This is a genomic window from Actinospica robiniae DSM 44927, assembly GCF_000504285.1.
GTDB classification, from domain to species: Bacteria; Actinomycetota; Actinomycetes; order Streptomycetales; family Catenulisporaceae; genus Actinospica; species Actinospica robiniae.
Genome location: NZ_KI632511.1, coordinates 9,588,911 through 9,704,253, shown reverse-complemented (window position 1 = coordinate 9,704,253; position 115,343 = coordinate 9,588,911). Strand labels below are relative to the sequence as shown.

The following is a 115,343-nucleotide window of genomic DNA, read 5'->3' as shown; positions in this document are numbered from 1 at the left end:
CCTCGACGTAGAGGGTGGAGTCGCGGATCAGCTCCGGGTCCACCGGGATCCCGGCCATCTCCAGCGCGGCGCGGTAGCCGCCGAGCCGGGCCCGGCAGCAGGGCCAGACCACCGGGCCGTTGATCATGGCTATCCGGCGGTGGCCGAGGTCGATCAGGTGGCGGGTGGCGCTCAGGCCCCCGCTCCAGTTCGCCGCGCCCACGGACGGGGTCTCGTGCAGCGGTTCTCCGGTCGGGTCGAGCACCACCAGCGGAATGCCGCGGGAGGCCAGCTTGGACTGCTGGGCCACGGTCAGCTCGGAGAAGACCGCGATCACCCCGGCCGGGCGGCGCGCGAGCACCTGCTCGGTCCAGGCCCGGCCCGGGGTGAGCCGGCCCTCCATCTCGGTGAGCACCACGGCCAGCTCGTTCGCCCGCGCCACCCGCTCCACACCGCGGATGATCTCCAGCGCCCACAGGCTCTCCAGGGCGTGGAAGACGAGCTCGACGATCGCGGCCGGCGCCTCGGTCTCCGGCCTGCGGTAGCCGTGCTCGCGGATCACCGCCTCGACCCGCTCGCGGGTGGCCAGGGCCACGCCGGCCTTTCCGTTGAGCACGCGCGAGACCGTGGGCACGGAGACCCCGGCCAGCCGCGCGATCGCGGCGGCGGTGGTCACCCCGGCATCGCCGCGCGCGCGGCCGGGCTTCGGGCCAGGCATATCAGTCATCGCGCTCAGTATAAGCATACGGCCGACTGACGATCACGGCGTGGATGACTGAAAATTTCATCGCCTGTCATGGAAGCTTTCAACCTCGCTAGCTGTGTGTTTGACTCCGATGGTCGGTGGTTCTACCGTCTCGAGGGCTGATGAATCAGTGTTCTGTTCGAAATCTTTCGGACCAGGAGCTCAGGATGAAACACAGATTGCGGGCGCTGGGAGCAGCGCTCACCGCCGCCGTCACGGCGGCGGCCACGATCACCGCGGTCGTGGCGAGCGCGCCCACCGCCGCCGCGGCCTCGTTGGTGCAGGTCACCAACTTCGGCACCAACCCGACCAACCTGCTGATGTACGAGTACGTACCCAACAACGTCTCGGCGCACCCGGCCATCCTGCTCGCGCTGCACCAGTGCACCGGGACCGGGCCGGGCTTCTACTCCGGCACCGCGTTCGCCTCGCTGGCGGACCAGTACGGGTTCATCGTCATCTACCCGACCGCGAACCGCAGCGGCAACTGCTGGGACGTCTCGTCCTCGGCGGCGCTGTCGCACACCGGCAACAGCGACCCGGCCGGCCTTATGTCGATGATCACCTATGTCGAGCAGCACAACAACGGCGACTCCAGCCGGGTCTACGTCACCGGCGCGTCCTCGGGCGCGATGATGACCAACGTCATGCTGGGCGACTACCCGAACGTCTTCCAGGCCGGCTCGGCGTTCATGGGCGTGCCCTTCGGCTGCTTCTACACCGGCACCGTGGACGGCTGGAACTCCGCCTGCGCCAACGGCCAGAGCACCATGACCGGGGCGCAGTGGGCCCAGCAGGTCTACAACGCGTACCCGGGCTACTCCGGCGCGCGGCCGCGGATGCAGCTGTGGCACGGCACCGCCGACACCACGCTGAACTACAACAACTTCGGTCAGGAGATCCTGCAGTGGACGACGGTGCTCGGGGTGAGCTCGACGCCGACCACCACTGACAGCCCGGCCGCGAACTGGACCCGGACCCGGTACGACAACGGCTCCGGCACGATCGAGGTCGAGGCCTACAGCATCGCCGGCCAGGGCCACGTGCTGCCGATCGAGGGCCAGGGGATGGAGCAGGACGCCATCCACTTCTTCGGCCTCGACGGCTCCTCCACCGGCGGCAACCCGAGCCCGAGCCCGTCGCACAGCGCGAGCCCGTCGCCGTCCGCGACCTCGGCCTCGCCGAGCTCCGGCCCGACCACCGGCGGCGGCGGGTCCGGCGCGTGCAAGGTGACCGACACGATCAGCGCCTGGAACACCGGCGAGACCGAGAACCTCACCGTGACCAACAACGGCGCCGCGATCAACGGCTGGACGCTGAAGTTCACCCTGGCCTCCGGCCAGGTGATCACCCAGGGCTGGAACGCGACCTTCACCGGCACGTCCGGCGCCGTGTCGGCGACCAACCTGAGCTACAACGGCTCGATCCCGGCGGGCGGCACGGTCACGTTGGGCTTCAACGCCAACCAGACCGGCAACTCGGCGGCTCCGACCGGCTTCACGCTCAACGGCGCGGCCTGCTCGGTGGGCTGAGCACCGAGCCGTGCGCGGCCCGGCGGGTCAAGCCTCCGACCCGCCGGGCTCCGCGCGCTCCAGGAGGTCGCGGAGCGCGGCGCTGATCTCCGCCGGTTTCCAGGCGAGCGCCGCCGTGGCGGCGGTGACCTCGGTGTACGCGGTTCCGGGCGCCTGCCCCGGGGCCCAGCGTTCGAACAGCCCGGTGCCGGTCTGCGCGATCTGCTCGATACCGGCGCGGCGCATCGCACGGGCGTCGAACGGGACCCACAGCCGGAACTGGTGGGTGTGCGGCGGCTCGGGGTGGACGCGTACGCCGCGGACGTCGGCGCCGACCTCGGCGAGCGCGGCCGCCACGGTCTTGGCGTGGGCGACGTACTCGGGCAGCCGCGGCAGCTCCCGGTCCAGTCCGATCAGCGCGCTCAGCACGGTCGGCCACTGCTGGAAGACCTGGCCGCCGTAGCGGTGGCGCCACTCCTTGAGCCCGGCGACGAATTCCTCCGGCCCGGCCACGGCCGCGCCGCTGACGCCGCCCAGCGACTTGTAGAAGGACACGTACACGGAGTCGGCCAGATCGGCGACCTCCGACAGCGGGCGGGCGTAGTGGACCGCGGACTCCCACAGCCGGGCGCCGTCGAAGTGGACTCGGGCTCCGCGCTTGTGGGCGGCGTCGGCGACAGCCGCCAGCTCGTCCCACTCCGGCAGCAGGAACCCGGCGTCGCGCAGCGGCAGTTCGACGCTGAGCGTGCCGAACGGTTCGGCGATGGAGCGCAGGTCGGCGGCCGTCGGGTTGCGCGGCTCGGCCGTCGGCCAGACCCCTCGCAGCCCGGTGAGGTCGCGGTAGGCGTGCCGCTCGTGCACCTCGAGGTGCGAGAGCGGGTGCGTGGCGAGGACGTCGCTGCCGGTCTCCAGCGCCCAGCAGCGCAGGGCGACCTGCTGGACCATGGTCCCGGTGGGGAAGTATGCGGCGGCCGGCTTGCCGAGCAGGTCGGCGACGCGGCGTTCGAGCATGGCGACGACGCCGTCGCCGTACACGTCGGGCCGCTCGTCCAGCAACGCTCCCCCGTCGCCGCCGACAAGCTCGCCCGCGCGCGCCACCAGGGCGGACAGGCTCTCGCCCATGGTCGTGGCGGGCGCGCCTGACAGGCGTCGGGCACAGCCGCGCAGCGCGGTGCGCAGGTCTGTGACGAGGTCATTACCGGAAAGCTGATCTTCCATCCGACCAGTCTGTCATGGCGCGCTCGCGCCTTTCACCCTGCGTAGACCTGGAACTCGGAGATCTGCCCGGCCGGCCACTCGGTGTTCGCGGTGAAGCTCAGCCGCACATAGCGCGTCGTGGTCGACGGCAGCGTGATGCTCACCGAGTTACCGGTGGACGGATTGAAGGTGTAGCCCGTCGCCCCGACGATCGAGGTGAACGTCGAGTTGTCCGTGCTACCGAGAACCTGGATCGTCTGCGTACGCGTCGCCCAAGACGAAGACGGCGGCAGCGCAACGTGATCGAGCCGATCGAGACGGCTGAGCCGAGGTCCACCTGCAACCACTGCGGGAACGCGTTGTCCGCGGACTCCCAATACGTGTTCGGATTCCCGTCCACGGTGTTCGCCGGGACGTAGCCCTGTGTGGAACCGCTGGCGCTGGTCGGCTTGCCCAGCGCGAGATTCGCGTTCGCGGGCGGCGGAGTGGTCGTGCCGACGACAGGCTGTGTCGGGCGGACGTTGGTGAGCGCGATCTGGCCCTTGAGCATGCGTCCGCCGTCACCTGTGAGACGCATGTAGTAGTCCGCGGAGCAGGCGGTGCCGTCTTCGTTGAGGGCGTAGAGGCCTGAGTTGGTGGGCACGGTCGACTGGTCGGGCGCGGTGTTGACGATTTGGTTACCCTCGCCGAACTCGTCGAACATCGAGATGTAAATGCCCTGAGCTCCCACGCGCACCATGTTGTAGAACTGCTCCCACATGAAGTCGCCGTGGGCGCGCTGGTTGGCCGAGAGGTCGCCGGGCAGGACGCAGGGCTGGTAGTCGATGCCGTTGGAGTTGCACTACGACTGGTCGCCTACGTTGACGTTGTTGTAGAAGCTGCCCGAGTCCGCTGCGGTGCTGATGCGTCCGACCATCCACGGCGAGATCATGTTGAAGGCGGCGTACGTGCTCAGATATCCCGAACGCGAGTCGTTGGAACTTTCGAAATATCTGCAAGCAATGCAGCAAGAAATTGCGGATCATGGCTTGGGTATCAGTGCCCGCGACCGCTCGGACCGGACCGGCCGCACCCGTGTCCGGTGTCGGCGCCCGGTGGTACGCTCCGCCTGCTCCTCGACACACGCGGTGATCGAGGATCTTGAAGTCAAGGGGGTACCATGAAAGTCAGTCGAAGGCTGAGATACGTCGGCGCGGCGCTCGTGCTGGTGGCCGCGACCGCCCAGACGGCGAGCGCGAACACGGCTCTGGCCAACGGCGGGGTGAGCACCGGCACGGCCGCCCAGAACTACCAGTACACCGCGACCTGGGACTACTGGTCGGTGACGGCGATAATCCCGACCACGACCTCGAACTACGAGCTCTACCTCTACAATTCCGCCGGCACCTATCTCGGCGCCAGCACCTACGGGGCCGGATACACGGATTTCATGGCCGTGGATTCGAACACGGGCACGGAAAGCGTGCCGCAGACCTACGATCCCGAAGTCACCGACGCGAAGACCGGCAAGTACTCGATCCAGGCCGACTACGGCACGTCCGAGGTCCAGATCAAGACTCCGACGCATCAGGGGACGACGGGTTTCTCCGATCCCGATATCAGCTTCATCGCGCTCGACAGCGACGACGTGGTGTCGATCTCGGACGTCTACCTGACCGCCGGCGAGTCCTTCTGGGCGGTGAGCCCGAGCGACGCGAACGAGCTGTACCTGCTCGAGGCGGACCCGAGCTACTCCTCCACCTGGGTCCAGAGCCGGGCGATCGCGACGATCCGCCAGCACACCAAGGTGATCGACAACTGCACGCTCTACACCGCGTCGATCACCGGCTGGCACGCCCTCGTCCTCGTCGACGACGCGCAGCCGGTGAACACGAGTCCGCAGCAGGGCATTGCCATCGGCCTGCACGCGTACGATCCGACGCAGCCGAACTACTGCCCCATAGCCGACTTCCCGGCCGCCACGCCCGCGCCCTGACCTTCCCCCGCTGAACGCCGAAAACGTCCCGGCGCGAGTCCGTACTCGCGCCTGAACGCCTTGGCGAAGGCGAACTCCGAGGTGTAGCCGACCTGCCGGGCGACCGCGCTCAGCGGGACGTCGGACTCCTGCAGCAGCCGCCCGGCAGCGGTCATCCGCCACCAGGTCAGGTACGCCAGCGGAGGGATGCCGACCAAGGCGGTGAAACGGTGCGCGAAGGCCGACCGGGACATTCCGGCCCGGTCGGCGAGTTCCGCGACGGTCCAGGGCCGCTCACACCGCTCGTGCAGGTCGGCCAGCGCACCGAAGACGGCCGGGTCGTCGATCGCGGCGGCCCAGCCGGTCGGGCGCTCGTCTCCGGCGCGCACCTCGAACCAGGTGCGCAGGATCAGCAGCAGCATCGCGTCGACGAGGGCCGGGACGATGCCGTCCCGGCCCGGGCGCTGCTGTTCGAGTTCTGATCCGAGGAGTTCGACGGCTCCCGGGAGTCCGCGGCTGCGCACCTGCGCCGCCGGCAGGTGCAGGAGCTCGGGCAGATCCCGCAGCAGCGGATGCGGACGGGCTCGGCCGAGCTGGTAGGCGCCGCAGAGCAACAGCGCGCGAGGACCGGAGCCGGCGATCTCGACGCTGCCGATCATCGTGCCGGGCTGCCAGCCGGCGGGTGCGAAATCCCGCAACGGCGTGGCCGGATCGTCGGCCAGGCCGTGGGCGCTGCCGTGCCGCAGGAACACCACGTCGCCGGTTTCGAGGCGCAGCGGGGCGCCGGCCGCGTCGGGCAGCAGCCAGCAGCCGCCGGCCAGCACGACGTGGAAGGTCGAGCCGCCGACCTCGCGGAAGCGAAGACCCCACGGGGCGTGCACCTCGGTGCGGGCGGAGCGGGCCGGCCCGACGCTCATCGCCGCGAGGGCGCCGGCGAGCACATCCATGCGCTCATGCTAGCGCCGGATGCCGGACGATCAGACATGTTTCACGGATCTCAGGACATTCATCGTCCGGCCATAGGGACGTAGCGTAGGAGACGTCGGAAACGAAGAGTCCTGCGAGACTACGAATCAGGGAGCGATGACATGGAAGTCCTGGTGATCGGTGCCAGCGGAAAGACCGGCACTCAGGTGACCGGCGCGCTGCGTTCTCTCGGCGCGACGGTCCGCGCCGGCGGGCGCACCCCCGGAGCCCCGGCCGACGGCGTCGTGCCGGTGCGCTTCGACTGGACCGACCGCGGCACCTGGGCCGACGCGCTCGGCGACGCGGAAGGGCTCTACATCGTCGGCCCGACCGCTCAGCCCGACGCCGACGTCCTGGTGCGCGAGCTGCTGGCCGAGCCGGCCGGGGTCCGCCGGGTCGTGCTGCTCTCGGTGCTCGGCGCCGACCGGCTGCCCGAGGTCGTCCCCATGGCCGGCTGGGAGCAGGACGTGCGGAACTCCGGGAAGGAGTGGACCATCCTGCGGCCCAACTGGTTCCAGCAGAACTTCGGCGACGGTGCCTTCACCTCGCCACTGCGGGACAAGGGCGTGCTGGAGTTGCCCGACGGAGACGCCGCGCTCAGCTTCATCGACACCCGCGACATCGCCGAGGTCGCCGCGATAGCCCTCGTCCGCGGCGGGCACGGAGGCCGCACCTACGACCTGACCGGCCCGCAGTCGCTCACCTACACCGAAGCGCTCGCCGTGCTCGGTTCCGCCGCCGACCGCGAGCTGGCCTACGTCGCCCTCGACCCGCAGCAGCACTCTGATCAACTGCGCGCGGCCGGTCTGAACGAACGGTTCGTCATCTGGCAGCAGGGACTGCACACGCTCATCCGCGATGGACTCAACACGCCGGTGACCGACGCCGTCCGGCAGATCACCGGTCATGACCCGCGCTCGCTCGCGGACTACGCCGCCGAGCGCGCCGGAGCCTTGCGCTAAGCAGGCAGCTCAGCGGATCTCGTAGGTGCCGTCGAGCCGCGCGCGGCCCAGCACATGCCCGGCGATGGCGGCGACCACCTGGTCCAGGGTGAACGAGGCGGGCAACTCAAGGGCCTGATCGACGGCGAAGAGCTGGAAGACGTAGGCGTGCGGCCCGTGCGACTTGATCGGCATGGGGCCGGCCCAGCCGCGGCGCCCCAGCGGACCCTTGCCGTGCCGCAGGCCGGGAACGTCGCTGGGGTGGGCGAACGCGTTGTCCGGCAGGCCGCCGAGCGCCGGGTCGATGCCGAGGGTGAGCGCGTGGGTCGCCGGCTTGCCGAAGGGGACGTCCGGGTCCTGCGCGATCAGCACGAGTTCGGCCGTGCCGGACGGCGGCGGCGTCCAGGCCAGGGCGGGCGAGACGTTCGCGCCGAACAGCCGGCCGCGGTAAGCCGCCGGGATCGGGCCTCCGTGCTCGAACACGGGGCTGGTCAGGGCGAAGTTCTCCGAGGCCGCCAGCTCGGGGCGGGCCCAGACGAGGGTGTGCTGGCCGGCACGCCGGTTGCGCAGCGCGACACCGAGGGGGTTTGCGGGCATGGCTTCGCATCCTTCTGGCCGAACGGACTCTTCAGGTATGCGAAAGATCCTAACCGGGTCTCCCCCGCCTCGATGAGCCAGGTCGTCAACAGGCTGACCTCGGCCGGACAGGCCCTATTCGCCGCTGAGCGTGTCGTGCATCGAGCCGAGCACCTTGATCGCGGCCTTCATCTCGTCCGGATCGACCGCGGACACGATCGCCGAACGCTGACGGGTGAAGGCCGTGTCGCCGCGCCGGACCAGGTCGGTGCCGGCCGGGGTGAGGGTGACGGTGTTCTCCCGCCGGTTGCGCGGGGAGGTCTCGACGTTCATCAGGCCGGCCGCGACCGCCTGGTCGATCTGCCGGCTGACCGTGCCCTTGGTCAGCCCGAGCCGGTCGGCGATGCCCTGCTGGTTGAGCGGCCCGGGGTGGGCGTCGACCACGGACAGGACCAGGAACTGGGCCAGCGAGATGCCGAGTTCCTGCTGGAACAGCGCCTCCCCGCCCCGGTCCATCAGTCCCGCGACACGGCGGATGAGGAACCACAGCGTGGCCAGGTCGTCGGGCAGCGGCGTGCTCTCCATGCCGCCAGGATACCCACCTGTTTGACAAGCAACGGTTTCGAGTGCAACTGTTGCAGAGGAAACAGTTGCACGAGAAACCGTCCACCCCGATCCTGACCACGGGAGCGTCGCCATGCGCATCTTGCTGATCCTCGACCACCCCTACACGCTGACCTCGGCCGAGAACATCCCGCACCGCCGCAGCTTCACCGCTGCCGTGGCCGCGGCCGCGATGGGCGGGGCCGCTCGGGCCGGGCACCAGGTCGACCTGATCGACCTGGCCGCCGACGACTTCTCCCCGGCGATGAACGCGCAGGACCTCGCCGCCTGGCGCCAGGGCCGGGTGGTGGACCCGCAGGTCCTCGACTACCAGCAGCGGCTGCTCGCGGCCGACCACCTCGTGTTCGCGTTCCCGGTGTGGTGGGAGGCGATGCCGGCGGCCACCAAGGGCTTCCTCGACCGGGTGCTGACCAAGGGCGTCGTCTTCGACGAACTGCCCGCGGCCAAGGGCAATCCGTTCCGCAACCTGATGCCGCGGCTCGGCGGCGTCACGGTGCTCTCCATCATGACCACACCGCACGCCGCCTACCGCTGGTGGTACCGCGACCCGCTGACGAAGATCCTGTTCAAGGGCACCTTCGCCAAGATCGGCGTCAAGGATCTGACCTGGGTCAACTACGACCGGGTGACCGAACGCGACTCGGCGGACCGGCAGCGGCTGCTGCGCGAGACCGAGCAGCGCTTCGCCGCCCTCAAGCCGCGCCGGACCGCCCCGACGGGCGCTTCAGCGGCGCCGGACCCACAGGAAGCAGAAGCCTGACATCAGCAGCGCGAGCCCGGTGAAGACCCCCGTCTCAGCCCACTGCATCGGCCAGTAGTTGTCCGCGGGCTGGAAGGTGACGCTCTCGTGCAGGTGGTAGCCGGCCAGGCAGGTGCCGATCTGCCCCAGGTCCAAGCCGCCGCCCTTCTCCTGCGCGGTGCCCTCCGCCGGATCGACGAAGCACTTCGCGTAGGCGGCCATCTCGACCGGACGGCCGTCGGCGGTCTCGACCGGAGACTCGCTCAGCTTCCACGAACCCTGCGGTGTCGGCAGCCCGCCGAAGTGCATGTAGTGCTGCGGACCCATGGTCGCGTAGTCCCAACTGGTGAAGTCCCCCATCGACTGGTCGATCGGATAGGTGAGCGTCGCCGGCGGCACCAGGTGCGCTCGCACGACCGTCGGCATCAGGATCTGCATACCGGCGAAGAGTGCGAGCGCGACCGCGATCGCGGGAACCGTGCGCCGCAGCACGAGGCCCGCGGTGACGCCGGTGGCGAAGGCGAACAGGCCGTAACCGATCGCCACGAAACCGTGGGTGGGGAAGACCTGGGCCCAGTACCGGGTCTTCGCGATCGGGTCGAGCGGCCGGGACCACCACGCCATCAGCACGTCGAGAAGCCCGACGACCGCGATCGAGACGGCACCGAGGACCAGGAGCTTGGCGACGAGCCAGCGGCCGCGCGTGACGCTCTGGTTCCAGGCGAGCTGATGCGTGCCGGCCTCGAACTCGTGGGCGATCAGCGGGGATCCCCAGAAGATCCCGGCGAGGCCCACCACGGCGAGGAACAGCACCTGGGTGAAGTTGAATATCGCGGTGTGGGCGAAGAAGAACGACCAGCCCGAATCGCCGCAGTCGTCCTGCGAGACGCAGGCGATGTGACCGATCAAGACCGCGTGGCGTATCGCCAGGCCGCTGATCACCAGGTAGAGCACCATCGCGGCGAGGACGGCGAGACCGGTCGCCGCCTGGCCGCGGAACTGACGCCAGGTCAGCCAGATCATCGTGCGACTCCTGTCAGATCGGTCGGCTCGCTTCTCAGGGCCGGCTGGGCGGCGCGCTCCATGTAGGCCAGCACCAAGTCCTCGAGGTCGAGGCGCTCGGCGGCCCAGTCGCCGACCGGCGGCTCGGTCTCTCCGCGCACGATGAACGTGCTCTGCCGCTCCGTGTGCGTGGCCGAGACGACGCGCAGGCCCGGGGGCAGATCCGCCTGTTCGCGCCGCGTGCACACGATCCGGTGGTGACGCGCGATCAGATCGTCGGTCTCCCCGGCGAGCAGGACCCTCGAGGCGACCAGCAGGACCAGGTAGTCGCAGACGCGTTCGAGGTCGGAGACCAGGTGCGAGGAGAGGATGACGCTGGTCTCGTGCTCCGCCACCGACTCCATCAGCTGGGCGAGGAAGCCGCGGCGGGCGAGCGGGTCGAGGCTGGCGACCGGCTCGTCCAGCAGCAGAAGCTCCGGCCGCTTGGCCACGGCGAGGGTCAGCGCGAGCTGGGCGCGCTGACCGCCGGAGAGCTTGCCCGCCTTCTGCTTCGGGTCGAGGCCGAGCTGCTGGATCCGGTCGTGGGCGGCCTTCGCGTCCCAGCGCGGGTTGAGCTTGGCGCCGAGCTTGAGATGGTCGCCGACGCTCAGCGCGCGGTAGGTGGGCGTGTCCTGCGCGACGTAGCCCACCCGGGCCAGCTGCGCGGGACCGGCCGCGGGCGAGGCGCCGAGCACCTCGATCCGGCCGCTGCTCGGCGCGAGCATCCCGCAGGCGAGCTTGAGCAGGGTGGTCTTGCCCGCGCCGTTGGGCCCGACCAGGCCGACGACGTGCCCGGGGGGTATCTCCAGGGTGCACTCGGCCAGCGCCTGGCGCCGGCCGTATCTCTTGCCCACCGCGTGGGCCGAAAGTACCGCGGTCATGACTCCTCTTCGGGGTTCTCGCGGAAGGTGCTCTGGAACATCGCCTCGATGCCCGGTTCGGTCAGGCCGGCCGCGCGGGCCCTGCCCAGCCACGCGCGCAGCTCCTGCTGCAGCGGGCCGTGCTCGGCGAGCGAGGCCTGGCCCAGGGATCGGGTGATGAAGGTGCCGACGCCGGGCTTGGCCGCGGCCAGGCCCAGATGCTCGAGTTCGCGGTACGCCTTGCTCACCGTGTTCGGGTTGATCGCCACCTTGGCGACCACCTCTTTGACCGTGGGCAGCTTGTCGCCCTCCGCCAGCAGCCCCAGCAGCAGCGCCTGGCGTACCTGCCCGACGATCTGCAGGTACGGGGCGAGGCCGGAGCGTGTGTCGAGATGGAACTCGATCACCTCAACTCCTATTCCACTAGGTTCCTAGTAGAATCAGACTATGCCGACCCGGCGCACCGCCGTCAAGCACGGAGCGGCGGTTGCGGAGAAATGTCCGAACCGGGCGGTAGCGTGGCCGTGCCAGGGAGCTGATCATCGACGGGAGCGGGCGGATGGCACGGTTCGTACTCATTCCGGGAGCCGGCGGCGAGGCGTGGTACTTCCACCTGCTCGTCGAACAACTCGAGGGCCGCGGCCACGAAGCGATCGCGGTGGACATCGCCGAGGACGACCCCCGGCTCGGGCTCGAGGACTACGCCCGGCAGGTGCTCGCGGACGCGGCCGGCCACCCGGAGACGGTGCTGCTCGCGCAGTCCATGGGCGCCTTCACCGCGCCGGTCGTGGCGAGCCGCACGCCCTTGCGCGCGCTCGTGCTGCTCAACCCGATGACCCCGATCCCGGGCGAGACCCCGGGCGAGTGGTGGGCGCAGACCGGCCAGCCGCAGGCCCGGGTGGCGGCGGACCGCGCCGCCGGGCGCGACCCGGAGTTCACGGTGGAGACGCACTTCTTCCACGATCTGCCCGACGCGCTGCGCGAGGAGGCGGCCAAGGGCGGGCGCACCCCCGCCACCACCCCGTTCGACCAGTCGGCCGAGTTCATCGCGTGGCCCTCGATCCCGATCAAGGCGATCGTCGGACGCGACGACCGGCTCTTCCCGCTGGAGTTCCAGCAGCGGGTGATCCGGGAGCGCCTGGGCATCGAGCCCGAGGCGATCGACGGCGGGCATCTGCTGGCGCTGAGCCGGCCGGCCGAGTTGGCCGACCGGCTCGAGGCGTTCCTCGCGAAGCTGCCGGAAGCCTGAGCTCAGCCCCGCGCGGCGAGCCGGGCGGCGAACTCGCGCACACCGTCGACCACGGCGTTGAAGCGGGCCGAGTTGAAGCGGTCGAAGGAGTGCTGGCCGCCGGGGAGCTTTGCGAAGACGACCGGCCGGTCGGACACCGCGTGCAGCGCGTCGGCGAAACGGCGGGCGTCCGCCAGCGGCACCAGCGTGTCGTGGCTGCCGTGAGCGATGAAGAAGGGCGGCGCGTCCGGCGTCAGGTGCCGGTACGGGGAGTACTCGTCTCCGTCCGGCCTACCGAAGTAGCCGGCGAGGCAGATGACCGCGGTCACCGAGGTATCGACGTGCTCGAACCCGGGCTGGTAGACCGGCTCGTTCGGGGTGAGCCCGGCCAGCGCGGCCAGCAGGCCGCCGGCCGAGGTGCCGGCCAGGTACACGGTGTCCGGGTCCGCGCCGTACTCCGTTCCGTGCGTACGCACCCAGCCCAGCACCTTCTTCACGTCGATCAGGTGCTCGGGGAAGCCGACCTTCGGCCGCAGCCGGTAGTTCGCACTGATGCAGACCCAGCCCTCGGCCGCGAGGCGGTAGAGCAGGGCGCGCGCCTCGATGTTCTTGCTGCCGCGGAAGAAGGCGCCGCCGTGCAGGTGGATGAGCACCGGCGCGTTCTCGACCGGCTCGCGGCGCCGGTAGACGTCGAGGCGGTTGCGCCGGCCGGCTTCGCCGTAGGAGAGGTCGGCGATGCGCCGCACTCCCCGTCGGCCGAAGACCCACGGGAAGCGGAAAGCGCCGAGCCAGGCGGGCACGCGCGACCGGCCGGCTGCCACGACCGGGCGATCGGCGCCGAACCCCTCGTCGAGCGCGGCCTCGATCACCCGGTCGGTGCGCGCCCCGCGCAGCGCCAGGGCGAGCAGGCCCACGGCCGTCACCAGGAACAGCGCCGAGCCGACCCAGCCGATCGCCGAGCCGAGCCCCGGTTCGCCGAGGCTGGCGAGCACCGAACCGGCCAGCACCGCGAAGACCGCGAGCGGCGCCTCGTTGTAGACCACGCCGAGCACGAGGCTGAGCAGGCCGAGGACGAACGGGCGGCGCCGGCCGAAATAGCCGACCAGGGTGCACAGGGTGGCGAGGACCGCGGTGATCAGATAGCCGTAGGGCATGTGCCGAGATTATCAGGGGCCTGTTGTTGCAGGGCGGTGCCCGGCCGATGCGCCCGGCCCGGGACAGGGACGAACCGGGCCGGGGGCGCGGTGCCGGTGACGGGGGAAGAGGTGAAATTTTCACCTGCGACGATCCGCTCCCGAGGCTTTCGGCGCAGCTCAGCCGGGTGCCGGCGGCCGCCGGAGATCGCCGGGGCGCGCACCGCGTAAGCGGGCGGCGCGCGCCGGGTAGCTTCCGTCTCGGCCGAGACCGGCCGCCCGGCCGGACGGCGAACCCTACCCCGGGAGTGATGCGATGACCTTCTCCGACGGGACCCCTCGCGGCCGTGCCCGCCCGGCCGCGCTGTGCTCGCTCGCCGTCGGCGCCGTGCTGGCGCTGCTCGGCACGCTGCTGTTCGTCACCCTGCCCTCGGCCTCGGCCGCCACCTCCGCGGCCACCGGCGCCGGGGCTGGCTACTGGCACACCTCGGGCAACCAGATCCTGGACGCGAACGGCACCCCGGTGCGCATCGCCGGGATCAACTGGTACGGCTTCGAGACCCCGGACGAGATCGCGCACGGCCTGTGGGTGCAGGACTACCACACCGTCATCGACGATATCAAGAAGCTGGGATACAACACCATCCGGATCCCGTTCTCCAACCAGATGGTGCAGACCCCGATCGTGCCGCAGAACATCGGGTTCTACAACACCGGGCCGATCAACCTGGATCTCAAGGGCCTGACCGCGTTGCAGGACCTGCAGAAGATCGTCACCTACGCCGGGCAGGACGGCCTCAAGGTCATCCTGGACGACCACCGGTCCGAGGCCGGCGAGTCGGCGGAGGACAACGGCCTCTGGTATACGAGCACGTATACCAACCAGGACTGGCTCAACGACTGGACCACCATCGCCACCATGTTCGCGGGCAACCCGACCGTGATCGGCTTCGACCTGCGCAACGAGCCGCACACGCCGACCGGAGTGGCGTACGCGAACGGCGCCACCTGGGGCAGCGGCAACACCAGCACGGACATCCGGCTGGCCTATGAGGCCGCGGGCAACGCCATCCTCAAGGTCGATCCCAATGCCCTGATCTTCTGCGAGGGCATCAGCGAGTACCCGGACAGCGCCGCCTCCGGCGGCTACGACTCCACCTGGTGGGGCGGCGAGCTCGAGGGCGTGGCTCAGTACCCTGTCACGCTGAGCTCGGCCGGCCACGTGGTCTACTCCGCGCACGACTACGGCCCGAGCCTGTTCCAGCAGACCTGGTTCAACTCCTCCACCACCTCGGCCAGCCTGGACGCGGTGTGGAACCAGAACTGGGGCTACATCTACACCCAGGGCATCGCGCCGGTGTGGGTGGGCGAGTTCGGCACCGACAACACCGCGAGCGACGTCTCGAGCAGCGCCGCGGGCTCACAGGGCCAGTGGTTCTCGTCGCTGGTCTCCTACATCGCGAGCAACAAGTGGATGGGCTGGACCTACTGGGCCCTGAACGGCGAGGACTCCTTCAGCCTGCTGGACGGCAGCTACGATCCGACGCCGGTGAGCGCGGCGAAACAGTCGCTGCTGGCCTCGATCGAGTTCCCGCTGCCCGGCGCGCAGAACGGCACCGCCCCGCCCAGCGGCTCGGCCTCGGCCTCGGCCTCGGCCTCGGCTTCGGGCTCCACCGGCGCCTCGGCCTCCGCGGCGCCGACCGGCAAGTCCTCGGCCACCTGCACCTACTCGGTCACGAACTCGTGGTCGGGCGGGTTCCAGGCGCAAGTCGTGGTCGCCGACACCGGCACCGCGCCGATCAACGGCTACACGCTGGCCTGGACCTTCCCGGGCGACCAGAAGATCAACAACATGTGGGGCGGCACTTACACCCAGAGCGGTGAGGCGGTCAGCGTCACGCCCGCCTCCTACACCGCCGACATCCCGGCCGGCTCCTCGGCGACGATCGGCTTCACCGGCACGTACACCTCCAGCGACACCTCGCCGACCTCGTTCACCCTGAACGGGGCCGCCTGCTCCGCCTGACGATCGTGGCGGACGGTCCGCCCTCCCTCTCCAACTGGGGGCGTCGGCCGGATCGTCCGCCCCCACCTGCCTTCCCTCTAACGGGTCGGCCGGATCGTCCGCCCCCACCTGCCTTCCCTCTAACGGGTCGGCCGGATCGTCCGCCCCACCTGCCTTCCCTCTCCAACTGGGGGCGTCGGCCGGATCGTCCGCCCCCACCTGCCTTCCCTCTAACGGGTCGGCCGGATCGTCCGCCCCCTCGCCCGGCGCCGAAGATGGGGCTATGCCCCTGTGCCCGAGCCTGCGCAGCCGAGCCCGCGAGAGGCGGGCGGTCCGCGGTGGCTGAGCAGCTGCCCGCGCATACGAACGGTCGAGGCCCGTCCGCCCGCTGGACGGGCCCCGATCTCGTCCGGGCGGGCTACCTCGCCCTGGTCGCGGTGCTCGTCGCGACCGGCGCGGCGGTCGGCGGCGGGACGGCCCGGTCCTGGCTGTGGGGCCTGGCGGGGCTGAGCATCGTGGCGGCGATCTGGCTGGGGCCGAACCTCAACCGCTTGGCCGAGCGCCGGGCCTGGCGGCTGCTCAGCCTGGCCGGGCTGCTGCTGCTGGCCAGTAGCTACGACCTGCTGGCCGAGGCGGTCTCGGCGAACCTGGCCGGCCGGGTGCCCAACGTCTTCGACTTCGTGATCTGCGTGGCCTACCCGCTGGCCGCGTTCGCCGTGCTGATCATGGCCATGCGCGGCAGCCCGCTGGCGATGTGGGCGCGGCTGCTCGACGCCATGATCGTGCTGGCCGCGATCAGCCTGTTCACCTGGCAGCTGCTGGTGGTGCCGCTGGCCGCGAGCTCGCTGCCGTCCACCACGGTCCGGGCCATCGCGATCGTCTACGCGCTCGGCGACGCCTTCATCCTGGTGGTGCTCAGCCGCCTGCTCTACCCCGCGCCGCGCTCCCGGCCCAGCGTCGTGTGGCTGCTCGTGATCGGCACGGCGATGATGCTGGGCGCGGACATCGTCTACAGCCTGGTGCAGCTCGGCGCGGTGCAGGCGGCCCGCGGGTCGGTGCGCGACACGCTGCAGGGCGTGGTCTGGCTCTTCGGCCTCGGCGCCTGGGGTGCGGCGGCGCTGAGCGCGTCGGCCGGCGAGATCTCCCGCCCGATCAGCACGACCGACACCGCCCCGGCTCTGCGCAGCGCGATCGTGCTCAGCGGCGCCGTACTGGCCGCGCCGGTGGTCGGCGTGGTGGACCAGCTCACCCACCGCCACTACGACGGCCTGACCCTGGTGGTGTTCGGCGCGGTGATCGCACTGCTGCTGGTGGCCCGGCTGACCGTAACGCTGGCCCAGGCGAACGCGCGGATGCGCAACTCGCGCAACCTGAGCCGGGCCGGGGACCGGCTGGTGGCCGCGAACGGGCCGGACCAGATCGTGAGCACCGTGCTGGACACCGCCGGGCAGCTGTCCGGCGCCGGTCCCGGCGCGGTCGCGGTCGCCGCGTCGGACGGCTCGGACGTGCTGGTGGCCACGAACCGGGCGCCCGGCGAGCCGCCGCACGCGGTGACCGCGCGCTCGCCCTCGGCCTGGGTCGCGGCCTACTTCGGGGCGCGGCGGCACGCGGTGATCAAGGCCCCGGACGCCGACGGCGACGACACGGGCCGGCTCACCCTCGGCGTGGCCGACGAGCGGGTCAGGCTCGGCGAGTACGCCAACGCCCTGCGGGTGCTGGTGTCGCAGGGCTCGCTCGCGCTCAGCCGGCTCGGGCTGACCCGGGAGATCAGCCGCCGGGACAACGAGGCCTACTTCCGCGCGCTGGTGGACAACGCCTCGGACGCGATCCTGATCATCGAGCAGTCCGGCCGGGTGCGTTACGCCAGTCCCTCGGCCGCGGAGCTGTTCGGCACCGACGACCCCGCGTCGGCCACCCCGGCCGAGCTGTTCGGCCCGGACAACGCGGCCTGGGTGGCCAGGGAGCTGGCCGAGCCGGTCAGCCCCGGCAACGAGTCCACCGTGCGCACGGACTGGGCGCTGGACCGGCCCGGGCTGGGCCGGCTCGAGCTCGAGGCGGTCTGCTCGGACCTGCGCGACAACCCGACCGTGCGCGGGCTGGTGCTGACCGTGCGGGACGTGACCACCCAGCGCCGGCTCGAGCGCGACCTGAAGTACCACGCCTACTACGACACGCTCACCGGACTCGGCAACCGGCTGAAGTTCCACCGCCGGGTCGAGCTCGAGGTCGCCCGGGTCACCGCGAACGGGCCGGTGCCGACCGTGCTGCAGCTGGACGTGGACGACTTCCGCGAGCTCAACGAGGTGCACGGGCGCGACATCGGCGACGTCATCCTGATCACGCTCGCGCGCCGGCTGGCCGAGCAGCCGGGCCACCTCGAGGTGGCCCGGTTCGACGCGGACACCTTCGCCGTGCTGCGCACCACGGCGACCGGCTCGCCCGAGGAGTGCGTGCAGGCGGCCGAGGAGCTGACCCGGCTGGTCTCGGAGCCCTTCGACCTGCCGGTCGGCCAGCTCGCGGTGACCTCCAGCGTCGGGATCGCCACCGCCCGGGACGACCGGCGTTCGGAGGACCTGATCCGGGACGCGCGCCTGGCGCTGGAGGCGGCGCGGATGCCGGGGCGCAACTCCTGGCACCGGTTCGAGCCGGAGATGCTCGAGCTGCGGCTGGAGCACGCGCGGCTGCACCGCGACCTGGAGACGGCGATCGAGCAGAACGCGTTCGTCCTCTACTACCAGCCGGTGGTGGACCTGAGCACCGGCGGGATCGTCTACTTCGAGGCGCTGGTGCGCTGGCCGAAGGACGACGGCGGGGTGGTGCCGCCGGACAAGTTCATCCCGCTGGCCGAGGAGACCGGGCTGATCGTGCCGCTGGGCCGGTGGATCCTGCGCCAGGCCACCCACGACGCGGCCCTGCTGCGCGGCGAGCCGGGAGCCGAGCACGTGCGCATGTCGGTGAACATCTCGGCCCGCCAGTTCGCCGTGCCGGGTCTGGCCGCGGACGTGACCGGCGCGCTCGAGGACGCGGGGCTGCCGGCGGACGCTCTGGTGGTGGAACTGACCGAGAGCGCGGTGCTCGGCCGGGAGGACGGCGGCGCGGTGCTGGAGGAGATCAACTCGCTCGGCGTGCGCCTGGCCATCGACGACTTCGGCACCGGATACTCGTCGCTGAGCTACCTGCACCAGCTCCCGTTCCACACCCTGAAGATCGACCGGTCCTTCGTGGAGGCGATCGAGACCTCGCAGCTGCGCGCCGACCTCATCCACGGCATCATCGGCATCGCCCACACCGTCGGCCTGCACGTCGTGGCCGAGGGCGTGGAGACCGAGCGGCAGCGAAGCATGCTGACCGACGCGGGCTGCCACTACGGACAGGGCTACCTCTTCTCCCCCGCGCTGCCGCTGGCCCAGGCGCGCGAGTACCTGCGCCAGAGCGGGAGCGCGGAGTACGAACGGACCTGACGCCGCGTCGGGCGGGGCCTGCCTGCGAACCTGGCCGAGGTCAGTCGTACACGCGCAGGATGAGCAGCGCGGCGTCGTCGGAGGTGATGTCCTCCGGCGCGCACTCGGCCACGATCCGTTCGCACAGCGCCGACAGATCGGCGCCGGAGGGATCGCCGAGGATCCGGTGGGCGCCTTCGGCGAGCCGGGCGAGGCCGGTGTCGATGTCCTCGCCCCGCCGCTCGATCAGGCCGTCGGTGTAGAAGAGCAGCATCGAGCCGGGCGCCAGATCCAGGCTCAGCGCGCGGGCCTGGCCGGTCAGCGCGAGCAGGCCGAGCGGCGCGCCGAGGGCTTCTTCGTACACGTACTTCGGCCCGTCCGGTCCGAGCAGCAGCGGCGGCGGGTGCCCGGCCCCGGCCAGCACGCAACGGCGGCTGGACGGCTGGATCTCGGCCACGCACATGGTCGAGGACTCGCCGAGGCCGGTGGCCACGCACCAGTGGTCGAGCAGGTCCACGAGCTCGAGCGGGCCGGGCGGGACGGTGCCCTCGGCCGGCAGGGTGTAGGCGCGCACAGCCGAGCGCATCTGGCCCATCGTGCCGACCGCCTCGATGCCGTGGCCGACCACGTCGCCGATGACGAGGCTGAGCCGGCCGTCGCCGAGCACGGACACCTGGTACCAGTCGCCGCCGGCGTACATGCCGGTGGATCCGGCCCGGTAGCAGGCGGCGATCTCGAACCCGGGCGGCTGCGGCAGCCGGGTCTGCATCATGCCGCGCTGCAGTGCGGAGGCCACGTCCCGGTCCCGGGCCCGGATCCGGGCGTTGACGATCAGCTGGGCGATGATGCGCCCGCAGGTCTCGATCAGCTGGAGGGTGTGCGGGCTGGGCATGCGCACCCGGCGGAAGAGCGAGACCACCGAGCCGAGCACGGCGCCGTCGGTGGAGCGCAGCGGCAGGCTGTGCAGGGAGACCGCGCCGAGGGCGAGCGCGACTTCGCGGTAGCTCTCCGGCAGCCCCGGTTCGCCGCTGACGTCGACGATGTTGGTCGGCAGGCCCAGCATGGCCCGCTGCGAGGTGTAGAGGAACTGCGGGTCGAGCGCGTTGACCCGGGCGACGTGCTCGTCGAGCAGCCCGTGCGAGGCGACCATCTGCAGGTCGCCGGTGTCCGGCTCGGCCAGCACGATCAGCACCGCGTCGGCGCCGTCGAGCTCGGCCACCACGTCCACGGTCTCGGCCAGCAGCGAGTTGAGATCGGAGCGGCTGGAGAGCCGCTCGATCAGGCCGTGCACCCGGTTGAGCTCGCTGACGTGGGTGTCGAGCTCCTGCTGGATCTCGCCGAGCTGGTCGAGGAAGGCCCTGGTCTGGGTGAGGTCGATGACGGTGGAGACGTAGGCGAGCGCCTGCCCGTCCTCGCCGCGCACGGCGAAGGCGTCCACCGAGATGGTCTTGTCGCCGCGGCGGCCGTGGTAGACGTACTCCTCCGGCTCGACCACCTCGCCCGCGGCCATGCAGCGTTCCAGCGGGAGCGTGCCGGGGCGCACCGAGCGGCCGTCCGGATGCGCGATGCGGCTCCAGTCCATCCGCATGCCGCCGGACTCCGCGTCCTGTTCGAAGGGCTCGAAGAAGTCGGTGGCCCACTGGTTGACCAGGGTGGTCACCCCGTCCGGCTTGACCGCGACCACGCCGACCGGCATCTGGTCGAAGACGGCGCCGAGCAGGTCCTCGGCTCCGGTGACGGAGGCGAGGTCGGGCTCCCGCGCCGGCTCGGGCCGGATCGTGGGGAAGTCGGTGGGCTCCATCAGATCTGTTCCGGTCGCAGGGGGGTTCCGGTCGGCGGCGGGCGCCGGACGCGGGCGCGGCGCCACCCAGCCTAGGCCCGCTGACCGGCCCGGCGCCGTCCCGCTGCGCCGTCCGGCGGAACGGTCCGGTCTTTGCAGTGCGCGCGCACATCCTGTCTCGGTCATGTCTATCGATCTTGCGGTTGACAGCAATGATTCCACAAAGTTTCGTGGAGATATTGCACATCGATGTCAGTCGCGTTACCTTCTCCCGTGCTCGAACCGGTCGGACCCACCGCGCCGGTCACGCACAGTCCACGGAAGGAACACACACCGAAGTGTCGATTCAAGGACTCAGGCGCCGCGCCGCCTGGGCGGGAGCCGGAGCGCTCCTGGCCTCGGGACTCGCGGTCGCGGCGGGCGCTGCCCCCGCCGCGGCTGCGTCCACCGCCACCGGCGGCAGTGGCGCCACGCTGCCGTATGTGGAGGTACAGGCGGAGAGTTCCGCCACCAACGCGACGGTGATCGGCCCCAGCTACACCCAGGGCCAGCTCGCCGACGAAGCGTCCGGCCGCAAGGCCGTGACCCTGCAGGGCTCGGGGCAGTACGTCACCTTCACCACCCCGGTCGCCACCAACTCCATCGACTTCCGCTACAGCATCCCGGACACCTCCAACGGCTCGGTCTACACCGCGCCGCTCTCGCTGTACGTCAACGGGACCAAGCAGACCGACTTCACCCTGACCAACGCGTACAGCTGGTACTACGGCAGCTATCCGTTCACCAACACTCCGGGTTCGGGCAACCCGCACCACTTCTACGACGAGGTGCACCGGCTCTTCACCACCACGTATCCGGCCGGCACCACCTTCAAGCTGCAGGTCGACTCGGAGGACACCGCGTCCTCCTACACCATCGACCTGGCCGACTTCGAGAACGTCGGCGCGGCGCTGACCCAGCCGTCCGGCTCGGTCTCGGTCACCGGCGAGGGCGCCGACCCGAGCGGCGCGGCCGACTCGACCAACGCCTTCAACGCCGCGATCGCCGCGGCCGGCTCCGGCGGCACGGTGTGGATCCCGGCCGGCACCTACAACGTCCCCGGCCACATCGCCGTCAACAACGTCACCATCGCCGGCGCCGGCATGTGGTACTCGACCGTCACCGGCACCGCGCCCGGGTTCTACGGCAACTCCGCGCCGAACCCGAGCACGAACGTGCACCTGCAGAACTTCGCCATCTTCGGCAACGTGCAGGAGCGCGACGACAGCGCCCAGGTCAACGGCATCGGCGGCGCGATGAGCAACTCCACCGTCTCGAACATCTGGATCGACCACGAGAAGGTCGGCGCCTGGATGGACGGGCCGATGACGAACCTGACCTTCAGCGGCATGCGGATCCGCGACACCACCGCGGACGGCGTCAACTTCCACGGCGGCGTGACCGACTCCACCGTGACCAACAGCGACATCCGCAACACCGGTGACGACGGCCTGGCCACCTGGGCCGACTCCGGCATCGGCGCGGACGCCTTCGACACCTTCTCCAACAACACCGTCTCCGACCAGCAGCTCGCGAACGGCATCGCGATCTACGGCGGCAACAACAACACCGTGTCGGGCAACCTGGTCCGGGACACCGGCATCACCCAGGGCGGCGGCATCCAGGTCGGCCAGCGCTTCAGCTCCACCCCGGTAGGCCTGACCACCATCTCCAACAACACCCTGATCCGCGACGGCTCGCTCGACCCGAACTGGCAGTTCGGCGTCGGCGCGCTCTGGTTCGACGGCAGCCAGGGTGCCGTCACCGGCCCGATCAACGTCACCAACGCCCTGATCGAGCAGAGCCCCTATGAAGCGATCCAGTGGGTCGAGGGCACGGTCAGCGGGGTCAACCTGAACAACGTCAGCATCGTCGGCACCGGCACCTTCGCCATGCAGGAGCAGACCGGGGGCACCGCGACGTTCCAGAACGTCACCGCCACCGGCGTGGCCCAGGCCAACGCGGGCAACGCGCCCAGCTACAGCTGCGAGGGCAACTCGTTCGCCATCACCGACAACGGCGGCAACTCCGGGATCTCGCCGACGCAGTGCCTCAGCGACAACCCGACCCCGGTCTATCCGCCGTACCCGCCGTCCTCGGTCACGGCCAGCCCGTCCGCGCTCAGCTTCGGCTCCCAGGCCACCGGGACCACCAGCTCCGCGCAGACCGTGACCGTGGCCAACCCGACCGGCTCGGCCGCCTCGGTCTCCTCGATCTCGATCTCCGGGCCGTTCGCGCAGACCAACGGCTGCGGCTCGTCGATCGCGGCCGGCGGCTCGTGCACCGTCAACGTGACCTTCTCGCCGACCGCCGCCGGCAACGCGACGGGTTCGCTGACCGTGAACGCGGGCGGGGTGACCAACACCGTCGCACTCAGCGGCACCGGCACCGCCCCCGGCCCGGTGCTGAACGCCAACCCGGCGAGCCTGACCTTCCCCGCGACCGTGCAGGGATCGACCAGTTCGTCCCAGGCGGTGACCGTCACCAACTCGGGCACCTCCGCGGCGACGGTCTCCGGCGTCTCGGTCTCCGGGCCGTTCACGCAGAGCAACAACTGCTCGTCCATCGCGGTGGGCGGCTCGTGCACTGTGACCGTCACCTTCAAGCCGACCGCGGGCGGTAGCGCCACCGGCAGCCTGACCGTGACGAGCAACGCGAACAACAGCCCCCTGAGCGTCGGCCTGTCCGGCAGCGGGATCGGCGCCAACACCAACATCGCGCTGCAGGCCACCATGACCGGCAGCTCGACCGCGTCCGGCTTCCCGGCCACCAACGCGAACGACAACGACACCAGCACCTACTGGGAGTCGCAGGACGGCTCGGCCTACCCACAGACCCTGACCGCCAAGTGGTCCCAGGCGATGCCGCTGGCCAGCGTGACCCTCACACTGCCGCCGTCCTCCGCGTGGGCGACGCGCACCGAGACGCTCAGCGTGCTCGGGTCGAACAACGGCAGCAGCTGGACCACGCTGCTGGGCTCGGCCGGCTACACCTTCAACCCGTCCACCGGCAACACCGTCTCGTTCAACCTGCCGGCCAACTCGAACTACCAGTACCTCCAGCTCAGCTTCACCGGCAACACCGGCTGGAGCGCGGCCCAGGTCTCCGAGTTCGAGGTCTTCCCGGCCGTCGGCGGCGGCGGCACCAGCCCCGGCAGCGCCACCCTCACCGCCTCGCCGACCTCGCTGAGCTTCGGCAACGTCAACACCGGCACGACCAGCCCGTCCCAGACGGTGACGCTCACCAACACCGGCTCTGCGGCGGCCTCGATCTCCTCGGTCTCGGCGACCTCGCCGTTCGGCCAGACCAACACCTGCGGCGCATCCCTGGCCGCCGGTGCGAGCTGCAGCGCGACCGTGACCTTCGCGCCCACCAGCGCGGGCGCGGCGTCCGGCAACCTGACGGTGACGAGCAACGCGACCGACAGCACCTTGACGGTCGCGCTGTCCGGCACCGGGGCGAGCTCGAACACGAACCTGGCGCAGGGCCGCCCGGTCACGGTCTCGAGCTACACCCAGACCTACGTCGGGGCGAACACCGTGGACGGCAACACCAGCACCTACTGGGAGTCCGTCAACGGCAGCTGGCCGGCCACGCTCTCGGTGGACCTGGGCTCGAGCACCACGGTCGGCCGCGTCGTGGTGGACCTGCCGCCGTCCTCGGCCTGGCAGACCCGGACCCAGACGCTCTCGGTGCTGGGCTCGGCCAACGGCTCCACCTGGACCACGCTGGTCGGCTCGGCGACCTACACCTGGAACCCGAGCACCGGCAACACCGTGACGATCAACCTGCCCGCGGGGTCCTCGGCCCGGTACGTCGAGCTGAGCTTCACCGCGAACAGCGTGCAGAACGGGGCTCAGGCCTCGGAGGTGCAGATTTTCAGCTGATCGGCTGAGCATCTTCACAGCAGGACAGGGCGCTCCCCGCACGCGGCGGGGAGCGCCCTGTCCTTCGTTGCCGCATCGGCTACATCCGGAACACCGCCCCGAGGAAGTGGCTCGTGGAGTGGACGAACGAGCTGATCTCGCCGGCCAGCACGGTCGTGGACAGTTCGAAGCCCAGGATCATCGCGATGAACGCGTGGAAGAACTTCAGCCCGTCCTTGTGGATGAACAGATAGAGCGACCAGGCGAGGAGAAGGATGATCGGGAGGGTGAGCAACATGGCTGTTTCGCTTCCTCGGCCCGAGGTCCGCGAGGCGGGTGCGCCGGAGCCGCGGTGGTACGAGTACTGATTCGCAGGAACGATGGGCGGTCGGAGTGCTACCGGGGGTTGTAGGCGGCGAAGCGCGGCAGTGCGCAGCGATCGCTCTCCTGGCCGGTGGACAGGTCGGTCAGCCACATCGCGGCGAGCGCGCCGTCGGCCGGTTCGAGGTGGAGCAGCTCGATCAGGTCGTGTCCGAACTCGACGGTCCCGCCGTTGCCGGCGACCAGCACGCGTTCCCGGCCGTAGCCGGTGTGCACGACGATGGCGTAATGCTCGCGGTCGACCTCGCCCACCTGGAGCGCTCCGTCCACGCGGAGCTCGGCGGTCGGCCGCACCGGACTGAGCCGGAAGCCCTCCCAGGTGCCCGAGGCGGTGGCCGTGCCGAGCGCGAGGGCCCAATCCCCTGAGAAATGGTTCGTTGCCATGCCCACATCGTCCGGCGGCGCGCCGGGCTCTGCCAGTGGAGAGCGACCCGAATGGCCGCCTCATGCGCCGGATCGCGCTCGATCAGGCGGCGGCGCGCGGCGCTGCGGCCGTGGCCGCCGACCGTATTCGGGGATGAATACGGTTCTCATTCCAGCATGGCTCGCGCTCGGACGGCGCGCAAGCGGCCGCCGACGCGGGGTCAGGGCTGGGGATCGAGGCCGTGTTCCGGGAAGACCGCCTTTCGGGTGGCCATGATCGCGCGGTCGACCTCGTTCGCCGGGTCGTAGCCCTCCAACCAGCGGCGGAAGCCGATCTCGGCGTCGTCCCCGATGAACTCCGGCGCGTGCGCGTCGCCGGTCCGCCGGGCGACGTAGCCGCGCCAGCCGACCGGGGTGGGCGTCTCGGCGGGCACCGGCCGGTGCGCGGCCTCGGCCAGCGCCGAGGCCCAGATCCGCGGCACGACCTGGACCAGCGCGTAGCCGCCCCCGCCGAGCAGCAGCCATCTGCCGCCCGCGTGCCGGTGGGCGAGGCCGTGCAGCTCGGCCATCGCCGCGCGCTGGGCGTCGAGGGAGAGTTCGAGGTGCGCGAGCGGGTCGAGCCGGTGGCTGTCGCAGCCGAGCTGGGTCACCAGCACCTGCGGCGCGAACGCCTCGATCAGCGGCGGCACCACCGCGTCGAACGCCCGCAGCCACCCGGCGTCCTCGGTGTAGGCGGGCAGCGCCACGTTGACGCTCATGCCGAGCGCGTCGGGGCCGCCGGACTCGGCGGGATGGCCGGTGCCGGGGAACAGGCTGCGCGGGCTCTCGTGCACACTGATCGTCAGCACCCGAGGATCGTCGTAGAAAGCCGCTTGCACACCGTCGCCGTGGTGGACGTCCACGTCGACGTAGGCCACGCGCTCGGCGCCGAGCCGGAGCAGGTGGGCGATGGCGTAGGCGGCGTCGTTGTAGACGCAGAAGCCTGATGCCTTCGCGCGCATCGCGTGGTGCAGGCCGCCGGCCATGTTCGCGGCGTGTTCCGCCTCGCCGGTCCACACTGCCTCGGCCGCCCGCGCGCTGGCCCCGGCGATGAGCGCGGAGGCCTCGTGCATGTGGGTGAAGACGGGATTGTCGGGCGTCCCCAGGCCGAACCGGGCCAATCGCGCCGGATCGGTCTGCAGCGCGTCGCGGACCACGGCGATGTAACCGGGATCGTGGACGAGTTCGAGGTCTTCGTCGCTCGCCGGAGGCACCGGGACCAGGCGCACGCCCTCGGCGTCGAGCACGCCGAGCTCGCGGGCGAGCGCCATGGTGAGCTCGACCCGGATCGGGGCGAGCGGATGCTCGGGCCCGAAGTCGTAGCGCAGCATCGACTCGTCCCAGGGCACGAGCAACCGGGTCGGTGCCGTCGTCATCTCATCTCCCTCGTTCCACGGGTTCATTCCACCGGCGCGGGCCGCAGCCGCCGCAGGTGCGGGTTTCCGGCCTCCAGCGGCGCGAGCGCCAGCTGCACCGCGCACACGCGCAGGCCGTCGGTGTCGATCCGGACCGAGGCGGCCTCCGGGCAGCGGTCCACCAGCGTCGCGATCCGCCCGACCAGGTCGGCCAGCTGCGGGCCGGGCCGCCCGGCGACCCGTTCGGCCAGCTCCGCCACCTCCCGGGCGCCGGCCGGGACCAGCAGGATCCGGCCGGTGCGGTCGCGGTCCCCGGCGAGGGTGAGTACGGGCCCGAAGATCGGGTCCTGCCACGCCGTGAGCCGAGCCATACTTCCTTGCGCCGCAACGCCTTCTTCGACGCTCAGGCCACTGACACCGAGCGCGGCGAGCAACGCGGAGCTCTCGTCCTGCGCCAACTCCGCACCGTCGGGGTCGAGCGCCAGCCGCTGCTCGATCAGCGTCCTGACGCTGACGAGATCCACCCCGGCGGGCACCTGTGCGTACTCCTCGGCGCGGCCGGCCGATTCCGCCGCGCGCACCAGCGCGGCCAGCGCGTTCGCGGCGGTGGCGGCGTCGTTGTAGCTCGGCACGGGTCGGAAGGTCTCCGGGCCGGAGCCGGCCCGCCGCACCGCGACCGACTCGGGCTGGTCCACGTACACCGCGAGCAGGACGGCCTCCGGCGGCAGCAGATCGGCCACCTCGCTCAGCCCGACCGGCTCCGGCAGGGTGGGCGCGAGCGCGACCAGCACCGCCTCCGGCGCGGGCCGGAGCGCGGCGACGGCCTCGGCCAGCATCGCGCCGTCGGCCTTCGGCGTCAGGTCGCGCGCCTCGATCACGTCCAGCCCCGCCTTCAGGCAGGCCTGCGCGGCCAGGCTGACCATGCCCTGGGTGTTACCCAGCACCGCCACCCGGCGCCCGGCCGGCCGCGGCTGTTGCGCGGCCAGCGCGGCCGCGCACACCAGCGCGCCGAGCGAGGGCACCGCGATGATCCCGGCCTGGGCGTAGAGCGCGGTGCGCGCCGCGCTGGCCGACTGCTCCGGATCGACCGCGAGCAGCGGGATCCGGCGGGAGAGCCGCCGGGCGGTGCGGGCGAACTTGCGCGGATTGCCGAAGGACTGCACGTGCAGCAGCCCGAACCGGGTCTGCGGGTCCTGCTCCCACAGCAGCAGCAGGTCGTTCGCGCTGACGTCGTACTTCTCCCCCACCGCGGCGAAGCAGCTCACGCCGATGCCGAGCCGGTCGAGGTGGCTGAGCAGCGCGAGCCCGACCCCGCCGGACTGCACGGCCACCCCGGCCGGCCCCGGCAGCGGCGCCTTCGCCGAGAGCAGGGCGCTGAGGCGCCGGGCCCCGCGCGGGTTGGCCACGCCCAGGCTGCCCGGCCCGACCAGCCGCATCCCGGCCTCGTGGCAGACCTCGAGCAGCTCCCGCCCGACCGCCGGTTCGAACCCGACCGCGGTCACGATCAGGGCCTTGACGCCCCAGGCGGCGCAGCGCCGGGCCGCGTCGAGCGCCTGCTCGGGCGGGGTGGTGACCACGGCGAGCTCCGGCGGCGCGGTGATCAGCGCGGGATGCGGCGCGTTGCGGGCCCGCGGATCGCGCTCGTCGCCCGGGGCGGCGTGGTAGACCGGCCCGGGGAAGGGTTCGAGGTCGCGCAGCAGCCGCCGGGTCGGACCGTCGTTCGCGTCTCCGACCACGACCACCGCGCGCGGTTCGAGCAGGGCCCGCAGACTCGCCTCGTCGGCGACCCGCTCCCGCCCGGCCGCGGCGTCGGCCAGGAAGGCCCGGGCCGCCGAGTCGAGATCGAGGTCGATGGTCAGCACGCAGTCCCCGCCCTCCCAGTCCCGGGTGACCGGCACGCCGAGGGCGACGAAGACCCCGAGCATGGTCCGGTTGTCCCCCTGGGTGACCGCGACCAGCCGGCGCAGTCCGGCGCGCTCGGCGGCCAGCAGCAGGTGCTCGGCGAGCAGCGTGGCCACGCCGCGCCCGTGCAGCCGGTCGGCGACGGCGAAGGCGACCTCCGCGTCCGGCGAGCGCTTGACCCGGTACCAGTCCGCCAGCCCGACGACCTCGCCCTCGAGCAGCGCGAGCAGGGCTCCGTGCGTCGGCCCGGCGCCGTGGTCCCGGACCGGGGCGCACACCGCGTCGGCCAGCCGGCGGCCCGGATCGCTGGGCGCGCCGAAGAAGCGGCGGTAGAGGCTGTCCGGGCCCAGGCTCTCGACGAAGTCGTGCACGAGCTGCCAGTCCTCGGGCGTGGCGGCCCGCAGCCGCACGGCTCGGCCGTCGGCGAGGAGCGCGTAGGCGTCGGCGCGGGTCCGTTCGGCCGGCGCCGGGGCCGGTTCTCGAGGCGGCGCTGCGGTCACCCGCACCACGATGTCAGACTCTTGGCCCGCGCGGGCGCAGGACGGACGGCGCGGATCAGCGTGCCGCGCCCAGCGCCAGGGCGAGATCGACGATCCGCTCGGGCGTGGTGGCCGCGTCGACCGGGATGCTCAGCACGCCGTCCTCGGCGGCGGGCGGCTCGAGGTCGCGGTACTGGGTCTCTAGGAGCCGGGCCGGGAAGAAGTGCCCCTCCCGGTGGCTCAGCCGGGCGGCGACCACGTCGAAGGGGACGTCGAGGTAGACCACGCGCACCTGCGGGCGGCCGGTGCGCAGTATCTCGCGGTAGGTGTGCTTGAGCGCCGAGCAGGTGACCACGGCCGGCTCGCCCGCGGCCGAGACCTCGTCGATCCACGCGCCGATGGCCTCCAGCCAGGGCTCGCGGTCGGCGTCGTCGAGCGGGTGGCCCGCGGCCATCTTGGCCACGTTCGCGGCGGGGTGGAAGTCGTCGGCCTCGGCGTAGCGCCAGCCGAGGCGCTGGGCGAGCAGGTTGCCCACCGTGGTCTTGCCGCTGCCGGAGACCCCCATCACCAGGATCACCGGGGGCGGCCCGCCGGCGTGCGCCGGCTGCGAGGTGGTCGAGGCGGGCGACGCGGACTCGGGTACGGCGGGGCTCAAGCTGACTCCTTCGGGTGATCCGCGACCATCTTAGGCCGCGCCCGAAGGCCTCCCGTACGCGGGAGTGCGGGTCACACGCCGGCGGGCAGGTGCTTCGCCTCGGACCGCAGCCGCAGCGCCGTCCACCCCTCGACCGCGCCCATGAACAGCAGCCAGATGCCGACCAGCAGCGCGAGCGCCCAGATCGAGGTGAGCGGCGCCACCAGCACCACGATGCCCGCGATGATGATGATCAGGCCGGCGAAGATCTGCCAGCCGCTCGCCGGCATGGCCGGGTCGGAGGTCGAGGAGATCAGCAGCGAGAAGCCGCGGAAGAGCCAGCTGATCCCGATCCACAGCGCCAGCAGCAGGATCGACTCCAGCGGCCCGCGCAGGCAGAAGATGCCCAGCAGGATCGAGAGCGCGCCGCTGACGAAGGCGAGCACCCGCATCGAGGTCTCCGCGTGCGTGCCGAAGGAGGCGGCCACCTGCGCGATCCCGCTGATCAGCAGGTAGAGGCCGAAGATCACGCCGACCACGTGCAGGGTCGCGTGCGGCCAGGTCAGCACGATCAGGCCGAGCACGAACGAAGCCACCGCGATCGCCAGCACGATCTGCCAGGCGCTGTGCGCCAACTGCTGCAACGGACCGGGCATCGGGCCGGTCCCGCTCTTGCTCGTCATGCCGTCCATGGACCCAGCTTGCGGCCGGTCCGCGGCCTTCGCCATCCGGGGCCGGGCCGCCCCGTCCCCGGATGGCGCAAGCCGCCGGGCGGCGCGCCTCGCGCAGGAGTTGAGTGAGCTCAGCGCGCCCGCGCCCCCGTCGCGCATCGGAAAGATCCGAAAGGCCCGGCCATGTCCCTCTCGTCATTCGGCTCCCCCGGCGAGGATCCGTTCAACGATCTGCTCAACCGCTTCTTCGGGATGTCCGCGGGCAGCCGGCCGCCGGCCGTGCAGCGGGTGCCGATCGGGCGGCTGCTGACCGAATCGGCCCGCGAACTGCTCGCCCGCGCGTCGCTGCGGGCGCAGGAGGACGGCAGCGAGGACCTCGACACCGAGCACCTGCTGTGGGCCTCGACCCAGACCGAGCCGACCCGCACCCTGCTGCGGCGCGCCAAGATCGACCCGGACGTGCTCGGCAGCGCCGTGGCCGAGGCGCTGCCCGGGGAGTCGGGCACCCCGTCGGCCGAGCCGGGCCTGACCCCGGCGGCCAAGCGCGCGCTGATCGGCGCGCACGCCCGGTCGCAGGCGGCGCAGGTCTCCTACGTGGGGCCGGAGCACATCCTGGCCGCGCTGCTCGAAGACCCCGACTCCGGCGTCGGCCGGTTCCTGGCCGACCGGCGCGTCGACCCGGAGGAGCTCACCCGGCAGTTCGAAGCGGAGCCGGGCCAGGCCGCGGGCCGGCCGCCGGCCCGCGAGAGCGAGACCCCGACCCTGGACGACTACGGCCGCGACCTGACCGCCGAGGCGCGCGAAGGCAGGCTCGACCCGGTGGTCGGCCGGGCCGAGGAGATCGAGCAGACGGTCGAGATCCTCTCCCGCCGTTCGAAGAACAACCCGGTGCTGATCGGCGAGCCGGGCGTGGGCAAGACCGCGATCGTGGAGGGCCTGGCCCAGCGGATCGTGGCCGGCGAGGTGCCGGCGACGCTCGAGGGCCGCCGGGTGGTGGCGCTGGACGTGGCCGGGCTGGTCGCGGGCGCGAAGTACCGCGGCGAGTTCGAGGAGCGGCTCAAGAACGTGATCGCCGAGGTCGGAAGGGCGCAGGACTCGACCATCCTGTTCATCGACGAGCTGCACACGGTGGTCGGCGCGGGCGCCGGCGGCGAGAGCTCGATGGACGCGGGCAACATCCTCAAGCCCGCCCTCGCCCGCGGCGAGCTGCACGTGGTCGGGGCGACCACGGTGGACGAGTACCGACGCAACATCGAGAAGGACGCCGCGTTGGAACGGCGCTTCCAGCCGGTGCTGATCCCCGAGCCGAGTGTGGACGAGACCGTGCAGATCCTCGAGGGTCTGCGCGACGCCTACGAGGCCCACCACCAGGTGCGCTTCAGCGACGCGGCGCTCGGCGCGGCGGCGCAGCTCTCGGACCGCTACATCTCCGACCGCTTCCTGCCGGACAAGGCGATCGACCTGATCGACCAGGCCGGCGCGCGGGCGCGGCTGCGCTCCTCCGGCAAGTCCGCCGAGGTGGTCTCCCGCGAGGACCGCATCGCCCGGCTCGGGCGGGAGCGGGACCAGGCGGTGGCGGCCGAGGACTACGCCCGGGCGGCCGAGATCAAGGAGAAGATCGGCCAGGTCAAGGCCGAGCTCGCCGGGATCGGGGAGCGGCGCGAGGGCGTGATCGAGGTGACCGCGAACGACATCGCCGAGATCCTGGCCAAGCGCACCGGCATCCCGGTCGCGCAGCTGACCGAGGACGAGAAGCGCCGCCTGCTCAAGCTCGAGGACGCACTGCACCAGCGGGTGATCGGCCAGGACGAGGCGGTCTCTGCGGTGGCCGAGGCGGTGCGGCGCAACCGGTCCGGGATGGGCGACGCGGACCGCCCGGTCGGCTCGTTCCTCTTCCTCGGTCCGACCGGGGTGGGCAAGACCGAGCTGGCCAAGGCGCTCGCGCAGCTGCTGTTCGGCGACGAGGACCGGATGATCCGGTTCGACATGAGCGAGTTCCAGGAGAAGCACACCGTCTCGCGTCTCGTGGGCTCCCCGCCCGGCTACGTCGGCTACGAGGACGCCGCGCAGCTGACCGACAAGGTGCGCCGCCGCCCGTACTGCGTGCTGCTGTTCGACGAGGTGGAGAAGGCACACCCGGACGTGTTCAACGTCCTGCTGCAGGTGCTCGACGACGGCCGGCTGACCGACGCCAAGGGCCGCACGGTGGACTTCCGGCACACCGTGGTGATCATGACGAGCAACCTGGGCTCGCAGCTGATCCTGGCCCATCACGGCGAGGTCGAGCAGATCCGGGACCGGCTGATGGAGACGCTCAAGGCGCGCTTCCCGCCGGAGTTCCTCAACCGCATCGACGAGATCGTGGTCTTCCACGCGCTCGGCCGGCCCGAGCTGGCGGAGATCATCGACCTCCTGCTCGACCGCAGCCGGCACCGGGTGCGGGCGCAGGGTCTGGAGCTGGAGGTCACCGACGCGGCCAAGCGGCGGCTGGTCGAGCTGGGCCACCAGCCCGAGTTCGGCGCCCGCCCGCTGCGCCGCACGCTGCAGACCCAACTGGACAACCGCCTCGCCAACCTGCTGCTCGACGGCGCCCTCGATCCGGGCGACCTGCTGCGCGCGGACATCGGCGAGGACGGGGAGATCAGGGTGACGGTCGCCAGCCCGAAGCCGGGCGGACCAGCGTCTCAGGGGACTGCTGGCCCGCCGGACGACGGCGGGGACAACGCTTTCGCCGGGAGCGTCACCGGGTCCTGAGATCTCCGGCAAAGATCTCAAGGGCCTGATCCGGTATCGACGCCTACCCGGCCGCCAGCTGCGCGGCGGCGCTCTCGAGCACCATCCGAGCGGCAGCCGGGTAGGCGCTGTCATTCATCCGCTCGGCCAGCAGCGGCGCGGTCGCGGCGAGGTGCGGGTGGGTGCTCTCCGGCAGCCGTGCGTAGGTGGAGTGCCAGATGCCGCGGTCCGAGGCGAGCGCCGGCTCGGGCAGCGCGAGCGAGGCGGCGTCGAGGGCGGCGAAGGCCAGGCACTGGTCGATGAAGACGTGGTAGACCCGGACCGCCTCCCGGTCCGGGAAGCCCGCCTGCCGCAGCGCGCCGAGGATCGCCTCGTCGGCGGCGAGTTCGTGCGCACGGCCGCTGACCCGGCTCGCGGTGAGCGCCGCCACCTGCGGGTGGGCGAGGTAGGCGGCGTGGATGCTCAGGCCGAGCCGGTAGAGGTCCTCCATCCAGTCCCCCTGCGCGCTCCAGCCGGCCAGCGCGCGCCGGATCAGCTCGTTGCCGAGCGCGAGGGTGAGGTCGTCCATGCCGCGGAAGTAGCGGTAGACCGCGCTGGCGTCGGCCCCGAGCGCGAGCCCGAGCCGCCGCGCGCTCAGTCCGGCCGCGCCGTGCTCGCGCACCATGCGCAGCGCGGTGTCCACGATCAGCTGCTCCGAGAGCACGACGCCCTGCTTGGTCGGCCGGCGCCGCCGCCTGTCGGCCTCCGCGACCACCGTTTTCGCCATTTGCGCACCTCCATGGCCGAGCTTATGCCAACACCATTGACCTGAGCCAGCCGCCCGCGTTCTGATGGAGACGCCGGCACCGAAGAGTTCCAGCGAGTCGAAACGAAGAAGAGGGCTGAGAAAAACCATGCGCATTCTGTTGGTGGGAGCGGGCGGCGTCGGCGGCGCGATCGTGCGGATCGCGGCCCGGCGCGACTACTTCGAGCAGATGACCGTCGCCGACTACGACCCGGCCCGGGCCGAGGCGGCCGCCGCCGCGGGCAACGCCGCCGACTCCGCGCACGCCGGCCGTTTCGCCGCCGCCCGCGTCGACGCGTCCGACGAGGCCGCGGTGGCCGCGCTGCTGGCCGAGCACCGCTGCGACGTGCTGCTCAACGCCACCGACCCGCGGTTCGTGCTGCCGCTGTTCGGGGCCGCCGCCAAGGCCGGCGCGCACTACCTCGACATGGCCATGTCGCTCTCGCGCCCGCACCCGGACCGTCCGTATGACGAATGCGGCGTCAAACTCGGCGACGAGCAGTTCGAGCAGGCCGAGGAGTGGGCCCGGGCCGGCCGGCTGGCGCTGGTGGGCATGGGCGTCGAGCCGGGCCTGTCCGACGTCTTCGCCCGGTACGCCGCGGACGAGCTGTTCGACGAGATCGACGAGGTCGGCGTGCGCGACGGCGCGAACCTGACCGTCGACGGGTACGAGTTCGCCCCCTCCTTCAGTATCTGGACCACGATCGAGGAGTGCCTGAACCCGCCGGTCGTCTACGAGCGCGACCGCGGCTGGTTCACCACGCCGCCGTTCAGCGAGCCCGAGGTCTTCGACTTCCCCGAGGGCATCGGCCCGGTGGAGTGCGTGAACGTCGAGCACGAGGAGGTGCTGCTGGTCCCGCGCTGGGTCGAGGCGAAGCGGGTGACCTTCAAGTACGGCCTCGGCGAGGACTTCATCAGCAAGCTCAAGACCCTGCGCGCGCTCGGCCTCGACCGCACCGAGCCGCTGACCGTGCGCACCGCCGACGGCGGCACCGCGCGCGTCTCCCCGCGCGACGTCGTCGCCGCCGCCCTGCCCGACCCGGCCGCGCTGGGCGAGCTGATGCACGGCAAGACCTGCGCGGGCACCTGGGTGTCCGGTACCAAGGACGGCGCGCACCGCGAGGTCTACCTGTACCACGTGGTCGACAATCAGTGGTCGATGAAGGAGTACGGCTCGCAGGCGGTGGTGTGGCAGACCGCGATCAACCCCGTCGTCGCCCTCGAACTCGTCGCGCGCGGGTTGTGGCAGGGCGCCGGCGTGCTCGGGCCCGAGGCGTTCGCGCCGAAGCCGTTCCTCGATCTGCTGGTCGAGTACGGATCCCCGTGGGGCCTGCGCGAGCAGTGAGCCGGCGGGCGTTCCCGTGCGGCACGCCGCGGCAGGCTGCACGGGAATACGCTCCCGTATATGGCGCGGACTCTCGAAGAGCTCGACCGGCTGCCCGACCGGCAGGCGAAGCACGATCATGTGCACAGCCTGCTGAACCAGTCGCGCGAGACCGCGTGCGAGGTGCTGACCGATTCACTCCGGTTCCCCCATTACGGCTGGGTGCTCGACCTCGCGGTGCGGCATCTGGGCCATCTCGCCGACCCACAGGCCGTTGACATCGCCCTCGCATATCTGGAAAGCACCGAGCGTCATCGCGCCGGGTACGCGGCCCGGCTGCTGGGTCTGGCCCGGGCCGAACGTGCCGTGCCCGTACTGGCCGCGCACGTCGCGGGCGGCGCGCGCGTCGGCTCTGCTGGGCGGCCCGAGGCCTATTGGGCGCTGGAGCGTATCGGCACACCGGTGGCCCACGCCGCGCTGCTCGCCGCGGTGCGACTCACGGACCCGCGGTCCACCTACGAGCTCGCCGTCGAAGCGGTGTGCCGCGTCGGCACACCGGAGGCGGTCGACGAGGTCCTGCGGCTGAGCGCGACGACCCGCCTCATGTGGGGCTCGAACACGCTGGCCGCGGTGGCGAAGATCGCCGATGAGCGCTTCACCCCGTTCCTGCTAGAGGCCTGCGTCGGCCCGCATCGGCACATCGCGCTGGCCGGACTCGGCCGGGCGGCAAGCGAGCGCGCCATGGAGCCGCTGGGCCATATCTTCTTCACCACGCCCGACCGCCGGGAACGGCGCGTGGTCGCGGCCGCCATCGCGCACAGTTGCGCCGAGCACGAGCTGATCATGGTGCGGAACGGTCCGCGCAGGCACGACCGTGACTCCGATGCGCTGCTCTGGCGCGACATCGCCTGGCTGCTCGGCCAGGTCGTCCGCACCGATTCCCAATGGCATCGGGATGCGAAGTACCAGGCGAGACTGCTGTGTGCGGAGTTGCTCGAACACGACGACCCGCTGGTCCGGGCACAGGCCGCCCGCTCGCTCACGCGGCTCGGCAGGTCAGAGCACTCGGTGCCGCACCTCGAGCAGCGTCGGCCGATCCCCGGACTGCTCTCCGGCCTGCTCGCCGACCCGTCGTACCGGGTCCGGGCCGCCGCTGGCGCCGCACTCGCCTCAGTCGGGACGAAGGCCGCGCTGCCGCGGCTGCGTGAGGTCGCGATCGAGGACGCAGTGGCCTGCGTGCGGGACGCGGCCGGGGCGGCGGTCCGGCGTCTGGCGTAGCGTCAGCCGATGATCGAATACCGATTTGGGTGAGGTCTGCGGGAGCGGTGATGCGCCAGGTCACCCCGCGATGCAAGACCGTGACACACGCGACGGTATCGATTGGGAGACGCCCATTTCGCGCGGGCCGCGAAAGGCGGCAGAATGCGCGCTTGTGATCGGCATATCAGAAGGCATCGTCCTCGCGGACCGGTACCGGCTCACCCGGCGGCAGAGCGAGCGCGAGACCGGGGCGTCCTGGATCGCGGTGGACCTGGAGACAGGTTCGGACGTCTGGGTTCAATTCGCCGACCACGGGGGGCTCGCTCAGGCGGCCGATACCATCCGTGGTCTTATCAGTAACAGTACATCCTCCGTTGCGGCCGCGCTGCCGAGCGTGCTCGACACCGGCGAGCTGAGGATGATCGTGGACTCGCGCGCCATCGCCGCCGTTCGCGGCGGCGCGGAGGCCTATGCCACGCACGTCGAGATCGTCATCGAGTTCGTGGTGATCAAGCCGCTGGCGGGCCGCGGCCTGCCGGCCAAGATCCAGCGCAAGGCGCTGCCGCCGGCCGAGGCGCTGGCGATCGCGGCCACGCTGGCCGGCGCGCTGGACGCGGCGCTGCCCGCGGGCGGCTCGCACGGCTGGCTCGGCTCCTGGTCGGTCTGGCTGGTACGCAGAGGTGGCTGCGTGCTGGACCTGGCCCTCGGCCTCGCCTTCCCGGACGGCTCGGTGATCGAGCTGGAGCAGCAGGTCACCGGCTACTTCGCGCCGGAGCGTTTCGCCGTCGCGGGCGCGGCGGCCACCGGCGGAGCCGCCGGGACCGCGGTCGGCAGCGGATCGAAGGCCACTGAGGCGGCCGACGTGTACGCGCTGGGCTGGATGGTCTACGAGATGCTCGTCGGCCACGCCGAGCTGGTGGCCGAGTACGAGCGCCTGGTGGCGGGCGCCGGCGCGGTGACCACGGTCGAACTGCTGGCGCTGTGGCGCGCCCGGGCCCGGGTGCACCTGACCGAGCTCGTCGAGGCCGACTCGGCGCTCGCGGTGCTGGTGCTCGCGTGCCTGGCGGAGAACGCGGCCGCGCGGCCGAACCTCGCCGCCTTCGGCGAGCGCGCCCGCGGCGCCGCGAAGGGGCTGGCCGGCGTCGCACCGCTGGTGGTGCCGGTGGCCCGCACGCGCGCGGCGGCAGTGGCGGAGGTCGCTGCTGTCGCGGCCGCCGCAGCGGCCGTGGAAGGCGCCGAGGTCGCGGAAGCGGCGGAGGCGGGCATCGCAGCGGCCGAGGTCGCGGCGGCGGCTGCCGTCGTCGGGGCCGGAGTGCTGGCGGGGGAGGCCTTGGCGGCTGAGGGTGTCTCAGGTGCCGGGACCGGAATCGAAACCGGCAGCGGAATCGAAGCCGGCAGCGGAATCGCGGAGGCCGGGCAGGCCGCCGAGTTCTCCGAGGTCGCCGAGGTCGCAGACGTCTCGGATACGAGCACTGAGGCGTCGGGCGTCGCGTCCGGGGCTTCGTCCCTCTCCGAGGAGGCGGCAGCCGGCGCGGTCGTCGCCGAGGCGGAGACCGTCGTGCTGGCGGCTGCCGCCCGCGCCGAGACCTTGGGCGTCGCGGCGTTCGGCGCGGAGGGCCTGGCTGGTTCCAGCAATTCCGCTGGCGCCGGCAGCTCCGTCAGCTCCAGCGCCGAGCGGGAGAAGGAAGTCGAACGGCTCTCCCACCGTGCCCGGCTCGCCACCATCGGCGGCACGGCTGCGGCCGTGGTCGCGCTCGGCGTCGGCGTCGCGGTCGGGTACTCCATCGGGCACAGCGGCAACTCGACCACGCTCACGGCGGTCGGCACGAACGCGGCCGGTCCGATCCCGAGCGCTTCGAGCAGCGCGGTCGCGGCGCCGGCGCCGACCGTCACGGTCACCGTCACGGTGACGGTCACCGAGGCGGGCGCCGCATCGCCTTCGGCTTCGCCTTCTGCCTCCGCTTCGTCGTCCGCCTCGTCCGCTGCTTCGGGGTCGGCGTCGGCCGCCGCGGGAGCGAGCTCGAGTCCGAGCACGGTCTCGTCTCCGGCCCTGCCGGCGCCGAGTTCGTCCGGCGAGGCGATCAGCGAGCTCACTCAGGAGATCCAGTACCTGCAGGGCTCCGGCCAGATCAGCGGAAGCACCGCCGGACAGCTCACCACCGCCGTCGGCACGCTGAAGAGCTCACTCGGGACGCACTCGTCCTCGAGCTCGCTCTCCAGCCTCACCTCGCTGATCAGGTCGCTGAAGAACTCCGGGCATCTGTCCGGCAACGCGGAAGTCACGCTGGAGAGCATCCTGGGCTACTTCTACGCCCAGTCCGGCAGCTGACGGGCCTTCTCGACGACAGCTGCTTGATCTACTCGTTCGGCTCGGCGGGCTGCTGCGCATCCGTGCTCTTCCGCACGGAGCGCAGCAGCACCTCCGACACGTCCGTCACCCGCAGCTCCTCGTTCGCCTTGCCCTGCTGCTTGCGGGAGGCGACGCCGTCGGTCAGCATCACGATGCAGTAGGGGCAGGCGGCCGTCACCAGGTCCGGGTCGGTGCCGAGCGCCTCGTCGGTGCGGGTCTCGTTGATCCGGCTGCCGATCGTCTCCTCCATCCACATCCGGGCGCCGCCGGCGCCGCAGCAGAAGGACCGCTCGCGGTTGCGCGGCATCTCGGTCAGCCGCAGGCCGGGGACGGCGCCGAGGATCTCCCGGGGCGGGCTGAACACGCGGTTGTGCCGGCCGAGGTAGCACGGGTCGTGGTAGGTCACGTTCAGCTCCACCGGCTCGACCGGGGTGAGTCTGCCTTCGGCCACCAGCTTCGCCAGCAGCTCGGTGTGGTGCACGACCTCGTACACGCCGCCCAGCTTCGGGTACTCGTTCGCCAGGGTATTGAAACAGTGGGCGCAGGTGACCACGATCTTGCGCGCGCCGACCTCGTTGAGCGTCTCCACGTTCTGCTTCGCCAGCTCCTGGAACAGCAGCTCCTGGCCGAGCCGGCGGGCCGCGTCGCCGGTGCAGGTCTCGCCGGTGCCGAGCACCATGAATCCGACCCCGGCTTCGTGCAGCAGCTCGGCGACGGTGCGGCTGGTCTTCTTGGCGTTGTCGTCGAGGGCGCCGGCGCAGCCGACCCAGAACAGGTACTCGACGTCGTCGGGCAGCCGCTCCTCGCCGCCGTCGCCGAACACGCGCACCTCGAACGGCAGGCCCTGGGCCCACTCGAGCCGCGCCTTCGCACCGCGGCCCCACGGGTCGCCCTTGCGTTCGAGGTTGCGCAGCATGCCCTGCGCCTCGTGCGGGAACTCGGACTCGATCATGACCTGGTAGCGGCGCATGTCGACGATGTGGTCCACGTGCTCGATGTCGACCGGGCACTGCTCCACGCAGGCTCCGCAGGTCACGCACGACCAGAGCACGTCCGGATCGATCACGCCGTTCACGTCCGCGGAGCCGACGAGCGGACGTTCGGCCTCGGCTCGGACGGCTTCCGGCAGCGCGGCGCGCTCCTCGTCCGAGGAGGCGAGCAGGTACGGCGCCTTGGCCAGGGCATGGTCGCGCAGACCCATAATCAACAGCTTGGGACTCAGTGGCTTGTCCGTGTTCCAGGCCGGGCACTGGGACTGGCAGCGCCCGCATTCGGTGCAGGTGGCGAAGTCGAGCAGGCCCTTCCAGGTGAAGTCCTCGATCGCGCCGCGACCGATCTTGTCCTCCTCCCCCGGGTCCTCGAAGTCGACCTCCTTGCCGGCCGAGTAGACCGGCAGCAGCGGACCGAGCGCGCGGGGGCGCCGGGAGAAGGCGATGTTGAACGGCGCGAGGAAGATGTGCAGGTGCTTGGAGTTGACCACCAGCACCAGGAACGCGAGCACGACGCCGAGGGAGAGCAGGATGCCCGTGGTCTCGAGCACGTCGTTCGCCGTGCGGCCGGCCGGGCGCAGCACGTCGGCGGCGAGTTCGGAGGCGAAGGCGCCGTGGCGGTAGGGGAAGTAGCCGGTGTTGATCTGGGCGCCGCGGTAGAGCAGCAGCGTCCACATCACGTTGAAGATCATGAACAGCACCAGCCAGGCCGCGCCGAGGTGCGAGCCGGAGAAACGGGACGAGCGGCCCTCCCGGCGCGGGGACTGGCGCAGCCGGATCGCGGCGAAGGCGACCAGGCCCGCCAGCACCGCCACGATGAAGAAGTCCTCGAGGAAGCCGAGCCAGGTGTCCGTCCCGATCAGCGGGATGTGGAAATCCCGTTGGAACAGCGCGCCGTAGCCCTCCACGATGGTGGCGCCGAGGATGACGAACCCCCAGAACACGGCGAAGTGCGCCGCGCCCGCGCCGGTCCATTTCAGCAGTTCGCGTTGCCCGAAGACCTCGGTGACCACGGCCCACAATCGCCGGCCGGCGTCCGCGGTGCGCCCCGGGTCGGCCGGCTGCCCGGTCCGGCCCAGCCGGTAGAGCGTGAGCACCCGGCGGGCGGCCAGACCGAAGGCGGCCACGGTCAGGACCAGGCCGAGGATGAGTCGTACGAGCACTTACGCCTCCGCGGGTTCGGACGGTTCGGACGGTTCGGACGGTTCAGTCGACGTGGAGCGGGCGCGGTCGCGTCGTCGCAGCTCGGCGAGCAGCGCCGGCAGTACGGCGTGCAGGTCGCCGACGACGGCGAGGTCGGCCTCGCGCAGGATCGGCGCATTCCGGTCGCGGTCCACGGCCACGACCGTGCGGGCGCCGCGGATCGCGGCACGGTGCCGCAGCGAGCCGGAGACGCCGACGGCGAGGTAGAGCCTGGGCCGGATCTGGTTGCCTGGCAAGCTGATCCGGGCGTGGTCGGGCGCCCAGCCGAGTTCGCCGGCGGTGTGCGTGGCGCCGAGGCAGCCGCCGAGCGCCCTGGCGACCTCGGCGAGCAGCGCGAACCCCTCGGCCGAGCCGACGCCGCGACCGCCGGCCACGACGACGTCGGCCTCGGTGAGGAGTCTGCCGTCGAGCGGATGCACGGGTACGCGGCGAACCAGGCGTGGGGCGCGGACTGCGGATGCCGGCGTGACGCAGAGATCTTCGACCGCTGGGCTCCGGCAGCTTCCTGCTTCAGGTTCGGCCACGACGGCGCCGGGCCGGATCGTGAGGATGGCTGGGGTTTTCACGATCGTGCTGGCGACGCGCACCCTGCCGCCGCACGTCTCCTGCAGAACGCTGATGCCCTCCGGTCCGCGATCGATTCCGACCACGTCCGTCACGATGCCCGCCTCGAGTCGCACGGCCAGCCGGCCGGCGATCTCGCGAGACGCGGCAGTGGTCGCGGGCAGCAGCACCAGCGGGGGACGTAAATGGCAGGCCGCGCCGACGACGGCGTCGAGCTCCGGAGCGCAGATCGACAGGACCCGCTCGGCGCCGTAGCGGCCGAGTTCGCCGCAGATCCGGTCGTCGACCGGTTCGGGTAGTACCGCGACGGGCGCGGCGACGCGCCGGGCGGCGGTGAGCAGCTCGGCGCTCGAGCGGCTGAGACCGCCGTCGCGGGAACGCGCGGCGAGCACCAGCACCGCGTCCGTCGAGGGCATGCGCGAACACATCTCCGTCATCGGCCTCGTTCAAACGAGACTTTCGACCAACATTCGCTCATGCGAAGCGATGTTCGACCAGGCAGTGTTCGGCTTCGAGGAAGTCGGCCAATTCCCGGGCAGCGGCTTCGGGATCCTCCACGCCGTCGATCACGCAGCCGCGCGAGCGCCGGTCCTGGACGTCGCGGACGCGGCAGACGGCGCCGGGTAGTCCGACGCGTGCCGGCTCGATGCCGAGATCGGCCAGCGACCAGCGTCGGAGCAGCTTGCCTCGAGCCTCGGCGATAGCCGGGAAGGAAGGTGTGCGCGGCGGGATGCCGCGGTCGGTGATCGCGGCCAGTGCGGGCAGCTCGCAGGCCAACTCCTCGAGCTCGTCCACTGATTCACCGCGGCAGAACGCGATGATCGAATTCTCCCTGGCACGCAACGCGTCTGCCCCACAGACCGCTGGCACACCAAGCCGTTCGGCAAGCATCAGCGGGATGACGGCAGTGCCCGAGCCGGACGAGAGGGCGCCACACAGCAGCAGGTCGAACCCGATCCGGCGCGCAGCTGCGGCGAGCACGAGGGACGTGGCGAGCGCGTCGCTGCCGTGCAACGCCTCGTCACACACTTGGACGGCGTCATCGGCGCCAAGCGCCAGCGCGGCCGACAGGGAGCGCGAGGCCTGCGGCGGGCCCATCGTCAGGACCGTGATCCGGACGTCGATACGCAGCCGGGCGATCCGCACCGCCTGCTCGACGGCGCAGCCGTCCGCCGCGTTCAGCCCGTCCCCGGGGACATGCTTGACCAGCACGACGATCCGCACCGTCCGCCTCCGCTCCATTGCGGGACAAGAGCACTGATTCGGCGCAGAGTCTAACGCGAATTGATGATCGGCTGGGTGTTGGTGGGATGTGGTGTCTTGTCGGGTCGGGGTGGTCGTCGGGGTTTGGGCGGCCGCTTCGCGTCGCCCGGTTCGTCTGACCACCCGCCCACCCGTTGCGTTGGCGGGGCGGCCTGCGGTTTCAAGATCTCGCCTCCGGCGCGGGCCCTTCCCTCGGAGAGAGTGCCGGGTTCGCGTGGGTGCTGGCGCCGGCGGGGCGGGCTGGGGTTCGGGATGGTGAGGTTGCGGGGGTGTGCTCTCTCCTCGGCCGGTCCCCGGAGGCAATCAGGAACCTGCCGGGAGGTCAAGCGGCGGAGGCTTCCGCTCATGCTCGATCTTGCATCGCGCCGCTTGACCTCCCGACAGAACCCTGACCGGGCTTCGCCTGCCCGACCGAGGAGAGAACCCACCCCCTGAGGGAGTGGTGCGAGCTGCACTCGGGCCCAGTCCCGGACCGCGGCCCGGCCGCGCTCGATCCGGAAGAATCCTGCATCGCCGCAATCCGGCCATCCCGACTCGCGATCCGCACGGTCGAGTCCCGTGTCGCGGTCGATGCGGAAGGATTCTGCATCACCTTCACCCGGCCATCCCGATCCTCGATCCGCCCGAAGGGTCAGTGCCCGGGTCGCACTTGATGTCAGATCCTGCACGGCCTCGGCGCGATCGACCCCGATCCCAGACCTCGCAGCAGAATCCCGCAAGCCGGCCGTGCACGATGCGGAAGGATTCTCCATCACCCTCGTCCGTTCGTTCCGGAGCTCACGCAACGCGCAGGATCGCGTGGCTCGGTCGCACGCCGAGGACAATTCCTGCACCGTTTTCGGCCATACCCCCGCCGCCACCTGCCCAGCCACCGCGTCCACCACCCCTCCCGTCGCAAGTCCCGATCCCCCGTACATTTCCATGCTAGACACAACCACCGACAAAAGCCGTATATCCGGCCTTTGCCGGTTAAAGAAAATCCAGGATATTTCCGGGGAACTCGGGCGCGCTCCCCGACGTTGAAAGGGGTAGAGAAGACAAGCGCAGCCCAGAACGGCGATGCACGATCGTGCATCAAGCGCGACCGGGCCACAGCACGGGACCCGGCCTGAGCGCAGCTCGCACCACTCCCCCAGGGGGTGGGCTCTCTCCTCGGTCGGGCAGGCGAAGCCCGATCAGGGTTCTGCCGGGAGGTCAAGCGGCGCGATGCATGATTCACCATCAACGGAAACCTCCGCCGCTTGACCTCCCGGCAGGTTCCTGATTGCCTCCGGGGACCGACCGAGGAGAGAGCACACACCCGACACCCGACCACCCCCAACCACAGCCCGCCCCACTAACCACACCACCCCATAGACTCCGGCATCTCTCTCCGAGAGAAGGGCCCCCGCCGGAGGCGAAAAACCCCAGCAAACCGCCGACAAGCCACTACACCCCACCAACACCCAGCCGATCGTCATCCCGCAGTAGGCCGCGCGGGCCGGTTACGGTATGCGTGTATTGATTTTGGCGTGGAGGTGCATGTCGTGCCAGCCGTCCTGGTGCAGCACCGCGCTGCGTTCGACGCCCTCGGCCTCGAAGCCGGAGGCCACGGCCACGCGGCAGGAGGCCTCGTTCGACATCGAGTGCAGCAGCCGCAGCCGGTGGAAGCCGATCTCGTCGAAGGCCCAGGCGACCACGGCGTCCAGCGCGCGGGAGGCGACGCGCCGGCCCCGGGCGGACGGCACGGTCCAGTACGCGACCTCGGCCCGGCCCTCGTGCAGGGATATCTCGCGCAGCGCGATCCGGCCGAACACGCCGCCGCCCTCGACCGGGGAGATCGCCCAGCTGGCGCCGGACTCCTCGACCCAGGTGCCGCGCCAGAAGTCGATCAGGCCCGCGGCCTCGGCCTCGTCCTTCACCCGGCGCGCGTGCCAGCGTTCGATGTCCGGGTCGGCGTACGCGGCCACCACCGCGGCGGCGTCGCCGGGCGCCCACGGCCGCAGCCGGAGATCGGCGTCGACGGGAAGCTCGGGCTGCGCGGTGCGGGCGAGCCGGCCCGCGGGGATGACCGGGGTGACGAGCGAGGGCATGGGGACATCCTCGCAGACGGCCGCGTGCGTACCCGACCGTGCCCGCCACCCTCGCCACCCGGCCCGGCGGGGGGTATCCTCCGTGCTCTGCGTCCGTCGCAGCCCGGCGGCGGGCCGGGAGTGAGAACCGGGAGCACACCTATGCCACGCTGCAAGGCCAACGGGATCGAGCTCGAATACGAGACCTTCGGCGACCCGGCCGCACCCACCCTGCTGCTGGTGATGGGCCTCGGGATGCAGCTGCTGGGCTGGGACCCGGAGCTGTGCCGGCGGCTGGCCGACCGCGGCTTCCACGTGATCCGCTACGACAACCGGGACATCGGCCTCTCGACCGGCTTCGACGAAGCCGGTTTGCCGGACCTCGCCGCGCTGTTCACCGACCCCGGCGCCGCGCCCTACCTGCTCGAGGACATGGCCGAGGACGCGGCCGGCCTGCTCGCCGCGCTCGGGATCCGGGCCGCGCACGTGGTCGGCGTGTCGATGGGCGGCATGATCGTGCAGGAACTGGCGATCCGCCACCCCGAGGCGGTGCTGTCGCTGTGCTCGATCATGTCGACGACCGGCGCGCACGAGGTCGGCCAGCCCACCCCGGCGGCCCTCGCCGCGCTGACCGCCCCGCCCGGGGCCGACCGCGAGAGCGCGATCGAGCGCGGGCTGCGCACCTGGCGGGTGCTCGAGTCCCCGGCGTATCCGCACACGGACGATCAGCTGCGCGAGACGACGGCCGCCGCGTACGACCGGGCCAACCGGCCGGCGGGCTCGGCGCGCCAGCTCGCCGCGATCCTGTGCTCCCCCGACCGGACCGAGCGGCTGCGCGCCCTCGCGGTGCCGGCGCAGGTGATCCACGGCGAGGCCGACCCGCTCATCGACGTCAGCGGCGGCCGCGCCACCGCAGCGGCGATCCCGGACGCGCGGCTGCTGCTCCTGCCCGGCATGGGCCACGACCTGCCCGAGGAGCTGTGGGACACCTACGTCGACACGATCGTGGCGAACGCGCAGCGCGCCGGAGGGCTCTGACGCGGATAGCGCCAGGCGACGGGGTACGGTCGAGGGCATGACCACTCCGCCCGTGATCACCGCGGCCGACTCCGCCGCGTTCCCGCACTCCGTCTTCCACGTCCGGCACCCGAAGGTCATCGCCCAGGTGAAGGCCGCGCTGCCGTACGGGCCCGACCGGTTGGCCGCGCTCGACGCGTTCCTGGACGAGACGCTGTACAGCACGCTCGGCCCGCTGCCGGAGGACGACGCCGGGGACCGGGCGCAGTGGGACAGCTGGGGCGCGCCGTACTTCGGTCAGGGGCTCAAGTGGACCGAGGCGCCGTTCCTGTGGGCGGAGAGCTACTTCCATCGCAGGCTTCTGTCGGCAACGGGCTACTTCGCCGGGACCTGGCGCGGCGTCGACCCGTTCGGGCCGATGAAGTCGGCGAGCCTGGCCGGCGCCGGGCTCGCCGAAGAGCTCGCCGGGCTCGGCTCCACGGCGGCGCTGGCGCCGGCCGAGCGGGACACCGCCGCCTTGCACGCGAGCCTGTGGGGCAACCGGGCCGACCTCGGTTTCCAGCTGGTGGCCGGGGCACCGGTGGTGCCGGAAGTGCTCGCCGACGACGGCGCGGCGCTCTTCGCCCATCTCGACGCGCAGGCGGGCCGGGTCAACCTCGTCGCCGACAACGCGGCCGAGGAACTCGTGTACGACCTCTTGCTCATCGACCATCTGCTCACCACCGGCCGGGCCACGGAGGTGACGCTGTATCTCAAGCCTCGTCCTTACTACGTCTCCGACGCCACGGCCCAGGACTTCGCGGACGCGCTCCAGCTCCTCGGCACCGTGCCCGGCCCGGCAGCGGACGCCGCCTCGCGGCTGCGGTCCGTCTGCGCGCGTGGGCGACTCACGGTCCTGGCACCCGAGTTCTTCTGCGCCCCCTTCGGTTTCGACGAGCTGCCCAAGGATCTGCTCGACGCCGTGGCCACCGCCCGGCTGACGATCTTCAAGGGCGACCTGAACTACCGCCGCCTGGTCGGCGACCGGCTCTGGCCGGAGGACACGCCTTTCAGTGCCCTGACCTCCTACCTGCCGGGCCCGGTGGCCGCGCTGCGCACGTACAAGTCCGACGTGTCGGTGGGGATGGACCCCGCGACGGTGCGCACACTGGACGAGGCCGAGCCCGGATGGCGATTCGGCGGGCGCCACGCGGTGATCCAGTTCAGCGGCGCCGGTATCAGCGATCGATGAAGTCTCCGATGCCGGCGGGCGAGAGCAGGTGGCGCGCGGCCAGCCGGGCCGAGCCGACCACGCCCGCGTGCTCGCCGAGCACCGAGGTCTCGATCCGCAGGCTGCGCGTGGCCAACGGCAGAGCCCTGCGATAGATCACGCCCCTGATGTCGGCGAGCAGGTCCTCGTGCAGCTGGGCGAGGACCCCGCCGATGACGATGGTGTCCGGGTTGTGGAAGGAGACCAGCGAGGCCAGCACCTCGCCGATCCGCTGCCCGGCCAGCCGGACCTGGCGCCGGGCCACCGGGTGGCCCTCGGAGACCAGGCGCACCACGTCGCCGGCGCCATGGGCGTCGAGGCCCTCCGCCCGCAGCGCGGCGGCCAGCGCGGAGCCGGAGGCGACCGCCTCCACGCAGCCGGTGTTGCCGCAGTGGCAGGGCACTTCGTCGTGCCCGGGCAGCCGGATGTGCCCGATGTCCCCGGCCGCGCCGGACGCCCCGCGGTGCGGCACGCCGCCGGAGACTATCCCGCAGCCGATGCCGGTTCCCACCTTGATGTAGAGCAAGTGCTCTGATTCGCGCCGGTGCACGTACTCGCCGAACGCCATCATGTTCACGTCGTTGTCCACCAGGACCGTGGCGGTGAATCCGTCCTCGAAGAAGGCCGGGATCCGGCTGCCGTCCCAGCCCTGCATGATCGGCGGGCGCACCACCGTCCCGGTGACCGCCTCGACCGGCCCGGGCACGCCGATGCCGATGGCCCGCAGGGAGTCGGTGGGGCGGCCGGCCTCCGCGCACAGCCGGGCGAGGTCCTCGCGCACCAGTGCCAGGATGCGGTCCGGGCCGGCGTTGATGTCGAGTTCCCGGGCGCTCTCGGCCAGCACCCGGCCGCCCAGGGTGGTCAGCGCGAGGCGTCCGTGGGTGGCGCCGAGGTCGACTCCGGCCGCCAGCACCTGATCCGAGGCCAGGTCCAGGGTGAACGGCGGGCGGCCGCGTTCGACCGCGGCCGGGCCGGATTCCACCAGCACGCCCCGCTCGATCAGCAGGTCCACCCGTTGCGCGATCGCCGCCCGGGACAGGCCGGTGGCGTTCATCAGGGTGCTGCGGGTGGTGGCCGCGCCGTCGGCGACGAGACAGGCGAGTTCGCTGAGCGAGGCGAGCCGGCGCGCGGCCGCTGAGGTCGGCAAGGGACCCCTCCCGGGTCGAGGATTTATGACAGAAGTTAGCCTAATCATGCCTCTTGTCAGACGTAAAGGGGCCGCATTACCTTCAACGCGAAGCACGTAAAGGAGGGATGTATGCACCCGGTACGGATCGCCATCGCGGGCACCGGCATGATCGGAGCGGTGCACGCCGACGCCGCGCGTCGGGCGGGCGCCCAGATCACGGGCGTGGCCGCGTCGACCCCGGAAAGCGCGAAGGCCGCGGCCGAGCGGCTGGGCGTGCCACGTTCCTTCGCCTCGGCCGAGGAACTGGTGACGGCCGAGGACGTCGACGTCGTGCACATCTGCACGCCGAACGCCTCGCACGGCCCGCTCACCCGGCTCGCGCTGGCCGCGGGCAAGCACGTGGTCTGCGAGAAGCCGCTGTCCACCGACGCCGCCGACGCGGCCGAACTCGCCGCCCTGGCCGAGGAATCCGGCCTGGTCACGGCCGTTCCGTTCGTCTACCGCTACCACGCGATGGCGGCCGAGGCGCGCCATCGGGTGCGGTCCGGCTCGATCGGCGCGGTGCGGCTGATCCACGGCCACTACCTGCAGGACTGGCTCTCCCAGCCCACCGACGACAACTGGCGGGTGGACCCGGTGGCCGGCGGCGCCTCGCGCGCCTTCGCCGACATCGGCTCGCACTGGTGCGACCTGGTCGAGTGGGTGACCGGGCACAAGATCGTGGAGCTGGCCGCGAGCGTGCAGACGATGGTGCCCGAGCGCGCCGCCCCCGGCTCCGGCGCGCACGCGGTGGCCACCGAGGACTCCGTGCAGATGCTGCTGCGCACCGACCGCGGCGCGGCCGGCAGCGCGGTGATCTCGCAGGTCTCGCCGGGCCGGAAGAACCGGCTGTGGTTCGAGATCGACGGCGCCGAGCACAGCGTCAGCTTCGACCAGGAGAACCCGGAGACGCTCACCCTCGGCGGCCGCGCGCGCACCGAGACGCTGGTGCGCGACCCCGCCGCGCTCAGCCCCGAGGCCGCGCGGCTGAGCCCGGTGCCGGCCGGGCACCCGCTCGGCTACCGCGACTGCTTCGCCACCTTCGTCGCGGACGTCTACGACGCGGTCCGCCGCTCCGGTGCCGGCGCTCCCGCCGAGCCGCTCTACCCGACCTTCGCCGACGCCGCACGCACCGCCCGGATCACCGAGGCCGTGCTGCGCTCCGCCGCCACCCGGACCTGGATGGAAGTGCACTGAGTTGAAGCTGGGATTCCTCACCGCCTGCCTGCCCGAACTGCCCCTCGCCGACATCGCCGGCTGGGCCTCGGCCCGCGGCTACGAAGCGCTCGAGGTGGCCGTGTGGCCGTCCACCGGCAGCCGTGACTTCGAGGCCAGCCACATCGACGTGGCGAACTTCGGCGGCGCCGAGGCCGAGCAGATCACCGGCCTGTTCGACCGGCACGGCCTGACGCTCTCGTCGCTGGCCTACTACGAGAACAACCTGCACCCGGACGAGCAGCGCCGCGCCGAGATCGCCGCGCACGTCAAGCGGGCCGTGGACGCGGCCGCGCTGCTGGGCGTGGAGACCGTGGGCACCTTCATCGGCCGCCACCCCGGCCTGTCGGTGAAGGAGAACGTCACGCTGGCCGAGAAGGAACTGCCGCCGCTGGTGGAGTACGCGGGCGAGCGCGGCGTGAAGATCATCATCGAGAACTGCGTCATGGAGGGGTGGCACCCGGACGGCTACCCCGGGAACATCGCCTACTCCCCCGAGCTGTGGGAGTGGATGTTCTCCCTCGGCCTCTACCTCAACTACGACCCCTCGCACCTGCTGTGGCTGGGCATCGACCCGGTCACCGCGCTGCGCCCCTACCTCGACCGGATCCCGCACGCCCAGGCCAAGGACGCGCAGCTGGACCCGCGCGCCCGCGACCGCTACGGCTTCTTCGGCAAGACCCTCGAGCGCGAGCACCCGTGGGACGAGGGCTGGTGGCGCTACCGCGTGCCGGGCCGCGGCGACGTGGACTGGCGCGGCGTGGTGGACGCGCTCTACGAGGGCGGCTTCACCGGCGTGCTCTCGGTCGAGCACGAGGACCCGGTCTGGTCCGGCACCGAGGACAAGGTCAAGCAGGGCCTGGACATCGCCTACCAGACCCTGCGACCGCTGATCAACGCCTGACGGGCCCACCGGCCCGCCCGGCGCGAACCTTCGGAACACGTAACAAACGCGAGAGCAAAGGAGGCTGCGGCCATGCCCAATCCGCTGAGCGTGCAGCTGTACACCGTGCGCGATCTGATGGCCGAGGACCGCGACGCGGTGCTGCGGCGGATCGCGGAGCTCGGTTTCGACGCGGTCGAACCGTACCAGCCGACCGTGGACCCGGTCGGCTTCCGCAAGGTGGCCGACGACCTGGGCCTGCGCGTCTCCAGCGCGCACGCCATGGGCCTGATCCAGGACGAGGACCCGGGCCCGGTCTTCGAGGCGATCGCCACCCTGGGGACCGATCTGGCGATCGTGCCCGCGGGCATCGCCGAGGAGGAGTTCACCACCCTCGAGGGCCTGGCCCGTACGGCCGAGCGGCTCAACGCTCTGGCCGGGAAGGCCGAGGCGCACGGGATGCGCCTCGGCTACCACAACCACTGGTGGGAGTTCGAGCCCGTCCTCGACGGCCGGCACGCCCTGGAGGTGCTCGCCGGCCTGCTCGCCCCCGAGGTGGTGCTCGAGGTCGACACGTACTGGGCGGCCGTCGGCGGCGCGGACGTGCCGACGGTGCTGCGCGGCCTGGGCGACCGGGTCGTGGCGATCCACGTCAAGGACGGCCCGCTGGTCAAGGGCGAGCCGAACCTGGCCGTGGGCACCGGCCGGATGCCGGTGGCCGAGGTGCTGGCCGCCGCGCCGCAGGCGCTGCGCGTGGTGGAGTTCGACGCGTGCGCCACCGACCTCTACGAGGCGCTCGGCAGCAGCCGCGCCTTCGTGGCCGACCTGGAAGCCGGCACGGAGAGCGGGAACCGGGGATGAGCAGCGGACCGGTCGGCGTCGCCGTCATAGGCGCCGGCAACATCAGCGGCCAGTACCTGAGCAACCTGACCCGCTTCCCGGACCTGAACGTGGTGGCCGTGGCCGACCTCGACCAGGACCGCGCGGCGGCGGCCGCGGCCCAGTACGGGGTCGCGCGGTCCGGTGGCGTGGAGGAGGTGCTCGGGCTCGACGACGTGGAAATCGTGGTCAACCTGACCATCCCGGCCGCGCACGCCGCGGTCGCGATCGAGGCGCTGCGCGCGGGCAAGCACGTGTACACCGAGAAGCCGCTGGCGCTCGACACCCCGCGCGGGCGCGAGGTGCTGGCCGAGGCCGCGGCGCGGGATCTGCGAGTGGGCAACGCCCCGGACACCTTCCTCGGGGCGGGCATCCAGTCGGCTTTGCGGGCGGTGCGCAAGGGCCTGATCGGCGAGCCGGTGGCGGCCACCACCGCTCTGGAGAGCTCCGGTCCGGAGAGCTGGCACCCGAGCCCGGAGTTCCTCTACGCCGACGGCGCGGGCCCGCTGTTCGACATGGGCCCGTACTACCTGACCGCCCTGGTCGCGCTGCTCGGTCCCGCCTCGACGGTGGCCGCGACGGCGCGCAAGTCCCGCGAGACCCGCGTGATCGGCTCCGGCCCGAAGGCCGGGACGGTGTTCGCGGTGGAGGTCCCGACACATGTCACGGCCCTGATCGAGTTCGCCGCCGGGGCCGGGGCGAGCACGGCGTTCAGCTTCGACTCCCCCGCCGCCAAGCGCCTGATCGAGCTCGGCGGCACCGAGGCCACGCTCGCCCTGCCCGACCCGAACACCTTCGGCGGCCCGCTGCAGATCCGGACCGCCGCGGACCAGGAGTGGCGCGACCTGCCGATCGAGGGCACCGACGCCGGCCGCGGCATCGGCGTGCTCGACCTGGCCCGGGCGATCCGCACCGGCACGCCGCACCGCGCCTCGGGCGATCTGGCCCTGCACGTGCTCGACCTCATGTCGGCGATCTCGGCCTCGGCCGCGGAGGGCTCGTTCCAGAAGGTGTCGGCCGAGCTCGGCACGGTCGAGCCGCTGCCGGCGGACTGGGACCCGTTCGAGCGCACGCTGTAGATGAACAGCGCGTAGAAGGACACTGCGAAAAGCAGGTCGAGATAAAACGCGGGTGAAGACGGGATCGGTGCACCGGCGGCGACGAGGAGAGCGTCGTCCGCCGGGGCACCGATCGCCGTTTCGCACCGGCGGTGTCTACGGGGTCTGGTTCCCGACCTCGGGCCACAGTCCGGCGAACAGGGCGCGCTGGATCCGGTCGGCTGACGCGACGTCGGGCCGACGGGCGGCGAGGACGTCGGCGTACAGGAAGCTCTCGCCGATGCGGACGATGGCGTAGGCCAGCGCGCTCGGCTCGATCGTGGGCGCGAGATCGAACTGCGTCATATCCCGGCGCAGCAGCTCCTCGAACCGCGCGACGATGCCGGTCTGGATCCGGCCCCGCGGGTCCGTCAGGACCCTCATCGCGAGGATCGGCTCCTCGTCCAGCAGTTTGCGCAGGCCGGTGGAGCAGGACACGATCAGGTTGAAGTGGCGCACCGTGCCGAGGGTGCGCAGATCGCGCGGTCCGCGCTCGCGTTCCCAGCGCTTGGCCGCGACCGTGATCGAGCGCTCGGTGGCCTGCCACAGCGCCCGGCTCAGCAGCTCCTCGCGCCCGCCGACGCGGCGGAACAGGGTAGCTCGCGAGACTCCGAGCTCATCGGCCAGACCCTGCATGTCGAGCCGTCTGCCGTCGAGGAACCAGCGCGCGGCCACTTCGACGCACTGGTCCGCGGTGACGCTCGGAACGGTCTCGACTGCGACAGCCGCCATGCGTGCCTCCGTCAGCGCTCGGGCCGGGCGTGAAACATCTTCGGAAAGTGTTGCACACGCAAGGTTTCGGTGCCATTCTCCTTTCCACGTCACCGAAGGCCGCTGACGAGGGAGGATCATGCCGTCTTCACCCGTCACCGCGCCGCCGGTCGACGTGCTCATCGTGGGTGCGGGCCTGTCCGGGATCGGAGCCGGCTGCCGGCTGCGGATCTCCTGCCCCTCGACCAGCTTCACCATCCTCGAGTCCCGGGCTGCCAGCGGCGGGACTTGGGACCTGTTCCGCTATCCGGGCGTGCGTTCGGACTCGGACATGTTCACCCTGGGCTATCGGTTCCGGCCGTGGGCGGACGCGACGGCGTTGGCCGGCGGCTCGGAGATCCTGCGCTACGTACGCGAGACGGCGGCGGAGTACGGCGTGGACAAGCAGATCGAGTACGGCCTGCGGGTCGTCGCGGCGCGCTGGTCTTCCGCCGACGCCACTTGGACGGTGACGGTCCAGGACGTGCAGTCCGGCGCCGAGTCGGAGCGCACCTGCCGCTTCCTGTACCTGTGCACCGGCTACTACCGCTACGACGAGGGCTACACGCCCGAGTTCGCCGGCCGGGAGGAGTTCGGCGGCACGATCGTGCATCCGCAGCAGTGGCCTGAGTCGCTCGACGTGCGCGGCAAACGCGTGGTGGTCGTCGGCAGCGGCGCCACCGCCGTCACCCTGGTGCCCGCGCTGGTCCGCGAGGGCGCCGCCCGGGTGACGATGCTGCAGCGTTCGCCTTCCTACATCTTCTCGCTGCCCGCGAGAGATCCGCTCGCGGCCGCCCTCGGCAAGGTTCTGCCATCAGGCCTCTCCTACCGGGCGGTGCGGTGGAAGAACATCCGGATCTCGACCGCGCTCTACCAGTTCTGCCAGAAGCATCCGCAGCGTGCCCGGGCGCTGCTGCAGTCCGGCGTGCGGCGCCGGCTGCCGGCCGGATACGACGTCGAGACCCACTTCAAGCCCGAGTACGGCCCGTGGGACCAGCGGCTGTGCCTCGTCCCGGACGCGGACCTGTTCAAGGCGATCCAATCCGGCGGCGCCGAGGTCGCCACCGACCGGATCGAGCGCTTCACCGCAGACGGCCTGCAGCTCGCCTCGGGCCGGGAACTGCAAGCGGACATCGTGGTCACCGCCACCGGCCTGAACCTGTTGCCGCTCGGCGGAATCGGGCTCAGCCTCGACGGCGAACCGGTCGAGGTCGCGCGGCACGTGGTCTACAAGGGCATGATGCTCGACGGCGTGCCGAACCTCGTATTCGCCCTCGGCTACACCAACGCCTCGTGGACCTTGAAGGTCGACCTGGCCGCCGAGTGCTTCACCCGGATCCTGCGGCACATGCGGGAGCACGAGCGCACCGTCGCGGTGCCCCGCCTGCCGGACGAGCCGATGTCCAAGGTGCCCTTCATCGAGATGACCTCTGGATACTTCGAACGCTCCCGTGACCTGCTGCCGCTCCAGGGCGAACGCGAGCCCTGGCGGCTGCGCCAGCACTACCCCAAGGACGCCCGGCTGCTACGCGGGCCGGTCGACGACGGCGTCCTGACCTTCAGCTGACCCACCGTTCCCGGCACCACGCACCCCTCGCGCCGCCGGCACCACCGTGCGCCCGCGAAAGCAAAGGAAGTACGGCAACCCCCGAACCAAAGGAAGAGTGGTCCGTCATGACCGACAGCCCAGCCACGGACGTACCGGCGCGATCCGCCGTCACGGCCAAACGCGGCATCTGGGGCCGACAGCTCGATCGCTACCCCTCGCACGGACCACGCGCCCTGTATCTGGGCATTGTCGTGATCGCCACGGTCACCCTCTACTACGAGCTCTACGTCCAGGGATCGGTGGCCACCCAGCTCGCCGCCAGCCTGAACATGTCCCTGGTGTACCTGATCTCGATCTCCATCGTGGGCAACGCCGTCGGCGCGCTCGCCTCGGTGGTGGCCGGCCTGGCCGACCGCTGGGGCCGGGCGAACCTCGTCGTCTACGGACTCGCCCTGACCGGCGCGCTGGTGCTCTTCGGCCTGGCCCAGGCGCACAGCAAGACCGTCTACCTGGTGATGTTCGCCTGCGTGAGCTTCGTCGAGGGCATCATCCTGGTGGCCACGCCCGCGCTCATCCGCGACTTCTCGCCGCAGCTCGGCCGGGCCTCGGCGATGGGCTTCTGGACGCTCGGGCCGGTGGTCGGCAGCCTGGTCGTGAGCGAGGTGGCCAGCCACACCCTGGCGACCCACCCGGACTGGCAGTACCAGTTCCGCGTCTGCGGAGTGGTCGGCCTGGTCGTCTTCGCCCTCGCCTTCCTCGGCCTGCGCGAGCTCGCGCCGCAGCTGCGCGACCAGCTGATGGTGAGCCTGCGCGACCGCGCCCTGATCGAGGCCCGGGCCCGCGGCGTCGATCCGGAACAGGCCGTCTCCGGCCACTGGCGGCAGATGCTGCGGCTCGACATCATCGGGCCGGCCTTCGCGATCAGCATCTACCTGCTCTTCTACTACATCGCCGTCGGCCTGTTCGTGGTCTTCTTCGCCACCACTTTCGGCTACTCCGAGGACCGGGCCAACGCGCTGGCGAACTGGTACTGGGGCTTCCAGTGCATCGCGCTCATCATCACCGGCCTCGTCTCGGACTGGCTGCGGGTGCGCAAGCCGTTCATGGTGATCGGCTGCGTGATCAGCTCGGTGGGCGTGGCCCTGTTCGCGATCGCGACGACGCACCCTGACACCACCTACTACCACTTCGTCGGGATCATCCTACTGATATCCATCGGCAGCGCGATCGCGTTCGCCTCCTGGATGGCCGGGTTCACCGAGACCGTGGAGAGCCACAACCCCGCGGCCACCGCGACCGGTCTGGCGGTGTGGGGCTCGATGCTGCGCACGGTGGTCGTGCTGGCCCTGCTCGGCCTGATCGCGGTGATTCCGGCCGCGAGCACACTGGTGGACCAGGGCAGCACCGTCGCCGCGGCGGCGGCCGGGCAGACCCCGATCCTGACCGCCTCGGAGAACGCGGCGGTCAAGGCCATCGCGGCCGATCCGACGATCGTGACCCGGGTCCAGACGATCAGCACCCAGGACGCGGCGCAGCTGGTCACGGCGCAGAAGCTGACCGCGCAGACGCAGGCGGCGCTCCAGGCGAACCCGAACGACCCGTCCGCGCAGGCCCAGGCGCTGAGCGAGATCTCCGGGCTCTCCGTCACCGACGTCGGCCAGGTGCTCACCCTCGGCCCGCGCTATCAGACGCAGCTGGCCACGGCCCAGGCGATCGACCCGACCACCCAGGCCGCGCTGCAGACGAACCCGAACGACGCCGCGGCGCAGGCGAAGGCCGTCGGCGACATCGCCTCGGCCTTGCACCTCACCCAGGCCGCGGCGGTCGCACAGTTCCAGGCGCTCGGCCAGGTCCCGGCAGCCGACCTGGCGCTTCTGGCCACCGACGGCAAGCCGGTGCAGGACGCGGCGACGCAGCTCAAGGCCCTGGCCGCGGTCCCGACCGCCGACCTCGCGTTGGTCTCCCAGTACGGCATCGCGCTGCAGGACGGCAAGGTGCTCGTGGAGCTGCAGTACCTCCAGAAGGAGGGGCCGCTGGTGCAGCAGGCGCAGAAGGACAACCCCGGTCAGTGGCAGACCTGGTGGTGGATCTGCTTCGGCGGCGGCGTGCTGTTCCTTCCGTTCGTCTGGCTGCTGAAGGGGCGCTGGAGCCCGGCCAAGGCCAAGGCCGACGCCGCCGCGCACCACGAGGCGGTCCGCTTGGAACTCAAGAGCCTGCGGCAGACCTCGTCGCAGCCGTAAAAACCGTTACGAGTCAAGGAAATCCGTCAGACCCGTGAGCAGGCGGTCTACGTCGGCCTCGTCGTTGTACGGGGCGAGGCCGACGCGCAGGCCGCCTGTGTCACTGAGACCGAGGCGCCGCGAGGCTTCCAGCGCATAGAAGGACCCTGACGGCGCGTGGACCTTGCGCTCGGCCAGGAACCGGTACGCGTCACGAGTGTCCCGGCCGTCGAACGTCAGCAGCAGCGTGGGGGTGCGTCGCGCAGCGCGCGAGTGCAGCGCGACGCCCTTCATCCCGGCCAGTGCGCTCTCGATCCGGGTACGCAGAGTGTCTTCGTGCTCTTCGAGAGCGGCGAACGAAGCGGCCAGCAGTTCCCTGCGACCGCCCTCGCGCCGACCACTGAGGGTCGCGAGGAAGTCGACCGCCGCACGAGCGCCGGAGAGCAGCTCGTAGGGAAGCGTGCCCATCTCGAACCGCTCCGGCACGGCGTTGGTCGAGGGCAGCAGCTTGTCCGGCGAGAGCGTCTCGAGGAGCGCCGGGCTCGCCGCGAGCGCACCCAGGTGCGGGCCGAGGAACTTGTACGGCGAGCAGACGAAGAAGTCGGCGCCGAGCGCGTCGAGATCGACCAGCACGTGCGCGGCGTAGTGCACGCCGTCGACGTAGAGCAGCGCACCCGCGTCGTGGACCACGCGGGCGATCGCGGGGATGTCCGGCCGGGTGCCGATCAGGTTGGACGCGGCCGTCACCGCGACGAGGCGGGTACGCTCGCTCAGCGCGGCACGGATATCGTCCACGGTCAGCTCGCCGGTGGCGGGATCGAACTCGGCCCAGCGCACGACAGCGCCCACCGTCTCGGTCGCTTGAATCCATGGCCGGATGTTCGAGTCATGATCGAGTCGCGAGACGACGATCTCGTCACCTGGACGCCAGGTCTTGGCCAGCGTTCGCGAAAAGTCGTAGGTGAGCTGCGTGGCGCTGCGGCCGAACACGATCCCGGAGGGATCGGCGCCGAGCAGATCCGCCAGCGCCTGACGCCCCGCCGCCACGTGCGCGGCGGCATTGCGCTCGCCCAGCGTGCCGTCGCCGCGGTTGGACAGCGGCCCGGCCAGCGCGTCGGCGATCGCCTCGATCACCGGCCGCGGCGTCTGCGAACCGCCCGGGCTGTCGAAGTGGGCGAACCCGGCGTCCAGCGCGGGAAAGCGCTCGCGGACGGCGGCGACGTCGTAGGACACGGGACCTCCAGGGCTGCGGGGCTGGTCACCGCATCATAGACAGCGTCGCGGCGCGAGGCGGCAAGGGCCCTCACCCCTTACCGCCCGCGCGCCGCGACGCCGCCGTCAGAGTTCGGCGTCGAGCGCCACCTGGCGCACCTGGTCCAGGTAGCCGTCGAGCTCGCCGAGTTCGAACCGGCACATGCCCACCAGGTGCCACAGCTCGCCCGCGATGTCGCCGGCGGCCTTGTACCGGCCGTCCGGCGCCACCGCCGCCCAGCCGTGCGGCAGGCCGATCAGGGTGCTGCGCGCCCTGGCCTCGTGTACGCGGTCGATCGGCGGGACCGTCCAGAGCCGCACGTTCCCGTCGTCGGCCGCGCTCGCCATCATCCCGCCGTCCCGGCTGAAGGAGAGCCGGTTGACCACGCCGGTGTGCCCGCGCAGCATCGCGGCGTGCCGAGGGCCGCCCGGCGCCCCGACCTCCCACAGGTGGATGTTGGTGTCGGCGCCGCTCACCGCGAGCAGCGACCCGTCCGGATGCAGCGCACAGGTGCGGATCGGCTTGGCTCCGGCCGCGCCCGGGATCAGCACCGAGGTCTGCGTCGCCGGATCCCACAGCTGGGCGTTGCCGTCCAGGCTGGCCGAGGCGAGCAGGCCGCCGGACAGGGCCCAGTCCACCGCGTACACCCGCCGGGAGTAGACCGGCAGATCGGCCCGGTCGAGCAGCCGGCCGGTGGCCACGTCCCAGATCCGCACCTTGCCGTCCTCGCAGCCGGTGGCCAGCAGGGCGCCGTCGGCGCTGAAGTCGAGCGAGCGCACCCGGCCCTCGTGGTCGGCCAGGGTGTGGATCAGCCGGTTCGTGGTGCGGTACCAGAGCTTGACCGAGTTGTCGTCGTTCGCCGTGGCCAGGATGTCGCCGTCCGGGCTGAAGCCGATCGACCACACCCGCTTGGTCTGCACGAACAGCTCGCGCAGATACTCGCCGCTCTCGCCCCACAGGTGCACCCGGCCGCTCTGCCCGACCGCGGCCAGCACCGGGAACCCGGGGGTGAAGAGCGCGTCCGTGAACGGCTCGTCCTCCAGCCGCAACTGCTGCACCATCTGCCCGGTGCTCGGCTCCCACAGCCGCACCGAGCCGTCGTTGCCGCAGGCCGCGAGCAACGACGCGTTCTGATTGAACCGCGCCATCGCCGTGGTGCGGCCGTGGCCACGCAGCAGGTGCACACGTTCGCCGCTGCCGACGTCCCAGATCTTGGTCTCGCCGTCGCTGCTGCTGCTGGCGAAGTGGTTGCGGTACGGGTGGAACGCGATGGGCCAGACCGAGGCGCGGTGGGCCTGGATCTCGTGCAGCAGCCGGCCGGACGGGATCTCGAACAGCCGCACCACCCCGTCCGAGTCGGCCGTGGCGAGCGTGTTGCCCTGCGGGTTGAATCCGACCCGGTACACCGCGCCGCGGTGCCGGGGCAGGGTGACCGCGCGCACCGGGTCGGTGCTCAGATCCCTGAGGAAGACCTGGCCCTCGGTGTCGCCGCTGGCCAGGTAGCGCCCGGAGCGGTCGAAGTGCAGCGAGTAGACGCGGCCCTCGTGTTCGAAGGGCCCGACGACCTGCTCGCCGGTGGCCGGGTCCCACAGCCGGACCTTGCCCTCCTCGTGCGCGCTGGCCAGCAGCGTGCCCGCGGAGTTGAAGAAGACCCGGTACACCGAGCCGCCGGGCTCGGCCGGAGTCAGCTCCCGAACCAGCTTGCCGGTGTGCGGGTTCCACAGCCGGACCGTTCCGGACTGGTCGCCCACCGCCACCATGTCGCCGGACGGGTGGAACTCCGCGGTCCAGATCCGCTCGGAGTGCCCGGGCAGGCGGTGCAGCACCGTGCCGACGCGGGGATCCCACAGCCGGATCGTCCCGCTGCTGTCCCCGACCAGCAGGATGGTGCCGCCGCGGTTCGGGACCACCGGCCACACCCAGTCCTGGTGCTCGCCCATCACCAGCCGCTCACGGCCGCTGTCCGGGTCCCAGGTGCGCACCGCGCCGTCCCGGGAACCGGTGTAAAGAGTATTATGATCCGACCCGAATCGGACCAGATAGGCCGGTCCGGAGTGGCCGAGCAGGGTGCGCACGGGCTTGCCGGTGCCCGCGTCGCAGAGCAGGACGGCGCCCTCGGCGGTGCCGATCGCGAGCAGGTCTCCGCGCGGGTTGAAGGAGACCGGCCGGGGCAGCTGGCCCTCGGTGAAGCCGTGCCGCAACGCCGTCCGGGAGACGCCGACCGCGACCTCGACCCGGTCGCCGGGCGCGACGGCCGCGGCCCGGAGCGGGGTCTCGTCCCGGTTCTCCAGCCCTTCGAGCCCGCGCACCGCGATCAGCGCGCTGCGGTGCCAGTCCACGCCGTCGATCCGGGTGCGGGTCAGATCGGCGCCGACGAGCCTGGCCCAGCTCAGGTCCGCGCCGGTCAGATCCGCGCCGGTGAGCTTCGCGTCGTTGAGCTTGGCCCCGCGCAGGCGGGCGTTGGTCAGGTCCGCGCCGGTCAGGTCGGTGCGCACGAGGAGACAGTCGTCGAGGTTGGACCCGCTCAGCCGGGCCGAACGCAGCCGCATCGCGGACAGATCCTGCCCGCGCAGCTGGGCGTCGCGCAGGTCCGCGCCGGTGCCGACCTTGAGCCGGCTGCTCAGGTGCACCGCGTTGGTGCGCCGGGCGGAGTCGGCCTCCCGGTCGTCGAGCACGGTCGAGACCCAGTCCAGCGCGTTGCGGGTGCCGGCCAGATCGCACAGGAACTCCAGGGCCGTCTCCGAGAGCGGCCGCATCAGCAGCAGCTGCGGCTCGGTCACGCCCGCGTTCCACTCGTCCGCGATCCGCTTGGCCAGCAGCCACTCCATCACCGAGCCGTGGATGAAGCCGAACCGGTCGTCGTCCGAGCGCACCAGCAGGCTGCCCGCGCCGACCGCGTGCACGGTCTGCTCCGGGGAGAGCCGGAAGTCGGCCAGCTGGGCCAGCGAGTGCCCGATCTCGCCGAGCTCGTCCATGCTCAGCTGCGACTCCCCGCTCTCCCACAGCCGCAGCGCCAGCACCGAGACCGCGCGCCACAACTGCTGGTGCGTCAGCCCGGGCGGCGCGCCGGCCACACCGGAGGTGCGTTCGACCTCGTACGCCAGCCAGTGGTCGAGGACCTGCTCGTAGAGCGTGGCGCCGCTCAGCACCGGGGCGATCGCGGCGGCCTTGAGCTGCGCGTCGTCGAGGGCCGCGATGAAGCCGAGCATACGCGGGTTCACCGACAGCGCGGTCAGGTCGTTGACCCGGCTCATCGCGTCGATCCGGTCCTGCGCGCGGGAGGCGTCGTTGTCGTAGTGGCGGGTCAGGTAGCTGCGGATCTGGTCGGTGTCGAAGGGCTCGATGCTCAGCATCCTGCGGCGCGAGCCGAGCCCGACCTGCTCGCCGAGCGCGGTGAGCACCTGCTGCGCGCTCTTGAAGTGCTGGGTGCGGCTGGCCACCACGATCTTGGCCTTGCCCTCGGCCGTGGCGATCAGCCGGCGCAGGTGGTCCGCCGCGCGGTCGTAGGTGACCCGGGTGACCAGCTCGTCGAAGCCGTCGAACAGCAGCACGATGCGCCCGGCCCGCAGCAGGTTCTGGAAGACGTCGAGGTCGATCTGCCGGTGCCGGAAGTTCGCCAGGTGGCTGGAGACCAGGCCCTCCACGCTGTGCGCCTTGTCCAGCGAGCGCAGCTCGATGTAGAGCGGCACCAGCTCGGGGAAGGCGGAGAGCCGCTGGGCCACCTCGCGCAGGGCGAAGGTCTTGCCGGCGCCGAAGTCCCCGAGCACCAGGGTGAACCCGCCGACGTCCTTGCCCAGCTCGCTGACCAGGTGCTCGGCCAGGTCGCCGCGCACGGTGGTGGCGTTGGCGGACAGGTCGCGGAAGCGCTGGGGCACGTAGTGGCGCGGCGCGTAGTCGGTGTCCGCGCACAGCCGCTCGGTCTGCCGCTGCACGAACGGACGCAGGTCGATCAGGCCGCGGAAGTCGTCGATGCTGCGCAGCCGCACCCGGCGGCGCACGGACTCCTCCTGCACCGCCTCGGCCGGCGGCGGACCCTGATACACCAGCTCGGCCTTGGTGAGCGGGTCGGCGTCACGCACCTGGGTGGCGAAGTCGTCCAGGACCTGCTCGTCCACCTGGCCCACGTGCGTGCCGATGCGGACCTGCTCGACCACCTCGCCCTCGTTGTAGGACACGAGCAGGTGCGGGAACTGGCCGGGCACCTGGAACACCCGCGCGCCGGGATGCCGGGTCTTGATGACCTCCTGGACCAGCAGGTTGCGCCGCTGCTCCGGCGGATAGTCGGGCTCGAGCGCCTGGGCCGGGATCGCCACGCCGACGGCCGCGGGCGCGCCGGGGTACTGCGGCCGCTGCGCGGGCACGGCGCGACCCGCCATGGAGTCGTTCACCTGGGCCAGCAGCAGGCTGCGAGCGGCGTCCTGGTCCGGCACGTGCGCCAGGTCGACGTAGGTGAGCGAGGCGAGCAGCCCGTCCACCGGGATGTCCTCGACCCGGACCGGCAGCAGCCGGGAGCGGCCGCCCTCGCCGTGCGTGCGGCTCGCGTACACGGCCTGCCACTCGCGCCGGCCGAACTCGGAGACCTGATACGCCTTCGACAGTACGCACACGACCACGCTGGCCTGGGTCAGGCCGCGGTCGATGAGCTCGACGAAGTTCGCGCCGGGCACGAAGTCGCGCCCCTGCATGGTGATGCGGTAGCCGGCCTCCTCCAGCTGGTGCGCGATCCATTCGGCCCAGACCCGGTCGGCCACGGCGTAGCTGATGAACAGCAGCGGCCCGGGCGTGGCGGGCAGCACGGCCGTCGGGCCCGATGCGGCGCCGGCGAACTCGGCCAGGCCGACGCCGAACACGCGGGCGAGCGCCTCGGCCTCCTGCACCCGCAGGAAGACCCGGACCCCGGACTCGATCTTCCCTATCGTGCTGCGCCGGGCGATGGACATCTCCGGGTGCTCACGTGCGATCCGGTCGGCCAAGGCCTGTTGGGACCAGCCGCGCTCGGTGCGCAACGCGCTGATCCGCTTGCCGAAATCGTCGTTCAGCGGATAACGCTGATCGTCCGTCTGTTCCGCCACCGCACCCGTATCCCCTCGTGTGACCGGTGTTTCCGCTGTTGTTCCGTTTCGGAGCGACGCCAGGACGACGCCACCCGCTTCGCCAGGTTGAAGACGTGGTGTGACTTGCGCCACTGCTCCGAAGTAGAGCAGAATCGGAGCAGAAGGTGAAGCAGGCCACTGATCACATAAGCGCACAAGCGCTATGACCACGGGATTCTCGCCCCTCTGCACGCATCGTAGGCCGGGCATCGGCCCACAGCAACGCACCGCGGGGCGCGGATGGACTGGAAAGGCTTTCACGGGAGGAGCGCGGAGCAGTGTCGAACGACATCCGCACATTTGACGACGACGAACGCTGCAAAGTGCTGCGCGAGACCGCGCGCACCACCACGCGCTGGCGGCACAAGAGCGCGACCGGCTCGAAGCTGCGCGCCTGCGTGCTTCCGGAGCTGTCCGCCGCTTCCCGCCACCACGGTTATCTGAGCCTGCAGGTGGAACTGCTCGACCCGCGCAACGAGGTGGCCTGCAGCCACTATCGTGAGTGGGCCCGGCTGAACCTCTCGCGTTCCAACGCCCGCAGGCAGCTGGAGATCGAGATCCACGCCACGATTCTCGCCCTCTGCCTGGAGCGCAAGGCCAACAGCCGCGTGCGTCCGGACATCCGCTTCTCCGCGTTCTTCGCCGCCCACCAGCTCGATATCAGCGACGAGCTGGTGGTGCTGACCCCCGCCGACGATCCGGGGCGCAGCCAGGCGGCGGGCGTGGACGACCACCTCTACCGCAGCTACGTCCGGGAGTTCGACGCCGGCTGGGCACAGGCGGGCCGCCTGCGCCTGGCCCCGGTGCGCTGGTCCCCCCTGGACACCCGCGGCCGGTTGTCGACCCACCATGTCCGGAACCTGTTCAAGGAGCTGGGGCTGCCCGGCTGCACGTTCACCGACGAGGAACTGCGCTCCATCGTAGAAAGGCTCGACATCGATGACGACGAAGGCGATGACGCTCGAAGAGGCGTCGACTCTGCGTGAGGCCTTGAAGGGAGGTGGAGGCCAGGAATACGTGCGGGACTGGGTACGGCGCTTCGTCGAGGAGATGGCGGTCGGCGAGCGTGCGCCCGAGGTGAAACTGCACCCGCTCGGATTCCTGTGTTTTCCGGTCTTCCGCTCGGACACCTTCGGCTGCTGCGTGCACGCGTGGCTGCCGGACGGTCCACGGGCGAAAAATCCGACGTCTGATATGCATATGCATACATTCGATATGATCAGCAGAGTGATCGCCGGCACGGTGACGAACCACGAGCTCGAACTCGACTTCGACGCGGAGCCCACGCACCGCATCTTCGCGATCGACAAAGGCGAGAGCGAGGACGTCGACGTCTTCTCCGCCACCAACGTGCTCACCGCGACCAGATTCCGCCCGCTGGAGAAATACGGCCCGGGCGAGCAGTACACGATACTGCGCGGCCGCTACCACAGCGCCGACGACACCGTGAACGACGAATACACGGTGACCTTCATGCTCGCCGAGAACTGGTGGGACGACGAGCCGCAGCGCACCCTGGTCCCGATCGACCACCCGGAAGTGTGCGCCGAGTACCACCGGGTCGCCCTGTCCGAGCCGGAAGCGCGCAGGTTCGCGAGGGTCGTGTTCGACCTGCTGAGCTGAACCTCCCCCGCCCCTCCTTCCCGTCCCGCTACCATGATCGGGACTGCGCGCGGCGGGAAGGAGGGCTCGATGACCGAGAGCGCGAACGGTGGCGGCGGCCTCTACGCGATCAGCGACCTGCACATCAGCTACCCGGAGAACCGGGAGTACGTCGAGAACCTGCAGCCCGACGACCCGGCCGACTGGCTCATCGTCGCCGGCGACGTCGCCGAGCGCTTCCTCGACGTCGCCTGGGCACTGCACACCCTGCGCAGCAAGTACGCCAAGGTGATCTGGGTGCCGGGCAACCACGAGCTGTGGACCCCGAAGAGCGACCAGGTCCAGTCCCGCGGCGAGCAGCGGTACCGGCAGCTGGTGGAGCTGTGCCGCAAGCTCGACGTACTGACCCCCGAGGACCCGTTCCCGGTCTGGCAGGGTACGAGCACGGACGCGGACGGCGGCGTCGTCATCGCCCCCTTGTTCGTCCTCTACGACTACACGTTCCGTCCCCCCGGCACGAACTCGAAGGAAGAAGGCCTCGCCGCGGCGGCACGCGCCGGCGTCATGGCGACCGACGAGGCGATGCTGCACCCGGACCCGCACCCGTCGAGGGAGCAGTGGTGCGAAGAGCGCGTCGCCGAGAGCGAACGCAGACTCGCCGACCGCCCGGAAGGCCTACCGACCGTGCTGGTCAACCACTTCCCGCTGACCGAAGAACCCACCCGCGCCCTGCGCTTCCCCGAGTTCGCCCAGTGGTGCGGCACCACCAGAACAGCCGACTGGCACAAGCGCTTCGACGCGCAAGTCGTCGTCTACGGCCACCTGCACATCCCGCGTACCACGCATGAGGACGGTGTCCGGTTCGAAGAGGTCTCTCTCGGCTACCCCCGCGAGTGGAGCCGCCGCGGCCAGGCGCCGAAACCGCGGCGGATTCTTCCTGCGTCGTGAGCGCGGGCAGCCTCTTACGCCCGTGCCTGTGCCTTCTCCGCGCTCAAGGCCGAAGCGACATTTGACTCGCGCACGAACTATCTCTCGGAGACCCGCACTCCTTACGACACGTTCGGCGCTTCCTCAAGCTCATCGAACCGTCTGATCACCACGTCGAGTGAGGGCCAAGGAGAACCCTTGCGTAGCGAACGCAGCAACTCCTCCCCGAACCAACGCCCGTTCGGAAACTCGTCGCCAACGTCCCAACGCCACGCCGCGACCATCGCGAGAACCAGCTCCCGACACTCGTCGAGCAGCTCGCGGTCGACGCCCGGGTAGTGTCCGCAGACCTCCTCGGGAACATGGGCGAGATCGAACTCGACCGGTCCACGGCAGCACGTCTCGAAGTCAATGAACAGCGGGCCATTTTTCGTGTTGAGCACGTTGCCCGGATGCGGCTCGCCGTGCAGCAGCTGCTCCTCGGCGCCGCGGGCCTCGATCGCCCGCCGCAAGCCTGCCAGCCTGCCGCTGAGGAACACGCGGTCCGCGTCGGCGAGCTCAGGCGAGACAGCCGGATCGGCAACGATCGCTTCCGCCTCTGCGATCCGATCCGTGAACCGCGGGCTCGGCACATCCACCTCGCGCATCCCGGCGTGCAGCCGCGCCAGCACCGCAGCGAAGTCGGCCGGCGAGACGTGAGGCGTCACGGGTTCGAAGTAGGCCCAGAGGGTCACGACGAAGCCATCGCGCGTGTACACAATCGGATCGGCCCGAGGCTCCAAAGGACACACCGGTGCTCCGACCTCGGCGAGCCGCTGAGCAACCTCGACTTCGAACTGCGCAACCTCCTGCCCCACAGGGGCGATCCGGGCGAAGACGTCGCACGGCGTCAGCCGCAGCGCCACCTTGTTCGAGTTGTGCAGAACGATCGCGTCGGTGACCGGAAGGTCGAGCGATGTGGCGATCGAAGTAGCGGCAGCGATCGCACGCGTGAGGTCAGGTGTCTCCACTTTTGAATCTTGGCACACGCGAGCAACGGGATTAGCTGACTAACGCTTGAGCCCACCGTCGTCGCCCCGCCGAGTGCTCGCAGAACAACCCATGCCGACCCACGACCCACGACTCGCGCGTGCGTACCGGCCAATCGCTGCCGCCGCGCATCTTCCCCGACGCTGCCTGCTGACGACGCCAGCGCGTAGACAGCGACGCCGGGCCGAGACCGCTCGAGGCACGGCGCTGGGCATGGCTCAAGGCTCCCGTTCACTCTGGACACCACGGAGTCTTCCGTTACTCTGCGACTCACCCGCGCGTCAGCCTCCAGTTCTCCGTGAACGCCCAGTCCGCTCCCCCGCAAACGCCCGCTCTCCATCCTCGCAACGCCCGCTCGCCCGTCCCCGCGAATCGCTCCGCTGCTCCCCTGCACGAATCCCCGCGGCACCTCTCTCCCAACGCCTAATCCACTCCCACCCTTCACTCCCACCCTCGACAGATTGGCCGGTCATGAGCTTCGCCAGCCCGTTCCCGCCGGTGTCCATACCCGACGTCTCCGTGTTCGACTACGTCTTCGGCCCGGCGGGCGAACTGGCCGGCGCCGAGCGCACTGCGTTCATCGACGCGTCAACCGGCGAGCGCGTCGACTTCAGGAGCCTGCACGATCGCGTACTCGCGGCGGCGGGTGCGCTGGCCGCGCTCGGCATCGCGCCGGGAGCCGTGGTGGCGCTGCACGCGCCGAACAGTCCTGAGTTCGGCGTGGCGTTCCACGCGATCCTGCGCGCGGGCGCCGCCGTGACGACGATTCCCGTGCTCGCCACCGCGGGCGACATCGCCCGCCAGCTTCGCGCCAGCGGCGCGGTCGCGCTGATCGCCGACCCGGCCGTGGCCGGCGCGGCGCTCCCCGGTGCCGCGGCCGTGGGGCTGCCGGAGACGCGCGTCATTTTGTTAGGACAGCGCGATGCGACGTCCGAACCCGGCGCAGGCCCCGCACGCCTGTCCGAACTAAGCGCGCTCGGGCATCTGCCCCCGGAAGTAACCATCGATCCGGCTACGCACATCGCGGCGCTGCCGTACTCGTCCGGCACGACCGGCACACCCAAGGGCGTACGGCTGAGTCACCGCAACCTGGTCGCGAACCTCGCGCAGATCGAGCGAGACTTCGGCGTCGATCAGGACGAAGTGTTCGTGGCAGTCCTGCCGTTCTTCCACATCTACGGAATGACTGTTCTACTGAACCTGTCGCTGCGTCTGCGCACGACGCTCGTCACGCTGCCGCGCTTCGACCTCACCGCATTCCTTGACGCGCTCGCCGAGCACCACGTCACATGGGCGTTCATCGCGCCGCCGATAGCGGTGGCACTCGCCAAGCATCCGATCGTCGACCAATACAACCTATCCGAGCTCCGCGTGGTCTTCTCCGGCGCGGCACCCCTCGACGGCGAACTCGGCCGGGCGGTCGAAAACCGGCTCGGCGTGACGATGGTGCAGGGATACGGCATGAGCGAGATGAGCCCGGTATCTCACTTCATTCCCGTCGGCGCGACGGACGTGCCCTGCGAAAGCGTCGGATTTGCCGCCCCCAACACGGAGAACAAGCTGCTCGATCCAGTCACCGGCGAGGAGATCGAGCTCCCGGAAGATGGTGTGAGCGAGCGCGGCGAGCTGTGCGTGAAGGGCCCGAACATCATGCTCGGCTACCTCAACGACACCGCCGCCACCGACGCCATGATCGATGCCGACGGCTTCCTGCACACCGGCGACGTGGCGACCGTCGACCCGCGCGGCGTGGTCACGATCGTCGACCGGATCAAGGAGCTGATCAAGTACAAGGGCTACCAAGTCGCGCCGGCCGAACTCGAGGCGCTGCTGCTGACCCACCCGTCGATCGCGGACGCGGCGGTCATCGGCGTCCTCGACGAGGAGGGCGAGGAGGTGCCGAAGGCGTTCGTCGTAAGGCAGCCGAGCGCGGAGCTCACCGCGCACCAGGTCGTCGAGTTCGTGGCCGCGAACGTCGCGCCGTACAAGAAGGTGCGCCGGGTGGAGTTCCTGGACGCGGTGCCGAAGTCGACGTCTGGCAAGATTCTGCGTCGGGAGCTGCGAGACCGGGAGCGTGGTGCACACGCCTGAGGGGTGGAGGGAAACGCTGTGACGTCAGAGAAGCACGCGGACGACCAGGACGGGTTCAGCTCCGACGCAAGGTCGGCCAAACCGATCCTCTTCCTCGACGTCGACGGCCCGCTCAACCCCTACGCCGCCCCGATCGAGGACCACCCCGACGGCTACGGCACGCACCGGATGCGCCCGGCCTCGTGGGCGCAGGACTATCCGCCCGTGCGCCTCCCGGGCGGCCAGGAGCGGGTCCCGACGCTCCGCGTCTGGCTCAACCCGGCGCACGGCAAGGCGCTGCTGAGCCTCCCGGTCGAGCTCGTGTGGGCAACCACCTGGGAGCACGAGGCGAACGAGTGGATCGCGCCCCACCTGCACCTGCCCGACCTACCCGTGCTGGCATGGCACGAGCACGACGTCGTCCGCTGGCCCGACGACGGCACGTTCTGGAAGACGCAACCCGTCGCCGCGTACGCCGCCGGAAGGCCGTTCGCCTGGTTCGACGACCAGATCGAACCCGAAGACATCCGCTGGTGCGAGGACAACTACCCCGCACCGACGCTGCTCCTTCCGATCGACCCGGCAGTAGGCCTGCGCGACGCCGACTTCGACGCCGTCGCCAACTGGGCACGCGAGTTGTGACCGCAGGCGCCTCCCGGCGCGCGCAACGCACCCCGGCACGACATCGTCCCAGCGAGTCGTCGGCAGTCTGTTGCCGGTGAGCTGAGCCGTGGTCCGATGCACCGAGGTCCCACCCGTCGCACGTCTAGCGTGAATTGATGATCGGCTCGGTGTTGATGGGGCGTGGTGGCTCGTCGGGTCGAGGTGGTCATCGTGGTGGGGGCGGTCGCTTCGCGTCGCCCGGTTCGTCTGACCACCCGCCCACCCGTTGCGTTGGCGGGGTGGGCTGGGGTTTCAGGCTTTCGCCTCCGGCGCGGACCCTTCCCTCGGAGAGAGATGCCGGGGTCGTGTGGGTGCTGGCGTTGGCGGGGCGGGCTGGGGTTCGGGATGGTCGGGTGCCGGGGGCGTGCTCTCTCGCCGGAAAATACAACTGTTCGAGGGCATGGCGAAGCGCCCCGGCTGGCCCCGGGGGTTTAGTGTTCGTGTCCTGTTATGCCCGGGTGAGGGTGACGGTGTAGCCGAGGTTTTCCAGGGCGCGTTGGTGGTTGCGGGTGGCGCGGGCCTGGTTGAGGTGGCGTTCGTGCCAGTCGGGTCCGAGGTCGCGGAAGCGTAGGGCGGGGTCGTTGATCAGGTGCCAGGCGATCTCGAGGATGTTGCGGGCGATGGCGGTCTGCGCCTTCTTCTTCGGCATATGTCTGATCAGCCGGCGGTAGCGGGCGCCGAGGAAGGTCTGGCCGCGTTTGGCGCTGTTGGCGGCCTGTCCGAGGGGTCCTTTCAGCCACCGGTTGCCTTTCCCGGTCGGGCCGTGGGTGTTCTTCGACCCGGACTGGATGGCGCGCGGGGTCAGCTTCGCCCAGGAGGCGAGGTGGCCGGGGGTGGGAAAGGCGCTCATGTCCAGGCCGATCTCCGCGACGATCGCCTGCGCGCAGGCGCGCCCGACCCCGGGGATCTCATCGAGGCGTTCGAGCACGCCCATACCGTCCGGGGGCCGGGGGGCGCCCGCCTCGAGGTCCCGGATCCTGCGCTCGATCTCGGCGTCGAGCTCGGCGATCTGCGCGTCCAGGCGGTCGTTGTTGGCCAGCAGCAGGCGCAGCTGGTAGGCGTGGTGTTCGGTGAAGCGGCCCTCGAGGGTCTTGCGCAGCGCCGGAATCTTGTTGCGCAGCGTGCCCCGGGCCAGGTCCGCGATCACCGCCGGGGAGCGCTGCCCGCTCACGAGCGCATCGAGCATCGCGCGCCCGGAGACCCCGAACAGGTCCGAGGCCTCGAGCGAGAGCTTGATCAGCGCGTCCTCCAAGACCTTCTCCACCCGGTTGCGGTACCGGGTGCGCTCACCGACCAGCACCTCGCGCAACCGGGTCAGGTCCTGCAACTCCCGCACCGGCCGGGGAGGTATGAACGAGGCGCGCAGCATCCCGCGCTCGGCCAGCTTCGCCAGCCACACCGCATCGAGCCGGTCGGTCTTGGCCCGGCCCGGCACGTTCTTCACATCCCGGGCGTTGACCAGCCACACCCGCAGCCCACGGGACTCGAGCAGGTAGAAGAACGGCCGCCAGTAATCCCCGGTCGCCTCCATCACCACCAACTCCACCCCCTGACACACCAGAAGGTCGCCCAACTCGTTGATCGCCGAGGTGAGCGCGGCCACCTTCCAGGTCCGCTGCACCCGCCGCGCACCGGCCCCGGGCACCCGCAGACACACCACCGCCGACGCCTTGGCGATATCGAGCGCTGCCACCCGCTCGACACGCCCGTCGGCTTCCTGCTCATCCCGCCAAACCATCATCTGATCGCCCATCAGGGCCTCCTTGCGATCCCGCGCTCCCCCGAGCCGGCACCCCGTGCCCGCCACCCGACAGGCCACCCGAGGAACGCCAAGTCTCGCCGGCGTGCTCGAAGCAACAAGTCACAGCCCCGGATAGCAGCCCGTGTCAGACTCCTCGACGGGATACGAAACCCAAGAGAACTCGACCTCACACAGGCGGCGGGCACAAGCCCATTTTCACGCCGTCAAGGCGTCACCGGAAGGGGACAGGAAGACTCCTCGGCCGGTCCCCGGAGGCAATCAGGAACCTGCCGGGAGGTCAAGCGGCGGCGGCTTCCGCTGATGGTGAATCCTGCATCGCGCCGCTTGACCTCCCGACAGAACCCTGATCGGGCTTCGCCTGCCCGACCGAGGAGAGAGCCCACCCCAATGTCGTTCTGATCAACTTATCTTGAGTGACAGTACTCTGATGGTTCGGGGTGGTGCTTTGACCGTGACCGGCGTGTTGGGGGGTGTGCGGCGGGTCCCGAAGCGTTGTCGGATGCGTTTGACGGTGCGTGCGCTGGTGCGTGGGGCGCGTTCGGGGTTGCGGTAGCGGTTCGGGTCGTCGGCTATGTCCAGGACCCGGTTGACGGCGTGGGCGATCTGGCGGATGACGCTGCGGCGTACCTCTTTGAGGACTTTGGTGAACGAGACGCGCTCGGGGTCTTCGCGTCGTTCGTCGGCTATCAGCGCGATCAGGCGGGAGAGGCAGTGGTTGACGGCCAGGTGCGCCCAGATCTCCTGGTGGACCTGGTCGGGGTGGTGGGAGCGCAGGACCTGGCCGGGGGTGATCTGCTGGGTCTTGACCTGGAGGTTGGAGACCTCGCCCTGCCAGCGTTCGGCGTAGAGGCGGGCGATCTCGGAGGCCGGGTCGTGCTCGGGGTCGGTCATCGAGGTCAGGAGCCTGATCACCTCGCCGGTGCCGATCTCATACTCGATCAGTCGCAGCGTCTCGTAGCGCTCCGGGCCGCGCCCGCGCACCGCGTTGCTCCACATCCGCACCAGCGCGCTACCGTCGGCCAGCACCTCGACCCGGTCGGTACCGATGTGCTTTTTCGCCCTGATCACCAGGTGGGCGCCGGTGGCCCGGAAGGCCTTGCACAGCGCCACGGACGGGAAGTTGCGGTCGAAGATCACCACGTCGCCCTCGGCGGCGTGCGGGGCGAGCTGCTCGGCCAGTTCGTGCTCCCCGGTCAGATATCCCCCGATCGCCGCGCCCCTGACCGCACGCGTGCCGGTCTCCACCAGCGTGACCACCCGGGCCACCGGGTAGCCCACCGCCACCGGTTTACCGTCCGCGCCGCGGGTGACCGGCCCGGAAAAGTGCGCCCGGTTCGCCGGCGAATCGGGGATCTCCACCACGAATCCGTCCACTGCCAGCGTACACAGCCCCCGCCACCGGGCCCCGATCGTCTCCGGCCCGGCCACAGGACCGGCCACCGCCTCGAACACCGCCCGCATCGCCTCCGGACCGAGCCGTTGACGCATCCCGTGCAGCGCGCTCTTGGCCGGGGCCAGCTCACACAGCTCGGGAACCGCGCCGACCAGGTTGTCGCAGACATCTTCCAACGACTCGTGCGGAAACAACGCGCACGCCAACTCGAAATACGCCGCGAACCGCATCGTCAACGGCCCGGGCCTGCGCGACCGATCCCGCGTACGCCCCTCGATCGCCGCGTCCACCAGCGAAGGCGGCACAAACTGCGTCAACACACCGAGATTGACCTCGTCGGAATGCCCGACCCACGGATGACCCACACCCCACCCAACGATCCGAACCCCCCAACGACACGACAACCACAATCCAGTCGATCAGAACGACATTGGAGCCCACCCCCTGAGGAAGTGGTGCGAGCTGCGCTCGGGCCCAGGTCCCATCCCGTGGCCTGGCCGTGCTCGATCCGGAAGAAACCTGCACCGCTCGTATGCGGCCGCTTCTCTTCGACTGCGTGGTCCGGGAGCCGTGCGGAGCAGTGTCCGGCGGCTCGGCCGCGGCCGATACAGGATCGTGCATCACCGCTCGCGGTGGACGGTGGTGTGATGCTTCGCGCAATACAGCCGGAGGTTACCCACCCTCGTCCCACCGCCCTGTGCGAACGGCACGACGTGATGGGCGTGCAGGGCGAACGTGAGGGGGCGGTCACAGCCCGGGTAGGTGCAGTACCGGTCGCGCCACGCGAGAAACCCGCGCTGCGCGGGCGAGGCCAGACGCGCCCGAGGGTCACCGTCCAGCGCGACCCCGTCGAAGGTGCCCGTGCGCCCGTCGGTCACCAGCTCGTGGCGCCTGGGATCACCGCGCTTGGGCAGGCGCCCGGCCGGAACCAGTGCCCCGAACACCGTGCGCGCACAGCCCGCGGGGATCTCCGCGTGCACGGCAGGATCCTTCATGCCCGCCACATGCGCGGAAGGGTCCTTCACGGCCGCCGCGGGCACGGCAGGATTCTTCACGGCCGCCGCGGGTGCGGGAGGCTCGATGGTGACGGCGAGCGCGGGCAGGGAGAAGTGGGCGTGGCGCTGCTCGGGCGGGGCATCGAGGAAGACCTGTGCGAGCCGGGTGACCGCTTCCGCGTTCATCTGCTCGGTGCTGCGCACGTCCTCCGGTACGATCTCTCCGCCGTCGAACTGCCGGGTCCGGATCATCTCGGCGACCTGCAGATCGACCGCGGCCTGGAAAACGGCGCCGCGCACCGGATCGAGCAGGATCTCACACCGGTGCATCTGACCCTCCCCGCACGTGGTGATCCGGGCGAAGGAACGCTCGCGCTCCCGCGCATGACGCGCCTCGATCGAACCCGGCGCGACCTGCTCCTCCAGCACCCGCACCCGCTCCAACCCCGCCCGCGCACCGCGCTCCCGGGTCACCTCGAGCGTCTTCGCGGCCTCCACCGCAGGATCCAGACCCGTCGCCCGCACCGCCTTGACCGTGCGCGCCAGTGCCCGCGCGGAATCAGGCCCGATCATCCCGGAGCACAGTTCCGCCTCCACTCCCGGCAGCCGGGCCAGGAGCCGGGCGTCGTGCGCGAGCGCGCGGGCCCGGCCCTCGGTCACATCCAGCACCGTCGCCAGCCACGGACCCACACCCCCACGCGCGATACCCAGCCGGTCGCCCTCACCGACCAGCGTCAGCAGCATCCCGTGCAGCGCCTGCGCCGCCCGGCCCACCTCCACGATCGCCTCACGCACCGCGTCAACCCGCCCCGCATCATCCCCACCCGCCCGTGCACGCTCGAGCACCCCGCACACCACACGGGACATCGACGCGACCTGCCCAGTCACCCCGTCCACGACACCCTCCCCTCACCGGCCCCGACATCCCCGAACACTTCTATTCTAGAGCCCGCCACTGACAAAAGGCGTGTATACGACCCTTGTGTGGCAGAAAGAATCAGGGATGTTCCCGGGAACTCGCGGACGTCCCCGGGCGTTGAAGTAGGAGATGGGAGCGGTACCAGAACCGGCGATACAGGAATCTACGTGATGCAACATCCTGTATCGAGCACAGCCGAACCACCGGACACCACTCCACAAGGCTGACCGAACCAGGCAGCCGAAGAGGAGCGTCGGCCGGGTCAGTGCGATGCAGGATCATGCATCAAGCGCGACCGGGCCACCGGACGGGACCCGGGCCCGAGCGCAGCTCACACCACTCCCCTCAGGGGGTGGGCTCTCTCCTCGGTCGGGCAGGCGAAGCCCGATCAGGGTCCTGCCGGGAGGTCAAGCGGCGCGAAGACGAAAACAGCACAGCGCGGGCCACCGCCGCTTGACCTCCCGGCAGGACCCTGATTGCCTCCGGGGACCAACCGAGGAGAGAGCACACACCCGGCACCCGACCACCCCGAACAACAGCCCGCCCCGCCAACGCCAGCACCCCACAGACTCCGGCATCTCTCTCCGAGGGAAGGGCCTGCCAGCGGCGATTTTCGTCTTGAAACCGCAGCCCACCCCACCAACGCAACGGGTGGGCGGGTGGACAGACGAAACCGAGGGCGACGCGAAGCAGCCGCCCACACCACAACAACCACTCAGCCGATCATCAACCCGTGCTAGGGCATCGCGGGATACGGCGTCTGCGTGCTCTGCTGCGCCATCTGGCGGTAGAACTCGCAGTTCACGAGGGCGATGGGGGCGTAGCGGACGATGATGTCGGCGATCCGTGTCGGGATTCCGGTCGGGCGCTCGCCCTGGACGCACGCTCGTAGGAAGGCCATGCGCTCTTCGCCGCGGTGTCCGTAGAGGGCGGTGACGAGCCAGATCGTCAGGTGGGTGAGGCTGTAGCGGTAGTCGTAATCCTGGTGCTCGGCGAGGAATGCGGCTTCGTCCTCGGCCAGGTCGAAGCGGTCGGAGATGGCCAGGCCGTAGTCGGCGAAGTAGAGCCGCTCGCCGTCGGTGAGCAGGTTCTCGAAGTGCGCGTCGAAGTGGAGCAGGCCCCGATCGTTCATGAAGCGCGTGCCCTCGAGGATCTGTTGCTCGATCCTGACGCAGAGTCGCTCGGCCTCCTCGTCGCGGGCTTCGATCCGCTCGCCCAGCCAGTTGTGCAGGTTGTGCGGGAAGTACTCCAGGAAGACAGCGACGCTCGCGGTGGAGTCGCGCACGCCTTCGAGGCGGGCTCGGATCTCCGGGCCGCCGCCCCACTTCGCGACGACCGCGTCGATGTCGGCTAGTTCCTCGGGCAGGGACTGGCCGTGGTGCGGGAGGACGCGCCAGTGGTAGGTCAGTGGGAAGACTTCGTACTCCCCCGTGAGCACCCAGTTCGTGGTCATGGTGTGGACGGCCAGCTCGCGCCACGCGCCGAAGCCCGGGCCGGCGACCGGGTGGTGGCAGAAGGTGGGCAGGTCGAAGAGGTTCGCGGTGGAATGGGCGTCGCCTGGGCGCAGGTCCCGGTCCGTCAGCGGCAGTCGCTTGACGAAGACTTTGTTCCCGTCGACTTCCAGCAGCGCCGTCGGGCCGCCGATGCCCGCGCCGATCGGCTTCGCGGCGTCGACGAGTGCGGCCAGTTCCCGGTCGCTGCACAGGGCTAGGGCGGTGGAGACGGAACTGAATGCTTCGATACGGGCGTTCATTCCGGCAGCCTAGGGGACGTCCGTCTCGTCTGGCGGCCTGCTGCGTCAGGCGTGGTCGCGCGGTTTGCGGTCGATGCGTCCGCGGAGCAGATCGGCGTGGCCGCCGTGGCCGGCATACTCAGCAGTCATGTGGATTACGGCCCAGCGCAGGCTGACCGGGCCGTAGCGGTCGGTGGGGTACTCGGCCTCCAGCGGCAGCCGGGCGATCACGCCGCGCGCGGCCTGCTGCTCCGCGAGCAGGACGGCCCAGTCGTGCTCCGCGCCGTCCGGCTCGGCCAGCTCGAACGCGGCGTCGCGGTCCCGCGGCGTGGCGTAGTGCAGCTCCAGCTCCTCGCCGCCGAAACGGCGCTGGAACCAGGTGCGGCGGGCCGTGAGGTAGTGCGGTTCGACGACTTCGCCGCCGAAGCGGCTGCGGAACCAGGCGCGCTCGGCATCGGCGAGGTGGCGGACCAGGCCGAGCAGCGAGAGGTTCGAGGGCGGCAGCGCGCGGCGGGCGAGCTGCTTGGCGGTCAGTCCGACGCAGGCGTTCTGGAACCGGGCTCGATGGTGGTCGAGGCAGCCGAGCAGGACCGCCTTCTCGTCACCGTGCAAGGGCCCTTCGACCTCGGGCACGACGGGCACTTTCCAGACCACCGATCCCCCTCCCGGGACGCAGGCCGCCCATGCCATCAGTATGCCCGCGGGAAACCTGGAAAGAAGCGGTTAAGAACAGGCCGCGGGCTCCCTCGGGGGCCTTTCCGGCGCGAACCGGCTGGCATACTTCGGTGCCGTGAACCCAGCTGCCACCCCGCCCCCGCCTGCCGCCGGACGTTTCCCGCTGACCGCGCACGGCGCCCTGCGAGTTCCGGAGGTGGCCCTGGCGTTCTGGATCGTCAAGGGCCTTTCCACCGCCATGGGCGAGTCCACCTCGGACGCGCTGGTCAACTCCTCGCTGGGGGCGCCGGTCTCGGTGCTGCTCGGCTTCATCGCGTTCGTCGGCGCGCTGACACTGCAGTTCCGTACGGCGCGGTACCGGGCGTGGACGTATTGGCTGACGGTCTGCATGGTCGGCGTCTTCGGCACGATGGCGGCCGACGTCATGCACGTGGCCCTGCACGTGCCGTACACCGCGTCCACGATCTTCTACGCGTGCGTGCTGGCGGCGGTGTTCATCCTCTGGAGCCGGACCGAGCGCACCCTGTCTATTCACAGCATCGACACGCCGCGCCGGGAGGCGTTCTACTGGGCCGCGGTGGCGGCGACCTTCGCGATGGGCACGGCGCTGGGCGACTTCACCGCGAACACGCTGAAGCTGGGCTACTTCCCGTCGGCGGCGCTGTTCGCCGGCCTGATCCTGATCCCGCTACTCGGCTGGCGCTTCCTGCGCGGGAACCCGGTGCTGTGCTTCTGGTCGGCCTACGTGGTGACCCGGCCGCTCGGCGCGTCGCTCGCGGACGGGCTGGGCAAGCCCAAGAACGCCAGCGGCCTGGGCCTGGGCGACGGGCCGGTGGCCCTGGTGCTGACGGCGCTGATCGCGCTGCTCGTCGCCGGCCTGGCCGTGACCAAGCGCGACGTGCAGCGCGAGCCGGCCGCCGTCAGCGGTGCCGAGGCCGTCGAGCCGAGCGCGGTCGAAGCCCCGTGAGACGCCTGGACGCACCCTGATCTCCGGGTGCGTCCGGTGTTCCCGGCGTCGCGCTGTCAGCCGAGCTTCTGGCGCAGCGAGTTGACCCGGCCGACCGCGGCGTTGAAGGTGGAGGAGCTGAGCGTGCCGTTGTTCAGCGCCGCCGCGAGCGCCTGGGTCGCCTGCTCGCCCTGGTTCGGATCCTGCGAAGAGCACATGATCAGATCCATGCCCGCCTCCGCGGCGTCCACCGCGCGCGGGCCGGGGCCGCCGAAGGCCTTGAGCGCGCCGGCCTCGAGCGCGTCGGTGACCGTCACGCCGGTGAAGCCGAGCCGGTCGCGCAGCTCCTGCTGCACCACCACCGAGGACAGGCCCGCGGGCCGGCTGCTGAGCGCCGGGTAGACCGCCCAGGACACCATGACCACGTCCACGCCGGCCGCGATCGCCGCCTTGTACGGCTCCTCGTCCACCGAGCGCAGGCGGCTGAGCGAGGCGTTCAGGGTCACCGGCTCGAAGTCGGTGTCGGCCTTCGTGGGCGCGGTGCCCAGGCCTGGGAAGTGCTTGGCCGTCGCGGCCACGCCCGCGCTCTGCTGCGCCTTGATGAACGCGGCGCCCGCGGCGGAGACCACGTTCGGGTCGCTGCTGTAGGAGCGGCCGAACTGGTCGTCGAAGTCGCCGGGGCTGGAGAAGACGTCGAGCACCGGGGCCAGGTTCATGTTCAGACCGGCCGACTTGAGCGTGTTCGCCGCGCCGGTGCCGGCCTGCGCGGCGGCCGTGGCCGGGTTCGCGGACTCGCCGATCTGACGCTCCGTCTGGGCCGGCGCCCCGCCCTGGATCCGGCGGATCTCGCCGCCCTCCTGATCGGTCATGAGCAGCAGCGGCAGGTGCACCGGGCTCTGCGCGGCGGCGTCCTCGAGCTGCTTGACCACCCCGTCGAGCTGGCTGGTGCTCTTGATGTTCGGGCCGAAGAAGATCACTCCGCCCACCTCGCCCTCGCGGATCAGCTTGAGCAGCGAGGCCGGCGGGGTCAGCCCGGAGTACGAGTAGATCACCCGCTGCCCGGCCAGCTGCAGCGCCGAGAGCTTGGCGCTCGAGGACCCGGACGGCGACGAGGGGGCCGCGGAGCTCGCCGCGTTCGAGCTCTGCGCGGGGGCCGGCGAGGTCGCCGCGCTCGAGGCGCCGGAGGTCGGCGCCGGATTGCCGCTCGAGCAGGCGGCCAGCGCGCAGGCGGCCGTCAGCAGGACGGCAACCACCGGCCGGGGGCGGCGGCGACGGGAGTGGGGGCTGCGCACAAGGGCGCTGCGGGTGTTGATGCGCGTCTCCTTCGGTTCTCGAACCTTGTCTCGCCGGGGCCAGGATAGATCACGGCTCCGGACCGCCGGACCGGCTCGACGGCACGATCGCGGTGGGCCGATCGGGCAGCATGCTTCGCTCGGCCGGACTCGTCACAGACTCCATGACGGCCGGCGGCAGCGGACGGTTGAGTTCCGCGTCCCTACGGCGGACGGGCACGTCCTCGGCGCGGGCGACCGCCGCCGCGCGATAGCCCGCGCAGTGCGTATGCTGCCGCACTCCTCGGCCGCGCCCTGCCCGACCGCGCCGTCCCCGGCAGCCTACGGCACCACGGCCGCCGTGACGGCGGCACCCGCCGTGAGCCCGGCGACGAGCAGCTGACCGGCCGTCAGCAGACGTCGGACGACGAACCGGTCTGCGCGGATCCCCACTCCGTGCTCAGGATCGAGCCGATCCAGGTGTCCGCGCGGCCGCCCTGGGGCAGCGGCAGGTGCGCCCGCAGCGTGCCCTCCCGGGTGAACCCCAGCTTCTCCACCACCCGCCACGACGGCTCGTTGCCGACGACCGCGATCCACTGGATCCGGGCGAGGCGCAGGTACTCGAAGCCCCAGGCGCACACCACCCGCACCGCCTCGGTCATGTAGCCCTGGTTCCGCGCCCACGGCGCGGCCCAGTAGCCGATGTCCCCGGCTCCGCCGCAGGCCCGGCCCAGGTCCTTGAACCGGTGCAGGCCCACCGCGCCGAGCACCCGGCCGGTCTCGGCGTGCAGGATCCCGAAGACGACGTCGGTGCCCGCGGCCCGGCCGGCCGGCGCCACCGTGCGCACGAACTTCTCCGCGTCGGCCCGGGTGTAGGGGCCGGGCAGCGGCACATAGCGCTGGATGTCGGGATCCTGACAGGCTTCGGTGATCGCGTCGATGTGCTCCTCGCCCCAGGGCAGCAGGAGCAGGCGCTCGGATCTCAGCCGCACGTCGGAGAAACCGGGCCTCGACGGGACGCTGGGCTGTGTGGTGGCCTCACTGGACATGCGATCACCCTAGGGGCCCAATTCCGGCCTGGTCCAACGGAATGGACGGGTGCGCGCGGCGGCCGGGGCGGTGCCACACTTGAGGCCATGTCCACCTTGCCGATACCCGCCCAGCTCCTCGACGAGCTGCTCGACTACGACGACGAGGACGAGGAGTCGACCGCCACCCACTTCGACCGGATGGAGGACGTCTTCGCCCGGCTGGAGACCACCGCCAACCGGCTCGGGCTGGCCGCCGCGTTCTGGGCCGAGCCGGCCGAGCCGGTGCGCGCGCTCGGCTTCGATCTGCTCGCGGTACAGGCGCACCAGTTCGACTGGCATGTCCAGCCCTTGATCGACGCGGCGGCGGCCGTGGCGCTGACCGAGCCGGGCGGGGCCGGGGTGCGGCTGCGCCGGGCCGCGGCCAACGCGCTGGCGTGCGTGATCGACGACGCCCGGGTGCTCGACCCGCTGCTGCGCTTCGCCCGGGACCCGGACGCGAGCGTGCGCTGGCAGGTGGCCCGGGGCATCCCGGCCGTGGTCGACCCGCTGCCGCCGGAGGCGGTGCGGGTGCTCTCGGCGCTGCTGCGGGACGAGGACTCGGACGTGCGCGACTGGTCCGCGTTCGCGCTCGGCAGCCGGGAGAACGACACCCCGGAGCTGCGCGACGCGCTGGCCCGGCTGCTGTTCGACGTGGACCCGGACACGGCCGGGGAGGCCGCCTCCGCGCTCGCCCGGCGCAAGGACCCGCGGGTGCTGCCGGTGCTCAAGCAGATGCTGGCCCAGCCGGACGCCGGCTTCCTCTACTTCGAGGCGGCCGCCGAGCTCGCCGACCCGCAGCTGCTGCCGCTGCTCGAGAAGCTCGCGGCCGACGGCGTGACGGACTGGATGCTGCAGCGGGCGATCGAGGCCTGCTCGCCGGCGGTCGCCTGATCGGTCCTCCCGGCTCGCGGGCGGGGGCGGCGCAGCGGCAGGCTCGACGCATGGCGTGGCTCTTGGTCGTCTGCGCGGGTCTGCTGGAGACCGGCTTCGCGGTGTGCCTGAAGCAGTCGAAAAGCTTTACGAAGCTGTTCCCGACCGTGGGCTTCGTCCTGTTCGCGCTCAGCTCGTTCGGCCTGCTCACCCTGGCGCTGCGGCGGCTGGAGATCGGGCCGGCCTACGCGGTGTGGACCGGCATCGGCGCGGCCGGCACGGTGATCTACGGCATGGTCTTCCTGAACGAGTCGGTCTCCGCGCTCAAGATCGTCGCCATCGTGCTCATCGTGGCCGGGGTGGCCGGGCTCAACCTGGCCGGCAGCGTGCACTGAAACCCGGGCGCGAGGTGCCCGGAAGGCGCACGGAGCCGGCTCCGGTCCGGCTATTGTCGGCGCGTGGACGAGCGACGGGTGCTGCTGATCGGGCGGCGGGCGGCGGTGCTCACCCGGCTGGCCGGGGCGCTGCGGGCGGAGGGCATCGAGGCGGACCAGGTCCAGGACCCGGCCGGGGTGCGGGCGCGGGCCGGGTACCGGGTGGTCGCCTTCGGCCGGGCGGTGAAGCCGGCCGACCGGGAGCGGATCCGGCGGGAGTTCGCCGAGGCCGACCCGGAGGCGGTGTTCGTGGACGGCTACGCGCCGATCACCGAGCTGCTGGTGGCCCAGTTCGAGCAGGCGCTGGACCGCCGTCCGCTCGGCCGCCGCGCCGTCGTGGACGCCTCGGTGCGCGGCGGCATCGTCGATCTCGAACTGCGCAGCCCGTGCCGGCTGCGGATCACCGCGTACCGGCTGGACGCGCTCTACCGCACCCGCACCCGCGAGCTGTTCGACCGTCAGGTCGAGCCGGGCACCCATTCGGCCGCGCTCGACGCCCGCTCGGCCAAGGCGCGCAACGTGTTCGTGGTCATCCGCGCGGACGGCGAGACCGTGGCGTTGGCGGCGGGCTGAGCGGGCGTCGGGCGGCCGCGGGTCAGGCGGAGGTGCGCGGGTAGAGCAGGTCGGGCACCTCGGCCAGCGACTCGAGCAGCGCGCCGAGATCGGCGTCGAGGCGCTGGCGCTGCGCGACGCTGAGCGAGCCCACCGGGATCCACGAGCCCGCGCCGGTCCGGTCGGCCAGCAGGTCCGCCTGGAACGCGGCCAGCTGCGCCAGGGCCGTGCGCAGCAGAGCCGGGTCGCGCTGCTGGATCAGCGAGGCCAGGATCTCGAGCAGTTCGCCGGTGCCCTGCGCGTTGGCGTAGGTGGTGGCCAGCTCCGTGCCGCTGCCGTAGTCGGCGATGCCGGTGAGCTCGAACTGCAGCGCGTTCTCCAGGATCTCGTGGGTGCGCAGCGGCACGTCGCCGGGATCGACCTCCTCGCTCGGGAAGTCCTGGATCAGCCCATTGACGCTGGAGAGCAGGCCCTTGGTGAGCGGCCGCAGCGTGTCGGCGCCCGCACCGTGCCAGAGCCCGTATTCGATCGCGAGCAGGCCGGTCCAGTCCTTGTCGTGCACGCCGTCGGGCAGTCCGTCGGCCATGCCGTCGATCTCGCCGTCGAAGTCGCCGAAGGCGTTGTAGGCCGCGCCGAGCCTGGCGTAGTCGAGGTGCGCGACGAGCCAGTCCTTACGCGCCGAGGCGAGGTCACCTCGGGCGACGTCGGCGTCCAGGGTCTTGCTCGCGGTCAGCAGCGCGGGCAGCTGGCCGCCGATCCACTTGGTGTAGGCGGAGACCGCCGGTTGCATGTCGAGGTCCGGCAGCGGGACGTAGCCCGGCACCGCGCCGTCGTCCGCGCCGGAGACGCTGATCGGCTCGGAGGTGCCGATCTTGCCGTTGGAGAAGACGCAGCGCAGGGCGTAACTGCCCGCGCCGAGGTCGGTGGACAGCGCCACGGTCGCGTGCGGCGCGAGTGACTGCAGCTCGGCGTAGACGTCGTTCCCGGTGGCGGCGATGACGTATACGTTCACGAAGTCGCGGGAGTCGTCGGTCACCTGGAAGCGCACCGGACCGGCGGCCAGCCGCGCGGGCGGGGTGCCGCACGCGGTCAGGGCCACGGTCACCGCCGGGTCGGCGGCGGACGACGCGGTGAAGTGCGCGGCGGCGAGGGACCCCGCCGCCGCGCACGCGATCACCGCGCCCAGTGCGCCGATCCGCAGGACCGGTCGCGTGATGGGCGGCAATGTACTTCGCTCAGTTCCAGATGTCGGCGATGACGCTCGCGGAGGAGCTGGAGCCGACCTTGGTCAGGCCGTACATCTGCTCCAGGGTCGCCAGCAGGTTGTAGTGGTTGATCGTCTCGTCGTAGTCGCCGGTGGCCACGTGCTGGCCGACGATGATCGTGGGGATCTGGTTGTTCTCGGTGTAGTCGTCCTCGTCCCAGGTCACGATCAGCAGGCTGTTGTTGCTCTTGGCCCAGGTGGCGTAGGCGGAGAGGTTGTTCTTCAGCCAGGTGTCGGCGGCCGGGATGGTGCCGTCGTGCATGTCGTCGTTCAGGTTCGGGATGACGAACGAGACCGTCGGCAGGCTCGCGTAGTTCGAGGAGCTCGGGAACGAGGTGTAGGGCAGCGAGTCCGCGGTCGGGACGTTGCTGAAGTTGATCCACGGCGAGTGCTTGCGGGCGTACTTGCCGGAGGTGCAGGTGGTCGAGCCGGTCGAGGGCAGGCCCTCGGAGTAGCCCTTGAAGGTGTAGCCGGCCGCGAGCAGCTCGGAGCCGAGGTTGGCCGCCTTGCTGGTGACCGGGCAGGTGTCGGCGCTGAGGCCGTCGGTGGAGCCGCTGAACAGCGCCATGTAGTTCGGCTCGCTCGGGTGGGTGACGCCGTAGGACGCGGTGATCAGCGCGCCCGAGGAGGCCAGCGAGTTCATGTACGGCGCGCTGGAGTTGCCGATGATGTCGGAGTAGGAGTGGTTCTCCTCCATCACGATCACGATGTGCGCCGGGGTGGGCAGCGTGGCCGCGGCCGGCTTGACCGCCGGGGCGCCGCCGGCCGACGGCGCGAGCAGGAAGGCCGTGGCGAGGGCGACGGTGCCCAGCGCGGCGGCGGGCCAGGACGTGCGCGTGCTCAGACGCATGGATGCTCCGTGGGTAAGGGTGCAGACAGATGTCATCTGGGAGCATCGCCAGCGCAGGCACCAGGGGGCTGACGGGCGGGCGACCATTGCGTGAACAGCCGTCAGACGCTGCTGCGCGGCCGTGCCGGAACGGCGCCGCCCGCCCCGGTCGGGGGGCGGGCGGCTATGCCAGGGCCGTTCGATCGGTGATCTGGTGTTCGTGCCCTGGTTCGGCGCTGTTCGTACCCTGGTTCAGTGCGTGGTGGAGGGGCGGTACTGTTTCCCGCGCTTGCGCACGGGCCTCGGCCCGGCCTGCCAGCCGAACGCGAGCGAGCCGCCGATCACGCCGAGCAGCATGCCGAGGATGAACCCGCCCAGGTTCGAGGTCAGCCAGGTGCCGAGGGCGGCGAGTACGGCCAGCACCGAATAGAAGGTGCGGTGCTGCGGATCGAACAGGATGAGCAGACCGAGCAGTGCCAGCAGGCCGGGCACCAGATAGCCGGCCAGGCCGTAGAGGCCGAAGTGCATCACCAGGGCCATCGGCGCCTTGTAGGTGAAGATGATCTCGCCGCCGCCCAGCAACACGAACAGCCCGCCCCAGAACGGCCGGGAGCGGCGCCATTCGCGCAAGCCCAGCCGGGCGCGCCGGCTCCAGCGCGGTTGCGGCTCCCCGGCCCCGGCGGCGGGGTCGGCTTCCGCCTCGGCGGTCTCGAGGCGCGTGACGTCGATGCGCGCGGTCTCGGCCGCCTCGAGGCGCGTGGTCTCGGCGGCCGTGGCCGCGATACCCCAGGCGGGCACGGCCGCAGCCGGCTCCACGCCGGGTTCCCCCGCCGGCGCGTGGCCGTCGGGGGAATCGGCGCGTGCGCCTTCTTCGCGGGGATCGGACGTCATCAGCAGCCGTTGTCCGAGAAGCCGATGCTCAGGCCGGGCAGCGTGAACGAGGAGGCCGTGGTGGCCCAGTTGTCCTGCCGCAGGTTCTTGATGGTCACCGTGTCGGCCTGCTGGCCGAAGGTTCCGAGCGGGCCGGCGACCCCGGGGATCTCGTCGAGGGTGCTGGCGTCCTGGTCCACCGAGAGGTTGGTGAAGTTCGCGTCACCGGTGAGCGAGTCGGAGTCGACCACGAGGTCCGAGGCCTGCACCGGGGTGCTGCCGGCGCCGGCCCGGATCACCAGGTTGGCGAAGCCGATGCTCACGCTCTGGCACAGGTTGGTCAGTTGCGCCTGCTTGATCGCCGAGACGAAGACCAGTTCCTGGCCGTTGGTGTCCGCCAGGTTGGGCGAGCCGTCGGCGACGTTGTCGATGGCGCCGTACTGCTCCAGGCCGGTGCCGGTGAGCTGGTCGGCCGTGACCGTGAAGGGCATGCCGGATATGGAGAACTGCGCGGCGAGGACGCCTTGGGCGGTGAGGATCACCAGTGCGCCGCCGGCCAGGGTGGCGGGCAGGGCGAGCGCGGCGAATCGCCGCAACCGCACCCGGCCCTGCGTCCTGACCGCGGAGCTTGCGCTTTGTGTCGAACTCATTCGTTGCTCCCTGAGACGCACGACGATGGGCTTGGTCTCCGGCCGGAAACGGCCGGATTTCAGGGTTTTGCGAGGTGCGACGGGCGCGGGACGCCTGCGGCGATACGCGCGGCCGAGCGACAAGCAGGAAGTTACCCTCAAGTAAGCACTGGGTCAAGGTTATGAGAAAACTCGCCGGAGTTTAATCTTTTCGCGCAGGTGAAAGCGCCATTGATCGATCAACGCGGAGCTGATCGGCCATCAGCTTTCACTTATGACTCAGTATCCTGATCAGCCGCGAGGAACAACGGCATGCACGGCAGCACCACCCGTGGCCGGGAGCTCGAGCCCGGGCGCGGCGGGTGCGCGTCGGCCAGCCCGAACGGCGCGGTGACGAAGTAGGCGAGCACCGGCATCAGCTCCGGCAGCGCGCTCGCCCGGCCGGCCGCGATCCGCTGGTAGATGGCCGAGTACACCCCGCCGATCACGGTGTCGATCAGCTCGGCCCGGTCCACCGGCCCGGGCGGCTCGGGCGCCTCGGCGAAGAAGCGGCGGAAGCGCCAGAGCAGCTCGGCCCGCTTGCGCCGGGCGGCCGGGCCGGCCGCCTCGATCTCCACGATGGCCATCGCCGCGAAGGCCGGCGCCCCGGCCAGCACCTCCAGCAGGATCTCCAGGTTCTCCCAGGCGGCCGAGCGCCAGTCGCCGGCGTGCGCGGCGTAGGCCGCCTCGAGCACCTCGAGCAGCAGGTCGGTGCCGTGGGTGTAGGCGGCCAGGAAGGCCCCCTCCTTGCCGTCGAAGTGCTCGTAGAAGGCCGGCCGGGTCACCCCCGCGGCCCGGCAGATGTCGGTGACGGTGGCGTTGGCGTATCCGTGCTCGGCGACGGTGCGCACCAGCCCGTCGTAGAGCCGGTCGCGCTGGGTGGCCAGCACCAGCTCCCGCGGCACCCGGCTGGGCCCGCGCTTGATGGCGCGCTCCGGATCGCGTCCGTCGCGGCCCCCGGGCAGCCGCAGCGGCGCCCCGGCCTCACCCTGGTTCGAACGCTCATTCGCAGTCACGGTGGAAGCGGTCACCGCCAGATCCTTTCTCGCCGCGCTTGACGTGAAAACCTGTCGGGTTTAAAACTCTCTCAGGCAATGTTACCGGCGGGTTAATGATCGTGGAGCGTCGCCGACCCGCTCGCCCCGAGGACTTCAGGCGGGGCGGGCCGCCACGCCGCAATCGATACCGATTATGACGCGGACTCGGCGTTTTTCCAGCCCGCGACCACCATCACCGTGCACCACCTCTGATGGTACCCATCGTCGATCAGGGAGTGCGAACATATATGCGAGTATGGAGAACTTTCGCGGGCTCCGGCACCGCGGCCCTGCTGCTGGCCGCCGGACTGGCCGGGCCCGCGTCGGCCGCGGCCGCCCCGACCGGCCTCTACGCCGGCATGGGCACCTGTCCGCTCACCTCGTCGCAGCTGCAGAGTGCGAGCAGCGCCGAGGTCGGCTGCGCGGTCGCGACGATCGGCGGCGGCTCGATCACCATCGGCGGCATCAGCGTCCCGCTGACCGGCACCATGACCTCCAAGTTCGGCTTCTACTGGCCGAACGACGGTCCCACCGTCACCTTCCCCGACGGCAACAGCGCCAACGTCTTCAGCACGGTGGCCCCCACCGACGGCAACGAGCTCAGCGGTCCGGTGCTCGACGTGCCGATCCCGGGGCTGTCGAACTACGTGCCCGGACTCACCAGCGCCTTCGTCCAGGTCTCGCTGGCCGGCCCGATCACCCAGTTCGCGCCGCTGTCCACCGGTGAGGACTACCCGCTGTTCGAGCTGCCGCTCAAGTTCCACCTGTGGAACGCGTTCCTCGGCACCAACTGCTACGTCGGCTCCAACAGCGCGCCGATCCTGCTCGAGCCGACGGCCGGCACCACCGCGCCGCCCGCGCCCAACAAGCCGGTCACCGGCGACTCGGGCACGGTCTCGCTCAACTCCGACCCCAACGGCTTCAGCACCCTGATCGTCGGGTTCTCCGGCGCCACCCTGGTGGACAACTCGTTCTCCGTGCCCGGCGCCTCCGGCTGCGGCATCATCCCCAACTCGGCCAACTGGCTGGTGAACCTGCTGTTCGGCCTCGGCTCCGCGGCCGGCCACAACAGCGCGACCCTGACGAACGTGAGCACCTCGCTCGCGGCCGACTCGTCCGTCTCCGACCTCACCGCCGCGATCAAGGCCTCTGAATGACCTTCGCCGGCGGCCGGCCCGCCCCCGGCCGCCGGCACCCCCCAGACCTCCGTCCGAAGAAAGACCGCCCGCACGAGCGCAAGCCTCTATCCGATGGAAGGGAAGCATCCTCATGTCCCAGCGCCGTCTCGCCGTCCTCGGCGTCGCCGCCGCCTCAGCCACGGCACTCGTCCTGTCCACCTCGCCCGCCTTCGCCAGCAGCGGCGACGTGCTCTCCGTCACCGCGGCCAACCCGAGCGGCACGAACGTCGCCGTCGGCGACACGCTCACCGGCTCGCTGGCCTCGGGCACCACGAACTCGTTCTCCTTCACCAGCGGCGGAAAGACCGTCACCATCGTCTGCTCCGCGGCGTCGATGTCGGCCACCGACTCCTCCAACCCGGCCGCGCCCGGCACGGCCAACCTGAGCATCGGAACCCTGACGTTCACCAGCTGCACCATCAGCGGGATCTCGGGCGTCACCGTCTCCAGCGTCAAGCTCAACGGCGCCGCTTCGGCCAACGTGACCTCCTCGCCCAAGGACTTCAACGTCACCGCGCTGGACGAGCGGGTCGCGCTGAACAACGGCCTCGGCGTCGTGAACTGCGACTACGGCACCAACTCCACCCACGCCCCGATCGTGGGCACCATCGCGAACCCGCCCACCGGCAAGATCTCCTTCACCAACCAGACCGTGTGGCTGCTCACCGGCACGAGCGTGTGCGGCGCCCCCGGCTCGACCGGCCTGTTCAACATGACCCTGGGCAACGTGGTCGACCAGACCCAGAGCAACGGCCTGCTCTTCGCCAACTGACGCTCCTTGATCAGCCTACGGTGATCTAGCGCGCGTTTGAGAAGTATCGCCGGGGCCGCGACGCCTGCCACGCACGCTCGCTGCGTTGCCGGAGCGGTTACAGACGAGGCGAGTATGCGCCCGCCCCGGCGCCTTGCGAGCGCACGCGTCAGACGCCGCGGCCTGATCCGACGCTACTTCTCAAACGCGCCCTAGAAGCGTCATGAAAATCATGCATTCTGGCCCGGCCGCGTAGCGGCCGGGCCAGAATGCTGTCATGCAGGGTGAGTGGACGGGTGAGCTGGTCGGGCCAGATGTGTGGGCGACGTGCCGGGAGCTGATCCCGGCCGGGAGCGTGTTCGCGTTCCTGGCCGAGCACCGGGAGGCGTTGTTTCCGGCGGAGATGTTCGCGGACATGTACCCCTCGCGCAACGGACGTCCCTCGATGCCTCCGGCGATCCTGGCCGCGGCCGTCACCCTCCAGGCCCTTAACGGCCACTCGGACTTCGACACTGTCCAGGAGCTGCGCTGTGACCTGCGGTGGAAGGCCGCGTGCGGGCTCGGGCTGTATGACACCGGGTTCGACCCGTCGCTGCTGGCCTACTTCCGCCGACGCCTGTCGCGCTCCGCGGACCCACAGCGGATCTTCACCGCCGTGCGCGCGGTGGTGGCCGAGACCGGGATCCTCAAGGGCAAGGTGCGCCGGGCGCTGGATTCCACCGTGCTGGATGACGCGGTGGCCACCCAGGACACCGTCACCCAGATCATCGCCGCGATCCGGCGCGTCGCGCGCGAGGTGCCCGGTGCCGCGGACGTGGTCGCGGCCGTGTGCACCGCGCACGACTACGCCGATCCCGGGAAACCCGCGATCGCCTGGAACGACCCGCAGGCCCGGGCCGAACTCGTCGACGCGCTGGTGACCGACGCGATCCGGCTGCTGGTGGCCCTGCCCGAGCGCGAGCACGGCCCCAAGCCCGCAGACGCCCTCGGCCTGCTCGCCCTCGTCGCCGGCCAGGACGTCGAACCCGCGGAGGACTCCGACGGGCGCGACGGGCGCTGGCGCATCACCCGCGGCACCGCCGAGAACCGCGTGATCTCCACCGTCGATCCCGAATCACGGCACGTGCACAAGACCCGCACCCACAAGCAGGACGGATACAAAGCCCACCTCGCCATCGAACCCGAGACCGGGATCTACACCGCCCTCGCCATCCGCCCGGGCTCCGGGCCCGAGCACCACGAGGCCGCCGTCGCCCTCGACCTGATCAACGAAGACGACCAGGCCACCGGCCTGGACCTGTACGGCGACACCGCCTACAGCAGCGGGAGCGCCAGCGCCGCCCTGCTCGAGCGCGGACACCGCCTGTTCCTCAAACCCGCGCCGCTGACCACGGCCGTACCCGGCGGCTTCAGCCTCGACGACTTCGCCATCGACACCACCGGACAGGTCACCTGCCCCGCCGGGCACACCATCCCGCTCACTCCACCCAGTGGAATCCACCATCAGCGCAAAGCGGTCTTCGACCAGTGCCCCACCTGCCCGCTGCGCGAGCAGTGCACGAAAGCGAAGGCCGGCCGGGTGCTGACCATCCGACCCCACCACGACCAGCAGACCGCCGCCCGACGCCAGGCCACCACCGACCCCGACTGGCAGGCCGCCTACCGCCGCTGGCGCCCACCCGTTGAACGGGCCGTCGCCTGGCTCGTCGCCGGGAACAACCGCCGCCTGCGCTACCGCGGCACCATCCCCAACAACACCTGGATCCACACCCGCGCCGCCGCCCTGAACCTGCGCACCCTCATCAACCTCGGCCTCACCCGCACAGACGGAGCCTGGCAGCTACCCACACCAGCGTGAACAAGCGAGCGGCGGGCCGGCTACGCCAGGCCACCACATCAGAACACGAAGATTTTCATGACGCTTCTAGATCCACCGCCGCGGCCCGGCCGCGCGCCCCACGGGAGGCGCGGCCGGGCCGCGGCCTGAAGCGAAGGGATTCGCCTCCCGCCATGACCCTCTCCCGCACCCGCGCCCTGAGCGGCCTGTGCGCCCTGCTGGCCGCCTGCGCCGCCGTGTTCACCGCGGCCCCGGCCCAGGCCGGCACGGCGGTGCTCACCACCTCGGCCGGAGCCGTCGCCGTCGGCGACTCGCTGAGCACGGTCGGCAGCACGACCTTCAAGTTCGGCTTCAACAACAGCATCACCCTCGCGTGCGGCAAGGTCGGCGTGGTCGCGCAAACAGCCACGAATCCGACTTCGCCCGGCAGCGCCGCTCTGAAAATCGTTCAGCTGGGCGTCTCCGGCTGTACGCTCAGCGGCACCACCGACACCCTGCAGAGCGTCACCCTGTCGGGCACCGGCGTCGCCGTCGTCAGCGACGGCAGCCCGCTGAAGCTGACCGTCACCGCGATCACCGTGGTCATCGGCCTGAACAACGGCATCGGCACCTTCGACTGCGACTTCGCCACCAACTCCGCCCTGAGCCCGATCGTCGGGATCATCGTGAACCCGGGCGGCGGAGGAACCGGCGGCTCGATCACCTTCACCAACCAGACCGTGCACCTGCTCGGCGGCACCTCGTTCTGCGGATCGAGCGGCCTGTTCAACGGCGTGTTCACCACCCCGCTCGACGGCGCACTGCCGGTATCGGTGAACTGACTCCGCGCGTCTCCCGGGGACGGCGGCCCCGCCCCCGGGTACGTTCCGTAACCTGTCCAGACAGGTTGTTCACACAGGCTTCGGCAGCTCTTCGCCGGGGCTTCCCTCCCGGTCCTCCCCCGCGGGAAGCGTGATCAGCACACTGGTCCGCATGCCCGCGAACCCCGACCGCCGCCGTTTCCTCCAGCTCACCGGAGGCACCGCGGCCGCCTCCATCCTCTCCTCGTCCATCGCCAAGGCCGCCGCCGTCCCGGCCGCGCGCCGCACCGGCAGCCTCGAGGACGTCGAGCACATCGTCGTGCTGATGCAGGAGAACCGTTCCTTCGACCACTACTTCGGCACGCTGCGCGGGGTGCGCGGCTTCGGCGACCCGCGTCCGGTGACGCTGCCGAGCGGACAGAGTGTGTTCCACCAGCAGGACGAAGCCGGCCGGACCCTGCTGCCGTTCCACCCGAGCGCGCAGAACCTGGGCCTGCAGTTCCTCGAGGACCTCCCGCACGACTGGAACTCCACCCACCTCGCCTGGAACAACGGCGCCTACGACCGATGGCTGCCGAACAAGGGCTCGACCACCATGGCCTACCTGGAGCGCGCGGACATCCCGTTCCACTACGCCCTGGCCGACGCCTTCACGATCTGCGACGCCTACCACTGCTCGCTGATGACGTCCACCGACCCGAACCGCTACTACCTGTGGACCGGCTACACCGGCAACGACGGCAAGGGCGGCGGCCCGGTGCTGGACAACGCCGAGGCCGGCTACGACTGGACCACCTACCCCGAGCGCCTGCTCGAGGCCGGGGTGAGCTGGAAGGTCTACCAGGACCAGGGCACCGGCCTGGACGCCGACGGCTACTGGGGCTGGACCTCGGACGCCTACATCGGCAACTACGGTGACAATTCCCTGCTGTACTTCGACAACTACCGCCAGGCGCAGCCCGGCGACCCGCTCTACCAGGCCGCGCGCACCGGCACGGACGCGAACGGGGACGGCACGCTCGACTTCTTCGACCTGCTCAAGGCGGACGTGCGCGGCGGCCGGCTGCCTCAGGTCTCGTACATCGTCGCGCCGGAGGCGTTCTGCGAGCACCCGAACTGGCCGGCCAACTACGGGGCCTGGTACATCGCCCAGGTGCTCGAGGCGCTGACCGCCGACCCGGCGGTGTGGAGCAAGACGGCCCTGTTCATCACCTTCGACGAGAACGACGGCTTCTTCGACCACGCCGTCCCGCCGGTGCCGCCGGCCTCCGCGTCGCAGGGCGCTTCGACGGTCGAGGTGGCCGACGAGCTGTTCCCGGGCAGCGCCGCCTTCGTGGCCGGGCCCTACGGCCTCGGCCCGCGCGTGCCGATGCTGGTCGTCTCGCCGTTCTCCACCGGCGGATTCGTCAACTCGGAAGTCTTCGACCACACCTCGGTGATCCGCTTCATCGAGAAGCGGTTCGGCGTGCACGAGCCGAACATCTCCGCTTGGCGCCGCGCCGTCGTGGGCGACCTGACCAGCGCGTTCGACTTCGCCAAGGACGGCGGGAAGATCCCCGAGCTGCCGGACACCGCCGCCTACCGGCCCGCGGACCGGGATCGGCACGACGACTACGTGCCCACGCTGCCGACCGGTGCGCAGACACTGCCGAAGCAGGAGCGCGGCGTGCGCCCGGCCCGGCCGCTGCCCTACGCGCTCGCCGCCGACGCGCGGGTGACCGGCAAGGGCCTGACGGTCGATTTCGCCAGCCACGGTTCGGCCGGCGCGGTCTTCCACGCGACCTCGCGGACCGACACATCAGGGCCCTGGGACTACACGGTCTCGGCGGGCAAGCGGCTCGAGGGCGACTGGGCCGTGCCGAGCGGATCAGCCTACGAAGTCAGCATCACCGCCCCGAACGGCTTCCTTCGCGAGGCCAAGGGGATCGCTGTCGCAGGCCTCGAAGTCCAGGCCACCGCGGCCCAGGACGGCAGCGGCGTACTGCAGATCCGGCTCGTGAACAACGGCAGGGCCGCCGTGCGCGTGACGATCACCGACGCCTACGGCAACGACTGCGGCCACGGCTCGCGCCTGGCCGCCGGCGGCCGGGACGAGCTGTCGATCCGCACCGACCGCGCCCACGGCTGGTACGACGTGCACATCGGCGTGGAAGGCGACGCGAACTACCTGCGCCGCCTGGCCGGCCACGTCGAGACCGGCCGTGCCGGCAACAGCGACCCTGCGATCGCGAACTCGTAGAGTCGCCCCGTCCTGCGGGCCCGTCCCCGGTACCTGAGCCGCCGTGGGTCGGGCCCGCGCTTCACGTTCGCGCGCCGCAACGGGCTCAGCCGATGCGGCGCAAGGCCTCGCGGGTGAGTGAATCGAGGGTCGGGTAGCCGTCCACCGCCATGATCAGATCCGCTTCGGCCAGCATGCCGCGCAGCACGTGCGTCACGCCCTTCTCCCCGCCGAGCGCCAGACCGTAGGCGTACGGGCGGCCGAGGGCCACCGCGGTGGCGCCGAGTGCCAGAGCCTTGATGACGTCGGCGCCGGAGCGCACGCCCGAGTCGAAGATCACCGGCGCGCCGTCGGCGGCGTCGACCACGTCCGCGAGCACGTCCAGGCTGGACAGACCCCCGTTGGCCTGCCGTCCGCCGTGGTTCGAGCAGTAGATCCCGTCCGCGCCGGAATCCCTGGCCTGCCGCACGTCTTCCGGGTGCATCAGGCCTTTGAGGATGATCGGCAGCGAGGTCAGGCTGCGCAGCCAGGGCAGGTCTTCCCAGGTCAGCGGATTGCCGAAGACGCCGGCCCAGTGCACGATCGCCGCGCCCGGGTTCGCCTCCGGCGGCTGGGCCAACCGGGAGCGGAAGACCGGATCGGTGAAGTAGTTGGCCAGGCAGTGCCCGCGCAGCTGCGGGAAGTTGCCGGTGGACAGGTCCCGCGGCCGCCAGCCGGTGATCCAGGTGTCCAGGGTGACCACGATGCCCTTGAACCCGGCCGCCTCCGCCCGGTGCACCAGGCTCTCGGCCAGCTCCCGGTCGGTGGGCGTATAGAGCTGGAAGAAGCCCGGCGTCTCGCCGAGCGAGTCCGCCACCTGCTCGAGCGGGTCGGCCGAGAGCGTCGAGGCGATCATCGGCACCCTGGTGGCCGCGCTCGCCCGCGCCGTGGCCAGATCGCCGTGGCCGTCCTGCGCGCAGATCCCCAGCACGCCGATCGGCGCGAGCAGCAGCGGGCTGGGCAGCTGCAGGCCGAACAGATCCACGCTCAGGTCCCGGGCCTTGGCGCCCACCAGCATCCGCGGCACCAGCCCCCACCGCGCGAACGCCGCGACGTTCTCCCGCTGCGTCGCCTCGTCCCCGGCCCCGCCGGCCACGTACGACCACACCGACGGCGCCAGCGCCGCCTCAGCCCGGCGCTCCAGCTCCGCGAACGCCATCGGCAGGTCCGGCTGCACGCCCTGCAAGCCGTTGAAATAGATGTCGATCTGGTAGTCGCCGTAGGCCATTCGCCCACGGTACCTCCGGCGGGCGGCACCGGCCAGGCGCGAAGCAGGCTGCTGCCGGCACGGGGAACGAGGCCGACTAGGGCTGCGCGGCTGTTCTCGTCGAAGTTACTGCGCGGTAGGATCCGGGCCATGGATACGGCTGAGGCTTACTGCACCGTGCGGGCGCGCCTGATCGAGCTCGCCGCACAGCTGACCGACGAACAGGCCGCCGCCGCGGTCCCCGCGCTCCCGGCCTGGACCGTCCGGGACACCTACGCGCACCTGACCGGCGTCTGCGCGGAAGTGGCGAGCGGGGTGCTGCGGCGCCGGGCCACCGACGAGGACACGGCGCGTCAGGTCAGCGAGCGCGAGGACCGCACCCTGGCCGAGCTGACCGCCGAGTGGGACGGGCTCGCGCCCGCCATCGACGCGCTGATGAGCGGCCCTGACGGCATCCGCTACGGCCTGATGGCGGCCGACGTGTGGAACCACGAGCAGGACATACGCGGCGCGCTGGGCCTGCCGGTGACGCGGCAGGAAGCGGCGTGCAGCGGGGTCGCGGCCTTCATCGCAGGGCTGCTCGACTATCAGTGGCGCAAGGCCTCGCTCGCCCCGGCCGTGCACTTCTCGACCGTCGAGGGCGGCGCATGGCAGGTGGGCGCGGGCGAACCCGCCGTCCGCCTGAGCTCGACCGACTTCGAACTCAACCGGCTGCTGACCGGCCGGCGCAGCCGGGCCCAGATCCTCGCGCTGGACTGGACCGGCGACGTCGAGCCGCTGATCGATCGGCTGCACCTGTTCGATCTGCCGTTGATCGACTTGGACGTCTGACCGGGCGCGCCGTCACATTCTCCCGGCCGCGTCCGTCATACAGCTGACGAACGCGGATGGGAGAATGGAAGACGATGAGCGACCACGGGAATCAGGAACTGCTCGCGCAGCGCTTCGAGGCCGATCGGGCCCGGCTGCGCGGCGTCGCCTTCCGCATGCTGGGATCGACGGCCGAGGCCGAGGATGCCGTCCAGGAGGCTTGGCTGCGGCTGGACCGGGCCGACACGAGCGACGTGGCGAACCTCAGCGGCTGGCTGACCACCGTGGTCGCGCGGGTCTGCCTGGACCAGCTGCGCAGCCGCAAGTCCCGGCGCGAGGACCCGGTGGGCGTGGGCCCGGCCGAGGACGAGATCCCCGCCGCGCCGGACCTGCCCGACGGGCTCGGCGACGATCCGGCGCACCAGGCTGAGCTGGCCGACTCGGTCGGGCTGGCCCTGCTGGTCGTGCTGGACATGCTCACGCCGGCCGAGCGGCTGGCTTTCGTGCTGCACGACCTTTTCGCCGTGTCCTTCGACGAGATCGCGCCGATCGTGGAACGCACCCCGGCGGCCGCTCGGCAGTTGGCCAGCCGCGCGCGGCGGCGCGTGCAGAATTCGCCGCGGGCCGAGGGCGAGGCCGACCGGTCCCGGCAGCGCGCCGTGGTGGACGCGTTCCTCGCGGCTTCGCGCGGCGGGGATTTCGAGGCGCTGCTGACAGTGCTCGACCCGGATGTCGTCTTCCGCGGCGACCAGAACGCGGTCGCCCTCGGCGGTCCGGCCGAGCTGCGCGGCGCGCACGCGGTGGCGCAGTCGTTCTGCGGCCGGGCCGACGCGGCGTTCCCGGCGTTGCTCGACGGCGAGCTCGGTCTGATCGTGGCGCCCAAGCCGGACCGGGTGCTGCTCGTGCTGCGTGTGACGATCGGCGCCGACGGCCGGATCGCCGGCCTCGACGCGGTGGCCGACCGCGCCTTGCTCGACGCCATGGACCTGGTGCGGCTCGACGGCTGACCCGGGTTCACCTTTCGAACTCTGCGATGCCCGGGCTATCGTTTTGTTATCGGGCTTTCCTATCAAGAGTCGATCTCCCCCGAGTAGCCTACGAGCGCGGATTCATCCGCTACCACCGTTCAGGTTGAGGGGGAGCAAGACATGTCAGGCTCAGAGCCTGCGGACGCGTCCGACCGGACGGCCGCGGGCAGTGCACAGACCGGTTCCGAGGCGTCGCCGACGCCCGAATCGGTCGAGACGATCGGAACGGCCGCCGCGTCAGGGTCCGCCGACACGTGGGCCAGTCCGACCGCGGCGCCGACGGCGGACGCGGCCGCGCCGACCATGGCGGTGCCGCTGGCCCAGCCGCAGTTTTCGCAGGCTCCGAACGGGCCGATCCCGCCGCAGCAGATGCCGCCGAACCAGCCCTTTTACGCCGGCTACGGGCAGCCGTACATGTACCAGCCGTCGCCCGAGGAGATCCAGGCCGCGCAAGCGGCGGCCAAGCACAAGCGCAAGCGCAGGCTGTGGACCTCGGCCGCGGTCGTGGCCGTGGTCGCGCTGGTGGGCGGCGGCGTGACGGTGTACGCGACCGAGCGCCACGGCAACTCCAAGGTCAGCGCCGTCACGTGCGCGCCGGCCAAGCTCTCCTCCTGCCTGATCCTGCAGCCGGCCGGCGCCGAGCAGCTGACCGACTCGCCGAAGTGGGATCAGACCACCGTCCCGACGACGAGCACGTTCGGCGCGAACATGACGGCCGACGCCAAGGGCATGGCGGATCAGACCTCGCTCATCGTGGACACCGACGTCACGAACGCCCTGGCGCACACCGACTGGAACGCCGTCGACGGCGACGACGTCGACATGGTGCTGCTCAAGTTCGACACGATCGAGGGCGCGCAGAGCTGGAACGCGACCCGCAACGGCGAGATCCTCGCCGCCTACCCCGGCCAGTCCGTCGCCATCCCCGGCGACTCGGCCGAGAAGGCGCACGCCGCGACCAAGGCCGACGCCAAGGGGAACTTCCACGCGGCCTACTCGGCCGTGGTGGGCGACATCGTGCTGAACCTCTCGTACTCGAGCCCGAACAGCTTCGACCCGGCGGACCTGGAGAACTGGGCCGGCACCGAGCTGAGCTCGCTGTGGTCCGCGCCCACTCCCCCGAAGGATCCGGCCGACTCCGGCGGGAACGGCACCCAGACCCTTTCCTGCGCGAGTCTGGCGGTGTGCCTGCCCAAGGCGCCCAGCGGATTCGAGCCCTGGATCGACGCGCCGAAGGGGTGGCCCCGCGGCTCGATCCTGACGCCGAAGCAGTACGTCGGCTACGCGTACCTTGCGTCCGACGTCTCCGCCGTGGAGGACAACTTCTCCACCTACAACGTCACCGGCGTCGGACACGCCGACTGGTCGAACGACAGTGGATATCAGCAGGCGGATATCTACTTGATCCAGACGCTCACGGAGACCGGCGCCCAAACGTTGTACGGCGACAACTTCGGCGAGCCGAACTGGTCCGACGGCCAGAAGGGGATCAGCTACACCATCCCCGGCGAATCGGATGCGCAGGCCTGGTACACCGACAGGAAGGACGGTAACGGCTTCATCGAACTCTTCTTCAGCGCGCGCATCGGCAACACCATCGTCCAGGCCTGGACCTGGTTCTACGGCTCGCTGAACAAGAGCGTGGCGAACAAGTGGGCCAGCTCGACGATCGACAAGGTGAAGGCCACCTCGTCCCAGCAGCAGATCGGCCAGCCCTCGCTCAACGCCCCCGCGGTCAAGACTCCGGCTCAGGGCTCGTGCTCCGCTTCGGGCGACTGCCTGATGGCCCTGCCGGCCGGCAGCACGGACACGACTTCGGGGTCCACGGTGGCGGGCAACAAGGCCGTCACCGCCATGGAGTACTCGACCGGCTTCGAGGGCGCCTTCGGCATGCAGTACAACACCTGGCTGACGGCGGACGGCTTCCAGAGCGCGGAACACCGCGCGTGGAGTTCCGGCGGGGCCAAAGCCGAGGGGGCGCTGGTGAAGTTCGGCTCGCCGGCTCAAGCGCAGGCGGCCGCAATGCTCGAATACGGGCTCGGATCCGAGAACGGCCGCATCTGCACCCTGAGTTCGGCCACCAACGCGTTCTGCACCGCGTCGGCAGTCAGCGTGGCCGACTACTACGCGATGGAGACCGTCACCGTGACGGCGTGGAAGGGCGACTACGAAGTGCGGGTCCAGGTGACCGCCTCGAACCAGGCTGAGGTCGCCCAGGCCTACGCCTGGGCCGAGCAGCAGCTGGCGATGCTTCCGGCGAGCTGATCGGCGTCAAGCGCACGCGTCCGGCCGGTCCGCCCTTCCCGGGGCGGGCCGGCCGGACGCGTCTCACAGGCCCAGTTCCTTGGTCAGGTCGCCGACTTCGAGCGGGTTGCCGTAGTCGCGGGCCCAGGCGATCAGGCCGTCTTCGACCCCGAAGACGGAGATGTAGCCGAGGCTGAAGGCGCGGCCGGTCGCGGCGAGGGTGCCGTGCACCCGGTACTCGGCGATCACAATGCCCGGGTCCTCGGTGCCGTGCACGGTGACGTCGCGCACGTCGTCGAAGCGCCAGAGCGGCTCGGCGGACTTCATCCGGGCCCTGATCCGCTCGCGCCCCTCGCTCACCTGCGGCACGCCGTCGGGGTTGAACGGGATCTCGATGCGCACGTCGGGGGCGTACAGGTCGGCGAGCTCGTCCCTGGTGCCGTGGGCGACGGTGTGCAGGAACTGCTCGATGGTCTGGCGCGGGGTGCGCGCGGCAGCGGACATGCCGATCTCTCCTCAGCTCGAATAGAATCGGAACGTTTGCCCCGGTTAGATAACCGGAACGATCGCCCCGCTTTTTACTATACGGAACGAGCGCCCCGCTTGTCGAGAGGACCAGTCCCCGCCGTGACCAGTCGTGCCCGCAGCAACGCCCCGGCCGAGACCGGACCCGAGGCCGCGGCCCGGCCCAAGCCGTTGCGCGCGGACGCGGCGCGCAACCGCGCCAAGGTGCTCGACGCGGCCCGCGCGGCGTTCGCCGCCGAGGGCATCGCCGTGCCGCTGGACGAGATCGCCCGCCGGGCCGGAGTCGGCGCCGGGACGGTCTACCGGCATTTCCCCACCAAGGAGGCGCTGTTCGAAGCGGTGGTGGCCGACCGCCTCGACGCGCTGGCCGCGCAGGCCGATGCTGCGCTGACGGCCGAGGACCCGGGCGCGGCGTTCTTCCACTTCTTCGACTCGATGCTCGAGGACGCCGACGACAAGAAGGACCTCGCCGACGCCCTGACCGCGGCCGGGGTCGGGCTGAGCCCGGAGACGCTGGCCTCCGCGGCGCGGCTGCAGAACGCGCTCGGCGCCCTGCTCGACCGCGCCCTCGCGGCCGGCGCCGTCCGGGCCGGGCTCACCGTCGAGGATCTGCACGCCCTGGCCGTCGGCGCACTGGCCGCGGAGAGCCGCGCGGCCGCCGGGCCCGGCCACCGGCCGGGCCGGCTGACCAGGCTGATCTGCGACGGCCTGCGTCCCTGAGCCCGCTGAGCCCGTCGTGACGGCCCCGCCCCTACGCTTCGGTGGACGCCGAAGCGACCCGGACGGAGGATGGGGTCTTGGGCAACGCCGTGGCGCACCGCCGCGGCCGCACGACGGGACGACACCGATGACACGCGTATCAGAGCCTGGATCCACGCTCGACCCGACGCGCTCCGCCGAGTCGGAGCGGCCGGTGGCCGGCCCGGACGTGGCGGCGCTGGCCACGCTGCTGGCCGACAGCACCCGGGCCCAGTTCTGCCTCGCCCTGCTGGACGGGCGGGCCTGGACCGCGGGCGAGCTCGCCCGGCACGCCGACGTGGCCGCCTCGACCGCGACCGAGCATCTGAACCTGCTGGTCGACGGCGGGCTGCTGGAGCAGGAGCGGCAGGGCCGGCACCGCTATCTGCGGCTGGCCGGGGAGGACGCGGCGGAGCTGATCGAGCACCTGGCCGTGCTCGCGCCGCGGCGGACCGAGCCCAAGCACACCCTCAGCGTGGCCAACCGCAACCGGGCGCTGGCCCGCGCCCGCACCTGCTACGACCACCTGGCCGGCAGCCTCGGCGTGGCGATCGCGGACGCGATGACGCAGCAGGGCCTGCTGGACTGGTCCCAGGGCCTGGCGCTGACCGACCAGGGCGTGCGCTGGCTGGCCGAACTCGGGCTGGAGCTGCCCGCGGGCACCCGGCGCCCGCCGGTGCGCTCCTGTCTGGACTGGACCGAGCGGCGCCCGCACCTGGCCGGCTCGCTCGGCGCCGGGCTGTGCCGCTTCGCGTTCGAGCACGGCTGGATCACCCGGATCGGCAGCGGCCGGGCGGTGGCCGTGACGGACGAGGGCGCCGGGGCGCTGCGGACCCGCTTCGGCATCTGACCCGACCGCGCCGGCCGGGCCCTGGGCGGCGCGCCCGCCGGGCCCGGCCCGGCCGCCCGGACTATCCTGGCCGCCATACGGCAGCGGAAGGAGTCTCGAAGATGAAGGCGATCGTGTTCGAGGATTTCGGCGGGCCCGACGTCCTGCACGAGGCGGAGGTGCCGCTTCCGGAGCCGGGTCCGGGGCAGGCGCGGATCCGGGTGAAGGCGGCCGGGGTGAACCCGGTGGACGTGAAGGTCCGGGTCGGACTGATGCGGCCGAACCTGCCCGCGTCGCTGCCGTCCGTCCCCGGGGTCGAGGCCGGCGGCCTGATCGACGCGCTGGGCCCGGACGTGTCCGGCTTCGTGCTCGGCGACGAGGTCTTCGGCTGGACCAAGGGCGGCGCGTACAGCGAGTTCGCGATCGTCACCACGTTCGCCGCCAAGCCGGCCGAGCTCGGCTGGACCCACGCGGTCGCCCTGCCGGTGGCCGGTGAGACGTCCGAGCGGGTGCTGCGTCTGCTCGAGCTGGCCCCGGGCGAGACGCTGCTGATCCACGGCGCGGCCGGCGCCGTCGGCACGGTGGCGGTGCAGATGGCCGTCGCCCGCGGCGCGACGGTGATCGGCACGGCCGGGGAGTCGAATCAGAAGTATGTCGAGTCTCTGGGCGCGATCCCCACGCTCTACGGCCCGGGCCTGGTCGAGCGCGTCAAGGCTCTGGCACCGCAGGGTATCGACGCGGTCTTCGACGTGGCCGGCAAGGGCGCGCTGGCCGACTCGGTGACCCTGCGCGGGGGCAACAGCAGGATCGTGACGATCGCCGACTTCGCCGGGTCCCAGGAGCACGGGGTGCCGTTCTCCAGCGGCGGCCCGGCCTCACCGCGCTCGCCGGAATTCCTCGCCTCACTGGCCACCCTCGCGGCCGGCGGCAAGCTGCGCACCACGATCGCGGCGCAGTTCCCGTTCGAGGAGGCCGCGGACGCGCAGCGCCGCAGCGAGGCCGGCCACGCCCAGGGCAAGATCGTGCTCACAATGGACTGAGGTCGCGTGGCTGAGTCCACAGGACTGAGTTCGCGGGACTGAGTTCGCGCTCAGGAATCCGGGAAGCGCACCTCGACCCCGGGGTGGTACCGGGCCGCGACTTCCGGGTGCGAGCGCAGGTAGCCCTTGAGCTCGTTCCAACCGAAGACCTGGTAGAGCCGGTTCGCCGGGTCGCGCACCACGCCCGGCGCGTCGTCGAGGTAGCCGCCGGGCACCGTCTCGATCCGGGCGTCGAGGCGCGGGTTGTAGAAGAAGGGCACCGAGTAGCGCTCCACGCCCGAGGCCGGGCTCACCACCCGGTGGTTGGTGGCCACGAGGTAGCCGCGGGTGGCTATCTCGAGCAGCTCCCCGAGGTTGACCACGAACGCGCCCCGGATGGGGTCGACGTGGATGACCCCGCCGTCCGAGCCCTGGACCTCGAGGCCGCCGTTCTCGTCCTGGAGCAGCAGCGTGAGCAGCCCGTAGTCCTTGTGCCAGCCGACGCCTTGCCGTGAGCCGTCCGGAGCGCGGCCCGGGTAGCGCACGAGCTTGGTGTGCAGATGCGGGTGGCCGGAGAACGCGTCGTCGAAGAAGTCGCGCGGCGCGTCGAGCGAGACGAGCAGCTCCTGCAGCAGCCGGTGCCCGATCGCGGCCAAGCGGTCCTGCCAGGCCAGGATGCCGGTGCGCAGCTCCGGCAGGTCGTCGTCCGGCCAGAGATTGGGCCCCTGCAGCCACAGGTAGGCCGGATCCTCCGGACCGAGCGGGAGCGGGGGCAGCTCCGGGCCGACGTCGAGCTGGTCGCGCCAGTCCGAGCGTCCGGCGGTCAGCTCATGGCCGATCCGGGTGTAGCCGCGGAAGTGCGGGGAGGCGATGTTGCTCAGCGCGAGCCGGTGCGCCTCGGGCAGCGCGAAGAACCGCCGGACCAGCTCCAGCAGCTCGTCGGCCTCGTCCGCTTCGACGCCGTGTCCGACCAGCTGGAAGAACCCGACCCGGTGGGCGGCCTCGTGCAGGGCCTCGCGGAACGCCTCGACCCGGACCGGGTCGTCGGCTGCGGACAAGTCGATCACCGGCAGGGTCGTCTCCGCGCGCGAGCCGGTCGCCGGAATGAAGGGTTGTGCGCTCACGTCCCTATACAGCACCAGCGACATCAAGGGATATTCCGGGCTGGGAGCGGACGCCGGCCCTAGCCGCCGCCGTGCAGGCGGGCCAGCTCGGCGGCGTAGCGGGCGACGGCCGAGCGCAGCTCGGGCGGATCGAGCACCTCGACACCCCAGCCGAGCTTGAAGACCTCGCCGAGCGCGTGCATCGTCCCCTCGATCGGTATCCGGGCGCGGACCCAGCCCTGGGCGTCGGGAGCGGACGCGGTCAGCTCGACCGAGCGCAGCACGGCCGAGGCGTAGAGGTCCGGCATGCGGCGCACGGCCTCGGGCGAGAGCCGCACCGTCGCGGTGCCCTGGAACCGCTGGCGGTCGAACTCGGCCAGCGAGTCCCGCCAGAACGCGGCCAGGTCGAACCCGGCCGGCCGCGCTGCCGGCTCAGGGCTCTGCGTCAGCTCGAGGATCTGGGAGACCCGGAAGTTGCGTATCGACGGCCGTGCGGGCGCGGAAGCCGGGCCGTGCCTGCTCGCGGCGACGAGGTACCAGATGCCCGCTTTGAGGACGATGCCGAGCGGATCGAGCACGCGTTCCACCTCGCGCGGCTCCGCCCACCGGCGATATCTGATCCGCAGTCGGAACCCGTTCCACACCGCGTCCGCGGCCGCGGTGAGGAACGGCACCTCCTCGGCGTCGCGGTACCAACCGGGCGCGTCGAGGTGGAAGCGCTCCCTGACCCGGGCCGAGCGCTCGCGCAGCTCCGGCGGCAGCGCGGCGTCCAGCTTGAGCTGCGCCGCGGCGAGCACCGAGCCGAGGCCCAGGTCCGCGGCCGGCCCGGGCAGGCCGGACAGCGCGAGGGCGTCCACCTCGTCGCCGTGCAGGCCGGTCAGCCGGGTGCGGTAGCCCTCGACCAGCGCGTATCCGCCGTCGTGGCCCGGTTCGCCGTACACCGGCACGCCCGCGGCGCTGAGCGACTCGACGTCGCGGTAGATCGTGCGGACGGAGACCTCGAGCTCGTCGGCCAGCGCCTGCGCCGTCATCCGGCCGCGATTCTGCAGCAGCAGGACCAGGGAGAGCAGTCGGCTCGCGCGCATGCGCCCAGTCTGCCGGTTTCCCCTGACATAAGTTGTCAGGGGACCTGTGGTCTGCTGCCGTCATGACGCAAGTTCGACTCGAGCGGACGCTTCCGCTCGCTGCCTTCATCACCTCGCTCGGCAACAACGTGCAGCTCATCGCGGGCGCGCTGCTGGTGCTTCGGGCCGACCAGACCATGCTCTCGGTCGGCTGGCTGTTCATCGCCGTGGCGGCGCCGCAGGTGCTGCTCTCCCCCTTGTTCGGCCGCTGGGCGGACCGCTACGACCGGCGCCGGCTGTGGCTCGGCAGCGACCTGGTCAGCGCGCTGGTCGCGCTGGCCCTGCCGCTGTGGCTGCTCCACGGCGGCGCGGCGGCACCCGGCGTGTACGCGGCCAACCTCGGACTCGCGATCGTCAGTGCCCTGTTCTACCCGGCCAGCGCGGCGTTGATCAAGGAGCGGGTCGCGGCCGAGCGGCTGCGGCACTTCAACGCGAACTACGAGATGGCGATGCAGGCCGGCATGTTCCTCTCGGCCACCGTCGGCGGCTTGTGCGTGCAGGCTTTCGGCGCCGTCCCGCTGCTGCTGCTCAACGCCGGCACGTTCGTGTGTTCAGCGGCGTGCGTGGCTCTCGTCGGGCGCCGCCCCGCCGATGCCGCTGCCGACGTCGTGCCGCGAGTATCGACGGATACCGTCACGCCCCGGGCGCAGGAAGGCTCCACGCCGCGGCTGTTCTGGCTGATCCTGCTGTTCGCGCAGAGCAGCGTCGTCGTGACGATATTCAATGCCCTGCTTCCCAAGCTCGTGATCGGCGAGTTCCACCGCGGCGCGGGCACGTACGGCTTGATAGACGCGCTCGGCAGCCTGGGCTTCCTCGCGGCCACTTTCTCCTATCGCCTACTGGGACGGCGGATGGGCGACTTCGCGCTCGCCGCGATGGGATTCCTCGTCTGCGACCTCGTATTCGTGATCGAGCCCGACTTCGGGGTGCCGGGGTTGTTCGTCATGGTGCTGACAGGCGCGTTCACGTTCGGGCACGCCCGGATCGCCGCGCGCAATCTGCTGATGGCGTCGGTCGATCCGGCCCACACGGGCCGGACCTTCGGCGCCGCGAACGGAGGCGGCCTGGCCGCCACGATCGCGGCGATGCTGATCGTGGCGGAGCTGACCGACCGGACCGACTGCCGCTACGGCTTCGCCGCGACGGCGGTGCTGAGCGGCTCGGCGGTACTGGCCATCGCCTGGGCGAGGTCGGCGCGCAGGTCCTCGACGTCCTCGAGCCCGATGGACAGGCGCAGCACCGAGGCGTGCGGCTTGGCCTCCGAGGCGACCGGCCGGTGCGTCAGCGAGGCAGGGTGCTGAATCAGGCTGTCCACGCCCCCGAGTGAGACGGCGTGCGTGATCAGCTCGCAGGCCCCTGCGACGCGCGCGGCCGCCTCGTAGCCGCCGCGCATCGAGATCGCCAGCACGGCGCCCGGGCCGGTCATCTGCCGCCCGATCAGGTGCTGCGGGTCGCACTCCGCCAGGCCCGGATAGTACACGCGCTCCACGTCGGGATGCGAGGCGAGCCACTCGGCCAGCTTCTGCGCCGAGACGGACTGGTGCCGGATGCGCAGCGGCAGCGTCTGCAGCCCGCGGTGGAGCAGGTAGGCGGCGAGCGGGTGCAGGATGCCGCCGGTCACCGCGCGCACCCGGCGCAGCTTCTCGGCCCACTCGGCGTTCGTGGCGACGACGCCGGCGAGGACGTCACCGTGTCCGCCGAGGTACTTGGTCGCGCTGTGCAGGACGAGCGTGGCGCCGAAACGGGCCGGCTGCTGCAGGATCGGCGTCGCGAAGGTGTTGTCGACCAGCAGCGGCACGCCCGACGCACCCCCGCACTGCTCGGCGATCCGGGCCAGGTCGAGCAGTTCCAGCGTCGGGTTGCCCGGCGTCTCGACCACCACCAGCCCGGTGTCCGGCCGGATCGCATCGGCCACCTCGTCCGGCGCGGCCCAGCTGACCGTGCTGCCGAGCAGACCGGTGGCGAGCAGGTGGTCGGTGCCGCCGTAGAGCGGGCGCACCGCGACGACGTGCCGCCGCCCCTCGGCCGCGGCGGCGATCAGACAGGCGGTGACGGCGGCCATCCCGGAGGCGAAGGCCACCGCCTGATCGCAGAGCTCGAGTTCGGCCAGCGCCTGCTCGAACCGCCCGGTGGTCGGGTTCCACAGCCGCTGGTAGACGTGCGTGCCGCCGGCCGGCGGCAGCCCGCCGGTGGCCAGCGCCTCGTAGCAGGCGCCGCCGAGGTCGACGTCCGGGAGCGGGTTCGTGGTGGACAAGTCGATCGGCGGGACGTGGACGCCGAGGCCGGCGAGGTCGGAGCGGCCGGCGTGCACGGCGCGGGTGTCGAGGGCGGTCATGCGGCACATGCTGAAGAACATCCGGCCAGATGGGAAGAGTTGTGCATATCATTCTGCAGAAGGTGCCGTCAGATGAAGAATCTCCACGAGAGAGGCCGAGCATGCCCGTCCCGCCGAAGAATACGCGACCCGAGGCGACGCCCCCGCCGGGCCCGCTCGACGAGGTCGACCGCGCGATCCTGCGCCTGCTGGCCGAGGACGCGCGCATGCCCAACAACGCGATCGCCGAGCAGGTGGGCATCGCGCCGTCCACCTGCCACGGGCGTATCAGGAGCCTGCGGGATCGCGGCGTGGTGCGCGGCTTCCACGCCGACCTCGACCCGGCCGCGCTCGGGCTCGGCCTGCAGGCGATGATCGCGGTGCAGCTCAACGCGCACACCAAGCGCCACATCGAGGCGTTCGTCCGGGACGTCCCGCGGCTGCCGGGCGTCGTCAGCGCCTTCCACGTGGCCGGCGCCGACGACTACCTCCTGCACATCGCCGTGCGCGACTCGAACGCGTTGCGGGACTTCGTCCTCGACCACCTGACCGGCCATCCCGCCGTGCGGCACACCGAGACCGCGCTCATCTTCGCCCACATGCCCGGCACGCTGGCCGGCCTCGGCCTCGCCGACTAACGCAGGTTCACCGCGCGACCCATGCGGCGATGTCTTCGATCAGCCGCTGGTCCACGTGCTGCGCTACCTGATAGGAGGCGGGCGTGGCGGGTTCAGAGCCGGGGAAGAACAGGTGATCGTCCGCCGGATACACCCGGGACACCACGTCCGGACGCCCGCGCAGGCCATCGCGCCACGAGTCGAGATCATGCTCGACGGTGACCTGGTAGTCGCGTCCACCCTGCGCGATGAACATCGGCTTACCCAGCGCGGCCGCCGTCCCCACCGGGTCGTAGCGGCCCAAGTCGAGCCAGTAGGCAGCTGGAAGGCCGAAGGGCAGCTCGGAGGCGGGAGTGGCCGGGTCGAGCTCTGGGTCCGCGGCTCGCGCGGCCTGCTCGGCCAGCCGTGCGACCGCGATGTCGGCCTGCGGACCCGGGTTCAGGCCGGCCACGTGCCGCGCGACGCGCACGGCCGTCTCATGCATCGGGGCGGCGTCGGCGGCGAGGAGGATCAACCCTGCGACCGAGGGCTCCGCCTGAGCGACACGCGGCGCAGCCTTGCCGCCGGCACTGTGCCCGAGTACGAATATGCGATCTCGATCCACGATGCCGCGGGACCGGAGGACCTCTATCGCAGCCGTCGCATACGGAAGGTACTCGTCGGCGAGGGTGAAGCCGCGCTCGTTAAGCCGTTCGGCGTGCACGAGAGTCGCCTTGTCGAATCGCAGCACAGCGACACCGCGCGTGGCCAAGCCCCAAGCGAGATCCTTCAGCGGCTTGTTCGGCCCGGCCGTCTCATCACGGTCGAACGGTCCGCCGCCGGCAAGGAGCACGACGGCCGGAACTCCGCCCTTCATCCGGGCCTTGAGACGCGTCCATCCGCTCGGCAGCGTCAAGGTGCCAGGGACGGCCTCGTCTCGGCCGCCGAGCTCGACTTCGCACTCTTCGAAACGACGCGGCGAGACGTAGTCGGGGGCCTTCCACCCGCCCTCCCCGGCAGTGGCGAAGCGCAAGCCGTGCACGATTCCGTTGCCGTCCACGGACATCAGCACGTCGATGCCGCCGGACAGGGTACGTACGGGCATTGTGACGGTGACGAGGCCGTCCGCCCGAGCGCGCAGGGTCGCCGGTCCTCGCTCGCAGATCTCCTGCCCATCGAGCTGGCCAAGCCAGAGCTCTGTGACGTTTTCAGCCGACACGAGATCGGCTAGCTGCGGCGAGAAGCGGGCGTGCGCCTGCTCGAATCTGCCGGCTTCGAACTCTGTGATCACCTGCAGAGCGAGCGCGGCGGGATCCGCCTGGCCCGATTCGGCCCGTTCCGGTTCCTGTGCGGCCATGTTGCTCCTCCCCCGGGCTCGGCGCGTGCGCCGAGCACCTATCTCATCTTTGAGAAAGGTAGCACATGTGAGAAAATCGCTTCCATGGATACGCTCGATCTCCTCGTGCACCCCGTCCGGCTGCGCATCGTGCACGCGATGCGGGGTGACCGGGGGCTCACCACGGCTCGGCTCTGCGAGCTGATCCCGAACGTCTCCAAGGCGACCGTCTACCGGCACGTCGAAGCACTCGTGACCGGCGGACTGCTGGAAGTCGCCGAGGAGCGGCGCGTCCGAGGCGCGGTGGAACGCGTCTACCGCCTCCGCCCCGAACGCGCGGCCCTCGACCCCGATGCCGGCGCCGGAAGCTCCCCCGAAGCCCGCAAGGACGCGTACCGCCGCGCCTTCGCCATCGCCACGGCCGTCCTCGCCGCCGAGTTCGACGCCTACCTCGACGACGCCGACGCGGATCCGGTCGCCGACCTCGTCGGCTTTCGTCAGCACGCGGTGTGGCTCGACCCTGATGAACTGCGGGCACTCATCGCCGACCTGGGCGCGGTGATCGCCCCGCGCTTGGGAAACAAGCCGGACGGCTCCCGCGGCAGATACCTGCTGAGCCCGATCCACTTCCCTACCGAGCCGGCCGCCTGACGTATGAGAGCGGATCGATAATCGCCTGGGTGCTGATGGGGCGTGGTGTGTCGAGTCGGGTGGTCGTCGTGGTGGGGCGGGCGCTTCGCGTCGCCCGGTTCGTCTGACCGCCCACCCGTTGCGTGGGCGGGCGAGCTGCGGTTTCAAGACGAAAATCGCCGCTGGCAGGCCCTCCCTCGGAGAGAGTGCCGGGGTCTGTGGGGTGCTGTCGTTGGTGGGGCGGGCTGGGGTTCGGGATGGTGGGGTTGCGGGGGCGTGCTCTCTCCTCGGTCGGTCCCCGGAGGCAATCAGGAACCTGCCGGGAGGTCAAGCGGCGGCGGCCCTCGTTGATGCTGGATCTTGCATCGCGCCGCTTGACCTCCCGGCAGAACCCTGATCGGGCTTCGCCTGCCCGACCGAGGAGAGAGCGCACCCCCTGAGGGTCCGGTGCGAGCTGCGCTCGGGCCGGGTCCTGTCCCGTGGCCCGGCCGCGCTCGGTGCGGAAGGATTCTGCATCACCGTGATGCGAGCATCCCAACCTTCGATCCGTGCGATGGGGTCGGTGCTCCGGTCGCGCTTGCTGATGAATCGTGCATCGCCTTGCTGCGGTCGGCCCCGATCCCAGATCTCGCTGCAGAATCCCGCAGGCCGGCCACGGTCGATGCGGAAGGATTCTGCAACGCCCTGATCCGAGTATCCCGACCCTCGATCCGCGTGAAGGCGCCGGTGCTCGGATCGTGTGGCGCGGTCGCACGCCGAGGGGAAATCCTCCACCGCTTTCGGCCCCACCTGCCCAGCCACCCCGTCCACTACCCTCCCGTCACAGGCCCTGACCCTCGTACTCTTCCATGCTAGATGCCGCCACCGACAAAAGCCGTGTATCTGGCCTTTGCCGGATAAGAAAAAATAAGGGAGATTTCCGGGCACTCGGGCGCGCTCCCCGGCGTTGAAGGAGTAGAGAAGAAGACAGCGGCCTGGAACGGCGATGCAGGATTCTTCCTGATCGAGCGCGACCGGGCCGCGGGACGGGAATCGGCCCGAGCGCAGCTCGCACCGGACCCTCAGGGGGTGTGTTCTCTCCTCGGTCGGGCAGGCGAAGCCCGATCAGGGTTCTGCCGGGAGGTCAAGCGGCGCCATGCAGAATCGAGCATCGACCCAAGTCACCGCCGCTTGAGCTCCCGGCAGGTTCCTGATTGCCTCCGGGGACCGACCGAGGAGAGAGCACGCACCCGCAACCCCACCATCCCGAACAACAGCCCGCCCCGCCAACGCCAGCACCCACGAGGACCCGGCACTCTCCGAGGGAAGGCCCGCGCCGGAGGCGAGATCTTGAAACCCCAGCCGATCATCAATTCGCAGTAGAGCATGACGAGACCGCGCGGCGGCCGCGTCCTCTCGCGGCCGCCGCGCGGGCGGGTCAGGCACTATTCGTGTGCGGAACTAGTGAGCCCGGCGACGACGCAGCGTGCGGGCGAGGAACACGCCGAGGCCGGTCGCAGCGACCGAGGACCACAGCAGGAAGGACGTGCCGAAGGCACCGGTCGGCGGGAGTCCGGGCTTTCCGGGCCAACCGGGCTTGCCCGGCCAACCGGGCTTGCCGGGCCAGCCGGGCTTGCCGGGGTGGGTCGGCGGGCCGGGGTGGGTCGGCGGACCGGGCTGCGTCGGCGGCGGCGTGGTCGGCGGAGTCGTCGGGGGCGTGGTCGGGCAGTCCACCGTGAGCGTCTGGGTCGCGGTGAGGCCGGTCGCGGCGCCGTCGCTCAGCAGCCGGCCGGTGATCGTGTACGTCCCGCAGGGCGCGCGGCGGTGCAGCAGCAGCGACAGGTTCGCGCTCAGGCTCTCGCCCGGGTTCAGCGTCTCGCCGGACAGCGGGAACTCGGTCGAGAAGATGCCGTCGCCGTCACGGTGCAGCGCGAGCGGCGTGCCGTTGTGATCGAGGGTCAGACCCTTGGCACGCAGCGAGGCGGGGCCGCTGATGGTCAGTTCGGCCGAGGTGTGCAGGATCTTCGGCCCGTCGGCCGGCGAGGTGAAGCCGAGGCTGATCGGCGCCTCCTCGTCCCGGACGATCGTTCTGGGCGCGGCGAGCGACGCTTCCGCCGAGCCGGTGGTGGCGAAGTTGTAGGTGTTGCCCTCGACGGCGACGTTGTCCGCGTACGCGTCGAGCGCTCCCGCGCCGGTGCCGATGTTCAGGAACGCGGCGTTGACCTGGGACGCGGGCTCGGCGTTGATGTAGTCGGCCAGGCTGTGATCGGACCCGGCGGCGAACGGCCCGAAGGCGCGGGAGGTGCGCCAGACCGCAGCGTGCTCCGAGCTGGTGAAGGTCTTCCACTCTCCGGCCGCCGCGCCGCCGTCGAGCTGCGGCTGGAAGCTCAGGGTCGTGAAGGTCGGGCCGCTGACCTGCAGCTGCAGGCTGATCCCGGACGCGATCACGGAGGGATCGGAGTGCGCGGGGTCGACGAAGACCTGGTAGGAGAGCGGCTTGGCGGCGGCGCCGGCGAGCGAGTCGTTGACCAGGAGCCCGAGCTGCGCCCGCTGGTCCGGCGCGCTGACCTGCAGGTGGGCGCTTCCGTCGAAATGGATCGGGTCGGCGAGGGCGCCGATGTCGGCGACCGCGGTGTTGGAGGGGGACACAGCCCACGAGGTGTGGGCGGCGAGATCGGCCGGCCGTACGGTGACGTCGGCCGCGAACGCGGACGGCGCGGAGATCGCGACGCCGGACGCGGCGACGCCCAGGACCGCGGCAAGGCGGCCTGTCTGTTTCATGGGGAGCTCCTTGCGAGCAGGTCGGTCCACAGTCCGAACCAGGAGAAAATAGGACGGACATACATGCATGAGTACTCTGCATCACGGATTGCGGAGTACCGTGGCCGACACACGTCGAAGGTGGCGGTTTCGCCCGTACGGCCGAAGACGGACGGAAAGGTCTGTCAGGGCCCGGTCACCGGGCGGAATCTGGCCCCGCGGCCGGACAGTCTCCCGTCATCCGGTAGCCAGCCAGCCGGTCGCGGCGATGACCTCGCGGGCTATGTCGGGCACCGTACGGCCGTCGGTGCCGATGCGCACGGCCGAGTCGGGGGCGGTGTCGTCCAGGTAGCGCGACATCTTCTCGCCGCGCTCGATGTGTGGATCGAGATGGCTGCCGAGCTCGCGGCCGCGCAGGCGCAGGCGGGCGGTCTCGTCGTCGGCGGTCAGCAGGATCATGGTCACGCGCGGGCTTGCGCCCATGGCGCGGGCGATCAGGTCGGGCTCGAGGATCGAGACCATGTTCGTATAGATCAGTCTGCTGCATCCGACCGCGGCGTAGTTGCGCCAGATCGCGGCGAGGTTGGCCTCGGTGATCTTCGTGCGCGCCGGATCGCCTTCGGGAGCCGGATGGATGTGGTCGAGGAAGTTGCCGTTGACGAGGGCGTGGGCGACTGAGGCGGCTTGCAGCTGCGCTGAGACCTCGAGTCCGACGGTGTTCTTGCCGACTCCGCAGCGGCCTCCGATCAGCAGCGCGGCAGGGTGGATTTCGTTCATGGAGATAGGCATGGAGCTGAATCCTGCCACCGCGGCACCGGCAGACGCACCGCAATTTGATCTCAGCGTTGGAGCAGCGACGCTGCTTCCAGCAGCATCCACGCGCTCACCTGCACGGACAGGTCACGCTCGGCCACGCCGCCTTGGCGCGGAAGCCGCGCGGGCTCGGACCATTCGTAGCCGAAGACCGGACCGGTCGAGGTGTGCGGGCGGTGGTTGCGCACGTGGTGGCCCCAGGCGGCGTTGCTCCAGGCAGCGCGCGCCGAGTCGAGGACGAGGTCGGCCGCGGTGCCCGCGGCCCGCTCGTATGCGGGGCCGAACTCGGGCAGCGCCAGCGCCGCCTGCGCGAGATAGCGCGCGAGGATCCCGGCGAACAGGCCACCGTCGCCGCCGCCTTGGCCGCGGAGGACGAGCGAGGGGCTCCGCGCCGGACGGGCCGTCAGATGCTCGGCGACTGCGTCGATCGTGCGGGTCGCCCGTTCGGCCCAATGCTCGGCCTCGGCGCCGTCCTGGTCCCATCTCGCCAGCTCCACGCACGCGCCGAGGAAGACGCCTTGGACGTAGGTGTAGCGCGCGGTCTCGATCTCCCGGATGCCGCCGGACGGGCTGACGTGCAGGCCGTCCCACACGACGCCGGTCTCGTGGTCGACCAGGTGCGTTTCGATCCACCGCGCGGTCTCGTAGGCGCGCGGCTCGCGGAGCCGGGCGAACAGGATCGCGGCGGGGCCGTTCGTCGGGACGTTCTTGAAGTCCTCCTGGTACTTCTCCCGCGCCCGCCACCAGATCCCGCCGCCGCCGTCCTCGGTCCAGGCTTCGTAGATCGCGCTGGAGAGCTCCTTGATCGCCGCCGCCGCGCGCGGTGCGCCGCCGAGGACGTCGCGGTGTGCCCGGTCGAGTGCGAGGGCGAGCCAGGCCATGTCGTCGTAGTAGTCGTTGCGCCAGCCGCGGGCGTTGCGGACCCTGATTCCGTTGATCATCTTCTCGACGCGGTCGCGCCGGGCCGGCGTCGGCGCCCGGAGATAGGCGTCCACGAGGCAGTCGAGCACCTGCGCCTGCCACCAGTAGTTCCAGGGTTCGAACACACGCTGTGCGGGAGTGGCCGGACTGGCGGACACCGCGAGGAGTGTTCCCGGCAGGCCCCAGACGCGCCGCAGGTGGCGGGTGACGACGGCGCGCTCGGCCGAGGTCGCCCGGACGGCCCACTGCCGGGGCTGCTCCGGTGAGTTCCCGCAGGCTGCGTCCATGACTCCATTGTGTCACTGTGCGCTCACCCATGTGGAGTTCGGCCGGCCGGAGAGATCAACACGAAAAGACACACTCAAACATTTATTGACGACAGTTCGCTGCCCGCAGTTGACTGCACGTAACACCCACCGCGGGGCCGCGCCCCGTCATCCGAGTGAAGGGTCCGCCGACGATGTCGTACCCGCACCTTCCTCCCGCTCGCCCGCACCGCCGGGCGACCTCCCTGATCGCAGCGCTCTCGCTGATCCTGACCGCGCTGTTCGGCGCCACCCTGGCCGCGGCGCCCACCGCCTCGGCCGAGGGCAACGGCGTCGGCTCCACACCCGCCATGGGCTGGAGCAGCTGGAGCTACATCCGACACGATCCCACAGCCGCCAACATCGAGGCACAGGCCAACGCCCTGAAGTCCAGCGGGCTGAGCTCGGCCGGCTACATCTACGTCAACGTCGATGACTTCTGGTACGTCTGCCCGGGCAGCCAGGGTCCCAACGTGGACGCCAACGGCCGCTGGGTGACCAACACCTCGTCGTTCCCGGCGAGTTCGAGCGGCGAGAACGGCATCGCGGTCGTCGCCGACTACGTCCACTCGCTCGGTCTCAAGTTCGGGCTCTACGTCACACCGGGCATCTCCGACCAGGCGGTTTCGCAGAACTCCCCCATCCTCGGCACCTCCTACACGGCCGGCCAGATCGCCAACGGCTCCGGCGAGGCGAACTACAACTGCGGCGGCATGCAGGGGATCAACTACAGCGCGGCGGGCGCGCAGGCCTTCATCAACTCCTGGGCCGACGAGTTCGCCTCCTGGGGCGTGGATTACCTCAAGCTCGACGGCGTCGGCGACTCCGACGTCGGCGACGTGCAGGCGTGGTCGACCGCGCTGCAGCAGAGCGGGCGCGCGATCCACCTCGAGCTGTCCAACAGCCTCGACATCGCGAACGCCTCGACCTGGGCCCAGTACTCCAACGGCTGGCGCACCGGCGGCGACGTCGAGTGCTACTGCGGCAGCGACTCCAGCGGCAACCCGCAGCCGCTGACCAGCTGGGGCAGTGTGCAGGGCCGCTTTGCTCAAGTGGCCCAATGGCAGCCGTACGGAGGGCCCGGCGCGTTCAACGACTACGACTCCATCGAGTTCGGCGACGGCTCCACCATCGACGGCCTGACCACGGCCGAAGGCCAGTCGCAGTACGGCCTGTGGGCCATGGCCGCCTCCCCGCTGCTACTCGGCGTGGATCTGACCAAGCTCAACTCCGCCGAGGTCGCGGACCTCAAGAACGCGGCCGTGGTCGCGGTCGACCAGGACGGCATCGACGCCCGACGCATCGTCAGCAACGTCAACCA

The 115,343-nt window shown here is 71.1% G+C and carries 90 protein-coding genes and 2 pseudogenes (2 of these 92 running past the window's edge); 44 read left to right on the top strand and 48 right to left on the bottom strand.

Annotated features, from left to right (window positions below; genetic code table 11):
- Positions 1-706, bottom strand: partial view of a LacI family DNA-binding transcriptional regulator gene (locus ACTRO_RS41530; RefSeq protein ID WP_051452200.1) — the 5' portion only. Its footprint begins 341 nt before the window's first position; only the first 706 of its 1,047 coding nucleotides appear in the window; it begins with the start codon at positions 704-706; its stop codon lies off the left edge, out of view.
- Between the two features lie 185 nt (positions 707-891).
- On the opposite strand from ACTRO_RS41530, the gene ACTRO_RS41525 reads away from it, so the two are divergent.
- Positions 892-2,256 (top strand): extracellular catalytic domain type 1 short-chain-length polyhydroxyalkanoate depolymerase, encoded by a 1,365-nt coding sequence (locus ACTRO_RS41525; protein ID WP_034272009.1) that lies wholly within the window; start codon positions 892-894, stop codon positions 2,254-2,256.
- Positions 2,257-2,283: 27 nt separating this feature from the next.
- On the opposite strand, the gene ACTRO_RS41520 is transcribed toward ACTRO_RS41525, so the two are convergent.
- Together ACTRO_RS41520 and ACTRO_RS50615 are read right to left on the bottom strand one after the other, a co-directional pair.
- Positions 2,284-3,453, bottom strand: a complete 1,170-nt coding sequence (locus ACTRO_RS41520) for a threonine aldolase family protein (protein WP_051452199.1) — start codon at positions 3,451-3,453, stop codon at positions 2,284-2,286.
- Positions 3,454-3,485: 32 nt separating this feature from the next.
- Positions 3,486-4,408 (bottom strand): annotated as a pseudogene (locus ACTRO_RS50615) (discoidin domain-containing protein); the annotation flags it as partial.
- 183 nt (positions 4,409-4,591) lie between these two features.
- On the opposite strand from ACTRO_RS50615, the gene ACTRO_RS41510 reads away from it, so the two are divergent.
- Positions 4,592-5,407 (top strand): hypothetical protein, encoded by an 816-nt coding sequence (locus tag ACTRO_RS41510; RefSeq protein ID WP_034272008.1) that lies wholly within the window; start codon positions 4,592-4,594, stop codon positions 5,405-5,407.
- Here the strand turns inward: ACTRO_RS41510 and ACTRO_RS41505 are convergent.
- Complete coding sequence (locus ACTRO_RS41505; protein WP_051452197.1) at positions 5,362-6,333, bottom strand: AraC family transcriptional regulator; 972 nt, start codon at positions 6,331-6,333, stop codon at positions 5,362-5,364. The two genes, ACTRO_RS41510 and ACTRO_RS41505, sit on opposite strands and share 46 nt — an antisense overlap.
- 141 nt (positions 6,334-6,474) lie before the next feature.
- Here ACTRO_RS41505 and ACTRO_RS41500 point away from each other — a divergent pair, with 141 nt between their 5' ends.
- On the top strand, positions 6,475-7,314 hold the full coding sequence (locus tag ACTRO_RS41500) for an NAD(P)H-binding protein (RefSeq protein ID WP_034272006.1): 840 nt from the start codon (positions 6,475-6,477) through the stop codon (positions 7,312-7,314).
- A gap of 9 nt (positions 7,315-7,323) precedes the next feature.
- Here ACTRO_RS41500 and ACTRO_RS41495 read toward each other — a convergent pair whose 3' ends face one another.
- Together ACTRO_RS41495 and ACTRO_RS41490 are read right to left on the bottom strand one after the other, a co-directional pair.
- Complete coding sequence (locus ACTRO_RS41495; protein WP_034272005.1) at positions 7,324-7,890, bottom strand: YbhB/YbcL family Raf kinase inhibitor-like protein; 567 nt, start codon at positions 7,888-7,890, stop codon at positions 7,324-7,326.
- A 114-nt stretch (positions 7,891-8,004) separates the two neighbouring features.
- Positions 8,005-8,454, bottom strand: a complete 450-nt coding sequence (locus tag ACTRO_RS41490) for a MarR family winged helix-turn-helix transcriptional regulator (protein ID WP_034272003.1) — start codon at positions 8,452-8,454, stop codon at positions 8,005-8,007.
- A gap of 112 nt (positions 8,455-8,566) precedes the next feature.
- Here ACTRO_RS41490 and ACTRO_RS41485 point away from each other — a divergent pair, with 112 nt between their 5' ends.
- The gene (locus ACTRO_RS41485; RefSeq protein ID WP_034272001.1) at positions 8,567-9,253 is read left to right on the top strand and encodes an NAD(P)H-dependent oxidoreductase; all 687 of its coding nucleotides are present in this window, start codon (positions 8,567-8,569) and stop codon (positions 9,251-9,253) included.
- On the opposite strand, the gene ACTRO_RS41480 is transcribed toward ACTRO_RS41485, so the two are convergent.
- Genes ACTRO_RS41480 through ACTRO_RS41470 form a run of 3 tightly spaced genes read right to left on the bottom strand, consistent with a single transcriptional unit; the run spans position 9,218 to position 11,540 of the window.
- Complete coding sequence (locus ACTRO_RS41480; protein WP_034271999.1) at positions 9,218-10,255, bottom strand: ABC transporter permease subunit; 1,038 nt, start codon at positions 10,253-10,255, stop codon at positions 9,218-9,220. The two genes, ACTRO_RS41485 and ACTRO_RS41480, sit on opposite strands and share 36 nt — an antisense overlap.
- Positions 10,252-11,154, bottom strand: coding sequence for an ABC transporter ATP-binding protein (locus ACTRO_RS41475; RefSeq protein WP_034271997.1), 903 nt, complete (start codon positions 11,152-11,154; stop codon positions 10,252-10,254). The genes ACTRO_RS41480 and ACTRO_RS41475 overlap by 4 nt, the downstream gene beginning before the upstream one ends.
- On the bottom strand, positions 11,151-11,540 hold the full coding sequence (locus ACTRO_RS41470) for a GntR family transcriptional regulator (RefSeq protein ID WP_034271995.1): 390 nt from the start codon (positions 11,538-11,540) through the stop codon (positions 11,151-11,153). The genes ACTRO_RS41475 and ACTRO_RS41470 overlap by 4 nt, the downstream gene beginning before the upstream one ends.
- A 152-nt stretch (positions 11,541-11,692) precedes the next feature.
- Here ACTRO_RS41470 and ACTRO_RS41465 point away from each other — a divergent pair, with 152 nt between their 5' ends.
- Positions 11,693-12,382, top strand: coding sequence for an alpha/beta fold hydrolase (locus tag ACTRO_RS41465; protein WP_034271993.1), 690 nt, complete (start codon positions 11,693-11,695; stop codon positions 12,380-12,382).
- Positions 12,383-12,384: 2 nt separating this feature from the next.
- Here the strand turns inward: ACTRO_RS41465 and ACTRO_RS41460 are convergent, their stop codons facing one another.
- The gene (locus tag ACTRO_RS41460) at positions 12,385-13,515 is read right to left on the bottom strand and encodes an alpha/beta hydrolase (protein WP_034271991.1); all 1,131 of its coding nucleotides are present in this window, start codon (positions 13,513-13,515) and stop codon (positions 12,385-12,387) included.
- Positions 13,516-13,810: 295 nt separating this feature from the next.
- On the opposite strand from ACTRO_RS41460, the gene ACTRO_RS41455 reads away from it, so the two are divergent.
- Both ACTRO_RS41455 and ACTRO_RS41450 read left to right on the top strand, forming a co-directional pair.
- A complete protein-coding gene (locus ACTRO_RS41455) occupies positions 13,811-15,520 on the top strand; it encodes a cellulase family glycosylhydrolase (RefSeq protein WP_051452196.1) in 1,710 nt (569 codons plus the stop codon).
- Between the two features lie 317 nt (positions 15,521-15,837).
- Positions 15,838-18,960: a GGDEF domain-containing phosphodiesterase gene (locus ACTRO_RS41450; protein WP_034271989.1), complete on the top strand. Its 3,123-nt coding sequence runs from the start codon at positions 15,838-15,840 to the stop codon at positions 18,958-18,960.
- Between the two features lie 40 nt (positions 18,961-19,000).
- Here the strand turns inward: ACTRO_RS41450 and ACTRO_RS41445 are convergent, their stop codons facing one another.
- Complete coding sequence (locus ACTRO_RS41445; RefSeq protein ID WP_034271987.1) at positions 19,001-20,740, bottom strand: SpoIIE family protein phosphatase; 1,740 nt, start codon at positions 20,738-20,740, stop codon at positions 19,001-19,003.
- 317 nt (positions 20,741-21,057) lie between these two features.
- Here ACTRO_RS41445 and ACTRO_RS41440 point away from each other — a divergent pair, with 317 nt between their 5' ends.
- A complete protein-coding gene (locus tag ACTRO_RS41440) occupies positions 21,058-24,645 on the top strand; it encodes a choice-of-anchor D domain-containing protein (protein WP_034271985.1) in 3,588 nt (1,195 codons plus the stop codon).
- Between the two features lie 79 nt (positions 24,646-24,724).
- On the opposite strand, the gene ACTRO_RS41435 is transcribed toward ACTRO_RS41440, so the two are convergent.
- The 6 genes from ACTRO_RS41435 to ACTRO_RS41410 form a co-directional block, all read right to left on the bottom strand.
- A complete protein-coding gene (locus tag ACTRO_RS41435) occupies positions 24,725-24,922 on the bottom strand; it encodes a hypothetical protein (protein WP_034271983.1) in 198 nt (65 codons plus the stop codon).
- A gap of 98 nt (positions 24,923-25,020) precedes the next feature.
- Positions 25,021-25,389, bottom strand: coding sequence for a hypothetical protein (locus tag ACTRO_RS41430; protein ID WP_034271981.1), 369 nt, complete (start codon positions 25,387-25,389; stop codon positions 25,021-25,023).
- A 200-nt stretch (positions 25,390-25,589) separates the two neighbouring features.
- Positions 25,590-26,756 (bottom strand): arginase family protein, encoded by a 1,167-nt coding sequence (locus ACTRO_RS41425; RefSeq protein ID WP_034279030.1) that lies wholly within the window; start codon positions 26,754-26,756, stop codon positions 25,590-25,592.
- A gap of 50 nt (positions 26,757-26,806) precedes the next feature.
- Positions 26,807-29,164: a GNAT family N-acetyltransferase gene (locus tag ACTRO_RS41420; protein ID WP_157436739.1), complete on the bottom strand. Its 2,358-nt coding sequence runs from the start codon at positions 29,162-29,164 to the stop codon at positions 26,807-26,809.
- Between the two features lie 55 nt (positions 29,165-29,219).
- Positions 29,220-29,798: a gluconokinase gene (locus ACTRO_RS41415; RefSeq protein WP_051452194.1), complete on the bottom strand. Its 579-nt coding sequence runs from the start codon at positions 29,796-29,798 to the stop codon at positions 29,220-29,222.
- A 71-nt stretch (positions 29,799-29,869) separates the two neighbouring features.
- A complete protein-coding gene (locus ACTRO_RS41410; protein ID WP_051452193.1) occupies positions 29,870-30,469 on the bottom strand; it encodes an HdeD family acid-resistance protein in 600 nt (199 codons plus the stop codon).
- Between the two features lie 162 nt (positions 30,470-30,631).
- On the opposite strand from ACTRO_RS41410, the gene ACTRO_RS41405 reads away from it, so the two are divergent.
- Positions 30,632-33,202: an ATP-dependent Clp protease ATP-binding subunit gene (locus tag ACTRO_RS41405; protein WP_084316934.1), complete on the top strand. Its 2,571-nt coding sequence runs from the start codon at positions 30,632-30,634 to the stop codon at positions 33,200-33,202.
- Between the two features lie 43 nt (positions 33,203-33,245).
- Here the strand turns inward: ACTRO_RS41405 and ACTRO_RS41400 are convergent, their stop codons facing one another.
- Positions 33,246-33,947, bottom strand: coding sequence for a TetR/AcrR family transcriptional regulator (locus ACTRO_RS41400; RefSeq protein ID WP_034271979.1), 702 nt, complete (start codon positions 33,945-33,947; stop codon positions 33,246-33,248).
- 127 nt (positions 33,948-34,074) lie between these two features.
- Here ACTRO_RS41400 and ACTRO_RS41395 point away from each other — a divergent pair, with 127 nt between their 5' ends.
- From ACTRO_RS41395 to ACTRO_RS41385, 3 genes are all read left to right on the top strand, one after another.
- Positions 34,075-35,310 carry a saccharopine dehydrogenase family protein gene (locus tag ACTRO_RS41395; protein ID WP_034271977.1) on the top strand — a complete coding sequence of 412 codons (1,236 nt, stop codon included), beginning with the start codon at positions 34,075-34,077 and terminating at the stop codon, positions 35,308-35,310.
- A gap of 60 nt (positions 35,311-35,370) precedes the next feature.
- Complete coding sequence (locus ACTRO_RS41390; RefSeq protein ID WP_034271975.1) at positions 35,371-36,567, top strand: HEAT repeat domain-containing protein; 1,197 nt, start codon at positions 35,371-35,373, stop codon at positions 36,565-36,567.
- Between the two features lie 154 nt (positions 36,568-36,721).
- Complete coding sequence (locus tag ACTRO_RS41385; RefSeq protein WP_034271973.1) at positions 36,722-38,878, top strand: protein kinase family protein; 2,157 nt, start codon at positions 36,722-36,724, stop codon at positions 38,876-38,878.
- Between the two features lie 28 nt (positions 38,879-38,906).
- Here ACTRO_RS41385 and ACTRO_RS41380 read toward each other — a convergent pair whose 3' ends face one another.
- From ACTRO_RS41380 to ACTRO_RS41365, 4 genes are all read right to left on the bottom strand, one after another.
- Entirely contained in the window at positions 38,907-41,051 is a 2,145-nt protein-coding gene (locus tag ACTRO_RS41380; protein WP_034271971.1) for a 4Fe-4S dicluster domain-containing protein, read from the bottom strand.
- Entirely contained in the window at positions 41,052-42,071 is a 1,020-nt protein-coding gene (locus ACTRO_RS41375; protein WP_169740030.1) for an electron transfer flavoprotein subunit alpha/FixB family protein, read from the bottom strand.
- A gap of 58 nt (positions 42,072-42,129) precedes the next feature.
- Positions 42,130-42,897: an electron transfer flavoprotein subunit beta/FixA family protein gene (locus tag ACTRO_RS41370; RefSeq protein ID WP_051452191.1), complete on the bottom strand. Its 768-nt coding sequence runs from the start codon at positions 42,895-42,897 to the stop codon at positions 42,130-42,132.
- Positions 42,898-44,402: 1,505 nt separating this feature from the next.
- Entirely contained in the window at positions 44,403-44,990 is a 588-nt protein-coding gene (locus ACTRO_RS41365) for a GNAT family N-acetyltransferase (protein WP_034271969.1), read from the bottom strand.
- A gap of 141 nt (positions 44,991-45,131) precedes the next feature.
- Between ACTRO_RS41365 and ACTRO_RS41360 the strand changes: the two genes are divergently transcribed.
- Entirely contained in the window at positions 45,132-46,007 is an 876-nt protein-coding gene (locus ACTRO_RS41360) for an alpha/beta fold hydrolase (RefSeq protein WP_034271967.1), read from the top strand.
- A gap of 37 nt (positions 46,008-46,044) precedes the next feature.
- A complete protein-coding gene (locus ACTRO_RS41355; protein ID WP_034271965.1) occupies positions 46,045-47,217 on the top strand; it encodes a damage-control phosphatase ARMT1 family protein in 1,173 nt (390 codons plus the stop codon).
- On the opposite strand, the gene ACTRO_RS41350 is transcribed toward ACTRO_RS41355, so the two are convergent.
- Positions 47,204-48,382, bottom strand: coding sequence for an ROK family protein (locus tag ACTRO_RS41350; protein WP_034271963.1), 1,179 nt, complete (start codon positions 48,380-48,382; stop codon positions 47,204-47,206). The two genes, ACTRO_RS41355 and ACTRO_RS41350, sit on opposite strands and share 14 nt — an antisense overlap.
- Positions 48,383-48,493: 111 nt before the next feature.
- On the opposite strand from ACTRO_RS41350, the gene ACTRO_RS41345 reads away from it, so the two are divergent.
- The 4 genes from ACTRO_RS41345 to ACTRO_RS41330 all read left to right on the top strand — a co-directional run bounded on the left by ACTRO_RS41345 (position 48,494) and on the right by ACTRO_RS41330 (position 52,459).
- Positions 48,494-49,600 carry a Gfo/Idh/MocA family protein gene (locus ACTRO_RS41345; protein ID WP_051452190.1) on the top strand — a complete coding sequence of 369 codons (1,107 nt, stop codon included), beginning with the start codon at positions 48,494-48,496 and terminating at the stop codon, positions 49,598-49,600.
- A 1-nt stretch (position 49,601) separates the two neighbouring features.
- On the top strand, positions 49,602-50,522 hold the full coding sequence (locus ACTRO_RS41340) for a sugar phosphate isomerase/epimerase family protein (RefSeq protein ID WP_034271961.1): 921 nt from the start codon (positions 49,602-49,604) through the stop codon (positions 50,520-50,522).
- 72 nt (positions 50,523-50,594) lie between these two features.
- A complete protein-coding gene (locus ACTRO_RS41335) occupies positions 50,595-51,362 on the top strand; it encodes a sugar phosphate isomerase/epimerase family protein (RefSeq protein WP_034271959.1) in 768 nt (255 codons plus the stop codon).
- A complete protein-coding gene (locus tag ACTRO_RS41330; protein WP_034271957.1) occupies positions 51,359-52,459 on the top strand; it encodes a Gfo/Idh/MocA family protein in 1,101 nt (366 codons plus the stop codon). The genes ACTRO_RS41335 and ACTRO_RS41330 overlap by 4 nt, the downstream gene beginning before the upstream one ends.
- Positions 52,460-52,594: 135 nt before the next feature.
- Here the strand turns inward: ACTRO_RS41330 and ACTRO_RS41325 are convergent, their stop codons facing one another.
- Complete coding sequence (locus ACTRO_RS41325) at positions 52,595-53,209, bottom strand: QsdR family transcriptional regulator (RefSeq protein WP_034271955.1); 615 nt, start codon at positions 53,207-53,209, stop codon at positions 52,595-52,597.
- A gap of 118 nt (positions 53,210-53,327) precedes the next feature.
- On the opposite strand from ACTRO_RS41325, the gene ACTRO_RS41320 reads away from it, so the two are divergent.
- Both ACTRO_RS41320 and ACTRO_RS41315 read left to right on the top strand, forming a co-directional pair.
- A complete protein-coding gene (locus ACTRO_RS41320) occupies positions 53,328-54,794 on the top strand; it encodes a flavin-containing monooxygenase (RefSeq protein ID WP_034271953.1) in 1,467 nt (488 codons plus the stop codon).
- 107 nt (positions 54,795-54,901) lie between these two features.
- Positions 54,902-57,016, top strand: a complete 2,115-nt coding sequence (locus ACTRO_RS41315) for an MFS transporter (protein ID WP_034271951.1) — start codon at positions 54,902-54,904, stop codon at positions 57,014-57,016.
- A 6-nt stretch (positions 57,017-57,022) separates the two neighbouring features.
- Here ACTRO_RS41315 and ACTRO_RS41310 read toward each other — a convergent pair whose 3' ends face one another.
- A complete protein-coding gene (locus ACTRO_RS41310) occupies positions 57,023-58,228 on the bottom strand; it encodes a cysteine desulfurase-like protein (protein WP_034271949.1) in 1,206 nt (401 codons plus the stop codon).
- A gap of 105 nt (positions 58,229-58,333) precedes the next feature.
- Complete coding sequence (locus ACTRO_RS41305) at positions 58,334-63,319, bottom strand: WD40 domain-containing protein (RefSeq protein ID WP_051452189.1); 4,986 nt, start codon at positions 63,317-63,319, stop codon at positions 58,334-58,336.
- 299 nt (positions 63,320-63,618) lie between these two features.
- Here ACTRO_RS41305 and ACTRO_RS41300 point away from each other — a divergent pair, with 299 nt between their 5' ends.
- From ACTRO_RS41300 to ACTRO_RS41290, 3 genes are all read left to right on the top strand, one after another.
- Positions 63,619-64,326: a hypothetical protein gene (locus tag ACTRO_RS41300; protein WP_034271947.1), complete on the top strand. Its 708-nt coding sequence runs from the start codon at positions 63,619-63,621 to the stop codon at positions 64,324-64,326.
- Entirely contained in the window at positions 64,280-64,963 is a 684-nt protein-coding gene (locus tag ACTRO_RS44655) for a hypothetical protein (protein WP_157436738.1), read from the top strand. Before ACTRO_RS41300 ends, ACTRO_RS44655 begins: the two co-directional genes overlap by 47 nt.
- A gap of 69 nt (positions 64,964-65,032) precedes the next feature.
- Positions 65,033-65,890 (top strand): metallophosphoesterase family protein, encoded by an 858-nt coding sequence (locus tag ACTRO_RS41290; RefSeq protein WP_034279020.1) that lies wholly within the window; start codon positions 65,033-65,035, stop codon positions 65,888-65,890.
- A gap of 101 nt (positions 65,891-65,991) precedes the next feature.
- On the opposite strand, the gene ACTRO_RS41285 is transcribed toward ACTRO_RS41290, so the two are convergent.
- Positions 65,992-66,879 carry a phosphotransferase enzyme family protein gene (locus tag ACTRO_RS41285; RefSeq protein WP_034271944.1) on the bottom strand — a complete coding sequence of 296 codons (888 nt, stop codon included), beginning with the start codon at positions 66,877-66,879 and terminating at the stop codon, positions 65,992-65,994.
- Positions 66,880-67,369: 490 nt separating this feature from the next.
- Between ACTRO_RS41285 and ACTRO_RS41280 the strand changes: the two genes are divergently transcribed.
- Positions 67,370-68,989, top strand: a complete 1,620-nt coding sequence (locus ACTRO_RS41280; protein ID WP_034271942.1) for an AMP-binding protein — start codon at positions 67,370-67,372, stop codon at positions 68,987-68,989.
- 18 nt (positions 68,990-69,007) lie between these two features.
- The gene (locus tag ACTRO_RS41275) at positions 69,008-69,610 is read left to right on the top strand and encodes an HAD domain-containing protein (RefSeq protein ID WP_211244604.1); all 603 of its coding nucleotides are present in this window, start codon (positions 69,008-69,010) and stop codon (positions 69,608-69,610) included.
- A gap of 469 nt (positions 69,611-70,079) precedes the next feature.
- Here the strand turns inward: ACTRO_RS41275 and ACTRO_RS41270 are convergent, their stop codons facing one another.
- From ACTRO_RS41270 to ACTRO_RS41250, 5 genes are all read right to left on the bottom strand, one after another.
- Positions 70,080-71,384: an IS110 family RNA-guided transposase gene (locus tag ACTRO_RS41270; protein WP_211244603.1), complete on the bottom strand. Its 1,305-nt coding sequence runs from the start codon at positions 71,382-71,384 to the stop codon at positions 70,080-70,082.
- Between the two features lie 408 nt (positions 71,385-71,792).
- Positions 71,793-73,106, bottom strand: a complete 1,314-nt coding sequence (locus ACTRO_RS41265; RefSeq protein ID WP_169740029.1) for an IS4 family transposase — start codon at positions 73,104-73,106, stop codon at positions 71,793-71,795.
- Between the two features lie 300 nt (positions 73,107-73,406).
- On the bottom strand, positions 73,407-74,678 hold the full coding sequence (locus tag ACTRO_RS41260; RefSeq protein ID WP_157436737.1) for an HNH endonuclease signature motif containing protein: 1,272 nt from the start codon (positions 74,676-74,678) through the stop codon (positions 73,407-73,409).
- 758 nt (positions 74,679-75,436) lie between these two features.
- Positions 75,437-76,453 carry a protein kinase family protein gene (locus ACTRO_RS41255; RefSeq protein WP_034271938.1) on the bottom strand — a complete coding sequence of 339 codons (1,017 nt, stop codon included), beginning with the start codon at positions 76,451-76,453 and terminating at the stop codon, positions 75,437-75,439.
- Positions 76,454-76,498: 45 nt separating this feature from the next.
- Complete coding sequence (locus ACTRO_RS41250; RefSeq protein WP_034271936.1) at positions 76,499-77,065, bottom strand: mycothiol transferase; 567 nt, start codon at positions 77,063-77,065, stop codon at positions 76,499-76,501.
- A 157-nt stretch (positions 77,066-77,222) separates the two neighbouring features.
- On the opposite strand from ACTRO_RS41250, the gene ACTRO_RS41245 reads away from it, so the two are divergent.
- A complete protein-coding gene (locus tag ACTRO_RS41245) occupies positions 77,223-78,074 on the top strand; it encodes a COG4705 family protein (RefSeq protein WP_084316927.1) in 852 nt (283 codons plus the stop codon).
- A 56-nt stretch (positions 78,075-78,130) separates the two neighbouring features.
- Here ACTRO_RS41245 and ACTRO_RS41240 read toward each other — a convergent pair whose 3' ends face one another.
- Both ACTRO_RS41240 and ACTRO_RS41230 read right to left on the bottom strand, forming a co-directional pair.
- Positions 78,131-79,306 carry a glycoside hydrolase family 3 N-terminal domain-containing protein gene (locus ACTRO_RS41240; RefSeq protein ID WP_245594639.1) on the bottom strand — a complete coding sequence of 392 codons (1,176 nt, stop codon included), beginning with the start codon at positions 79,304-79,306 and terminating at the stop codon, positions 78,131-78,133.
- Between the two features lie 428 nt (positions 79,307-79,734).
- A complete protein-coding gene (locus ACTRO_RS41230) occupies positions 79,735-80,373 on the bottom strand; it encodes a GNAT family N-acetyltransferase (RefSeq protein ID WP_051452186.1) in 639 nt (212 codons plus the stop codon).
- An 87-nt stretch (positions 80,374-80,460) separates the two neighbouring features.
- Here ACTRO_RS41230 and ACTRO_RS44650 point away from each other — a divergent pair, with 87 nt between their 5' ends.
- The 3 genes from ACTRO_RS44650 to ACTRO_RS41215 all read left to right on the top strand — a co-directional run bounded on the left by ACTRO_RS44650 (position 80,461) and on the right by ACTRO_RS41215 (position 82,271).
- Positions 80,461-81,285: a HEAT repeat domain-containing protein gene (locus ACTRO_RS44650; protein WP_051452185.1), complete on the top strand. Its 825-nt coding sequence runs from the start codon at positions 80,461-80,463 to the stop codon at positions 81,283-81,285.
- 50 nt (positions 81,286-81,335) lie between these two features.
- Positions 81,336-81,659: a DMT family transporter gene (locus tag ACTRO_RS41220; protein ID WP_034271930.1), complete on the top strand. Its 324-nt coding sequence runs from the start codon at positions 81,336-81,338 to the stop codon at positions 81,657-81,659.
- A gap of 63 nt (positions 81,660-81,722) precedes the next feature.
- Positions 81,723-82,271, top strand: coding sequence for a hypothetical protein (locus ACTRO_RS41215; protein ID WP_157436736.1), 549 nt, complete (start codon positions 81,723-81,725; stop codon positions 82,269-82,271).
- 22 nt (positions 82,272-82,293) lie between these two features.
- Here the strand turns inward: ACTRO_RS41215 and ACTRO_RS41210 are convergent, their stop codons facing one another.
- The 5 genes from ACTRO_RS41210 to ACTRO_RS41190 form a co-directional block, all read right to left on the bottom strand.
- A complete protein-coding gene (locus ACTRO_RS41210) occupies positions 82,294-83,475 on the bottom strand; it encodes an EfeM/EfeO family lipoprotein (RefSeq protein ID WP_051452183.1) in 1,182 nt (393 codons plus the stop codon).
- A 10-nt stretch (positions 83,476-83,485) separates the two neighbouring features.
- Positions 83,486-84,364: an alkaline phosphatase family protein gene (locus ACTRO_RS41205; protein WP_034271928.1), complete on the bottom strand. Its 879-nt coding sequence runs from the start codon at positions 84,362-84,364 to the stop codon at positions 83,486-83,488.
- A 231-nt stretch (positions 84,365-84,595) separates the two neighbouring features.
- Positions 84,596-85,234, bottom strand: coding sequence for a DUF6114 domain-containing protein (locus ACTRO_RS49320; RefSeq protein ID WP_211244601.1), 639 nt, complete (start codon positions 85,232-85,234; stop codon positions 84,596-84,598).
- A complete protein-coding gene (locus ACTRO_RS41195) occupies positions 85,234-85,863 on the bottom strand; it encodes a DUF6230 family protein (RefSeq protein WP_034271926.1) in 630 nt (209 codons plus the stop codon). The genes ACTRO_RS49320 and ACTRO_RS41195 overlap by 1 nt, the downstream gene beginning before the upstream one ends.
- Positions 85,864-86,114: 251 nt before the next feature.
- Complete coding sequence (locus tag ACTRO_RS41190) at positions 86,115-86,912, bottom strand: TetR/AcrR family transcriptional regulator (RefSeq protein ID WP_063628171.1); 798 nt, start codon at positions 86,910-86,912, stop codon at positions 86,115-86,117.
- A 254-nt stretch (positions 86,913-87,166) separates the two neighbouring features.
- Between ACTRO_RS41190 and ACTRO_RS41185 the strand changes: the two genes are divergently transcribed.
- The 5 genes from ACTRO_RS41185 (at position 87,167) to ACTRO_RS41165 (ending at position 93,723) form a co-directional block, all read left to right on the top strand.
- A complete protein-coding gene (locus ACTRO_RS41185; protein ID WP_051452182.1) occupies positions 87,167-88,075 on the top strand; it encodes a hypothetical protein in 909 nt (302 codons plus the stop codon).
- Positions 88,076-88,187: 112 nt separating this feature from the next.
- On the top strand, positions 88,188-88,868 hold the full coding sequence (locus tag ACTRO_RS41180) for a hypothetical protein (protein ID WP_034271924.1): 681 nt from the start codon (positions 88,188-88,190) through the stop codon (positions 88,866-88,868).
- Positions 88,869-89,124: 256 nt separating this feature from the next.
- Positions 89,125-90,705: an IS1182 family transposase gene (locus ACTRO_RS41175; protein ID WP_084315930.1), complete on the top strand. Its 1,581-nt coding sequence runs from the start codon at positions 89,125-89,127 to the stop codon at positions 90,703-90,705.
- Positions 90,706-90,857: 152 nt separating this feature from the next.
- Positions 90,858-91,505 (top strand): hypothetical protein, encoded by a 648-nt coding sequence (locus ACTRO_RS41170; protein ID WP_034271922.1) that lies wholly within the window; start codon positions 90,858-90,860, stop codon positions 91,503-91,505.
- 151 nt (positions 91,506-91,656) lie between these two features.
- Positions 91,657-93,723: a phosphocholine-specific phospholipase C gene (locus ACTRO_RS41165; RefSeq protein ID WP_034279002.1), complete on the top strand. Its 2,067-nt coding sequence runs from the start codon at positions 91,657-91,659 to the stop codon at positions 93,721-93,723.
- Between the two features lie 85 nt (positions 93,724-93,808).
- On the opposite strand, the gene ACTRO_RS41160 is transcribed toward ACTRO_RS41165, so the two are convergent.
- Positions 93,809-94,969, bottom strand: a complete 1,161-nt coding sequence (locus ACTRO_RS41160) for an alpha-hydroxy-acid oxidizing protein (protein WP_034271920.1) — start codon at positions 94,967-94,969, stop codon at positions 93,809-93,811.
- A 129-nt stretch (positions 94,970-95,098) separates the two neighbouring features.
- On the opposite strand from ACTRO_RS41160, the gene ACTRO_RS41155 reads away from it, so the two are divergent.
- The 3 genes from ACTRO_RS41155 (at position 95,099) to ACTRO_RS41145 (ending at position 99,051) form a co-directional block, all read left to right on the top strand.
- On the top strand, positions 95,099-95,779 hold the full coding sequence (locus ACTRO_RS41155; RefSeq protein ID WP_034271918.1) for a maleylpyruvate isomerase family mycothiol-dependent enzyme: 681 nt from the start codon (positions 95,099-95,101) through the stop codon (positions 95,777-95,779).
- Positions 95,780-95,853: 74 nt separating this feature from the next.
- Positions 95,854-96,765, top strand: a complete 912-nt coding sequence (locus ACTRO_RS41150; protein WP_034271916.1) for a sigma-70 family RNA polymerase sigma factor — start codon at positions 95,854-95,856, stop codon at positions 96,763-96,765.
- A 141-nt stretch (positions 96,766-96,906) separates the two neighbouring features.
- Entirely contained in the window at positions 96,907-99,051 is a 2,145-nt protein-coding gene (locus tag ACTRO_RS41145) for a hypothetical protein (protein ID WP_034271914.1), read from the top strand.
- Positions 99,052-99,114: 63 nt separating this feature from the next.
- Here ACTRO_RS41145 and ACTRO_RS41140 read toward each other — a convergent pair whose 3' ends face one another.
- Positions 99,115-99,534: a nuclear transport factor 2 family protein gene (locus ACTRO_RS41140; RefSeq protein ID WP_034271912.1), complete on the bottom strand. Its 420-nt coding sequence runs from the start codon at positions 99,532-99,534 to the stop codon at positions 99,115-99,117.
- A 123-nt stretch (positions 99,535-99,657) separates the two neighbouring features.
- Between ACTRO_RS41140 and ACTRO_RS41135 the strand changes: the two genes are divergently transcribed.
- From ACTRO_RS41135 to ACTRO_RS41125, 3 genes are all read left to right on the top strand, one after another.
- On the top strand, positions 99,658-100,275 hold the full coding sequence (locus ACTRO_RS41135; protein WP_245594638.1) for a TetR/AcrR family transcriptional regulator: 618 nt from the start codon (positions 99,658-99,660) through the stop codon (positions 100,273-100,275).
- Between the two features lie 127 nt (positions 100,276-100,402).
- On the top strand, positions 100,403-101,143 hold the full coding sequence (locus ACTRO_RS41130) for an ArsR/SmtB family transcription factor (RefSeq protein ID WP_084316926.1): 741 nt from the start codon (positions 100,403-100,405) through the stop codon (positions 101,141-101,143).
- A gap of 101 nt (positions 101,144-101,244) precedes the next feature.
- Positions 101,245-102,162 carry an NADP-dependent oxidoreductase gene (locus tag ACTRO_RS41125; protein WP_034271908.1) on the top strand — a complete coding sequence of 306 codons (918 nt, stop codon included), beginning with the start codon at positions 101,245-101,247 and terminating at the stop codon, positions 102,160-102,162.
- A 50-nt stretch (positions 102,163-102,212) separates the two neighbouring features.
- Here ACTRO_RS41125 and ACTRO_RS41120 read toward each other — a convergent pair whose 3' ends face one another.
- Both ACTRO_RS41120 and ACTRO_RS41115 read right to left on the bottom strand, forming a co-directional pair.
- Positions 102,213-103,265 carry an isopenicillin N synthase family dioxygenase gene (locus ACTRO_RS41120; protein WP_245594637.1) on the bottom strand — a complete coding sequence of 351 codons (1,053 nt, stop codon included), beginning with the start codon at positions 103,263-103,265 and terminating at the stop codon, positions 102,213-102,215.
- Between the two features lie 59 nt (positions 103,266-103,324).
- The gene (locus ACTRO_RS41115) at positions 103,325-104,329 is read right to left on the bottom strand and encodes a helix-turn-helix transcriptional regulator (protein WP_034271906.1); all 1,005 of its coding nucleotides are present in this window, start codon (positions 104,327-104,329) and stop codon (positions 103,325-103,327) included.
- A 62-nt stretch (positions 104,330-104,391) separates the two neighbouring features.
- On the opposite strand from ACTRO_RS41115, the pseudogene ACTRO_RS46555 reads away from it, so the two are divergent.
- Positions 104,392-105,366 (top strand): annotated as a pseudogene (locus tag ACTRO_RS46555) (MFS transporter); the annotation flags it as partial.
- Between the two features lie 128 nt (positions 105,367-105,494).
- Here the strand turns inward: ACTRO_RS46555 and ACTRO_RS49315 are convergent.
- Positions 105,495-106,703: a trans-sulfuration enzyme family protein gene (locus ACTRO_RS49315; RefSeq protein WP_084317270.1), complete on the bottom strand. Its 1,209-nt coding sequence runs from the start codon at positions 106,701-106,703 to the stop codon at positions 105,495-105,497.
- A gap of 101 nt (positions 106,704-106,804) precedes the next feature.
- Between ACTRO_RS49315 and ACTRO_RS41100 the strand changes: the two genes are divergently transcribed.
- The gene (locus ACTRO_RS41100; protein ID WP_034271902.1) at positions 106,805-107,320 is read left to right on the top strand and encodes an Lrp/AsnC family transcriptional regulator; all 516 of its coding nucleotides are present in this window, start codon (positions 106,805-106,807) and stop codon (positions 107,318-107,320) included.
- Between the two features lie 7 nt (positions 107,321-107,327).
- On the opposite strand, the gene ACTRO_RS41095 is transcribed toward ACTRO_RS41100, so the two are convergent.
- The gene (locus ACTRO_RS41095) at positions 107,328-108,635 is read right to left on the bottom strand and encodes an alpha/beta hydrolase (protein ID WP_051452181.1); all 1,308 of its coding nucleotides are present in this window, start codon (positions 108,633-108,635) and stop codon (positions 107,328-107,330) included.
- An 84-nt stretch (positions 108,636-108,719) separates the two neighbouring features.
- Here ACTRO_RS41095 and ACTRO_RS41090 point away from each other — a divergent pair, with 84 nt between their 5' ends.
- A complete protein-coding gene (locus ACTRO_RS41090; RefSeq protein WP_034271900.1) occupies positions 108,720-109,265 on the top strand; it encodes a helix-turn-helix domain-containing protein in 546 nt (181 codons plus the stop codon).
- Between the two features lie 1,419 nt (positions 109,266-110,684).
- Here the strand turns inward: ACTRO_RS41090 and ACTRO_RS41085 are convergent.
- The 3 genes from ACTRO_RS41085 to ACTRO_RS41075 all read right to left on the bottom strand — a co-directional run bounded on the left by ACTRO_RS41085 (position 110,685) and on the right by ACTRO_RS41075 (position 114,004).
- Positions 110,685-112,004, bottom strand: a complete 1,320-nt coding sequence (locus ACTRO_RS41085) for a hypothetical protein (RefSeq protein WP_034271898.1) — start codon at positions 112,002-112,004, stop codon at positions 110,685-110,687.
- A gap of 216 nt (positions 112,005-112,220) precedes the next feature.
- Positions 112,221-112,772 carry a DEAD/DEAH box helicase family protein gene (locus ACTRO_RS41080; RefSeq protein ID WP_211244600.1) on the bottom strand — a complete coding sequence of 184 codons (552 nt, stop codon included), beginning with the start codon at positions 112,770-112,772 and terminating at the stop codon, positions 112,221-112,223.
- A gap of 50 nt (positions 112,773-112,822) precedes the next feature.
- Positions 112,823-114,004 (bottom strand): glycoside hydrolase family 76 protein, encoded by a 1,182-nt coding sequence (locus ACTRO_RS41075; RefSeq protein WP_034271896.1) that lies wholly within the window; start codon positions 114,002-114,004, stop codon positions 112,823-112,825.
- Positions 114,005-114,177: 173 nt separating this feature from the next.
- On the opposite strand from ACTRO_RS41075, the gene ACTRO_RS41070 reads away from it, so the two are divergent.
- Positions 114,178-115,343: the 5' portion of an alpha-galactosidase D gene (locus ACTRO_RS41070; protein WP_063628170.1), read on the top strand. Its footprint extends 1,039 nt past the window's final position; the window shows 1,166 of its 2,205 coding nt (coding positions 1-1,166); its start codon is at positions 114,178-114,180; the stop codon falls past the right edge of the window.

Bases quoted from the DNA above. Each gene is read 5' to 3' on its own strand.
- ACTRO_RS41525 (WP_034272009.1), top strand. From the start codon at position 892: ATGAAACACAGATTGCGGGCGCTGGGAGCAGCGCTCACCGCCGCCGTC.
- ACTRO_RS41520 (WP_051452199.1), bottom strand. From the start codon at position 3,453: ATGGAAGATCAGCTTTCCGGTAATGACCTCGTCACAGACCTGCGCACC.
- ACTRO_RS41510 (WP_034272008.1), top strand. From the start codon at position 4,592: ATGAAAGTCAGTCGAAGGCTGAGATACGTCGGCGCGGCGCTCGTGCTG.
- ACTRO_RS41505 (WP_051452197.1), bottom strand. From the start codon at position 6,333: ATGGATGTGCTCGCCGGCGCCCTCGCGGCGATGAGCGTCGGGCCGGCC.
- ACTRO_RS41500 (WP_034272006.1), top strand. From the start codon at position 6,475: ATGGAAGTCCTGGTGATCGGTGCCAGCGGAAAGACCGGCACTCAGGTG.
- ACTRO_RS41495 (WP_034272005.1), bottom strand. From the start codon at position 7,890: ATGCCCGCAAACCCCCTCGGTGTCGCGCTGCGCAACCGGCGTGCCGGC.
- ACTRO_RS41490 (WP_034272003.1), bottom strand. From the start codon at position 8,454: ATGGAGAGCACGCCGCTGCCCGACGACCTGGCCACGCTGTGGTTCCTC.
- ACTRO_RS41485 (WP_034272001.1), top strand. From the start codon at position 8,567: ATGCGCATCTTGCTGATCCTCGACCACCCCTACACGCTGACCTCGGCC.
- ACTRO_RS41480 (WP_034271999.1), bottom strand. From the start codon at position 10,255: ATGATCTGGCTGACCTGGCGTCAGTTCCGCGGCCAGGCGGCGACCGGT.
- ACTRO_RS41475 (WP_034271997.1), bottom strand. From the start codon at position 11,154: ATGACCGCGGTACTTTCGGCCCACGCGGTGGGCAAGAGATACGGCCGG.
- ACTRO_RS41465 (WP_034271993.1), top strand. From the start codon at position 11,693: ATGGCACGGTTCGTACTCATTCCGGGAGCCGGCGGCGAGGCGTGGTAC.
- ACTRO_RS41460 (WP_034271991.1), bottom strand. From the start codon at position 13,515: ATGCCCTACGGCTATCTGATCACCGCGGTCCTCGCCACCCTGTGCACC.
- ACTRO_RS41455 (WP_051452196.1), top strand. From the start codon at position 13,811: ATGACCTTCTCCGACGGGACCCCTCGCGGCCGTGCCCGCCCGGCCGCG.
- ACTRO_RS41445 (WP_034271987.1), bottom strand. From the start codon at position 20,740: ATGGAGCCCACCGACTTCCCCACGATCCGGCCCGAGCCGGCGCGGGAG.
- ACTRO_RS41435 (WP_034271983.1), bottom strand. From the start codon at position 24,922: ATGTTGCTCACCCTCCCGATCATCCTTCTCCTCGCCTGGTCGCTCTAT.
- ACTRO_RS41430 (WP_034271981.1), bottom strand. From the start codon at position 25,389: ATGGCAACGAACCATTTCTCAGGGGATTGGGCCCTCGCGCTCGGCACG.
- ACTRO_RS41410 (WP_051452193.1), bottom strand. From the start codon at position 30,469: ATGGACGGCATGACGAGCAAGAGCGGGACCGGCCCGATGCCCGGTCCG.
- ACTRO_RS41405 (WP_084316934.1), top strand. From the start codon at position 30,632: ATGTCCCTCTCGTCATTCGGCTCCCCCGGCGAGGATCCGTTCAACGAT.
- ACTRO_RS41400 (WP_034271979.1), bottom strand. From the start codon at position 33,947: ATGGCGAAAACGGTGGTCGCGGAGGCCGACAGGCGGCGGCGCCGGCCG.
- ACTRO_RS41395 (WP_034271977.1), top strand. From the start codon at position 34,075: ATGCGCATTCTGTTGGTGGGAGCGGGCGGCGTCGGCGGCGCGATCGTG.
- ACTRO_RS41390 (WP_034271975.1), top strand. From the start codon at position 35,371: ATGGCGCGGACTCTCGAAGAGCTCGACCGGCTGCCCGACCGGCAGGCG.
- ACTRO_RS41375 (WP_169740030.1), bottom strand. From the start codon at position 42,071: ATGCCCTCGACGGACGCGGTGCTGGTGCTCGCCGCGCGTTCCCGCGAC.
- ACTRO_RS41370 (WP_051452191.1), bottom strand. From the start codon at position 42,897: ATGGAGCGGAGGCGGACGGTGCGGATCGTCGTGCTGGTCAAGCATGTC.
- ACTRO_RS41365 (WP_034271969.1), bottom strand. From the start codon at position 44,990: ATGCCCTCGCTCGTCACCCCGGTCATCCCCGCGGGCCGGCTCGCCCGC.
- ACTRO_RS41360 (WP_034271967.1), top strand. From the start codon at position 45,132: ATGCCACGCTGCAAGGCCAACGGGATCGAGCTCGAATACGAGACCTTC.
- ACTRO_RS41355 (WP_034271965.1), top strand. From the start codon at position 46,045: ATGACCACTCCGCCCGTGATCACCGCGGCCGACTCCGCCGCGTTCCCG.
- ACTRO_RS41345 (WP_051452190.1), top strand. From the start codon at position 48,494: ATGCACCCGGTACGGATCGCCATCGCGGGCACCGGCATGATCGGAGCG.
- ACTRO_RS41335 (WP_034271959.1), top strand. From the start codon at position 50,595: ATGCCCAATCCGCTGAGCGTGCAGCTGTACACCGTGCGCGATCTGATG.
- ACTRO_RS41330 (WP_034271957.1), top strand. From the start codon at position 51,359: ATGAGCAGCGGACCGGTCGGCGTCGCCGTCATAGGCGCCGGCAACATC.
- ACTRO_RS41325 (WP_034271955.1), bottom strand. From the start codon at position 53,209: ATGGCGGCTGTCGCAGTCGAGACCGTTCCGAGCGTCACCGCGGACCAG.
- ACTRO_RS41320 (WP_034271953.1), top strand. From the start codon at position 53,328: ATGCCGTCTTCACCCGTCACCGCGCCGCCGGTCGACGTGCTCATCGTG.
- ACTRO_RS41315 (WP_034271951.1), top strand. From the start codon at position 54,902: ATGACCGACAGCCCAGCCACGGACGTACCGGCGCGATCCGCCGTCACG.
- ACTRO_RS44655 (WP_157436738.1), top strand. From the start codon at position 64,280: ATGACGACGAAGGCGATGACGCTCGAAGAGGCGTCGACTCTGCGTGAG.
- ACTRO_RS41290 (WP_034279020.1), top strand. From the start codon at position 65,033: ATGACCGAGAGCGCGAACGGTGGCGGCGGCCTCTACGCGATCAGCGAC.
- ACTRO_RS41280 (WP_034271942.1), top strand. From the start codon at position 67,370: ATGAGCTTCGCCAGCCCGTTCCCGCCGGTGTCCATACCCGACGTCTCC.
- ACTRO_RS41270 (WP_211244603.1), bottom strand. From the start codon at position 71,384: ATGGGCGATCAGATGATGGTTTGGCGGGATGAGCAGGAAGCCGACGGG.
- ACTRO_RS41255 (WP_034271938.1), bottom strand. From the start codon at position 76,453: ATGAACGCCCGTATCGAAGCATTCAGTTCCGTCTCCACCGCCCTAGCC.
- ACTRO_RS41230 (WP_051452186.1), bottom strand. From the start codon at position 80,373: ATGTCCAGTGAGGCCACCACACAGCCCAGCGTCCCGTCGAGGCCCGGT.
- ACTRO_RS44650 (WP_051452185.1), top strand. From the start codon at position 80,461: ATGTCCACCTTGCCGATACCCGCCCAGCTCCTCGACGAGCTGCTCGAC.
- ACTRO_RS41220 (WP_034271930.1), top strand. From the start codon at position 81,336: ATGGCGTGGCTCTTGGTCGTCTGCGCGGGTCTGCTGGAGACCGGCTTC.
- ACTRO_RS41205 (WP_034271928.1), bottom strand. From the start codon at position 84,364: ATGCGTCTGAGCACGCGCACGTCCTGGCCCGCCGCCGCGCTGGGCACC.
- ACTRO_RS49320 (WP_211244601.1), bottom strand. From the start codon at position 85,234: ATGACGTCCGATCCCCGCGAAGAAGGCGCACGCGCCGATTCCCCCGAC.
- ACTRO_RS41195 (WP_034271926.1), bottom strand. From the start codon at position 85,863: ATGAGTTCGACACAAAGCGCAAGCTCCGCGGTCAGGACGCAGGGCCGG.
- ACTRO_RS41185 (WP_051452182.1), top strand. From the start codon at position 87,167: ATGCGAGTATGGAGAACTTTCGCGGGCTCCGGCACCGCGGCCCTGCTG.
- ACTRO_RS41180 (WP_034271924.1), top strand. From the start codon at position 88,188: ATGTCCCAGCGCCGTCTCGCCGTCCTCGGCGTCGCCGCCGCCTCAGCC.
- ACTRO_RS41175 (WP_084315930.1), top strand. From the start codon at position 89,125: ATGCAGGGTGAGTGGACGGGTGAGCTGGTCGGGCCAGATGTGTGGGCG.
- ACTRO_RS41170 (WP_034271922.1), top strand. From the start codon at position 90,858: ATGACCCTCTCCCGCACCCGCGCCCTGAGCGGCCTGTGCGCCCTGCTG.
- ACTRO_RS41165 (WP_034279002.1), top strand. From the start codon at position 91,657: ATGCCCGCGAACCCCGACCGCCGCCGTTTCCTCCAGCTCACCGGAGGC.
- ACTRO_RS41160 (WP_034271920.1), bottom strand. From the start codon at position 94,969: ATGGCCTACGGCGACTACCAGATCGACATCTATTTCAACGGCTTGCAG.
- ACTRO_RS41155 (WP_034271918.1), top strand. From the start codon at position 95,099: ATGGATACGGCTGAGGCTTACTGCACCGTGCGGGCGCGCCTGATCGAG.
- ACTRO_RS41150 (WP_034271916.1), top strand. From the start codon at position 95,854: ATGAGCGACCACGGGAATCAGGAACTGCTCGCGCAGCGCTTCGAGGCC.
- ACTRO_RS41145 (WP_034271914.1), top strand. From the start codon at position 96,907: ATGTCAGGCTCAGAGCCTGCGGACGCGTCCGACCGGACGGCCGCGGGC.
- ACTRO_RS41140 (WP_034271912.1), bottom strand. From the start codon at position 99,534: ATGTCCGCTGCCGCGCGCACCCCGCGCCAGACCATCGAGCAGTTCCTG.
- ACTRO_RS41130 (WP_084316926.1), top strand. From the start codon at position 100,403: ATGACACGCGTATCAGAGCCTGGATCCACGCTCGACCCGACGCGCTCC.
- ACTRO_RS41125 (WP_034271908.1), top strand. From the start codon at position 101,245: ATGAAGGCGATCGTGTTCGAGGATTTCGGCGGGCCCGACGTCCTGCAC.
- ACTRO_RS41115 (WP_034271906.1), bottom strand. From the start codon at position 104,329: ATGCGCGCGAGCCGACTGCTCTCCCTGGTCCTGCTGCTGCAGAATCGC.
- ACTRO_RS49315 (WP_084317270.1), bottom strand. From the start codon at position 106,703: ATGACCGCCCTCGACACCCGCGCCGTGCACGCCGGCCGCTCCGACCTC.
- ACTRO_RS41100 (WP_034271902.1), top strand. From the start codon at position 106,805: ATGCCCGTCCCGCCGAAGAATACGCGACCCGAGGCGACGCCCCCGCCG.
- ACTRO_RS41095 (WP_051452181.1), bottom strand. From the start codon at position 108,635: ATGGCCGCACAGGAACCGGAACGGGCCGAATCGGGCCAGGCGGATCCC.
- ACTRO_RS41090 (WP_034271900.1), top strand. From the start codon at position 108,720: ATGGATACGCTCGATCTCCTCGTGCACCCCGTCCGGCTGCGCATCGTG.
- ACTRO_RS41085 (WP_034271898.1), bottom strand. From the start codon at position 112,004: ATGAAACAGACAGGCCGCCTTGCCGCGGTCCTGGGCGTCGCCGCGTCC.
- ACTRO_RS41080 (WP_211244600.1), bottom strand. From the start codon at position 112,772: ATGCCTATCTCCATGAACGAAATCCACCCTGCCGCGCTGCTGATCGGA.
- ACTRO_RS41075 (WP_034271896.1), bottom strand. From the start codon at position 114,004: ATGGACGCAGCCTGCGGGAACTCACCGGAGCAGCCCCGGCAGTGGGCC.